Annotated in this window: 123 protein-coding genes and 1 other RNA gene (1 of these 124 running past the window's edge); 29 read left to right on the forward strand and 95 right to left on the reverse strand. The window is 27.4% G+C overall.

What is annotated here, in order from left to right; genetic code table 11:
• Nucleotides 1–166: 166 nt before the first annotated feature.
• From ACQY5W_RS05635 to ACQY5W_RS05725, 19 genes are all read right to left on the reverse strand, one after another.
• Nucleotides 167–862, reverse strand: a complete 696-nt coding sequence (locus ACQY5W_RS05635; RefSeq protein ID WP_428023978.1) for a 5'-methylthioadenosine/adenosylhomocysteine nucleosidase — start codon at nt 860–862, stop codon at nt 167–169.
• A complete protein-coding gene (gene fabD / locus ACQY5W_RS05640; RefSeq protein WP_428023979.1) occupies nt 855–1,784 on the reverse strand; it encodes an ACP S-malonyltransferase in 930 nt (309 codons plus the stop codon). Before fabD ends, ACQY5W_RS05635 begins: the two co-directional genes overlap by 8 nt.
• A 135-nt stretch (nt 1,785–1,919) precedes the next feature.
• On the reverse strand, nt 1,920–2,501 hold the full coding sequence (locus ACQY5W_RS05645) for an FKBP-type peptidyl-prolyl cis-trans isomerase (protein WP_428023980.1): 582 nt from the start codon (nt 2,499–2,501) through the stop codon (nt 1,920–1,922).
• 12 nt (nt 2,502–2,513) lie between these two features.
• A complete protein-coding gene (locus ACQY5W_RS05650; RefSeq protein WP_428023981.1) occupies nt 2,514–3,509 on the reverse strand; it encodes a tetratricopeptide repeat protein in 996 nt (331 codons plus the stop codon).
• 3 nt (nt 3,510–3,512) lie between these two features.
• Complete coding sequence (locus ACQY5W_RS05655) at nt 3,513–4,049, reverse strand: OmpA family protein (protein ID WP_428023982.1); 537 nt, start codon at nt 4,047–4,049, stop codon at nt 3,513–3,515.
• Nucleotides 4,050–4,120: 71 nt separating this feature from the next.
• Entirely contained in the window at nt 4,121–5,389 is a 1,269-nt protein-coding gene (gene tolB, locus ACQY5W_RS05660; protein ID WP_428023983.1) for a Tol-Pal system protein TolB, read from the reverse strand.
• Nucleotides 5,390–5,391: 2 nt separating this feature from the next.
• Nucleotides 5,392–6,132, reverse strand: coding sequence for an energy transducer TonB (locus ACQY5W_RS05665; RefSeq protein WP_428023984.1), 741 nt, complete (start codon nt 6,130–6,132; stop codon nt 5,392–5,394).
• Nucleotides 6,133–6,134: 2 nt separating this feature from the next.
• Nucleotides 6,135–6,524 carry a biopolymer transporter ExbD gene (locus tag ACQY5W_RS05670; protein ID WP_428023985.1) on the reverse strand — a complete coding sequence of 130 codons (390 nt, stop codon included), beginning with the start codon at nt 6,522–6,524 and terminating at the stop codon, nt 6,135–6,137.
• A gap of 5 nt (nt 6,525–6,529) precedes the next feature.
• Nucleotides 6,530–7,090 carry a MotA/TolQ/ExbB proton channel family protein gene (locus ACQY5W_RS05675; protein ID WP_428023986.1) on the reverse strand — a complete coding sequence of 187 codons (561 nt, stop codon included), beginning with the start codon at nt 7,088–7,090 and terminating at the stop codon, nt 6,530–6,532.
• A gap of 7 nt (nt 7,091–7,097) precedes the next feature.
• Nucleotides 7,098–7,475 (reverse strand): ATP synthase F1 subunit epsilon, encoded by a 378-nt coding sequence (gene atpC, locus ACQY5W_RS05680; protein WP_428023987.1) that lies wholly within the window; start codon nt 7,473–7,475, stop codon nt 7,098–7,100.
• Between the two features lie 18 nt (nt 7,476–7,493).
• Entirely contained in the window at nt 7,494–8,888 is a 1,395-nt protein-coding gene (gene atpD / locus ACQY5W_RS05685) for a F0F1 ATP synthase subunit beta (protein WP_428023988.1), read from the reverse strand.
• Nucleotides 8,889–8,906: 18 nt separating this feature from the next.
• Nucleotides 8,907–9,791 carry an ATP synthase F1 subunit gamma gene (gene atpG, locus ACQY5W_RS05690; protein ID WP_428023989.1) on the reverse strand — a complete coding sequence of 295 codons (885 nt, stop codon included), beginning with the start codon at nt 9,789–9,791 and terminating at the stop codon, nt 8,907–8,909.
• Between the two features lie 10 nt (nt 9,792–9,801).
• Complete coding sequence (atpA, locus tag ACQY5W_RS05695; protein ID WP_428023990.1) at nt 9,802–11,319, reverse strand: F0F1 ATP synthase subunit alpha; 1,518 nt, start codon at nt 11,317–11,319, stop codon at nt 9,802–9,804.
• Nucleotides 11,320–11,340: 21 nt separating this feature from the next.
• Nucleotides 11,341–11,871: a F0F1 ATP synthase subunit delta gene (locus ACQY5W_RS05700; protein ID WP_428023991.1), complete on the reverse strand. Its 531-nt coding sequence runs from the start codon at nt 11,869–11,871 to the stop codon at nt 11,341–11,343.
• Complete coding sequence (locus ACQY5W_RS05705; RefSeq protein WP_428023992.1) at nt 11,871–12,386, reverse strand: F0F1 ATP synthase subunit B; 516 nt, start codon at nt 12,384–12,386, stop codon at nt 11,871–11,873. The genes ACQY5W_RS05700 and ACQY5W_RS05705 overlap by 1 nt, the downstream gene beginning before the upstream one ends.
• A 10-nt stretch (nt 12,387–12,396) precedes the next feature.
• Nucleotides 12,397–12,819, reverse strand: a complete 423-nt coding sequence (locus ACQY5W_RS05710; protein WP_428023993.1) for a FoF1 ATP synthase subunit B' — start codon at nt 12,817–12,819, stop codon at nt 12,397–12,399.
• A gap of 103 nt (nt 12,820–12,922) precedes the next feature.
• Nucleotides 12,923–13,798 (reverse strand): ParB/RepB/Spo0J family partition protein, encoded by an 876-nt coding sequence (locus tag ACQY5W_RS05715; RefSeq protein ID WP_428023994.1) that lies wholly within the window; start codon nt 13,796–13,798, stop codon nt 12,923–12,925.
• Nucleotides 13,799–13,801: 3 nt separating this feature from the next.
• A complete protein-coding gene (locus ACQY5W_RS05720; protein WP_428024144.1) occupies nt 13,802–14,578 on the reverse strand; it encodes a ParA family protein in 777 nt (258 codons plus the stop codon).
• Nucleotides 14,578–15,213 (reverse strand): biotin--[acetyl-CoA-carboxylase] ligase, encoded by a 636-nt coding sequence (locus tag ACQY5W_RS05725; protein ID WP_428023995.1) that lies wholly within the window; start codon nt 15,211–15,213, stop codon nt 14,578–14,580. Before ACQY5W_RS05725 ends, ACQY5W_RS05720 begins: the two co-directional genes overlap by 1 nt.
• Before the next feature lie 81 nt (nt 15,214–15,294).
• Between ACQY5W_RS05725 and ACQY5W_RS05730 the strand changes: the two genes are divergently transcribed.
• Nucleotides 15,295–16,188 carry an AEC family transporter gene (locus tag ACQY5W_RS05730; RefSeq protein ID WP_428023996.1) on the forward strand — a complete coding sequence of 298 codons (894 nt, stop codon included), beginning with the start codon at nt 15,295–15,297 and terminating at the stop codon, nt 16,186–16,188.
• Here the strand turns inward: ACQY5W_RS05730 and ACQY5W_RS05735 are convergent.
• The 8 genes from ACQY5W_RS05735 to dnaG all read right to left on the reverse strand — a co-directional run bounded on the left by ACQY5W_RS05735 (nt 16,176) and on the right by dnaG (nt 23,295).
• Nucleotides 16,176–17,552 (reverse strand): GAF domain-containing sensor histidine kinase, encoded by a 1,377-nt coding sequence (locus ACQY5W_RS05735; protein WP_428023997.1) that lies wholly within the window; start codon nt 17,550–17,552, stop codon nt 16,176–16,178. The two genes, ACQY5W_RS05730 and ACQY5W_RS05735, sit on opposite strands and share 13 nt — an antisense overlap.
• A 57-nt stretch (nt 17,553–17,609) precedes the next feature.
• The gene (gene fmt, locus ACQY5W_RS05740) at nt 17,610–18,530 is read right to left on the reverse strand and encodes a methionyl-tRNA formyltransferase (RefSeq protein ID WP_428023998.1); all 921 of its coding nucleotides are present in this window, start codon (nt 18,528–18,530) and stop codon (nt 17,610–17,612) included.
• 9 nt (nt 18,531–18,539) lie between these two features.
• The gene (proB, locus tag ACQY5W_RS05745) at nt 18,540–19,304 is read right to left on the reverse strand and encodes a glutamate 5-kinase (RefSeq protein ID WP_428023999.1); all 765 of its coding nucleotides are present in this window, start codon (nt 19,302–19,304) and stop codon (nt 18,540–18,542) included.
• Nucleotides 19,305–20,396, reverse strand: coding sequence for a GTPase ObgE (gene obgE / locus ACQY5W_RS05750; protein ID WP_428024000.1), 1,092 nt, complete (start codon nt 20,394–20,396; stop codon nt 19,305–19,307).
• A 134-nt stretch (nt 20,397–20,530) separates the two neighbouring features.
• Nucleotides 20,531–20,785: a 50S ribosomal protein L27 gene (gene rpmA, locus ACQY5W_RS05755; RefSeq protein WP_428024001.1), complete on the reverse strand. Its 255-nt coding sequence runs from the start codon at nt 20,783–20,785 to the stop codon at nt 20,531–20,533.
• A gap of 11 nt (nt 20,786–20,796) precedes the next feature.
• A complete protein-coding gene (gene rplU / locus ACQY5W_RS05760; RefSeq protein ID WP_428024002.1) occupies nt 20,797–21,114 on the reverse strand; it encodes a 50S ribosomal protein L21 in 318 nt (105 codons plus the stop codon).
• A 99-nt stretch (nt 21,115–21,213) separates the two neighbouring features.
• Nucleotides 21,214–21,603 carry a RidA family protein gene (locus ACQY5W_RS05765; RefSeq protein WP_428024003.1) on the reverse strand — a complete coding sequence of 130 codons (390 nt, stop codon included), beginning with the start codon at nt 21,601–21,603 and terminating at the stop codon, nt 21,214–21,216.
• Nucleotides 21,604–21,660: 57 nt separating this feature from the next.
• Nucleotides 21,661–23,295, reverse strand: a complete 1,635-nt coding sequence (dnaG, locus tag ACQY5W_RS05770) for a DNA primase (RefSeq protein ID WP_428024004.1) — start codon at nt 23,293–23,295, stop codon at nt 21,661–21,663.
• 101 nt (nt 23,296–23,396) lie between these two features.
• Between dnaG and ACQY5W_RS05775 the strand changes: the two genes are divergently transcribed.
• The 5 genes from ACQY5W_RS05775 to ACQY5W_RS05795 all read left to right on the forward strand — a co-directional run bounded on the left by ACQY5W_RS05775 (nt 23,397) and on the right by ACQY5W_RS05795 (nt 27,612).
• Complete coding sequence (locus tag ACQY5W_RS05775) at nt 23,397–24,443, forward strand: tetratricopeptide repeat protein (protein ID WP_428024005.1); 1,047 nt, start codon at nt 23,397–23,399, stop codon at nt 24,441–24,443.
• Complete coding sequence (rnhA, locus tag ACQY5W_RS05780; protein ID WP_428024006.1) at nt 24,418–24,864, forward strand: ribonuclease HI; 447 nt, start codon at nt 24,418–24,420, stop codon at nt 24,862–24,864. Before ACQY5W_RS05775 ends, rnhA begins: the two co-directional genes overlap by 26 nt.
• A complete protein-coding gene (gene rnc, locus ACQY5W_RS05785) occupies nt 24,857–25,528 on the forward strand; it encodes a ribonuclease III (RefSeq protein ID WP_428024007.1) in 672 nt (223 codons plus the stop codon). Before rnhA ends, rnc begins: the two co-directional genes overlap by 8 nt.
• Before the next feature lie 7 nt (nt 25,529–25,535).
• Nucleotides 25,536–26,609 (forward strand): chorismate synthase, encoded by a 1,074-nt coding sequence (gene aroC, locus ACQY5W_RS05790; protein ID WP_428024008.1) that lies wholly within the window; start codon nt 25,536–25,538, stop codon nt 26,607–26,609.
• Between the two features lie 412 nt (nt 26,610–27,021).
• Nucleotides 27,022–27,612 (forward strand): DUF134 domain-containing protein, encoded by a 591-nt coding sequence (locus ACQY5W_RS05795; RefSeq protein ID WP_428024009.1) that lies wholly within the window; start codon nt 27,022–27,024, stop codon nt 27,610–27,612.
• A 1-nt stretch (nt 27,613) separates the two neighbouring features.
• On the opposite strand, the gene htpX is transcribed toward ACQY5W_RS05795, so the two are convergent.
• A complete protein-coding gene (htpX, locus tag ACQY5W_RS05800) occupies nt 27,614–28,468 on the reverse strand; it encodes a zinc metalloprotease HtpX (protein WP_428024010.1) in 855 nt (284 codons plus the stop codon).
• Nucleotides 28,469–28,531: 63 nt separating this feature from the next.
• On the opposite strand from htpX, the gene ACQY5W_RS05805 reads away from it, so the two are divergent.
• The gene (locus ACQY5W_RS05805; protein ID WP_428024011.1) at nt 28,532–29,008 is read left to right on the forward strand and encodes a SixA phosphatase family protein; all 477 of its coding nucleotides are present in this window, start codon (nt 28,532–28,534) and stop codon (nt 29,006–29,008) included.
• Between the two features lie 78 nt (nt 29,009–29,086).
• Complete coding sequence (locus ACQY5W_RS05810) at nt 29,087–29,587, forward strand: SixA phosphatase family protein (RefSeq protein ID WP_428024012.1); 501 nt, start codon at nt 29,087–29,089, stop codon at nt 29,585–29,587.
• Here ACQY5W_RS05810 and ACQY5W_RS05815 read toward each other — a convergent pair.
• The 8 genes from ACQY5W_RS05815 to ACQY5W_RS05850 form a co-directional block, all read right to left on the reverse strand.
• On the reverse strand, nt 29,576–30,814 hold the full coding sequence (locus ACQY5W_RS05815; protein WP_428024013.1) for an NAD(P)/FAD-dependent oxidoreductase: 1,239 nt from the start codon (nt 30,812–30,814) through the stop codon (nt 29,576–29,578). The two genes, ACQY5W_RS05810 and ACQY5W_RS05815, sit on opposite strands and share 12 nt — an antisense overlap.
• 213 nt (nt 30,815–31,027) lie before the next feature.
• Nucleotides 31,028–32,371, reverse strand: coding sequence for a tRNA uridine-5-carboxymethylaminomethyl(34) synthesis GTPase MnmE (gene mnmE / locus ACQY5W_RS05820; protein ID WP_428024014.1), 1,344 nt, complete (start codon nt 32,369–32,371; stop codon nt 31,028–31,030).
• Nucleotides 32,372–32,376: 5 nt separating this feature from the next.
• On the reverse strand, nt 32,377–33,237 hold the full coding sequence (locus ACQY5W_RS05825) for a Jag N-terminal domain-containing protein (RefSeq protein WP_428024015.1): 861 nt from the start codon (nt 33,235–33,237) through the stop codon (nt 32,377–32,379).
• Between the two features lie 9 nt (nt 33,238–33,246).
• On the reverse strand, nt 33,247–34,890 hold the full coding sequence (gene yidC / locus ACQY5W_RS05830) for a membrane protein insertase YidC (RefSeq protein WP_428024016.1): 1,644 nt from the start codon (nt 34,888–34,890) through the stop codon (nt 33,247–33,249).
• Nucleotides 34,883–35,215, reverse strand: coding sequence for a membrane protein insertion efficiency factor YidD (gene yidD, locus ACQY5W_RS05835; protein WP_428024017.1), 333 nt, complete (start codon nt 35,213–35,215; stop codon nt 34,883–34,885). Before yidD ends, yidC begins: the two co-directional genes overlap by 8 nt.
• A complete protein-coding gene (gene rnpA, locus ACQY5W_RS05840; RefSeq protein ID WP_428024145.1) occupies nt 35,212–35,547 on the reverse strand; it encodes a ribonuclease P protein component in 336 nt (111 codons plus the stop codon). Before rnpA ends, yidD begins: the two co-directional genes overlap by 4 nt.
• Complete coding sequence (gene rpmH / locus ACQY5W_RS05845) at nt 35,535–35,669, reverse strand: 50S ribosomal protein L34 (protein WP_013136169.1); 135 nt, start codon at nt 35,667–35,669, stop codon at nt 35,535–35,537. Before rpmH ends, rnpA begins: the two co-directional genes overlap by 13 nt.
• Before the next feature lie 94 nt (nt 35,670–35,763).
• Nucleotides 35,764–38,337, reverse strand: a complete 2,574-nt coding sequence (locus ACQY5W_RS05850) for an ATP-dependent Clp protease ATP-binding subunit (protein ID WP_428024018.1) — start codon at nt 38,335–38,337, stop codon at nt 35,764–35,766.
• Nucleotides 38,338–38,460: 123 nt separating this feature from the next.
• Between ACQY5W_RS05850 and ACQY5W_RS05855 the strand changes: the two genes are divergently transcribed.
• A complete protein-coding gene (locus ACQY5W_RS05855; protein ID WP_428024019.1) occupies nt 38,461–38,997 on the forward strand; it encodes a ribonuclease HII in 537 nt (178 codons plus the stop codon).
• A gap of 39 nt (nt 38,998–39,036) precedes the next feature.
• Nucleotides 39,037–39,789, forward strand: a complete 753-nt coding sequence (locus ACQY5W_RS05860; RefSeq protein WP_428024020.1) for a 2OG-Fe(II) oxygenase — start codon at nt 39,037–39,039, stop codon at nt 39,787–39,789.
• On the opposite strand, the gene ACQY5W_RS05865 is transcribed toward ACQY5W_RS05860, so the two are convergent.
• The 4 genes from ACQY5W_RS05865 to ACQY5W_RS05880 are packed head-to-tail and all read right to left on the reverse strand — an operon-like array spanning nt 39,786 to nt 44,036.
• The gene (locus ACQY5W_RS05865; protein WP_428024021.1) at nt 39,786–40,025 is read right to left on the reverse strand and encodes a hypothetical protein; all 240 of its coding nucleotides are present in this window, start codon (nt 40,023–40,025) and stop codon (nt 39,786–39,788) included. The two genes, ACQY5W_RS05860 and ACQY5W_RS05865, sit on opposite strands and share 4 nt — an antisense overlap.
• The gene (locus ACQY5W_RS05870; RefSeq protein ID WP_428024022.1) at nt 40,022–40,336 is read right to left on the reverse strand and encodes an MTH1187 family thiamine-binding protein; all 315 of its coding nucleotides are present in this window, start codon (nt 40,334–40,336) and stop codon (nt 40,022–40,024) included. The genes ACQY5W_RS05865 and ACQY5W_RS05870 overlap by 4 nt, the downstream gene beginning before the upstream one ends.
• 9 nt (nt 40,337–40,345) lie before the next feature.
• Nucleotides 40,346–41,782 carry a sensor domain-containing diguanylate cyclase gene (locus tag ACQY5W_RS05875; protein WP_428024023.1) on the reverse strand — a complete coding sequence of 479 codons (1,437 nt, stop codon included), beginning with the start codon at nt 41,780–41,782 and terminating at the stop codon, nt 40,346–40,348.
• Nucleotides 41,783–41,795: 13 nt separating this feature from the next.
• Nucleotides 41,796–44,036: a cache domain-containing protein gene (locus tag ACQY5W_RS05880; RefSeq protein ID WP_428024024.1), complete on the reverse strand. Its 2,241-nt coding sequence runs from the start codon at nt 44,034–44,036 to the stop codon at nt 41,796–41,798.
• A 150-nt stretch (nt 44,037–44,186) separates the two neighbouring features.
• Here ACQY5W_RS05880 and ACQY5W_RS05885 point away from each other — a divergent pair, with 150 nt between their 5' ends.
• Nucleotides 44,187–44,528: a hypothetical protein gene (locus ACQY5W_RS05885; RefSeq protein WP_428024025.1), complete on the forward strand. Its 342-nt coding sequence runs from the start codon at nt 44,187–44,189 to the stop codon at nt 44,526–44,528.
• Here ACQY5W_RS05885 and ACQY5W_RS05890 read toward each other — a convergent pair.
• The 3 genes from ACQY5W_RS05890 to ACQY5W_RS05900 form a co-directional block, all read right to left on the reverse strand.
• Nucleotides 44,525–45,376, reverse strand: coding sequence for a bifunctional methionine sulfoxide reductase B/A protein (locus ACQY5W_RS05890; protein WP_428024026.1), 852 nt, complete (start codon nt 45,374–45,376; stop codon nt 44,525–44,527). The two genes, ACQY5W_RS05885 and ACQY5W_RS05890, sit on opposite strands and share 4 nt — an antisense overlap.
• A gap of 96 nt (nt 45,377–45,472) precedes the next feature.
• Complete coding sequence (locus ACQY5W_RS05895) at nt 45,473–46,096, reverse strand: fumarylacetoacetate hydrolase family protein (protein ID WP_428024027.1); 624 nt, start codon at nt 46,094–46,096, stop codon at nt 45,473–45,475.
• A 99-nt stretch (nt 46,097–46,195) separates the two neighbouring features.
• Entirely contained in the window at nt 46,196–46,627 is a 432-nt protein-coding gene (locus ACQY5W_RS05900; protein ID WP_428024028.1) for a DoxX family protein, read from the reverse strand.
• A 99-nt stretch (nt 46,628–46,726) separates the two neighbouring features.
• On the opposite strand from ACQY5W_RS05900, the gene ACQY5W_RS05905 reads away from it, so the two are divergent.
• Complete coding sequence (locus tag ACQY5W_RS05905) at nt 46,727–47,071, forward strand: DsrE family protein (RefSeq protein WP_428024029.1); 345 nt, start codon at nt 46,727–46,729, stop codon at nt 47,069–47,071.
• 4 nt (nt 47,072–47,075) lie between these two features.
• Here ACQY5W_RS05905 and ACQY5W_RS05910 read toward each other — a convergent pair whose 3' ends face one another.
• The 4 genes from ACQY5W_RS05910 to ACQY5W_RS05925 form a co-directional block, all read right to left on the reverse strand.
• Nucleotides 47,076–47,732 carry an NUDIX hydrolase gene (locus ACQY5W_RS05910; RefSeq protein ID WP_428024030.1) on the reverse strand — a complete coding sequence of 219 codons (657 nt, stop codon included), beginning with the start codon at nt 47,730–47,732 and terminating at the stop codon, nt 47,076–47,078.
• Entirely contained in the window at nt 47,729–49,000 is a 1,272-nt protein-coding gene (bioA, locus tag ACQY5W_RS05915) for an adenosylmethionine--8-amino-7-oxononanoate transaminase (protein ID WP_428024031.1), read from the reverse strand. Before bioA ends, ACQY5W_RS05910 begins: the two co-directional genes overlap by 4 nt.
• Before the next feature lie 45 nt (nt 49,001–49,045).
• Nucleotides 49,046–51,643: an ABC transporter substrate-binding protein gene (locus tag ACQY5W_RS05920; protein WP_428024032.1), complete on the reverse strand. Its 2,598-nt coding sequence runs from the start codon at nt 51,641–51,643 to the stop codon at nt 49,046–49,048.
• Between the two features lie 61 nt (nt 51,644–51,704).
• Nucleotides 51,705–52,964: an MFS transporter gene (locus ACQY5W_RS05925; protein ID WP_428024033.1), complete on the reverse strand. Its 1,260-nt coding sequence runs from the start codon at nt 52,962–52,964 to the stop codon at nt 51,705–51,707.
• Nucleotides 52,965–53,064: 100 nt separating this feature from the next.
• On the opposite strand from ACQY5W_RS05925, the gene ACQY5W_RS05930 reads away from it, so the two are divergent.
• Nucleotides 53,065–53,583, forward strand: coding sequence for a hypothetical protein (locus ACQY5W_RS05930; protein ID WP_428024034.1), 519 nt, complete (start codon nt 53,065–53,067; stop codon nt 53,581–53,583).
• A gap of 13 nt (nt 53,584–53,596) precedes the next feature.
• Here ACQY5W_RS05930 and ACQY5W_RS05935 read toward each other — a convergent pair whose 3' ends face one another.
• The 3 genes from ACQY5W_RS05935 to ACQY5W_RS05945 all read right to left on the reverse strand — a co-directional run bounded on the left by ACQY5W_RS05935 (nt 53,597) and on the right by ACQY5W_RS05945 (nt 54,677).
• Complete coding sequence (locus tag ACQY5W_RS05935) at nt 53,597–53,893, reverse strand: type II toxin-antitoxin system RelE/ParE family toxin (RefSeq protein WP_428024035.1); 297 nt, start codon at nt 53,891–53,893, stop codon at nt 53,597–53,599.
• On the reverse strand, nt 53,894–54,127 hold the full coding sequence (locus ACQY5W_RS05940; RefSeq protein ID WP_428024036.1) for an addiction module protein: 234 nt from the start codon (nt 54,125–54,127) through the stop codon (nt 53,894–53,896).
• 172 nt (nt 54,128–54,299) lie between these two features.
• The gene (locus ACQY5W_RS05945) at nt 54,300–54,677 is read right to left on the reverse strand and encodes a TipAS antibiotic-recognition domain-containing protein (RefSeq protein ID WP_428024037.1); all 378 of its coding nucleotides are present in this window, start codon (nt 54,675–54,677) and stop codon (nt 54,300–54,302) included.
• A gap of 303 nt (nt 54,678–54,980) precedes the next feature.
• Here ACQY5W_RS05945 and ACQY5W_RS05950 point away from each other — a divergent pair, with 303 nt between their 5' ends.
• Complete coding sequence (locus ACQY5W_RS05950; RefSeq protein WP_428024038.1) at nt 54,981–55,562, forward strand: hypothetical protein; 582 nt, start codon at nt 54,981–54,983, stop codon at nt 55,560–55,562.
• A 175-nt stretch (nt 55,563–55,737) separates the two neighbouring features.
• On the opposite strand, the gene purH is transcribed toward ACQY5W_RS05950, so the two are convergent.
• The 6 genes from purH to ACQY5W_RS05980 all read right to left on the reverse strand — a co-directional run bounded on the left by purH (nt 55,738) and on the right by ACQY5W_RS05980 (nt 62,140).
• Nucleotides 55,738–57,270 carry a bifunctional phosphoribosylaminoimidazolecarboxamide formyltransferase/IMP cyclohydrolase gene (purH, locus tag ACQY5W_RS05955; RefSeq protein WP_428024039.1) on the reverse strand — a complete coding sequence of 511 codons (1,533 nt, stop codon included), beginning with the start codon at nt 57,268–57,270 and terminating at the stop codon, nt 55,738–55,740.
• Nucleotides 57,271–57,392: 122 nt separating this feature from the next.
• Nucleotides 57,393–58,103: a sulfite exporter TauE/SafE family protein gene (locus ACQY5W_RS05960; protein ID WP_428024040.1), complete on the reverse strand. Its 711-nt coding sequence runs from the start codon at nt 58,101–58,103 to the stop codon at nt 57,393–57,395.
• A 15-nt stretch (nt 58,104–58,118) separates the two neighbouring features.
• On the reverse strand, nt 58,119–58,358 hold the full coding sequence (locus tag ACQY5W_RS05965) for a hypothetical protein (protein ID WP_428024041.1): 240 nt from the start codon (nt 58,356–58,358) through the stop codon (nt 58,119–58,121).
• Nucleotides 58,339–58,905, reverse strand: a complete 567-nt coding sequence (locus ACQY5W_RS05970; protein WP_428024042.1) for a zeta toxin family protein — start codon at nt 58,903–58,905, stop codon at nt 58,339–58,341. The genes ACQY5W_RS05965 and ACQY5W_RS05970 overlap by 20 nt, the downstream gene beginning before the upstream one ends.
• Nucleotides 58,906–61,116, reverse strand: a complete 2,211-nt coding sequence (gene purL, locus ACQY5W_RS05975) for a phosphoribosylformylglycinamidine synthase subunit PurL (protein WP_428024043.1) — start codon at nt 61,114–61,116, stop codon at nt 58,906–58,908.
• Between the two features lie 61 nt (nt 61,117–61,177).
• Complete coding sequence (locus tag ACQY5W_RS05980; protein WP_428024044.1) at nt 61,178–62,140, reverse strand: L,D-transpeptidase family protein; 963 nt, start codon at nt 62,138–62,140, stop codon at nt 61,178–61,180.
• Between the two features lie 75 nt (nt 62,141–62,215).
• On the opposite strand from ACQY5W_RS05980, the gene ACQY5W_RS05985 reads away from it, so the two are divergent.
• A complete protein-coding gene (locus ACQY5W_RS05985) occupies nt 62,216–63,385 on the forward strand; it encodes a peptidoglycan DD-metalloendopeptidase family protein (RefSeq protein ID WP_428024045.1) in 1,170 nt (389 codons plus the stop codon).
• 8 nt (nt 63,386–63,393) lie between these two features.
• Nucleotides 63,394–64,743 carry a magnesium transporter gene (gene mgtE, locus ACQY5W_RS05990; RefSeq protein ID WP_428024046.1) on the forward strand — a complete coding sequence of 450 codons (1,350 nt, stop codon included), beginning with the start codon at nt 63,394–63,396 and terminating at the stop codon, nt 64,741–64,743.
• On the opposite strand, the gene ACQY5W_RS05995 is transcribed toward mgtE, so the two are convergent.
• The 11 genes from ACQY5W_RS05995 to tig all read right to left on the reverse strand — a co-directional run bounded on the left by ACQY5W_RS05995 (nt 64,740) and on the right by tig (nt 74,750).
• Complete coding sequence (locus ACQY5W_RS05995) at nt 64,740–65,066, reverse strand: hypothetical protein (protein WP_428024047.1); 327 nt, start codon at nt 65,064–65,066, stop codon at nt 64,740–64,742. The two genes, mgtE and ACQY5W_RS05995, sit on opposite strands and share 4 nt — an antisense overlap.
• A 5-nt stretch (nt 65,067–65,071) precedes the next feature.
• Nucleotides 65,072–65,644 (reverse strand): GTP cyclohydrolase I FolE, encoded by a 573-nt coding sequence (folE, locus tag ACQY5W_RS06000; protein WP_428024048.1) that lies wholly within the window; start codon nt 65,642–65,644, stop codon nt 65,072–65,074.
• Nucleotides 65,645–65,656: 12 nt separating this feature from the next.
• Nucleotides 65,657–66,853, reverse strand: a complete 1,197-nt coding sequence (locus ACQY5W_RS06005; RefSeq protein ID WP_428024049.1) for a type II secretion system F family protein — start codon at nt 66,851–66,853, stop codon at nt 65,657–65,659.
• Nucleotides 66,850–68,199 (reverse strand): GspE/PulE family protein, encoded by a 1,350-nt coding sequence (locus ACQY5W_RS06010; RefSeq protein WP_428024050.1) that lies wholly within the window; start codon nt 68,197–68,199, stop codon nt 66,850–66,852. Before ACQY5W_RS06010 ends, ACQY5W_RS06005 begins: the two co-directional genes overlap by 4 nt.
• Nucleotides 68,183–68,866, reverse strand: coding sequence for a hypothetical protein (locus ACQY5W_RS06015; protein WP_428024051.1), 684 nt, complete (start codon nt 68,864–68,866; stop codon nt 68,183–68,185). The genes ACQY5W_RS06010 and ACQY5W_RS06015 overlap by 17 nt, the downstream gene beginning before the upstream one ends.
• Nucleotides 68,838–69,689: a hypothetical protein gene (locus ACQY5W_RS06020; RefSeq protein WP_428024052.1), complete on the reverse strand. Its 852-nt coding sequence runs from the start codon at nt 69,687–69,689 to the stop codon at nt 68,838–68,840. Before ACQY5W_RS06020 ends, ACQY5W_RS06015 begins: the two co-directional genes overlap by 29 nt.
• 113 nt (nt 69,690–69,802) lie before the next feature.
• Nucleotides 69,803–70,684 carry a GTPase Era gene (gene era, locus ACQY5W_RS06025; protein WP_428024053.1) on the reverse strand — a complete coding sequence of 294 codons (882 nt, stop codon included), beginning with the start codon at nt 70,682–70,684 and terminating at the stop codon, nt 69,803–69,805.
• A 69-nt stretch (nt 70,685–70,753) separates the two neighbouring features.
• Nucleotides 70,754–72,262 carry a YifB family Mg chelatase-like AAA ATPase gene (locus ACQY5W_RS06030; protein ID WP_428024054.1) on the reverse strand — a complete coding sequence of 503 codons (1,509 nt, stop codon included), beginning with the start codon at nt 72,260–72,262 and terminating at the stop codon, nt 70,754–70,756.
• 63 nt (nt 72,263–72,325) lie between these two features.
• The gene (def, locus tag ACQY5W_RS06035) at nt 72,326–72,838 is read right to left on the reverse strand and encodes a peptide deformylase (protein ID WP_428024055.1); all 513 of its coding nucleotides are present in this window, start codon (nt 72,836–72,838) and stop codon (nt 72,326–72,328) included.
• 8 nt (nt 72,839–72,846) lie between these two features.
• A complete protein-coding gene (gene clpP / locus ACQY5W_RS06040) occupies nt 72,847–73,431 on the reverse strand; it encodes an ATP-dependent Clp endopeptidase proteolytic subunit ClpP (RefSeq protein WP_428024056.1) in 585 nt (194 codons plus the stop codon).
• Nucleotides 73,432–73,448: 17 nt separating this feature from the next.
• Nucleotides 73,449–74,750 (reverse strand): trigger factor, encoded by a 1,302-nt coding sequence (gene tig, locus ACQY5W_RS06045; RefSeq protein WP_428024057.1) that lies wholly within the window; start codon nt 74,748–74,750, stop codon nt 73,449–73,451.
• A gap of 100 nt (nt 74,751–74,850) precedes the next feature.
• Here tig and ACQY5W_RS06050 point away from each other — a divergent pair, with 100 nt between their 5' ends.
• On the forward strand, nt 74,851–76,563 hold the full coding sequence (locus ACQY5W_RS06050; protein ID WP_428024058.1) for a vWA domain-containing protein: 1,713 nt from the start codon (nt 74,851–74,853) through the stop codon (nt 76,561–76,563).
• A 2-nt stretch (nt 76,564–76,565) separates the two neighbouring features.
• On the opposite strand, the gene ppk2 (ACQY5W_RS06055) is transcribed toward ACQY5W_RS06050, so the two are convergent.
• The 5 genes from ppk2 (ACQY5W_RS06055) to ACQY5W_RS06075 are packed head-to-tail and all read right to left on the reverse strand — an operon-like array spanning nt 76,566 to nt 81,133.
• Entirely contained in the window at nt 76,566–77,684 is a 1,119-nt protein-coding gene (gene ppk2, locus ACQY5W_RS06055; protein ID WP_428024059.1) for a polyphosphate kinase 2, read from the reverse strand.
• Nucleotides 77,685–77,687: 3 nt separating this feature from the next.
• Nucleotides 77,688–78,611, reverse strand: coding sequence for a polyphosphate kinase 2 (ppk2, locus tag ACQY5W_RS06060; protein WP_428024060.1), 924 nt, complete (start codon nt 78,609–78,611; stop codon nt 77,688–77,690).
• Nucleotides 78,612–78,630: 19 nt separating this feature from the next.
• Nucleotides 78,631–79,767, reverse strand: coding sequence for a carboxynorspermidine decarboxylase (nspC, locus tag ACQY5W_RS06065; protein WP_428024146.1), 1,137 nt, complete (start codon nt 79,765–79,767; stop codon nt 78,631–78,633).
• Nucleotides 79,760–79,924, reverse strand: coding sequence for a rubredoxin (gene rd / locus ACQY5W_RS06070; RefSeq protein WP_428024061.1), 165 nt, complete (start codon nt 79,922–79,924; stop codon nt 79,760–79,762). Before rd ends, nspC begins: the two co-directional genes overlap by 8 nt.
• An 18-nt stretch (nt 79,925–79,942) precedes the next feature.
• Nucleotides 79,943–81,133, reverse strand: coding sequence for a saccharopine dehydrogenase family protein (locus ACQY5W_RS06075; protein WP_428024062.1), 1,191 nt, complete (start codon nt 81,131–81,133; stop codon nt 79,943–79,945).
• A gap of 144 nt (nt 81,134–81,277) precedes the next feature.
• On the opposite strand from ACQY5W_RS06075, the gene ssrA reads away from it, so the two are divergent.
• Nucleotides 81,278–81,673: a transfer-messenger RNA gene (gene ssrA / locus ACQY5W_RS06080) on the forward strand.
• 281 nt (nt 81,674–81,954) lie between these two features.
• Here ssrA and ACQY5W_RS06085 read toward each other — a convergent pair.
• From ACQY5W_RS06085 to ACQY5W_RS06120, 8 genes are all read right to left on the reverse strand, one after another.
• Nucleotides 81,955–83,244 carry a HipA domain-containing protein gene (locus ACQY5W_RS06085; protein ID WP_428024063.1) on the reverse strand — a complete coding sequence of 430 codons (1,290 nt, stop codon included), beginning with the start codon at nt 83,242–83,244 and terminating at the stop codon, nt 81,955–81,957.
• A gap of 3 nt (nt 83,245–83,247) precedes the next feature.
• Nucleotides 83,248–83,490, reverse strand: coding sequence for a helix-turn-helix domain-containing protein (locus ACQY5W_RS06090; RefSeq protein WP_428024064.1), 243 nt, complete (start codon nt 83,488–83,490; stop codon nt 83,248–83,250).
• Nucleotides 83,491–83,752: 262 nt separating this feature from the next.
• Nucleotides 83,753–84,880: a Fic family protein gene (locus ACQY5W_RS06095; protein ID WP_428024065.1), complete on the reverse strand. Its 1,128-nt coding sequence runs from the start codon at nt 84,878–84,880 to the stop codon at nt 83,753–83,755.
• 102 nt (nt 84,881–84,982) lie between these two features.
• A complete protein-coding gene (locus tag ACQY5W_RS06100) occupies nt 84,983–86,896 on the reverse strand; it encodes an ABC transporter substrate-binding protein (RefSeq protein WP_428024066.1) in 1,914 nt (637 codons plus the stop codon).
• A 64-nt stretch (nt 86,897–86,960) separates the two neighbouring features.
• Nucleotides 86,961–88,310 carry a DEAD/DEAH box helicase gene (locus ACQY5W_RS06105; RefSeq protein ID WP_428024067.1) on the reverse strand — a complete coding sequence of 450 codons (1,350 nt, stop codon included), beginning with the start codon at nt 88,308–88,310 and terminating at the stop codon, nt 86,961–86,963.
• Nucleotides 88,311–88,432: 122 nt separating this feature from the next.
• On the reverse strand, nt 88,433–90,151 hold the full coding sequence (locus ACQY5W_RS06110) for a PAS domain S-box protein (protein WP_428024068.1): 1,719 nt from the start codon (nt 90,149–90,151) through the stop codon (nt 88,433–88,435).
• Complete coding sequence (locus ACQY5W_RS06115) at nt 90,151–90,525, reverse strand: response regulator (protein WP_428024069.1); 375 nt, start codon at nt 90,523–90,525, stop codon at nt 90,151–90,153. The genes ACQY5W_RS06110 and ACQY5W_RS06115 overlap by 1 nt, the downstream gene beginning before the upstream one ends.
• A 3-nt stretch (nt 90,526–90,528) precedes the next feature.
• Nucleotides 90,529–91,938, reverse strand: coding sequence for a methyl-accepting chemotaxis protein (locus tag ACQY5W_RS06120; RefSeq protein WP_428024070.1), 1,410 nt, complete (start codon nt 91,936–91,938; stop codon nt 90,529–90,531).
• A gap of 170 nt (nt 91,939–92,108) precedes the next feature.
• Here ACQY5W_RS06120 and ACQY5W_RS06125 point away from each other — a divergent pair, with 170 nt between their 5' ends.
• The 4 genes from ACQY5W_RS06125 to ACQY5W_RS06140 all read left to right on the forward strand — a co-directional run bounded on the left by ACQY5W_RS06125 (nt 92,109) and on the right by ACQY5W_RS06140 (nt 93,948).
• Nucleotides 92,109–92,993, forward strand: coding sequence for a response regulator (locus tag ACQY5W_RS06125; protein ID WP_428024071.1), 885 nt, complete (start codon nt 92,109–92,111; stop codon nt 92,991–92,993).
• Between the two features lie 19 nt (nt 92,994–93,012).
• On the forward strand, nt 93,013–93,309 hold the full coding sequence (locus ACQY5W_RS06130) for a hypothetical protein (protein ID WP_428024072.1): 297 nt from the start codon (nt 93,013–93,015) through the stop codon (nt 93,307–93,309).
• Nucleotides 93,310–93,507 carry a hypothetical protein gene (locus ACQY5W_RS06135; protein ID WP_428024073.1) on the forward strand — a complete coding sequence of 66 codons (198 nt, stop codon included), beginning with the start codon at nt 93,310–93,312 and terminating at the stop codon, nt 93,505–93,507.
• A 111-nt stretch (nt 93,508–93,618) separates the two neighbouring features.
• Nucleotides 93,619–93,948 (forward strand): DUF2325 domain-containing protein, encoded by a 330-nt coding sequence (locus ACQY5W_RS06140; protein WP_428024074.1) that lies wholly within the window; start codon nt 93,619–93,621, stop codon nt 93,946–93,948.
• A 94-nt stretch (nt 93,949–94,042) separates the two neighbouring features.
• On the opposite strand, the gene ACQY5W_RS06145 is transcribed toward ACQY5W_RS06140, so the two are convergent.
• Complete coding sequence (locus ACQY5W_RS06145; protein ID WP_428024147.1) at nt 94,043–94,492, reverse strand: Fur family transcriptional regulator; 450 nt, start codon at nt 94,490–94,492, stop codon at nt 94,043–94,045.
• Nucleotides 94,493–94,626: 134 nt separating this feature from the next.
• Here ACQY5W_RS06145 and ACQY5W_RS06150 point away from each other — a divergent pair, with 134 nt between their 5' ends.
• Both ACQY5W_RS06150 and feoB read left to right on the forward strand, forming a co-directional pair.
• Complete coding sequence (locus ACQY5W_RS06150; protein WP_428024075.1) at nt 94,627–94,863, forward strand: FeoA family protein; 237 nt, start codon at nt 94,627–94,629, stop codon at nt 94,861–94,863.
• Nucleotides 94,851–96,968: a ferrous iron transport protein B gene (gene feoB, locus ACQY5W_RS06155; protein ID WP_428024076.1), complete on the forward strand. Its 2,118-nt coding sequence runs from the start codon at nt 94,851–94,853 to the stop codon at nt 96,966–96,968. Before ACQY5W_RS06150 ends, feoB begins: the two co-directional genes overlap by 13 nt.
• Nucleotides 96,969–96,979: 11 nt before the next feature.
• Here the strand turns inward: feoB and ACQY5W_RS06160 are convergent, their stop codons facing one another.
• From ACQY5W_RS06160 to trpA, 3 genes are read right to left on the reverse strand one after another with little or no spacing between them, the layout of a single operon-like run.
• Nucleotides 96,980–97,318, reverse strand: a complete 339-nt coding sequence (locus ACQY5W_RS06160; RefSeq protein WP_428024077.1) for a hypothetical protein — start codon at nt 97,316–97,318, stop codon at nt 96,980–96,982.
• Between the two features lie 34 nt (nt 97,319–97,352).
• A complete protein-coding gene (locus tag ACQY5W_RS06165) occupies nt 97,353–98,090 on the reverse strand; it encodes an arginyltransferase (RefSeq protein WP_428024078.1) in 738 nt (245 codons plus the stop codon).
• A 2-nt stretch (nt 98,091–98,092) separates the two neighbouring features.
• The gene (trpA, locus tag ACQY5W_RS06170; RefSeq protein WP_428024079.1) at nt 98,093–98,833 is read right to left on the reverse strand and encodes a tryptophan synthase subunit alpha; all 741 of its coding nucleotides are present in this window, start codon (nt 98,831–98,833) and stop codon (nt 98,093–98,095) included.
• 255 nt (nt 98,834–99,088) lie between these two features.
• On the opposite strand from trpA, the gene panB reads away from it, so the two are divergent.
• Genes panB through ACQY5W_RS06185 form a run of 3 tightly spaced genes read left to right on the forward strand, consistent with a single transcriptional unit; the run spans nt 99,089 to nt 101,942 of the window.
• Nucleotides 99,089–99,868: a 3-methyl-2-oxobutanoate hydroxymethyltransferase gene (gene panB, locus ACQY5W_RS06175; RefSeq protein WP_428024148.1), complete on the forward strand. Its 780-nt coding sequence runs from the start codon at nt 99,089–99,091 to the stop codon at nt 99,866–99,868.
• 2 nt (nt 99,869–99,870) lie between these two features.
• Nucleotides 99,871–100,887, forward strand: a complete 1,017-nt coding sequence (gene ruvB / locus ACQY5W_RS06180; RefSeq protein ID WP_428024080.1) for a Holliday junction branch migration DNA helicase RuvB — start codon at nt 99,871–99,873, stop codon at nt 100,885–100,887.
• Nucleotides 100,884–101,942 (forward strand): AI-2E family transporter, encoded by a 1,059-nt coding sequence (locus tag ACQY5W_RS06185; RefSeq protein WP_428024081.1) that lies wholly within the window; start codon nt 100,884–100,886, stop codon nt 101,940–101,942. Before ruvB ends, ACQY5W_RS06185 begins: the two co-directional genes overlap by 4 nt.
• Here the strand turns inward: ACQY5W_RS06185 and ACQY5W_RS06190 are convergent.
• From ACQY5W_RS06190 to clpS, 6 genes are all read right to left on the reverse strand, one after another.
• Entirely contained in the window at nt 101,939–103,036 is a 1,098-nt protein-coding gene (locus ACQY5W_RS06190; RefSeq protein ID WP_428024082.1) for a leucine-rich repeat domain-containing protein, read from the reverse strand. The two genes, ACQY5W_RS06185 and ACQY5W_RS06190, sit on opposite strands and share 4 nt — an antisense overlap.
• 10 nt (nt 103,037–103,046) lie before the next feature.
• The gene (locus tag ACQY5W_RS06195) at nt 103,047–103,985 is read right to left on the reverse strand and encodes a hypothetical protein (RefSeq protein WP_428024083.1); all 939 of its coding nucleotides are present in this window, start codon (nt 103,983–103,985) and stop codon (nt 103,047–103,049) included.
• A gap of 238 nt (nt 103,986–104,223) precedes the next feature.
• Nucleotides 104,224–104,964, reverse strand: a complete 741-nt coding sequence (locus tag ACQY5W_RS06200) for a ferredoxin-thioredoxin reductase catalytic domain-containing protein (protein WP_428024084.1) — start codon at nt 104,962–104,964, stop codon at nt 104,224–104,226.
• A complete protein-coding gene (locus ACQY5W_RS06205) occupies nt 104,964–105,581 on the reverse strand; it encodes a c-type cytochrome (RefSeq protein ID WP_428024085.1) in 618 nt (205 codons plus the stop codon). Before ACQY5W_RS06205 ends, ACQY5W_RS06200 begins: the two co-directional genes overlap by 1 nt.
• A gap of 13 nt (nt 105,582–105,594) precedes the next feature.
• Nucleotides 105,595–107,829, reverse strand: a complete 2,235-nt coding sequence (gene clpA, locus ACQY5W_RS06210; RefSeq protein ID WP_428024086.1) for an ATP-dependent Clp protease ATP-binding subunit ClpA — start codon at nt 107,827–107,829, stop codon at nt 105,595–105,597.
• A 3-nt stretch (nt 107,830–107,832) separates the two neighbouring features.
• Nucleotides 107,833–108,132, reverse strand: coding sequence for an ATP-dependent Clp protease adapter ClpS (gene clpS / locus ACQY5W_RS06215; RefSeq protein ID WP_428024087.1), 300 nt, complete (start codon nt 108,130–108,132; stop codon nt 107,833–107,835).
• Between the two features lie 55 nt (nt 108,133–108,187).
• On the opposite strand from clpS, the gene bioD reads away from it, so the two are divergent.
• Together bioD and ACQY5W_RS06225 are read left to right on the forward strand one after the other, a co-directional pair.
• Nucleotides 108,188–108,823 carry a dethiobiotin synthase gene (gene bioD / locus ACQY5W_RS06220; RefSeq protein ID WP_428024088.1) on the forward strand — a complete coding sequence of 212 codons (636 nt, stop codon included), beginning with the start codon at nt 108,188–108,190 and terminating at the stop codon, nt 108,821–108,823.
• Between the two features lie 39 nt (nt 108,824–108,862).
• The gene (locus ACQY5W_RS06225) at nt 108,863–109,663 is read left to right on the forward strand and encodes an RMD1 family protein (RefSeq protein ID WP_428024089.1); all 801 of its coding nucleotides are present in this window, start codon (nt 108,863–108,865) and stop codon (nt 109,661–109,663) included.
• Here ACQY5W_RS06225 and ACQY5W_RS06230 read toward each other — a convergent pair.
• The 5 genes in view from ACQY5W_RS06230 to flhA are tightly spaced (at most 10 nt apart) and all read right to left on the reverse strand, a layout consistent with a single transcriptional unit that may run on beyond the window.
• On the reverse strand, nt 109,658–110,842 hold the full coding sequence (locus tag ACQY5W_RS06230) for an MFS transporter (RefSeq protein WP_428024090.1): 1,185 nt from the start codon (nt 110,840–110,842) through the stop codon (nt 109,658–109,660). The genes ACQY5W_RS06225 and ACQY5W_RS06230 overlap by 6 nt on opposite strands.
• Nucleotides 110,829–112,535: a molybdopterin-dependent oxidoreductase gene (locus ACQY5W_RS06235; protein WP_428024091.1), complete on the reverse strand. Its 1,707-nt coding sequence runs from the start codon at nt 112,533–112,535 to the stop codon at nt 110,829–110,831. Before ACQY5W_RS06235 ends, ACQY5W_RS06230 begins: the two co-directional genes overlap by 14 nt.
• Complete coding sequence (locus ACQY5W_RS06240) at nt 112,522–113,232, reverse strand: hypothetical protein (RefSeq protein WP_428024092.1); 711 nt, start codon at nt 113,230–113,232, stop codon at nt 112,522–112,524. Before ACQY5W_RS06240 ends, ACQY5W_RS06235 begins: the two co-directional genes overlap by 14 nt.
• A gap of 10 nt (nt 113,233–113,242) precedes the next feature.
• The gene (locus tag ACQY5W_RS06245; RefSeq protein WP_428024093.1) at nt 113,243–114,709 is read right to left on the reverse strand and encodes a BatD family protein; all 1,467 of its coding nucleotides are present in this window, start codon (nt 114,707–114,709) and stop codon (nt 113,243–113,245) included.
• Nucleotide 114,710: 1 nt separating this feature from the next.
• Nucleotides 114,711–115,343 carry the 3' portion of a flagellar biosynthesis protein FlhA gene (flhA, locus tag ACQY5W_RS06250; protein WP_428024094.1) on the reverse strand. It continues 1,479 nt past the right edge of the window, so only the last 633 of its 2,112 coding nucleotides appear in the window; the start codon falls outside the window, past its right edge; it ends in the stop codon at nt 114,711–114,713.

Here is a 115,343-nt window from a genome sequence, read left to right on the forward strand (position 1 = left end):
AAATTGGACGGGAATTATAGACAAATTTTTTTATCTTGTCAAGTACTTTTCTTTAATCCTGGCTTAAATTTTGGAAATTTTTTGAGTTAGTAAATTTTAGTAATATTTTATAGAGATTTTTAGTAGAGAATATAGAGTTAATTATTAAAAATAAGAGTATAAACTCTTATTTTAATAATTCGTCAACTATTTTAATTAAATAGTCAGCTGAATTTTTTGCGCTTGATTTTAAAAATTCATCAAAATCAAAACCTGCATCCATATCAGCTGTATCTGATATCGCTCTTAATATAAAGAAAGGAATATTTAAAGCATCACATACAACTGCAACACTTGCCCCTTCCATTTCTAAAGCATCTGCATTAAATGTAGATTCAATAAAATTCTTTCTTTCTGTTGAATGAACAAATTGATCACCTGTAGCAATAGTACCTTCTATAACTTTTAGTCCATTATCCAAAGCTACCTTTTTGGCAACTTCATTTAACTCTTTACTTGTTTCAACAAATACTCCACCACCTGGTACATATCCATGAGGATGTCCAAAGGCAGTAATATCTAAATCATGTTGGCAAAGTTTATTAGCAATAATTAAATCACCAATTTTTAATTCAGGATTGATTCCACCTGCAACGCCAGAAAAAAGTAGAGTATCACATCCAAATTTTTCTATCATAGTCGTTGCTGTTAAACTAGCAAATACTTTTCCAATTTTTGAATATGCTATTACAATATCTAATCCATTATAAGATACTTCATAGTATTTATTATTTGCAAACTCTACAATATTTACATTATCAAAATGAGCTAATAGAGGTTCAATCTCCTCTTCCATAGCTCCCATAATTGCTAATTTATTCATTTATCTCTCCAATAACTTTTTCTAGTGAATCCATATCTGATACATTTGATGTTGGAACTTTTACTATTTTTCTATTTAAACCTTTTAATACCACACCATTACCAAATTCTATAAATAAATCTACTTTTGAAGCATATTTTTCAATTGATTGTTTATATTTAACAGGACTTGTAAGTTGTGAAGCTAATAATTCTATTGCTTCTTCTTTTGTTGTATATATATCAGTTGATACATTTGAAACAACTGGTAAGAATTCATCTTTTATAAATTCTTCTAAATATGGTCTTAAATTTTCAACTGCACTTGTTAAAAGTTCACAATGACTTGCTACACTCATATCAAGTACGATTGCTCTTTTTGCACCAGCTTCTGTAAAAGTATCAACTAATGATTCCAAATCAGACTTTATACCTGCAAGAACTAATTGTCCATCCATATTATAATTTGCTGGCCAAACTTTTTTGCCATTTTCTCTTTGTTCTTTACAAATAAGTTCAACTTTTGAATCTTCTAATCCAACTAAAGCCATCATTCCAGCATTTCCACCAGAACAAGCTTCATTCATAAAAAGTCCTCTTTTATGAACTAATTCAATAGCATCTAAATAATCAATCGCACCAGCTGCTACTAATGCTGAAAATTCACCAAGAGAGTGTCCTAATAAAAACTCTGGCTTAACAGCACATTTTTCTTTCAATAATTCACAAGCAATTGCTGAAACTAAAAGAATTGCTGGCTGTGTATATTCAGTTTTACTTAAATTTTCATTTTCTTCAAATAAAAGCTCTTCAAAATTTATCCCTAATCTATCACTTGCTTTTTTAATCATATCTTTTGCGATATCACTATTTTCAAAAAAATCTTTTCCCATACCAATTTTTTGACTTCCTTGACCTGGGAATATAAAAGCGACTCTCTTCATATATATTTTTCCTTATATCTTTTACTTAGTTTTAAAAGCATGTATTATACTATTTTATATTTGTTATAAAAATAAAATGCCCAGAAGCAGTCGTGCTTCTGGGCATTTATAAAGTTTTTTAAAGTGTCGTTAAGACTAATGGCTACAACCACAACCACCGTGTGAATGAGTTTGTTGTTTTGGCTCACTTGAACAACAACCACCCTCACTAGAACCGTGGTCATGACTATGACCACCTCCACAACAACCACCCATAGCAGCCATTCCACCAACAACACCTGTTTGAATCTCTTCTTCAGTTGCTGCTCTTGAACTTAAAATTGCAACAGAAAACATTAAAGTTTTTCCAGCCATTGGATGGTTATAATCTATTGTAACTTCACTATCAGTAAAACCTGTAACTGTAACTTGTACTGTTTCACCTTGCTCACCAGTACCATAAAGACTCATACCTTCTTTTAAGTCAATACCAGCAAATTGCTCTTTTGGTAATGTTTGAACAGCTTCAGGATTTAATTCACCATACGCATCTTTTGGTTCAACCATAACGTCAGCTTCTTCATTTATAGCCATTTCAACTAATTTTGACTCTAATCCTGGAATTATTTGACCTTTACCAGATACAAACTCTAATGGTGCTTGACCAACATTTGAATCTAAATGCTCACCAGTGTTAGCATCTTTTAGAGTATATTCTATTCCTATAACTTTTGACATATTTTTCCTTTTTTAATTTAATTTAGATAGATTTTTATCAGCACTTTTTGCTTCTTTTGAGTCTGGATAAACAGTCATCAAAGTTTCATAAAAAGAAGCTGCATTTTTAAAATCACCAGATTTTTCAAATGATATTGCACTATGAAGTAATAATTTAGGCATCCACGAAGCTTTATCATATAATAAAGCCGATTTTTTAAAATAGGCTATTGCCTTATCATACTCTTTTCTATAGTACCAAATCTCGCCCAGATAATAATTAGATTCAGCAGGTTTATAATTTTCTGAAATCAATTTTTCAAACAAAGGTATAGCCTTTGTAAAATAATCAATTTTGAAAAGTCTTTTTGCCTCTTCAAGAATTACAGACTTATCATCACTAGATACAACATTTTCCGAATTATCACTTTTTACACTTATTTCAGGTTGAGTTTTTACGTTACTTTTAATATTTAAGCTTTTTTTCAATGCTTCAAACTCTTTTACAGTAACAAACTGACTCATATTTTTTTTAAAATCTTTTTCTGATATATAATTTGAATCTATAGTATTTATTTTATCTGTTAATTTTTTTACAGCTAATTTTAAATTGTCTAAATTTTGTTGATTTTCATCAGCAATCTTTTTTTGCAATGCAATAATTTGATCTACTGATTTTTTTAACTCTTTTACATCTTCACTATTTTTATCAGTTAAATTTTGATTTGATTCAAAATCATTTAAAAGTTTTGTTAAGGTTAAAACTGCACCATTTAATTTTTGGGAATCACCCTCATAAATTGACTCTAATCCATCAATTCTTTCACTTAATGAATCAATTGTTGATTTTACTGTTTTAACTTTAGTATCTATAGAACCTAATTCATTTTTATTTTTTAATATACGTTCTTCTGTTTTTGTAAGTCCATATGGATTGGGAGAATCTAAATTACCAGCACCAAAAACAGATACCTCTTCGGCAAATGTTAATGTGCTAGTTAATAAAATACTTATAAAATATTTATTCATATATTATGGAAGTGGCTTATATTCTGCTCTTCTATTTTTTGTCCAACATTCACTTGTTTTGTCTGAACAAACAGGATTACTCTCTCCAAAACTTACAATAGAAATTGTATTTGAAGTAATACCATCAGAAATTAAAGCATCTTTTACAACTTTTGCTCTTTTTAAACCTAACGCATAATTATACTCGTCTGTTCCCCATTCGTCACAGTTACCTTCAACTTTTACACTTCCAGTTAAACCTTTTAGTTTTGCAGCATTTTCAGAAGCAACTTTTCTTTGATCTTCGCTCAAATTAAATTTATCAAATGCAAAATATATAGATTGAATGAATACTTTTTTTCCATTAACTATAAAATAGTTACCTTTTCCATCTGCTGCCATATTATCAGCTTCAATAGCACTATTATTTGAAGTTTCAACAGTATTTAATGCTGATTCAGAATTTGTTGGAGTTGATTGTTCCATCTCAACAGTTTTTTGACTACATCCCGTAAATAATAATGTAGCTGTAATAAAAGCTAGTAAACCATACTTTTTCATTAATTTTTCCTTATTGTGATTTGATAAATTTTACTCAAACAAAACTTAACTCATTATTATAAAATAATAATTTACCAATCAATTGATTGTAATTTACCACTAATTAAAGGGAATAAAAATGATTTATTATAATTTAACCTTATTATTCCAACACTACTTTTGCCTCTATAATTTTTAATAAATAGAACAGATTCTCCATCATTTGAAAATTTAGGAAATTGATTTACACCATTTGTTGTTAATCTCCTAATAAAATCGCTTTTTAATGATATTAAATATAAGTTAAAAGTATTTTCTGAAAATTCATTTCCACTTTCTCTACTACTATAAACCACATAATTATCAAATGTTGTTGCTGAAGAGTTATTGTTTCCATGATAAACTAATCTTTCAACTCCTCTTCCATTTATTTTTTTTGAAAAAATATTTGGATTTTTCAGTCTATCTGATACAAAAACAATTTTTGAATCATTTTCAACAAAATGTCCACCAACATCTATACCCTTATAATTTGTTAATTTCACTTTTCTTTTATTCAAAATATCATACATATAAATATCAGGCTGACCTTCAGGAGAAGCAGTAACTAAAAGTTTTGTACCATCTTTACTTACATCAGAACAAACAACCATTCCTTCTGATTTCATTACTTTTTCTACTTTTCTAGTATATAAATTATATTTAATTAATTCAGGTACAAAACCTTTATATGATGTATAATAAAAACTATCTTGTTTGCTATTAGCCCATTTAGGAAAAATATTTAGTCCACCACTAATAATAGTTTTTTGATATGTTAAAGTATAATCACCAATTACAATATTTGCTTTTTTAGCATCTTTATAAACTGAAAAAATTACAAATTTATCCATCCAATCGATTGCTGGTGCATTTAAATACTTATTAATAGTAATTGCAGTTCTATGTGCAACAAATGGATATCTATCTAATTGAGAAGATGAAATATTTTTCTCTAATATCAATTTCATTATATTGTTATCATAAAGTTTTATATTTAAATTTAATCCACCAAAACCACTATCTAAAATAGATAAATTTAAAAATAAATCTACACCTCTTTTTTTCAAAGCTAACATATTTGGATTGCTTGAAAAATTAAAATTCTCATTACTAGAAGAAGCTTGAAAATGACCACTAACTAATAAATCTTCAACTATCATTTTTTTTATTTTATTTGCATAAACTAAATTTTTAGTATCACTTGCAACAGCAATTTCAATTTTTGGCAAATTATCTGACTTTTTTATAATCTCCATTGTTGCATCAACTGCAAGTAAATTAGTACAAATGAATATAAATAATAAAAATATTTTTTTCATAATTATCCCTCCGATTTAAATATTACTTCTATTTTTGTTTCAGAACCTTTATCATGTTCTGGGTATATAATATTAACTTGTTCATTTAAAAAAGAGGTTAAAGATTTATCAAAAACTTCATTTCCAGAATATTTTAAAAACTTATAATCAAATTTGCCATCATTTGTAATTATCACTAACACTTTTGCAAATAAATCATCACCAACCGTCATGGGATTCCATCTTTGTGCCAAAAGCTCATATATTTTTGAATAATATGGATCAATAGAATTTTTTGACTCATTACTAGGTAGAACAGAAGATTTTGATTTAACATTATTTAATAAAGAATTAACAGAGAGTTTTTCAGTTTTCCTTTGTTTTTCAAATTTTGCTTTAAATCTACTTGCAACTTCAGATTTAACAACGTTATTGACACTATTTTCTATAATATTTTCACTTGTATCTTTAACATTTGCAAAAAGAGATTTAACACTATTTTGTTGTTTTGCACTAATTGATTTTGATTTATCAACTACGTCTTCAATAGTTTTTTTTTCTTCTACTTTAGTATTTTTATTGACTACTTTACTCTTTTCATCAACTATAATACTTAATTCAATTGTAGTTGTTTTATTAAAAGCATCAAATTTTTTGACATCAGAAGTTTTTAAATATAAAAAAAATAAAAAAATTATAAAAAAATATGTAGATAAAGCTATAAATAAACTAGTTTGTTTTGAAATTGAATTTGTGAAAAACATGTTTATCCATCAGTTATTAAAGATACTTTAAAAAAACCAGCTTCTTTAACAGTTTTTAAAACGAAAATAACATCATCATAAATTAGTCGTTTATCAGCTCGAATGTGAATTGGAGTATCTTTATTTTTATCATTAGAAAAAAGGATAAAACTATCTGCAAAATTTTTCAATTCATATTTATTTTTGCCAATCATAATTTTTCTATCATTTGATATTAGTATTGAAATTTTTTTTACATCTTGAATTTGTTGAGATTTACTTCCATTTGGTAAATTAACAGGTTCTTCAAACTCTATAACAGGAGCAGTAACCATTAAAATTGCCAATAATACTAACATAATATCAACCAATGGAGTAATATTTAAATCTGGCTTTTGATTAAAATCATACATAACTTTTACGCCTTAGCAATCAGAATTTCAGATTGGGCCTTTAAATATGTATTTAATTCATAAACTTTTCTTGTAAGTATTTGATGAAATGTATATGCAAAAATTGCTACAAAAATACCTGCTGCAGTTGCTACAAGTGCTTCTGAAATAGCAGGTGCAATTATTGAAAATCCAACCTTTGAATGAGTAGAAAATTTTGCAAATGATTCTAAAATTCCAACAACTGTTCCAAATAAACCTATAAATGGAGAAGTAGAAGATACTATAGATAACCATGACAAACCATCACTGGCATCTTTAATAATTGAAATTTCACAAGCATGTAATAATGATTTAGATCTAGATGTTTTAGCACATCTACTTAAACCTGATAATGGACTTAGCATTGATTCTCTTGATGTAAGAGTCTCTAAAGATTTTCTCTCATTAGTAATTAATGAAGAAACTTGACTATTTTTATATATGAAAAGCCAAAATATAAGAACAAAATAAACAGATAGCAGAGCTAATACAACAAGTGTAATAGCGCTACTATTTGTAAAATAATTTAAAATTAAATCAATCATATTTTTCTTAACTAAATGAGTTGATTTTTGCTTCTACTGCTGCAATTGATACATTTGCATCAGAAACTGAATTAACAAGTTCTTTAGCTGCATCAATAGCCTTAGCAATATCAGAGTCTCCACCCTGAGTAAGTGCAACAGCACCATCAGCTAAAACATCAACAGAAGTCTCGCTAACATTAACATGACCCCAGTTTATTGCTACTGCCTCAGTTGTATTCTCTTTTTCTATTACAATTACACCAACTGTTAATAAAGATACCAAAGATGAGTGACCTGGTAATACTCCAAACTCTCCCTCTTTTCCAGGAAGAGTTACAGTTTTAACGTCACCATCAAAAATTGGTCCATTTGGTGTAACTATTGATAATCTTAGTGTATCCATAAATTTACCTTAATGGTTTTATTTCATATTCTCAGCTTTAGCTAGAACTTCATCAATTCCACCAACCATATAGAATGCCATTTCTGGAATACTATCATATTTACCTTCTAAGATACCTTGGAAACCAGCAATTGTATCTTTTAACTCAACATATTTACCTGGGCTTCCAGTAAATACTTCAGCAACGAAGAATGGTTGAGATAGGAATCTTTCAATTTTTCTAGCTCTAGCAACTACAAGTTTGTCTTGCTCTGATAACTCATCCATACCAAGAATTGCAATAATATCTTGTAAATCTTTATATTTTTGTAATACAGATTGAACACCTCTTGCAACATCATAATGCTCTTGTCCTAAAATATCTGCACTTAAGATTCTTGAAGATGAATCTAGTGGATCAACTGCAGGGTAAATACCTTTTTCTGCAATTTTTCTGTTAAGTACTGTAGTAGCATCTAAGTGTGCAAAAACAGAAGCAGGAGCTGGATCTGTTAAGTCATCCGCAGGTACATATACCGCTTGAACAGAAGTAATAGAACCTTTAGACGTAGAAGTAATTCTCTCTTGTAATTTACCCATTTCTGAAGCAAGTGTAGGCTGATATCCAACCGCAGATGGAATTCTTCCTAAAAGTGCTGACATCTCAGAACCTGATTGTGCAAATCTAAAGATGTTATCAACGAACATAAGTACGTCAAGACCTTTTTCATCTCTAAAATATTCAGCCATAGTAAGACCTGTTAATGCAATTCTATTTCTTGCACCTGGAGGCTCAGACATTTGACCATAACATAAAGCAACTTTATCAAGTACGTTAGAATCTTTCATCTCATGATAAAGGTCATTTCCTTCTCTTGTTCTTTCACCAACACCAGCAAATACTGAATATCCTGAGTGTTTAAATGCAACGTTATGGATTAATTCCATAATAATAACTGTTTTACCAACACCAGCACCACCGAATAGTCCAACTTTACCACCTTTTGAATATGGTGCTAAAAGGTCAACAACTTTGATACCTGTTTCAAACATTTCAGTTTTTGTTGATTGCTCTTCAAAAGAAGGAGCAGCTCTGTGAATTGACCATCTTGGAGTTTCTGCAGGAATTGCTTCACCTTCATCAACTGGATCACCAATTACGTTAAAAATTCTTCCTAATACTGCTTCACCAACTGGAACTTGGATAGGTCCACCTTGTGCAACACACTCTTGTCCTCTTGTTAATCCTTCTGTCATGTCCATAGCAATAGTTCTAACTCTACTATCACCAATATGTGCAGCAACTTCTAGTATTAATCTGTCAGCTTTAGCGTCAGTTAATGTAACTTGAATTGCTTCATTAATTTCTGGTAAGTATCCGTCGAACTCTACGTCAACAACTGGACCCATTACCTGAACAATTTTACCTTTCATACGGGCAGCTCCTTTAAATTATTTTAATGCTTCAACACCACTGATAATTTCTATCAGCTCTGTTGTAATTGCAGCTTGTCTAGCTTTATTATACTCAACTGTTAAACTATCAACTTTCTCTTTTGCATTCTTAGTTGCAGCTTCCATAGCTTGCATTCTAGCACTATGTTCAGCAGCTAAAGAATCAATTAAAGAATAATACATATTAAATTGTATATATTTTTCAGTTAATCCATCTAACACTTCTTCATCATCATCAGGCTCAATATTAAGCATTGATGACTCATTTTTCAACTCAACGTTTTCTAAACTAATTGGTAAAATTTCTTTAACTCTTAACTCTTGAGTTAACATGTTAAGAAACCCGTTGTAAATTAAAATTACTTTATCAGTAACTCCATTTTGAAAATCATTTACAACTTCTTGAATAAAATCTGAAGCTCTATTATAATCAGGTGCAGAAGATAAATCGCTAACTTTTTGTGCTAATTTTTCACCTTGGAAAGTAAAATAATCAACACCTTTTCTTCCAGCAACTCTTAATCTTACAGTTACACCTTCAGCTTTGTATTTATTCATAGCATTCATTACAGCTTTTATAGTAGCCATATTGAATCCACCACAAAGACCTTTGTCAGCAGTAACAAAAACAATATCTACTGTTTTTGGATTTTCATTTTGAATAAATGCTCTATTGTGCATCCCATCATCTTGAACTTTGCTAACTCTGTGCGCAATCTCAGAAAGAACTTGATTAATCTTCTCTGCATAACTTTTAGCTTGTTCAGACAATTGTCTAGTACGAGTTAGTTTTGCAGAAGAAACAAGTTTCATAGCTTTTGTAGTCTTCTGAGTATTTTTAACACTTCCAATTTTTAATTTAATCTCTTTTAAGTTAGCCATTGACTAATCCTTATTTTGCACTAAAAACAGTTTTAAACTCTTCTAACGCAGATTTTAAATTATCTTCAGTATCTTCGTCTAATTTTTTCTTAGATTTAATATCGTCTAAGATATTTGAGTATTTTTGCTCAATAAATGCATGTAATTCATTTTCAAATCTAACAACATCAGAAACAGCAATATCATTTAAATATCCCTTAGTTCCAGCATAAATAATAACAACTTGTTTCTCAATTACTAAAGGTTTATTAACACCTTGTTTTAATACTTCAACCATTCTTTGACCAAGTTCAAGTTCTCTTCTTGTACTTTCGTCAAGATCAGATGCAAATTGAGCAAACGCTTCAAGCTCTCTATATTGAGCAAGAGATAATTTTAAAGTACCAGCAACTTGTTTAGTAGCTTTAATTTGTGCAGCTCCACCAACTCTTGATACTGAAAGTCCTACGTTAATCGCAGGTCTAATTCCTGAGTTGAAAAGGTTAGTTTCTAAGAAAATTTGACCATCTGTAATAGAAATAACATTTGTTGGAATATATGCAGCAACATCTCCCGCTTGTGTTTCAATGATTGGTAAAGCAGTCATAGACCCAGCACCTTTTTCATCACACATTTTTGCAGCTCTTTCTAGTAATCTTGAGTGTAGATAGAATACATCCCCTGGATATGCTTCTCTACCTGGAGGTCTTCTTAAGATTAATGACATTTCTCTATATGCAACTGCATGTTTAGATAAATCATCATACACGATTAGTGCATGTTTACCATTATCTCTAAAGTATTCACCAATTGTAACACCTGTATATGGTGCTAAGAATTGTAATGCAGATGAATCAGAAGCACCAGCATTAACAACAATTGTATAATCCATAGCACCAGACTCTTCTAATGTTCTAACAACTGAAGCAACTGAAGAAGCTTTTTGACCAATTGCAACATAAATACAAATTACATCTTCACCCTTTTGGTTAAGGATTGTATCAATAGCAACAGTAGTTTTACCAGTTTGTCTATCTCCAATAATAAGCTCTCTTTGCCCTCTTCCGATTGGAACAAGTGCATCAATAGCTTTAATACCTGTTTGTAATGGTTCATGAACTGATTTTCTAGCCATGATTCCAGGTGCTTTTTCTTCAACAAATCTATGTTCTGCTGCTTCAATTGCACCTTTTCCATCTAGTGGTTCACCAAGTGCATTAACAACTCTTCCAACCATAGCATCACCAACTGGTGTTTCTAATAGTTTTCCAACTCTTTTACAAGTAGAACCTTCTCTTAATCCATTTCCAGATCCAAGAACAACAACACCAACTGAAGACTCTTCAAGGTTAGAAGCTAATCCTCTTTCACCATTTTCAAATTCTACAATCTCACCAGCCATAACGTTTTTAAGACCGTAAACTTGAGCAATACCATCAGCATAAGAGATGATTTTACCAGTCTCATTTACATCTACATTTAATTCAAAGTTATCAATTCTTTCTTTGATGATCGAACTGATTTCATCAGCTTGAATTTTTGCACCCATTCAATTTCTCCTTTATAAGTTCTAAACTGCTTTTAAAATATGATTTATCATTTGTGATTTAAGTCTATCTTTTGAGAAACTAATCTCAACTCCAAGTCCATCAATATCAACTTTAATACCATCATAATCACATACATTTTGAGTTAAAGTTAATTTAACATCAAATTTCTTACTAAATTGCTCTGCAATAGAGTTAATATATTGATCAGATAAAGCATTGTTTGTATAAACAATACCTTCATAAGAATTTTCCATTGCACCAATATTAGCTTTTAATTCAGCAACAATAAATGGAATTATTTCTAATCTTTTTTTACTACCTAATAACTTAACTAAATTTTTAGAAGTATCAGACATATTATCAACTAATGAAATTATTAAGTCTACTTTTTGAGACGCTTTTACTTCAATAGAAGATATGATAGAGATAAACTTATCATCAGCAAATGCTTTTGAAATTTCACTTAATTCATTACAAATTGAAGTTGCAGCAGCTACATCTTTACCATCTAATAATGCTTTAACGTATCTTTTTGCAATTAAATCATTCATTACGCCACCTTCTTAAGTACAATATTTGCTAATTCATCTTGAGATAAAGAAATATTGTCTGATTTTAGTAGCTCTTCTAGAATTTCCTCAACAATTTGTCGTTGTACTTTTCTAGTTTCAACTTCAATTCTATCATCAAAGTTTCTGTTTAATTGAGCAATTTCATTGTCAACTGCATTTGCAACTTTTTGTTTTAATGCAGCTACTTCAGATTTTGCAAGTTCAACAGTCTCTGCAGCTAATTTTTTTGCATTTTCTAATTTAGCAGCAGCTTCATCTACTTTAGCTTGAGAAGCTTTTAAAGTATCTTGTACTTTATCTAATTCAGCTTGAATTTCTAAAGTTCTATTTGCAAAAAAAGCTTTAATTTTATCAGCTAATAAATACCATAAAATTCCAGCAAAAATTACAAAGTTAACGGTTCTTTGAATAATATCAGTTTCCGCACCTTCACTATTAGCAAACAACGCTACAGGAGCTAAAGCTAATAAAGTTAATAATAGTAATTTTTTCACTTTTTCTCCCTTATATTGAGCTTAATTTAGCTTTTAAGCTCTCATTAAATTGAGGCATTGAAGCAATTAACGTATCTTTTAAAGCTTTTGAATCATTTTCTAAAGAAACTTTAAAATCAGCATATTTTGTTTCAATTTCTGATTTTGCAGCTTCTAATTTAGAATCAGCAACTTTTTTAGCTTCGCTTAAAGCTTCCTCTCTAATTACAGCAGCTTCTTTTTTAGCCTTTGCAATAACATCATTTGCTTCAGCCAGCATTCCATCTACATCAGCTGTGTTTGATTTTGCATTCTCTAAATCATTTTTAATAGATTTTGCTCTTTCATCCATATGCTTTAGTAGAGGTGTAAATAGACAACTGTTTAGTCTGGCAAGTACTAACAAGAAAATAATACCAGAGCTAAGCAACAATACAGGACTTATGTCTAACATTCATTCCTCCATATTTTTTACAGTTTAGTTTGACTAAAACTGATAAATTCTAGCGAATTATTATATAAAAATATATTAAATGAGGAAAATTGTTAAACAAATTTTATAAAGTGTTACGAAAGTAATTAGATATCTTTTCAATATCCTCTTGAGATTTAATTTCTATCTTAAAGCAATTCTTTTCTAATTTAACTTTTAGATTATTTTTTGATAGTTCATCAACAACACTATTAAGTGGATTTAAATCATATGATTTATGTGTTGTTTTACTTTTTATTGGAGTTTTAACTTCAGGAGTTTTAATATCCTTAATTAATTGTTCAGTTTCTCTTACAGATAGTTTTTGACCAATGATACTATCCGTAACTCTTCTTTGAGTTTCTTCATCAAGTCCTACCATAATTTTTGCATGGCCAGCAGTAATTTTCTCATTTGCTAACATTTGTTGAACATATGAGCAAAGTTGTAACAGTCTTAATGTATTTGTAATTGAAGTTCTACTTTTAAATACTTTACTTGAAAGTTCTTCATGTGTCAATGAGTGTTCGTTTATTAATTGTGCATAAGAGTATGCTAATTCAATAATATTTAAATCATCCCTTTGAATATTTTCAATAAGAGCAATTTCTCTTAATTTTGAATCTTCAATATCTAAAATATTAGCTTTTATTTTATCTATGTTGGCTAATTTATGAGCTCTAAGTCTTCTTTCTCCAGCGATTAAAATGTACTCACCTTGTACATTTGATTCAATTACACTAATTGGCTGAATTAAACCATGTTCTTTTATTGAATCACTTAATTCTTTTAACTTTTCTTCATCAAATATTTTTCTAGGCTGTGCTGGATTTGGCTTAATACAATTTACATCTAAATATATATCTAAACCACTTCTAGAAGAAGTGTTATTACTCTCATATGCAGATTCTACTTCACCTAATAATTCACCTAAACCTCTACCTAATGCTGCCTTTGCCATTTATTATCCTGCTATTGCTTTTGCTAAATTTGTATATGCTTTTGTACCAATTGCTGTTGCATCATATAACATAATTGGTTTACCAAAACTTGGACTTTCTGCTAGTTTAATATTTCTTGGAATCACTACATATGAGCTACCATCGATTTTAAATAATTTACTTTCAAAATGTTGTGCCAAATCTGCAAATACTTGTTTTGCTAAGTTATTTTGTGCACTATACATAGTTGGAAGGAATCCTCTAATTTGTAATTGTCTATTAATAGTTTGTTTAACTAGCTTTATAGTATTTAACAACTGTGCTAATCCTTCAAGGGCAAAAAATTCACATTGAATAGGAATTAATACTGAGTTTGAAGCACTTAAAGTGTTAATAGTAATTGGTCCAAGTGCAGGTGGCGAATCAATTATTACATAATCAAAATCTTTTTTTATAGGATCAATTTTTCTTTTTAAAATTAGTTCTCTATCTTTTGTATTTTTATAAAACTCTTTTTCAATACCAACTAATCCAATATTTGATGGAGCTACTTTTAAATTTTCAATTTCAGAGTCTAATATAATCTCATTAAGTTCTTTTGTTCCAAGCATAACATGATATATATTGTATTCATAAGTATCCCTATGAAATCCTAAACTTGTAGTTGCATTTGCTTGTGGGTCTGCATCTATTAATAATACTTTCTTACCTTGTAAGGCCAAAGCTGCACTTAAATTTACAGCTGTAGTCGTTTTACCAACTCCACCTTTTTGATTTGCTATTGTTATTACTTCTGCCATCATCTTAGACTAAAAACCTTCTCATTATTAATATTTATAGAACCATCACTATTTAACTGTGCATTGATTAAGGGTGTTTTTTTATTGTTTATTGTTGCGTATAAATTTTTACTTCTATCGAATTCTACCACATATTCTTTTAAAATATCCTCCCATAAAATCTTTTTTTCAATATTTTGAAAATATAATTTAAATAATTTTTTTATATCGATTTGAATATCTAACTTCGAGAACTCATTACTAACACTAATTAAATTTAAACCAATACCACAATAAATCAAACCATTTGACACAGAAGTTATAGTTCCTCCTATTTTGTGATTACCAATGTAAAAATCATTTGGCCATTTTAACCAAACTTTGGAACCTAATTCTTTTAAAATATCTTTTAATATATAAGAAAAATAAATAGATGTACTTTGTATTTGTAAGTCATTTGGTAAGTCATTTTGTCTAATTACAAAAGAAAAAAATAAATTACCTTTTTTCCCAATCCAAGAATTTCCCCTACTTCCTATACCTGAAGTTTGTTCTTGTGTTACAATACATAAATTGTTGGTAAAACCATTTTCTTTAATATAATTTTTTAAGTAAGTATGTGTTGAATCAACATTTTCTAAATATCTAATTTCCATAAAAAGATTATACTAAATAATTTTTCAAGTTCATATTAATAAAGATATATATATAATATTTGCTTTTTATATGGAGAGATAATGTTAGATCCTGTTTTACCAATAGCCTTATATTTAATGATTGGATACTTTTTCAAAATTTTTATAAAAGACAATTCTCAAGCTTTGGTTGATTTTGTTATATATTTTTCATTACCTGCAATGGTTTTTATAAAAATTTATCCGCTTGTTTTAGATTTAAAAATTTTAAATTTAATAATTATGTTCAATGTAATAATTCTACTTAATCTATTTTTGACATACTATATAGGAAAGTTTTTTAAATTTGATAAAAAAACATTAGCTACATTTATTGTTGTGGGGACTTTTGGTAATACTTCATTTATTGGTTTTTCGTATATTGATGCCTTTTATGGTCAAGATTATGTAGTATATGCTCTAATTTATGATTTGTTTGGTTCATTTTTACTTGTTGTTTCAATTGGTACAATTATTATAAACTGGGGAAGTGGACAAGTTGTGAAATTTAAAGCAATGACTAAAAAAGTGATTTTTTTTCCACCGATTATTATGTTTTTTGTAACAATATTTTTAAAACTTTTTACAGTTCCAGTGTTTGTACTAAATACTGCTGAAGCATTAGGTGCCACTTTAGTTCCACTTGCTATGATTGCAATTGGAATGAAACTAGAATTAAAAAACATCTTTTATAAATTTAAAACTACAACTTTACTTTTATCAATAAAAATGTTTCTAATGCCTATACTTGTACTCATAGGTTTTTCATTATTTTACAATATTGATGAGACTTGGAGCAAAGTTACAATTTTAGAAGTTGCAATGCCACCAATGACTACAGCAGTTATATTAGCTATTCAAGGTGGTTTAGATGAAAGATTGGCGGTTAATTCTTTAGTTTTGGGTGTTTTAATTTCACTTTTAAGTGTTACAGGTTTTTATTACTATTTAGCTTGAAGCTCAATGGTAAATAAAGCCCCTTTGCACTGAATATTCTTATATTCAAACTCACTATTTTCTGCTTTAATTGTACCGTTAAAACTTTTTTCAATAATAACTTTTGTCATATAAAGCCCAATACCTGTGCCATTATGTTCTTCTTTTGTGGTAAAGTTTTTTAAAAATATCTTTTTTAAAATATCTTTTTTTATTCCACCTGCATTATCTTTAATTTTTATAAAAATTGAATTATTAACTTTTTCCAAATTTATAAATATAAACTTTTTCTTATCCTCTTTATTTAAAGAAAATGCGTCTTTTGCATTTTGAAGAAGATTTAAAATTGCTTGTTTCAACTCATTTTTATATCCATAATAAGTTAAACTTTCATCTAAATCATATACAATTTCTATATTAACATCAGATAAGGAAGCATTAGTTATTGAAACACTTTGATTTATATTTTTTGCTAAATTAAACTCTTGAGGGGATTTTTCTATCTTATAAAAATCTCTAAAATCATCAATTGTATCAGAGAGATATTTAGTAGTATTTACAATTTTATTTAAACTTTCTATTGCATTATCTTTATTATACTTACCTAGCTCTATACTAAAGCTAAGTGCACTTGCAAGTGTAGATATCCCGCTTAAGGGTTGTCTCCATTGGTGTGCAATATTTCCAATCATCTCACCTAAAGAAGCCAATTTTGATTGATGAAAAATTATTGCAGATTTTTTTTCATTTTTATTTACTTCATATTCAACTTTTTTAGTTAATTCTTCATTTACAGTTTTTAATTCATCATTTAATTCTTTCAATTTAAGTAAGTCATTTTGAGTCTGATAAATTGATAAAGCTATTAATGAACTAGCCATAGATAAAGTATCTTTATCTTTTTCATTAAAATTAAAATTATTAGAATCATCAACTTTATTTATTAATTGAATGACCCCTAAACTCTTATTTTCAAGGGGATGTATTATTGGAGCTGTAATAATAGAGTGTGTTTTGTAATTATTTTCTTTGTCATACTCTTTAACACCTAAAAATTCATGCTTTTTTGTCTTGTATATATCATTAACTATTATTATTTTTTTACTTACATATGATTCAACAGCAAGGTATTTAGTACTTTTATCAAGTGGTAATTTTAGATTTTTTAATTTGTCATATTGTTGATAAATTTGTTCATAAGAGATGGAATCATTTTGAAATACATTAAAACTTAAAGATTCATCATCCGAAATATAAATTGTACCTGCTTCGGCACTAAGTATTTCCCTTATTTGTTTCAATATTTTATGTAATAATACATCGAAATCATCAATTTTAAAAAGCTTTAAATCATAAATGTTATAACTATTGTTTTTCTTTTTCATTACTTTTCTTTTTTGTTATTATAACTATTTTAATATCGTAAAACATAATATAACAAATTAAATTAAAACATTCCCTAAAGTAATTCTCTGACCTCTAATATAATCTATTGCACTAACTTCTTTTTTAGAAGGAGCTTGAAGTCTTCCAATTTTAATACTACCTTTTTTACAAGCAACTATTATACTAGAATCTTCAATTGATAAAATTTCACCTTCATTATTTATAGAATTACTTTCAACAAAAGAAATATCTTTTAATTTAAGTCCAGATTTTAGATAAATACCTGGCCAATAAGAATAAGCTTTATATTTTTGATAAACTTTTTTTGCATCATCAAAAATAATTTCACCATACTCTTTTTTTATCTTTTTACAAAAACTAACTTCTGCTTCATTTTGTTTTTTAGGATTTATTTTTTCAAAATTATCTAAAGTCTCAATAGTAAGCTTTGCAGCAATAGATGAAAGTTCTGAAAATAATTCAGCTACTTCCATCTCAAATGGGATTTTAAAATATTTTAATCCTAAAATATCACCGCTATCAAGTCCCTCTTCCATAAGCATAGAAGTAACTCCTGCATAAGTATCTGCATTTAGTAGTGACTCTTGAATAGGACTTGCACCTCTATAATTTGGTAATAAAGAAGCATGTAAATTAATACATGGCGCAATATCCAAAATTTCTTTTGGTAAAATTTGCCCATAAGCAGCCACTATAATAAAATCAGGATTTAAATCTTCTATTTGTTTTTTAGCTTCATCATTATTTTTCAATTTTTCAGGTTGAAAAATAGGAATATTTAAATTATTATCCAAACAAAATTGTTTTATATGAGGAGGAGTAATAAGTTGTTTTCGTCCAATTGGTTTATCAGGTTGAGTAAAAAGCCCTACTATTTCATAAGAATTATTTAAAATCTCCTCAAAAATTTTTGTAGCATAATCAGGAGTTCCCATAAAAAGTATTTTTTTACTCATCATTTTCCTTTATTTTTTAAATAGAGTTCCACTTTTATGATTTTCATGTAGTAAAAAATCATAGGCATTTGTTAAATCAAAACCTGAAGATAAATACATCATTTTTCCATTTTTTAATAAAAGATTTGCAGCTTTCAGTTTTGTAACAATTCCACCTGTTGCAAATTCAGAATTAGGAGTATGTTTCATCTCTAACTCTTCCTCTTCTAAATGAGTAACAATTTTTCTCATCTTAGCATTTGGATTTTCATGTGGATTACAATCATATAAACCATCAATATCAGAAAGAATTGCTAACATATCTGCTTCAAAAAAAACTGCTGCATGTGCACCTAATTGGTCATTATCTCCAATTAATAGCTCTTCATTTGCAATTACATCATTTTCATTTAAAATTGGAATAATATTATTTTGTAATAAAATTTCCATTACACCTTTTGCATTGGCAGATCTTTTTCTAGAATCAAAATCATCTGCAACAAGAAGCATTTGTGCACACTTAAAGCCATAATCAGCAAATCTTTTTTTATAATGTTTCATTAAAAGTGGTTGTCCAATTGCAGCAAGTGCTTGTCTATTTAAAACCTTAGTTTTATCAAGATTCAAAGTTGTGTTTCCAGCAGCAACTGCACCTGAAGAGACTAAGATTATTTCATATTTTTTTTCAATTTTTAATTTTGCTATTAAGTCAACTAAATTATTTAGTCGATCCATTGCTAGAAGATTGCCTTCTCTTAAGACAGCACTCCCAACTTTAATAACTAACCTTTTCATTTATTTACCTTGTCCTATTAAATTATATAAAGCAAATTTCAACGCACCAATATTTGTATGCGTTACAGATGATATTGGTAAAACAAAAAATGGCTTACTACTATCATATTTTTCATAAACAGTATCTTGTACATAATAAGGTAATTCTTTATTAAATCCAAACTCATTTGAAGTTGTAACTTCTAAGCCTAATTCATTAATAAATTTAATAATATCACCACTTAAATCTTCACCATAATAAGCATCTGTTTTTGTTAATGCTATGGCATAATTTCTTTGACTTAACTCTTCTGAGAATTTTTTTAACTCTTCTTTTAAAACATTAAATTGATCAAGTGTATTTCTATAATTTGTGATATCAATTGTAAAAAGTAAAGTTTTAGTTCTTTCAATATGTCTTAAAAACTCTAATCCTAAACCTTTTCCTTCACTTGCACCATCAATAATTCCTGGAATATCAGCCATTACAAATGAATTAAAATCACCTACTTCAACAACACCTAATTTAGGAGTTAATGTAGTAAATTCATAATTAGCAACTTCAGGAGTTGCATTTGATGTTGATGAAATTAAAGTTGATTTCCCAACATTTGGATATCCTACAAGTCCAACATCAGCTATTAGTTTTAATTCTAATCTTAAATTCAAAGTTTGTCCAGGAAGTCCTGGTTGAAAATATGTAGGTCTTTGATTTCTTGAATTTTTAAAGTGAGTATTTCCTAATCCACCTTTTCCACCTTCAAGTAAAAGTTTTTTGTCACCCTCTTCCAACAAATCCATAATAACTTCATTTGTATCATCATTTATTACTTGAGTTCCAGGAGGTACTATTAAAACTAAAGCTTCACCACTTTTACCAGTGCATCTACTTCCTAATCCTTGTTTTCCATTTTCAGCTTTAAGTTTATGCTTACCTTTGTAAAAAGACAAAGTGTCAGTGTTACTATCTACTAAAAAGTAAACATCTCCACCTTTCCCTCCATCTCCACCATCTGGTCCACCTTTTACAACAAATTTTTCTCTTCTAAAAGAGGCACAACCTTGTCCACCTTTACCCGATGAAACAGCAAATTTAACACTATCTATGAACATTACAAACCTTTTAAATATACATGTAATTATAATTATTACTAAACACAATCCTTTGTATTTAGTAATAATTATAAACTAAAAAAGGGTGTAGGCAAAAGCACTACACCCTTTAAAATAAACAAAAGTTAAACTGCTTACGAAGCGTAAACTGAAACTTTTTTTCTATCTTTATCTTTAACTTCGAATTTAACAACTCCGTCAATTAAAGCATAAATTGTGTGGTCTTTACCAATACCTACATTGTTACCAACGTGTACTTTTGTACCTCTTTGTCTTACAATGATGTTTCCAGCTTTTACTGTTTCCCCACCATATTTTTTAACTCCAAGTCTTCTACCAGCTGAGTCTCTATTATTCTGTGTACTACCTTGTCCCTTTTTGTGAGCCATAGTCTATCTCCTTATGCAGCTATTTTAGTAATTCTAATTTTTGTAAAGCTTCTTCTGAAACCTTTTTTTAATTTAGAATCTTTTCTTCTTCTTTTTTTGTAAATAAGAACTTTTCTGTCTCTATTTGCACCAGTACCATCTAATACTACTTCTGCTACTACTTTAGCAGTTGAGATAGCATCACCACATTTTAACTCTCCATTATTTACTGCTAATACATCAGTAATTTCTAGAGTTTCTTTTGCAGCTTTTCCAGTATAGTCGATATCGATGATATCACCTTCTGAAACTTTATACTGCTTACCACCACACTTTATAATTGCATACATATCTTTTCCTCTAACTTATCAATTCTTTAGTAACTTTTTCATTTAACGGGACGGAATGTTATCAAATGTTAGTTTAAATTAACTTTAAGCGAAAATTTATTACATATTTATTAAATCATCACTTGCAGCAATAACATCAATTTCTACCAATACATTTTTTGGTAAAGTTTTTACAGCAACAGTACTTCGTGCAGGTTTATGTTCACCGAAATATTCAGCATAGATTACATTAACAACACCAAAATCTTCCATATTTTCTAAATAAATTGTTGCTTTAATAACTTTGTCTAAAGAGCTATTTGCTTCTAATAAAACATTTTGTAAATTTGTTAAAACTTGATGAGTTTGTTTTTTAATATCTCTTTCCACTAATTGTCCCTCAGGAGTTAGTGCAATTTGTCCAGATGTATAAACTAAACCGTTATATTTTAATGCTTGTGAATATGGTCCAATTGCAGCTGGTGCATTTTCTGTTTGAATAATTTCCATTATAATTCCTTGATTTTTTATAATTCTACTTTAAAAAAAGTTTTACGACAATTAATTTTACAAATTATATGAGATTAATTTTCCACTTTTTAACATTGCTATATTATCTTTTATTTTTCTAATTAAAGAACTTTTTTCATTGAAAGTATATGTTTTATCATATAAAACTTCATTTAATTTATTTGAATAAAATTTTCCTAATAAAATTAAAATCTCTGCATTTAATCTTTCATCACTATAATCTTCTAATTTTTCATTTAATAAAATTGCATTTAATCTTACATCATTTATATCTGTAATTAATATTTCAAACTCATTTTTATGATATTCAAACATAGATGAGTCAATTACATCTAAAACTCTTGAGAGTCTTTGTTTATCATTTAAAATTGCTTTTATGATACAAAGTTCACCAATATCAACTTTAGAAAGTTCTACATTGTTATTTCTATTAGTACTTTTTTGAACCTTTATTAGATTTTCTCTAATATTTAATTTTTGTGCAATATACCTTGAATACTCATCATGATATATGGGATTTAAAGTGTTTAAAAACTCATTTACATCATGTAAAGCTTTTTGTTTATTTTGAGGGTCATTTAAATCATATTGAGAAATAATATGATCAATTGAAAAGGGAATAAAAGGTTTAGGTTTAGAAAATATTCTATTAAGTTCTTCAATTTTTCCATCTTTTACCATATCAGCTGGGTCAAAGCCCTTTTCAAAAATAATTACTCCACCTTCAAAATCATTATGTGACATAAGTTGTGAAGCCTTAAAAGCAGCATTAAGTCCAGCATTATCACCATCATATGCAACTATAACTTTTGGTTCACCACGTTTTAATATAGGTAAATGATCTTTTGTAAGAGCTGTTCCTAAAGTTGCTACTGCATTATCAAATCCAGCTTGATGTAACATAATTACATCCAAATAACCTTCTGTAATAATTATCTCTTTTCTTTTGTAAATTTTATCCTTAGATAAGTTATAACCATAAAGTAATCTTGATTTATTGAAAATTTTTGTTTGTGGGGAATTAATATATTTTGCGCTGTGTCCAGTTATTGTTCTTCCACCAAAACCAACCAATGAACCATTTAATGAATAAATTGGAAAAGTAATTCTCTCTATAAATCTTGCATATAAACCATTTGCCCCCGAATCAATTATTCCTAACTCTTTTGCATCTGCAAGATTTAAAAAATTTGACTTTAAAAAATTTATTGTTTCTGCTGAAGTTGGAGCATAACCGATTTCAAATTTTTCAATTGAAGATTCAAAAATACCTCTACTTTTTATATACTCTTTAGCAACATTATTATCAACAAAATTCTTCTGATAATATTTATTAATCTCTTGAATTACTTTTGTATCTTGTTTTTTCTCTTTTGTATCATCATAAGTAAGAGAAAAATTATTCATACTAGCTAATTTTTCAACAGCCTCTGGATATGAAAGTTTTTCATACTCCATAACAAATTTAATTGAATCTCCGCCAACTCCACAACCAAAACAGTGATATATCTGTTTTGCTGGACTTACTACAAAAGAAGGTGTACTTTCACCGTGAAAAGGACAACAAGCTTTAAAGTTAGCTCCAGATTTTTTTAATTGTAAAAATTGGGAAATTGTATCAACTATGTCAATATGGTTTTTTAAATTTTCAATGGAATCTTTGTTTATCATAAAAAAGATTATACAATTTAATCTCTTTGATTTTACAATTTAGATTTTTATATGTTCTATTATGATAATATTTATTCCAAATAAAAAACAAGGTTTAATAATTGCAATTAGCATTTGAGTATAGAGATCCACTTTTTGGAATTATTGTTCTTCTATTACTTATTTTTGTAATCTCATTTTTAACTTATACCTTTGGTGCATACAAAGAAAAAGTTGCTAGAAGAGAATACAGAAAACTTCTAAAACGTTTTGAATTAGGAAAACTAAAAGAAGAAGATTATGTACATCTATACAAAACATATAACCTACCCTTTGATTCTATTTTACTTTTAGCTTCAACATTTTTGCATAAAGGTGATTATACAAGAGCGATAACAGTTTATTTAGCACTATTGGAGCATGTAAAAGATAGAGTTAAAAAAGAAGAGCTTTTGGAACTTTTAGGTTCAACCTATTTTAAAGGTGGATTCTTACAAAGATCTAGAGAAATATTTTTAAAAATTTTAAAATTTTCTCCTAGAAATAAAGAAGCATTGAAATATTTACTTCTAATAAATGAAAAACTAAAAGATTATGAAAAAGCTTTAGATGTTATAAATTCACTTGAAGAGTTAGGTGTTGATACAATTAGAGATAGAATTTATATAGAAACATTAGTTTTATTGAATGACCCAATTATCTCATTTGATAAAAAAACAGAAAAACTTTATACATTTTTTAAATTAAATAAAATCATTGAAAGAATGTTGTTAGAATATTTATTACAATATAATAAAAAATTCTTCTGGGAAAATATTGAAAAATTTGATTTGACAAAAATAACAGATTTATTATGGTATCTAGATTTCAATGATATAGATTTTGATAAAGTTGAAAATGATCAAATGTTAAAAGAGTTATACAATGCAAAAGGTTATTTAAATAATTTAGAAAAAAGTGATGATTTTAATTTAGAGATATTAATACTAATTAAACAAAATAAGACAGATTTGAATGCTGATTTAAATTTTGATTTTTTATGTACTTCTTGTAAAAAGACTCTTCCAATATATTCTACAAGATGTCCACACTGTCATAATACATTAACATTTAAAGTAAAACATAGTTTAATTAAGGGAACAAGTGAAAAAAATCAATCTCTACAGTGATGGTTCATCGTTAGGAAATCCAGGTCCAGGTGGATATGGAACTATCTTAGAATATAATGGAAAGAAAAAAGAACTTAGTGGAGGTGAAAATAATACTACAAATAATAGAATGGAATTAAAAGGTGTTATTGAAGGTTTAAAGGCACTAAAGGAGAGTTGTGATGTACATATAATTTCAGACTCAACTTATGTAGTAAAAGGTATAAATGAGTGGTTAAGTTCATGGATAAAAAATGGCTGGAAATCATCAACAAAAAAACCTGTAAAAAATGATGATTTATGGAAAGAGTATGTTGAAGTGGCACAAAGACATAAAATAGTTGCTTCATGGGTAAGAGGCCATGCTGGTCATGAAGAAAATGAAAGATGTGATATACTTGCAAAAGAATTCGCACAAAATATAAAGGAAAAAGATGAATGATTATTTTAATTTAGAAAAGTGCCTGGATTATCAGTTTAAGAATAAAGATCTGATAGTCGAAGCACTTACCCATAAAAGTTTTAAAAAACCATACAATAATGAAAGATTGGAATTTCTAGGAGATGCCGTTTTAAATTTAATTGTTGGTGAATATTTATACAAAAAGTTTCCTGCATCAAATGAAGGTGATTTATCAAAAATAAGAGCATCATTGGTAAATGAAACTGGTTTTACAAAATTGGCAAATGAGATTAAACTAGGTGATTACATATATTTATCTGTTGCTGAAGAGAGAAATAAAGGTAGAAGTAAAGCTTCTATTTTATCTGACGCGTTTGAAGCAATTATGGGAGCAATCTATTTAGAATCAGGCTTAGAAACATTAAAACCAATTATTTTAAATTTATTAGAAAAGTCATATGACAAAATTAATTTAGATGTATTATTTAGTGATTATAAAACTGCTCTTCAAGAGATAACTCAAGCAGAATTTGGTTCAATTCCAGAGTATAAAATTGAAGGTTCTTATGGACCTGACCATAAAAAAGAGTTTGAAGTATCTATTTGGATAAATAATGAGTGTTATGGTCAAGCAATAGGGAAAAGTAAAAAATTAGCACAACAAGCTGTTGCAAAAATAGCTTTAGATAAATTAAAAGGTTAATAATATAATGAATAGTTTTGGGCAAAAGTTTAGATTCTCAACTTTTGGTGAGAGTCATGGAAATGCACTTGGTTGTATAGTTGATGGCGTTCCAGCTGGAATAAAAATCGATGAAAAATTTATACAATCAGAAATGGATAGAAGAAAACCTGGTAAAAATGAGTTTGCAACAGCTAGAAAAGAAGCTGACAAAGTAGAGATTTTATCAGGTGTTTTTGAAGGTCAAACAACAGGAACACCAATCGCAATGGTAATATTTAATGAAAATCAGAAAAGCAAAGATTATTCAAATATAAAAGACCTATTTAGACCAGGTCATGCTGATTTTACCTATTATCATAAATACGGCTTAAGAGATTACAGAGGTGGAGGAAGAAGTAGTGCAAGGGAAACGGCGGCAAGAGTTGCTGCTGGTGCAATTGCAAAACTTATTTTAAATGAGTTAAATATTGAAGTAAGAAGTGGAATTTATGCAATTGATGGAATTGAATCATCAACTTTTGATTTTGATTATGCAAAAACTTCAGATATATATTCACTTGATAAAAACAAAGAAGATTTTCAAAAAGAGGCAATATTAAATGCCAAAAACTCTCATAATAGCGTAGGTGGAGTAGCACTTGTAAATGTAAAAAATGCCCCTATTGGCTTAGGTGAACCTTTATATTATAGACTTGATGCCCAAATTGCAGCTGCTATGATGGGAATAAATGCTGTAAAAGCTGTAGAAATTGGGGATGGAATTGATTCAAGTAAAGTAAAAGGTTATGATAATAATGACCAAATAGATAAAAATGGCTTCAAAACAAATCACTCTGGAGGTATCTTAGGTGGTATTTCAAATGGAGATGATATAAATGTAAAAGTTTATTTTAAAGCTACGCCATCTGTATTTTTAAAACAACAAAGTATAGATATCAATAACAATGAAGTTTCATGTGAACTTAAAGGAAGACATGACCCATGTGTTGCAATTAGAGGTTCAATTGTTGCTGAATCTATGATGGCAATTGTACTTGCTGATATGGTTATGTTAAATATGAGTAGCAACATAAATAACTTAAAAAAAATCTACAGTTAAAAGATATTAAAGCAAAGGTTTTGTAATATTTACTTAACCTTTACTTTGGTTAAGTTGAAAGGTAGAAGCTGGTTTATCCCAGCTTTTTTTTTGATTGATTTTTTGAAATTAGATTTAAAAGATTTGTAAAAACCAAAAAAAAAGATAAATTGTATTCAAGTGGTTTTTACAAAACGAAAGGGCGCTTACTAAACTTAAATCTTGAAGGGGAGGAGAGATAAGTTTAATAATGTATGTTACCTGCTAGATTTCAAATTAATAACAAAGGAGCTAAAGATTTATAAATACTGTAAAAATATTTAGATAAATTTTACTTTCTAACAATAATGAACATATGACAGGAATTATATCAATATATTGAACATATGTCAAGTATTTTTATGCTATAATTATAAATTATTTAAGGTAAACAATGGCAAGAGATAAATTAAAACGAAAATTAGAGCTTGTACCCGTGTGCAAATACTTCGGTCCTAAAGATATTGTAGCAAAAGAAGATATAGTATTACTCCATGAAGAATTAGAAGCAATACATTTAATGGATTCATTTTGTATGTATCAAGAAGATGCAGCAAAAAAAATGAATGTATCAAGAGCAACATTTGCAAGAATTGTAAAAAGTGCTAGAAAAAAGATTTCTTTAGCATTGGTTACAGGAAGTAATATAAAAGTTCATGAAATAAATAATGAATTTCATCTTGCCGTTTGTTCTAATTCAAATACAGAAATAGAGTATTCAAATGAAAATGCTCCATATATTTGGATATATTTTATAAAAGATTATAAACTAAAATCACAAAATTGTATAATGAATCCAGTATATAAAAATGAAGATGAAATAGCTTGTAACATACTACCTGAACTTTTACATGATTATCAAGTAAATTACTTCTTGATAAAAGATATAGACTATGATTTAAAGATTTCTCTTATTGCAAAAGGAATTTATCCTATTTTGCAAGATTGTGTTGATTTGGATACTATGGTAAGTATTTTTCAATAACTTACCTTTTTAATTCAAATTTTAACTCTTCCAATCTTGCAATTCTATCTTCTGTAGTTGGATGAGTTCTAAATAAATTCCCAAATTTTATATCTCGTCCTGAAAATGGATTTACAATAAACATATGTGCTGTTTCTTCCGTTGCTTCATTAATTTGTCCTGTTTTAGCATAACTTTCTAATTTTGATAAAGCACTTTGTAGTCCTGCTGGGTCATTAGTAAGTCTAGCAGCTCCCTCATCTGCTAAAAACTCACGACTTCTACTTACTGTCATTTGAATAATAGAAGCTGCAATTGGCAAAATTATTGCCATTAAAAGCATAATTGCCGGATGTACTCCTTGACGATTATTATTTCCTCCAAACATAGATGAAAATTGCATAAAATTTGCAATCATAGCAATTGCTCCAGCAAAAACAGCTGCAATTGTTCCTATTAAAATATCATAATGTCTAATATGTGATAACTCATGGGCAATAACACCTTCAATTTCACGCTCATTTAACAAATCAACTAAACCTTGTGTCACAGCAACTGCTGAGTTTTGATGATTTCTTCCAGTTGCAAAAGCATTTGGAACTCTATCTGGTATTATATAAACCTTTGGCATAGGAAGGTTTGCTTTGTATGTTAATTTTTCAACTATTTTATAAATATAATTTTTTCTATCTTCTATTAAAACTGCATTATAATGACTTAGAACATGTTTATCTGAGTAATAATAAGCATAAAAATTCATAGCTCCTGCAATTAAAAAAGCAATAAGTGCACCATTTGCACCACCAAAAGAAAATCCAATAAAGACGAACAATACTGTTAAAAGTGTTAAAAAAAAGATTGTCTTTATTTGTTCCATGTTTCTACTCCTTAGTAAAATTATATTAGTATTCTATAATCTTTTTTATAAAAGGAAAAATAGATGAAAAAACTATATTTGTTAAGACATGCAAAATCATCTTGGGAAAATTTAGATTTAGAGGATTTTGATAGACCTTTAAATAACAGAGGAAAAAATCAACTATTGTATATGAAAGAGTTTATTATAAAAAATAAAATTAAACCAGAACTTATCTTATGTAGTACATCAAATAGAACAAAACTAACAAACAAAGGTATTTTTAATAAAGAAAATACAATTTATATGGATAATTTATACCATGCGTCAAATAAAGAACTACAAAGGATAATAAAAAGTATAGATAACAAAATAAATAATATAATGATTATAGGGCATAATCCTGGACTTAATGAATTTGCATATGAACTAATTAATTTTCAAAAAAATATTCAAACAGCAAGCCTACTTGAAATAGATATTTTAGTAAATAATTGGGATGAAATAAATAGTAAAAATTCAAGATTTGTTTCATATACTAATCCACCTAAGAAAACTTAAAAAATTTTTTAAGTTTTTATATTATTTCTAGTAAAATTTATTTAAAATTTAAATAATAGAAATATAACTGGGAAAAATATGAAAACACTTTATATAATGCGACATCCACATAAAGAAGTAGCTAAACCAAATCAAGATGACTTTGATATAAAATTATCACCAGAAGGAATAGAAGAAGCAAAAAAAGTTGCTCAAAACTTACATTCACTAAATATAAAACCAGATTTAATAGTAGCAAGTCCAGCTAATCGAACAAGAGAAACAGCAGAAATAGTTTCAGAAATATTAAACTATGAAAAAAATGTCATGTATAATGAGGTTCTTTTTCAAGCTTATGTTAATGAACTCATGGAAACGATATCTTATACTTTTGATACTGTAAATGAAATGCTTTTAATAGGACACAATCCATCTTTAACAGCATTAACAATAACTTTAAACGTATATAGGGAAGAGATAAAGCCAGGAGAAGTTATAAAAATAGAGTTTGATACAACTTCATGGATAGATATTTCAAAAGAAAATGCAAGATTTATTTGGATTGAAAAACCTATTTATAATAACTTCTTAAAAATCTAAAAGTTTCCCAGCTAAATTACCGCTTGAAAAAGACCATTGGAGATTGTAACCTCCACAAGGTCCATCTAAATCAACTACTTCACCACAAAAATAAAGACCTTTTATGATTTTGCTTTGCATTGTTTTGGGATTAATCTCTTTTAAACTAACTCCACCTCGTGTTATCATAGCTTGTTTAAATCCCACATGGTCAACAATAGTTAAAGGAGTTGATACAAGATATTTTATAAGTTTATCTCTTATTTGCCCTTGTAAATCTTTAAACTTTTTATCAACCTCTACCCCACTTAAAATACAAAGTTCATTTGCAACAGATGGAGGGAGTAAAGAACTAATATTTTCTAAAATAGTTGAATCAGGATTGGCTTTAATCTCACTATTTATATGTACCCTCACCTCTTCTTCATTTTTCCCTTTAATCATATTGATTAAAAGTGGAACTTCGCCATACTTTTCTAAAAAAGGTGTAACTTCTCTTGAAAAATCCAAAACTACAGGACCTCTTATACCCTTTGATGTAAAAATCAAATCCCCAACAGCTTTAAGTTTTTTGGCTTTTGGTAAATCAATTCTAAGTTCTGCTTTTGCTATAGTATCTGCTTTACAGTTTTCTACCCATTTTTCTTTTGAAATAAGTGGTAACATTGCAGGATATAAATCAGTAACCTTATGTCCTAACTCTTTGGCAAATGTAAATCCATCACCATTGGCACCAAGCATTGGATAACCTAAACCTCCTGTTGCAACTACTACATTTGGACTTAAAAATTTTTCATCTGAAGTTTGTACACCTACTATTGACTCATCTTCAAATAATAATGTCTGTGCCTTTGTATTAGTTTTTATCTCTACACCAACACGCATAAGTTCATCTTCTAAAGCTTTTATAATAGTTGAAGAATTATGTGTAATAGGAAAAACCCTAAAGCCATCTGGAATATGTGTTTCAACACCTATTTCTTTAAAAAAATTCATCAAATCTTTATAATCAAAAGAATCAAGAGCGTCCATCATAAAGCGACCATTTCGACCAAATGAGTTCATAAAATCAGAATTATCAAGGGTATTTGTAAGATTACATCGCCCACCACCAGTAGCTTTTAGTTTAGGACCTAGTTTCTCTTGCTGTTCAAGTAATAAAACACTCTTGCCATCCCTAGCAGCTCTAATACCAGCAATCATCCCCGCAGCCCCAGAGCCAATTACTATCAAATCATAAGTTTTCATTTATTTCCTATTATTCTAAACTACTAAAAATTGCCGAGGTTATAGATTCTAATTCAATCTAGAACTATCAAAAATAGTTGTAGTGGTGCAGATTTTTAGTGCAATTCAAGACGATAATTTTATTTAATGAAGGAGCTTACTAAAGTAAGTGAGTTTATTAAATAAAATTATCAACGCAGAAGTGTGCAAAAAGATGTACCACTACGGCTATTTTTATTTTCCGAGACAGAAAGCACCAAACATCACATCTAGCATCTGGTCATTTTCATATGGTCTTGTAATTAAAGAGATATTTTCTATTGCTTCGTGTATATGGTGAGCAAAAAACTCTAATTCACCTGTTTTGATTGGTGTTTTAGCCTCAATGATATGATATAAAGTTTTCTCTACAGCATCTACTTGTCTTTTTGAGATTAATGTCATATTATCATCATGGGAATTATTATCTAAAATCTTTTCTATTTTTTCTATCAAACTATTTATGCTATTTTTTGTACTAAGTTCTATATGCTCATCATTTAAAACTGATTTATCAAATTTTGATTCTAAATCAATTTTATTTAATACTACTATTTTTTCTTTATTTTCAATATCATCTAAAATAGTTAAAATCTTTTTATCTTCCTCATCACAAACTTTTGAATTATCAAAAAGCGAAATAATTATATCTGCTTCTTCAACAGCACTCAAAGATTTTTCTATTCCAATTCTTTCAATTGTATCACTAGCTTCTCTTATACCTGCTGTATCAACTATTTTGATAATATGAGTACCAATTTTAACTGACTCTTCTATTGTATCTCTTGTAGTACCTGCAATATCACTAATGATTGCTCTATCAAAGTTTAGAAGTTTATTTAAAAGTGAAGATTTTCCAACATTTGGCTTACCAATAATTGCCACTTTAAAACCTTCTATTAAGCCTTCTCTTCTTTTACTTGACTCTAATGTATCAGATAGTTTTATTATTATTTTTTCTAATTTTTTTTCAATTTGATCAAAAATATCTTCTGGTAAATCTTCTTCTGCATAATCTATGCTAACTTCTGTGTAAGCTAACATAAAAAGTAAATCTTCCCTAATATCATTTACAAAAGATGTAAGTTCACCTTTTAATTGACGTGCCAATAATTTAACAGCATCTTCACTTCTAGCTTCAATAAGTTTTGCTATTGCTTCTGCTTTTGACAAATCTATTTTATTATTTAAAAAAGCTCTTTTAGAAAACTCTCCTGGATTTGCTAACCTACAACCTAATTTTATAAGTTCATTTAATATGATATTTGAAATAGCAATACCACCATGGCATTGAAACTCAACAATATCTTCACCCGTAAAAGAGTGTGGGTTTTTAAAGTAGATTAATAAAGCTTCATCTATGATTTCATCATTACTATTATATACATTTGATAGTGTTGCTAATCTTGGAGTTAGGGAATTTTTTTTTGAAAGAGTTAGAGCAAATGATAAAGCATCTTTACCACTTACTCTAATTATTGAAATTGAGCCAACACCGTTGGCTGTTGCAATTGCTGCAATTGTGTCTAGTGAATCCATAAGTATTAATTACTTCTATATTCATTTACCAATACGTATTTGTCACCTTTAACATTTGTCTTAACTGCTACGTATTTATTAGGGAACTCTTCTCTTAATCTTTTTAATGCAATATGAACTAAAATTCCATCTAGTGGTTTAGTTTTATATGTTCCATTTTCTTTTATTGTCTCAATAACTGGAATTAAATAGTTATATATAGCCTCTTCTTGATTTTTTAGAAATTCTGCTACTTCAAGTCTTAACATAAGACCATATTTTTCATTTATCCAATTAAATAAAATATAAGATAATGCTTTATATCGATATCCCTCTTTACCAATTAATAAAGCTGAATCTTTACCATTGAACTCAATATAAAGTGTCTCTTCATCATAAAAATCAACTTCAATTTCATCAATTTCATAACAGGTATTTTGAAATAACAAATTAACATCTTTTTTTACTTCAGATATTATCTCTTCTTTGTCTTTTTTTATAACTATTTTAGCAATTTCATCTTTTTGATTATTTTCTGTATAAAAGTTATTAAAGATTTGTTCTTTACCTTCTACGTGAGGAACTTTTGTATGATTTTGAACTTTTTCTTTTTTGATTTCTTTTGTTGTATTTGCAATTTTTTCAGATACATCTTGAATATTTATATTACTTTTTTTATATTTTGTATCTTTGTAGTTTTTTTTGAATTCTTTTTTAGGTCTTCTTTTTAACTGGGCAGTTACAATTGCACCTTTTTTTCCAAAGCCAAGAAAACCTTTACTTGGCTGTTGGATAATCTCTATTTCTAAATCAATAATGGAACAATTAAATTCATTTGATGCTAATTCATAAACTTCTTCTAATGTTTTTGCTTCAAATTTTTTCATATTTATTTCCTATTTTTTAGATGTTTTTTTCTCTTCTACTTGTACTAATCTTCTTTTTTCAAATAATTTATTAATATAAAATTGTTGAGAGATAGTAAACAAGTTATTAATAAACCAGTATAGTGTTAATCCTGCAGGGAACCACAAGAAGAAGAATGTAAAAATCACAGGTAAAAATTGGAAAATTTTCTTTTGTGTTTCATCTTGCATTGTATTTGGAGTGATTTTTTGTTGTAAGAACATTGAAGCACCCATTAAAATTGGTAATACAAAAAATGGATCCATCTCTGCTAAATCGTGAATCCAGAAAATCCACTCAGCACCTTTTAATTCGATTGCATTTAATAAAACTCTATAAATTGCAAAGAATACAGGAATTTGTAAAACTAATGGTAAACATCCACCCATTGGGTTAGCCCCATGTTTTTTATATAATTCCATCATGTGCATAGATTGCTTTTGTTTATCATCTTTATATTTAACTTGAAGTTCTTTGATTTTAGGAGCTAAATCTTTTAACTTTTGCATTGATACCATACCTTTGTATGATAAAGGATAAAGTGCAAATTTAATTAATATAGTTGCAATAACAATTGTCCATCCCCAGTTACCTACATAACTTTGAATAAACTGTAAGAATAAAAACATTGGATTTGCAATAAATGTAAACCATCCATATTCAATTACATCTGTTAATTCAGGATTTAAAGCACTTAATGTTTTGTGCTCTTTAGGTCCAATATACCCACTAAAAGAAACTGCTGCATTTACTGAATGAACAAAACCTTGAGGATTTGATTCTTTATCAGGCATAATAGAAACTTGGAAAGTTTTATCAAAATTATAAACAACAGTTGTATAATATCTATCAAATGCACTTAAAAATTTAGCACCTGTATAAGTTTGTGATTTTTCACTTTTTTCATCAAGTGTTACATCTAAAGTACCATCAAGTTGTTTTACAATCACACCATGGTCAGCATACATATCTGCTAATACATTTGGTCTAAAACCTGATGTTATAAAAAATTGTTTATTGTTTGTTGTTTTAACATCTAAATCATAATGTCCATCAACATAAAATGTAAATGTTTTAGTTAAAACTGTATCATTAAGAACTTGTGTTAAGACAAGAGTTTGAGAATCTTTTGTTGCATCTACTGTAGAATAATTTGCTGTAACAGGAACAGAAAAAGCTTGATTATTTGTAGTAGCATCTGCAAATCTTACTTCTAATGGTCTAAGTTGATTTGCTTCAAAAAGTTTAATATGAGCACCCTCTTCAGTTATATATTGTTTTTCTAAAAGAGTAACTTGTGCAATTCTACCTAATTTATCAATTTGGATAATATTTTTACCAGTAGTAATAGTTGAAATTATATCATTTGCAGCAATAACTTTTGTAGATAAAGCATCAACAATATTTGAAGGAGTTGACACGTTTGATGCTGGAGTTGCTGTAGAATTACTATCTTGTGTAACTTGTGGAGCACTTTTTGCTTGTTCTGCTTTTTCTTGTGCAATTTTAGCTGCTTGAGCTTCTTTTTGTGGTTTCAAAACCAAAAATTCATAAGCTACGAAAAATACAAAAACAATCAATGTCATGATTAACATTCGTTTTTGCATACCCTGGTTATTATTTAAATTATTCATTATTCTTATTTCTCTCCCAATTCTTTACTACAAAGTATTTATTATCATCAGTCGGTATGTACCAATATTTTACTTTGATTTTTTTATGTATGATACTTTTATTTGGAATTTTACTGACTATTGGATAGTCAATTCCTCCATCAAAAAGTTGGTTACATTTTAATATTCGTGTTATTGTAAAATAAATACCCTTAAAAAAAGAGTTATTTTCCATCTGCCATAGACCATATTCTGAACAAGTTGGGTAAAATCTACAACTTCCATATGTATAGCGTGAAATAAATTTTTGATAAAACTTAATAAGATATTTAAATACAAATTTCATTTGTATAAATTTAGACGTTTAAATGCGAAGTTAAAATCTTTTTGTAAATCAGCATAGGATTTGTTTATTAACTCATCTTTTGCAACAAAAATATATTTACCAGCAATTATTTTATTTTCGTTTTCTAAAACTATAGCTCTTAGTCTTCTTCTAGCTTTACTTCTTAAAACGGCATTTCCTACTTTTTTTGAAGTAACAAAACCTATTTGTAAATTTTCACTAGACCTAAAAAAAGCGACAAAAGATGACGTATGCCATTTTTTGCCGCTTTGATATAGTTGTTTAAAATCTCTTGAGCTATTTAGTCTGTGTTCTTTGCTTAAACAGCTAATCTTTTTCTACCTTTAGCTCTTCTTCTTGCAATAACTTTTCTACCATTTTTTGTAGACATTCTAACTCTAAAACCGTGAGTTCTCTTTTTTGGCGTGTTATGCGGTTGGTATGTTCTTTTCATAGTGTCATTCCCTTTTTAAAATTCAAGTTGCGGATTATAGTTAAAGTTAACTTAAAATTTCTTTATATTAAGTCAAGTTTAAATTTTTCTAAAACTATATTTTTGCGACTACTTCATCATTTTCTACATCAAATATTACTTTACTTCCTGAGCTTATTTTATCCTCTAAAATCAAATCAGCAAGTTTATCTTCTACTATTTCATAGATTGCTCTTTTAAGTGGTCTTGCACCATATACAGGGTCAAATCCAACTTTAGCAATAAACTCTTTTGCACTTTGTGTTAACTCAATTTGAATATCTTTATCTTGTACTTTTTTCTTAATATCTTCAAACATTATTGAAACAATATTTGTAATTGAGTCTAATCCTAATTGTTCAAAAATAATTATATCATCTAATCTATTTAAAAATTCAGGTCTGAAATAATTTTTAATCTCATTAAATACTTCTTCTTTTCTTTTCTCTTTATCAGATATTTCAATAATTTTACTACTTCCAATATTTGAAGTTAAGATTATGATTGTATTTTTAAAATCAATCGTCACCCCTTTGTTATCTGTTAATCTTCCATCATCAAGTACTTGAAGCAAGATATTAAATACATCTGGATGTGCTTTTTCAATCTCATCAAATAAAATTACACTATATGGTTTTCTTCTAACTGCTTCAGTTAACTGCCCTCCTTCATCATATCCTACATATCCAGGTGCAGCACCAATCAATCTTGAAACAGCATGTTTTTCCATATATTCACTCATATCAAATCTTATAAGTGATTTTTCATCATCAAATAAAAACTTCGCTAAACTTTTTGCACTTTCTGTTTTACCAACACCTGTTGGTCCTAAGAACATAAATGAACCTATTGGTTTACTATCTTCACTTAAGCCTGCTTTGTTTCTTTTAATAGCTCGACTTATTGCTTTTAGAGCTTCATCTTGACCTTTTACATCATTTTTTAAAACATTTTCAACTTCTAAAATTCTTTGTTTTTCGCTACTAAGCATTTTCTTAACTGGAATTCCAGTCCATCTTGAAACTATACTTGCAATTGCATCTTCATCAACACTATTTCTTAATAGCGTCCCCTCTTCTTGCATTTTATTCCATTTTTCTTCATTTTCTTTTACTTGTTTTTCTAATTCTGGTATTTCCCCATACTCAATAGAAGCAGCTTCTTCAAATCTTGACTCTCTTTTTGCTGCTTGTGCTTTTGTTTTTAGTTCATCAATTTTTACTCTTAATTCTGATGCTTTATTAAATGTCTCTTTTTCATTTAAAAATCTTGTTTCTAATGCTCTTTGTTCTTCACTTAAATTGGCTAGTTCTTTTTCTATTTCATCTAATCTTTCGCTGTTCTTTTTAGATTTTTCCATCTTTAATGCTTCTTTTTCTACCATTAAAGTTTGGATTGCTCTTTTAACAGTTGATAAAACAATTGGCTCACTCTCTATTTGCATTTTAAGTTCTGCGGCTGCTTCATCTATAAGGTCAATAGCTTTATCAGGTAAAAATCTATCAGAGATATATCTATCACTTAGTTTTGCTGCTGCAACCAATGCACTATCATTAATAGTAACACTATGAAAAGTTTCAAGTTTCTCTTTTATACCTCTTAGTATCTGTAAAGCTTCATTTACCGTTGGTTCATCCACAGAAATTGGTTGAAATCTTCTTTGCATAGCTGTATCTTTCTCAAAATACTTTCTATACTCTTTTAGTGTAGTAGCACCTATTGTATGCAATTCACCACGTGCTAGGGCTGGTTTTAAAATGTTTGCAGCATCCATACTTCCTTCACTTGCACCTGCACCTATTATTGTATGAATCTCATCAATAAAAAGTATTATATTTCCAGCTTTTTTAACCTCATCAATTACAGATTTTAATCTATCTTCAAATTCACCTCTATATTTTGCACCTGCAATTAAGGCACTCATATCTAAGGTTACAACCCTTTTATTTTGTAATGAAAGAGGAACATCTTTAGCAACAATTCTTTGAGCTAGTCCTTCTGCAATAGCTGTTTTCCCTGTTCCTGGTTCTCCTAAAAGTATTGGATTGTTTTTTGTTTTTCTTATCAAAATTTGCATCATTCTTTGGATTTGCTCATCCCTTCCTATTACGGGATCTAGTTTTCCATCGATTGCTTGTTTATTTAAATCTATTCCATATTTTTCTATAGCTTCTAAGTTTTCATCTCCTGAAGCAGAGTCAATTACACTTCCACCTCTTATAGCTTCAAGTTCTTTTTTTGCTTCTCTTAAATCTATGTATTTACCTAATACATCTTTAAATACCTTTGTATCAAAATTCGCAATTAGCCATGAATCAATTGCAATAAATTTATCTCCAAGTGTTGCCATTTGACCTTCAGCTTTTTGTAATGAATCTATAAAACTTCTACTTAGTTTTATATTCTCTTTTGTAACTGTTGATACACTTGGTAAAGATGAAGCGTATGATTTTGCTTCTAGTACTATTGCTGTTTTGTCTATATTCATTTTATTTAATAATTGGTTTAGTACTGAGTTTGTATTTGTTAATAATGCCCAAAGCATATGTATAACTTCAACTTCTTGATTTTTATTATGTAAGGCTAAAGCTACAGACGAATCTATACTTTCTGCCATTTGGTTTGTTAGTTTTTCAAAAATTTTATTCATATTAGCACTCCTTAAGTTAAACTGCTAATTAATTATAGCACCTTGAGTGTAGTTTTGTCAAGTAGTATTTTTTATTTTCTTTGATTTATATTATACTATAATTAGTAAAAGAAAAGGAAATAGATGTTTTGTGGTATTGATGAAGCTGGACGTGGACCTTTAGCTGGTCCTTTATGTGTTGCAGGAGTTGTTTTAAAAAATTCAATAATTGGATTAAATGATTCTAAAAAACTTAGTGAAAAAAAAAGAGAAAAACTATTTGATGAAATAATTTCTAACTCTTTTTATCATATTGTATTTACTGATGCAAAAACTTTAGATGAACAAGGACTTTCACTTTGTTTGAAAAATTCAATAGAAGAAATTATGCAAAACGTTAAAGCAAATGAATATCTAATGGATGGAAACACCTCTTTTGGAATAGAAGATTTAAAACATGAAATAAAAGCAGATGCAAATTATGAGCAAGTTAGTGCTGCATCAATTTTGGCAAAGGTTAGTCGAGATAGATATATGGTAGATATTTCACAAAAATATCCAAACTATTTATTTGAAAAACACAAAGGCTATGGTACAAAAGTACATATTGATTTGATAAAAGAGTTCGGTAGATGCGAAGAACATAGATATAGCTTTAAAACTAAAGGTATTGATTACTAAAAAAAGTGCTATAATTTCAAAAAAATTATAGTAGGTTATATGACTGCACCTTATGATTTAAAACAACTTGAATTAACACAAGTTGGTAATAATATATTTTCACCAAAACATTGGCTTGATACAATAGTTCCAGATAGTATGAAAATATTTCCAAATCCATATTATGAAGCACCTTTTATATATGAGAATATTAATTTTGATTTTTCATATATGAAAAGCTTCATAAAAAATCACGAAGAAGAATCAAAAAAAATTGGTATTATTAGTACAGATGATGGAGTAATACTTCCTAAAAAAAATACAGATATTAGAAATACTTACAATATTATTCCAAATGATACATTTCTAAAAGAGTATAATAGATTTTTTGAATCTCAAAAAAGTAAAATTGAAGAGTTTTTTAATGTATCTCTTATACAATCCATTGAACCTCAAATACTTATTTATAAAGATGGTTGTTTTTATAAAAGGCACTCTGATAATTGTAGTGAAATAGTTGACTTAAATAAAAATATCGTTGAGTTCAAACCAGTTGCTCCTGCTAGAATTATTACTACAGTTTTATTTATAACAACACAAGTAAAAGAACCAAAAGATGAGTTTGAATTTAGTGGAGGAGATTTAGTTTTTGATTTCTTATTTGATGATAAATTTAAAAAGATATCAATAAAACCAAAAGAGGGAGATTTTATTACTTTTTTAAGTAATCCATATTTTTCTCATAGCGTAAAAAAAGTAAAAACTGGAATGAGAATATCTATTGTACAGTGGCACAATGCCATTGTACATTAATCCTTTGGAAGGTTTTTTAGATTTTTTAAATATTTATATTTATCAGCTTTTGTATAAAGAATCTTTATATCTTTAACATCCCTTTTAGATGTTGATTCATACTCAATATAATATTCACCGTGCATACAAGTAAAAATAACTGAAGTTTTTGAAACTTCAGTTTGAACACAACTTTGCAAATCCTCTGAAGAGAATAACGAACTAATTAATAGTGTAATTAAAATAATATATCTCATTTTGAAACTTCTCCTATATGTTTTTCTATGGATTGTATTTTTGATTTTAGCCTATTATCATGACCTTTTCTAATATCGAAGGTCAATGTTGAATAAACCCTATTACATCCATTTGATTCTAAAACCTTATAACACTCTTCTACGAGCTTTAAAGCTTGACCTATCTCTTCTGTTTCAATAATTGTTCCCATTGAGGTCAGTTGATAGGTATGCCCACTTTGCCTTATGAGATCAATTACTTGTGCCACATATTCACCTTTACTCTCACCTTGATCCGTTGGAAACATCGCCATTTCTAATAAAACGCTCATCTATTTCTCCTATTTAACTTTTTCTACTTTATTTTTACCACTATTTTTTGCTGCGTATAAACCGTTATCAGCTCTTGATATTATTTTATCAATTGTATCATCTTCTTTAAACTCTGTTACACCAAAACTTGCAGTTACTGGTTCTTTTACTAAATTATTTAATCCTAAATCATTTTCAAAACTTTGTTTTAGTTTTTGGGCAACTTTAAAACTTTGTTCTAAATTTGAATCATTTAGTAAAATCAAAAACTCCTCACCACCCCATCTAGATATACTATCACAATCTCTAATTTGTAAATTCAAAATTGCTGCAATTCTTTTTAAAACATTGTCACCAACCAAATGTCCATAATTGTCATTTATCATTTTAAAATTATCTATATCAAAAAATATAATTGACCGTGGAGTTTTGTCTCTTTTAAAAAGTTTCAAGGATTTTTCAAAATATTCATTAAAATTTCTTCTATTTGAAAGCTGTGTTAAACTATCGTGGGAAGCAAGTTTTTCTAGTTTTTTATTATAGTTTTTGATTGTATATAAAATTATTAATATAATAATTGCTGTTACAAATAAAGATATTAAAAGATTGGTATAAAAAGTTTTTTCTAACTCTTTAGTAAATTTATCTACTTCAGCTTCAACAAACAAATAAAGCTTTAATTCTTTTATATATTTGGTATTTAAAATATAAGCTTTCCCATTTTTTTCATATTCAATTAGATTTGAATTATCAACAAGGGCACCTTTTTTTATAAGATTTAATTCCTTTATATTTTTAACCTTTCCTATATCATCATTCTCTTTTTCTGAAAGAATTATATTTCCTTCTTTGTCAGTGAAAAATACATTGAAATTATATTTAGCTCTAAAATGTTTCAACATCTCATTTATATATGATATTTTAATACCTATTCCAGTAGCTCCTAAATAGTGAAAGTCATCATCAAAAATTTTGTAATTTATAAACATAATTAAAGAGTTTCCTAAAAATTTATTAAAATCCAAATTTATCTCATAACTATCTTGAATATCTTTAAACTTAAAGTACCAAGCATTATTTGGATTATCCTCTTTAACTTTTTCCAATAAACCTTTAGAAGTATAATAGTTACCAGTTTTTTCAGAAACTAAAAAAGTGCTAAAAACACTATATCTATTTTTAATACTCTCTAAATATCTACTTATCTTTTTAATATCTGTTTCACTATTTATTATCCAATCTTTTAAAAAAGTATCATTTGACATCATTGATGAGACTAAGGTAGGTTCTATTAGATTTCGTTGTACTTCAGTATAAATATTATCAATAGATAGGGGTAAAGAACGTTCTTTTAACTCTTTTTGGGTTTCATCTAATGACTTCATATAATTTAAAATAGAAGAACCAACTGAAAATGTTAACAATAAAAATGTAACAATTATTACCACATAATTTTTAAAATTCATATTTTCTCCTATATTAACTTATTTCAAGTGGCAAAGATATCATAAAATTTGCACCTTTATATTTTATACCATCAAATTCAATATCTTCATTTTTAACTTTTATAAAACCTTCTAAATGCTTTGTAACAATTTCTTGGGTCATATAAAGTCCAATTCCTGTCCCTTGTGATCTATGTTTAGTAGTAAAATATGGCTCAAATACTTTTTGAATAATATTATCATTTATTCCACCTGCATTATCAGTTATACTAATTACTACATTATCATACTTAGTAAATATACTTACAAAAATTAGTTTTTTTGATACATTATTTTTAACTAATGTATCATATGCGTTATTAAAAATATTCATTAAACATTGTATAAGCTCATTTTCTAACGTCACACAATATAAATCTTCACAATTCTCAATTATCTCTATTTCTAGACTATCAAACTTTGACTTTAATAATTTTATAGTATTTTCATAAACAGTTTTAATATTACATCTTGTTTTAACTTTATCTTTAACAAAATACATTCTAAAATCTTCTATTGTATTAGATAGATACTTTGTATTATTTAAAATATTATCTAATCCCTCTTCTAGTTTTTTTGCATCTAACAATTGAAATTCATTTTCCAATTTAAGTCCACTTGCACTAGTTGAAATAGCAGATAGAGGTTGTCTCCACTGGTGAGCAATATTCTCTATCATTTCACCCATTGCTGCCATTTTTGATTGATTAAATAAAAGCTGTGCTTGTTCTTCAATTTTTTTATCTTTTTCGTATTTTTCAGTTATATCTTGCAATGTTCCTATTACAATAGTATTATTCTTTTCTATAAATACTTCACTTTGATTATTTACCCATTTGATTTTCTTTTTAACTACAAGTCTATGAACAATTTCATAGGAAAGTTTTTCTTTAATTAATTTTTCAAATACATCATTTACTCTATTTTTATCATCCCTATAAACAAATGATAAAAATAGTTTATATGAAGGTTTTTTAATATTTTTATCAATTTCTAAAATCTCATAAATTTCATCAGAAAAAATTATTTCATTGGTGCTAAAATCATAACTCCAAGAACCTATTTTTGAGATTTTTTGTGCTTTTTTTAAATTTTCTTGACTTTGAATCAATCTTTTTTTATCTTTCCCAATTCTTCTTTGAATTTTATAAAAAATAATTGTTGAAATAAAAATCATAACTATTGAAAATATTAATCCCCAAAATAATGAATTTTTAATTAAAGCTTCTAAATAGTCAATTGATTCTTTATTTAATTTTTCTATTTCAGGAGTTAAATCATCTGAATAAAAACCACAAGCAATAATCCAATTCCACTGTTTATTAAGAAAAAAATATGTATATTTTTCTTTATGTTCTTTTTCTCCAGCCTTCTTATACCAATATTTTACAAAGCCTTCTCCCTTTTCTCTTAAAAGTTTTAAAGCTTCTTTTCTATAATAATTTCCTTTTGAATCTGTAACATCATCACTTATTGCTTTTCCAATTAAATCTTTTCTATTATTGTTTACAATCATAGTAGAAAAGTTTTTACCGCCATTTATATTATGAACATCATAAATAAAAATATATTTATCTAAATCACTATTTTCTCCAATTTTCATAATAAACTCATTTTTTAATTCATTTATAGTATCTTCAACATATTCTCCTGTTCCTATAAATATATCCAATGGCTCAAAATATGTAACAGCAACAATTCTTAAAAACTTTTTGCTTTGATTATTTGCTTTATAAGAATTATATTTAATAAAACTAATTTTTTCTTTTTTGATATTTTTTTTATCTTCAATAGAAATATCAAAATTATTTAAATTGATATTTTTATTTGAACTATTATTTACTAAAAAATAGTAACCTCTGTTTTTATTATAAGTTAACAAAGATAGACTTTTTATTAAAATTTTTGTTATTTCTTTTTTTGATAAATTTTTATTTTCTTTGAAAATATTTTTTGAAATTTTTATTGATATATTTATTTTTTCTTTTAACTGTTCTTTTATTTTAGATTCTATTTTATTATTTTCTATTTTGATAGCACTATTTAGGTATTGTACTTTGTTATAAACTGACTTTTTTTCTCTTTCAAAAAATTCAATTTGTTTATTTTTTATTTGATTTTCTAACTGCTTCTTTGTAATATGAATATTGTATATAGTTATACTTATGATTAAAAAAATAATTATTAATATTGGTAAAAAAATTATTTCAAAAACATAATTATTCTGTTTTTTCATGTTATCCCCTAATTAGGTTTAATGTTACAAAAAATAACAGAAAAAATAACTTAATTTTAATTTTTAAAAACAATTATTTAAATAAAATATTAAACAATATTTCAATTCAATTTTGCTATATTTGGGTTATATTTTATTAAAAGGATTTACATGCAAATAGAAATGTCACCTGAAGTTGTTTTATCACAATTGGGTTATTCAAAAAGTGAAAGTGCACTAAAACAAGCTGAAGTTATGATAGAAAATACAAAGGATTTTGATAAATTTGCAAAACATATTATAAGCTTAAATGATCACCTAAAAAAAATGAATGCTTACGTTGGATTTTCAAACAAAACTGAATATTTAAAAATCAAATGTGATGAAAATGATTCAAGTGAAATTCTTGAAGAATTTCACCGAGAAGTTTCACATTGGGCAAATAAATATGGGGTAAAAATTGAACAAATAAGTGAAAGACCTATTTATTATATTTTAGGAACTGAAAACTAAAATATTTTTCTATAAGTATGACAATATGGCACCTTTTGGTGTCTGTCATAATAATCTTGATGATACTCTTCCGCTTCATAAAATGTTGAAACTTCCCTAAGAGTTGTTGCTACTTTATATCCTTTATTTTCCAATTCATCAATAAGCTCTAAAGATATGTTTTTTTGTTCTTCATCTTTATAAAATATTGCAGATAAATATTGGCTTCCAATATCTGGACCTTGTCCATTTGTTTGTGTAAAGTCATGTATTTCAAAAAAGAGTTTTGCTAGGTCTTTAAAAGAGATTTTTTTCTTATCATATTCAACTTTTACAACTTCTAAATGTCCTGTAGTTCCTGTACAAACACTTCTATAATCAGGGTGAAGGGTATCTCCTCCCATATATCCTGAAACTGCGCTATAAACACCTTCTAAATGGTCAAAATGATACTCTACTCCCCAAAAACAACCAGCTGCAAAATAACATAAGTCTTCGTCAGCATCCTTTTTATTTATATAATCAAAGTTTACAGATATGGAGTTAACACAATGTCTTGTATTTTTTTCTGTAAAGCCTTCTCCTTCAAAAACATGACCTAAGTGTCCACCACAATTTATACACACTATTTCTACTCTTCGTCCATCTGCATCAGGAACTCTTTTTACTGTTCCCAAGTCATCATCAAAACTTGGCCATCCACAACCCGAGTTAAATTTACTACTTGAAGAATACAACTTAGTATCACACTTCTTGCACTTATAAGTACCCTCTGCATAAAAATCATAATATTTGCCAGAAAAAGGTCTTTCAGTTCCTTTATTTTCTATTACTCTTATCTCTTCTTCATTTAGTTTATTGAATGGCATTTAAACTCCTATAGTTTATTTACAGAAGTTTATCGAAAGAAAAAAAGTTTATTTATAAAATAAAAATATAATTTATTGTTTTAATAAAAGTTAAATCTATTTTGATAATTGAACATCAAATTTAACTTCAACTAAAACTTCATCACCATATAATATTTTTCCAACAAAGTGATCACCCTCTTTAAACTGACCTACTCCACTTGGTGTTCCTGACATCAAGATATCTCCATCTTCAAAAGATGCAAAAGTAGAAAAATCTTCGATTATCTCATGGGGCTTATTTATCATCATTGAAACATCACCCTTTTGTTTTAATTCATTGTTTATATATAACTCAACACCAAGTTTATTTATATCACCATTAAAACTTACAAATTCAGAAAATACAGCTGCATTATCAAAAGATTTTGCTCTCTCCCATGGAAGACCTTTTTGTTTTAGTTTTGATTGAACATCTCTTAGTGTTAAATCTAAACCAAATCCAACAGCTGAAATTTTATTCTCTTCCATTAAAAAAGAAATTTCTGCTTCATAATGACAAGAATTAGCAAATTTTGGAAAAAATAGTTGATTTGAAATTGTAGAGTTTGGTTTAATAAAAAAAACCATCTCTTCAGGTGTTTCATTATTTAACTCTTTTATATGTTCAACATAGTTTCTTCCAATACATACTACTTTTGAGGGAAATATCTCTTTGTTATTTATTAATATTTTATTCATAAATCCTACTTATCTTATATTTTTGCAAAACAGATATTTATCTTGCAAGAGCTAAATTATAGCAAAGATATATTAATTAATATACCTTTATTTTCAGAACTATTTTTTAAATATTAAATTATCAAGAGATATTTTTCCAGCTCCATGTGAAAGAAAAATACCTAAAAATAGTAGATAATACAACGGTATTTCAAAACCATTATCACCTGCACTAAATCCATTCCCTAAATGTACTGTAAATATTGCAACTAACATTACTACCATTAATGGAATAGAGATAAACCTTGTCAACAAACCTAAAGTAAGAAAAAATACTCCTAAAAGTTCCGTTGTAGCTGCCAAATAGGCATTTAATAGAGGAAAAGGGATTCCTATTGAGCCAAACCATTGTGCTACATTTGATATATTTCCCCACTTCATCATTGCTGGTTCATAAAAACCATAAGCAACAACAACTCTTGCAAGAAGTAAAAATATTGATTGAAAATTATCAAATATATTTGAAATTAGATTGTGTAGTTTTATTAGCATAGTAAGTCCTTATTTTTTATTTCTCTTATTATATTTTTTTTATATTTACTCTTTGTGTATTAATACTATAATATCAAATATTAAAAAAAGGTAGAAAAAATGTCTAAATCAAATCTATTAATAGTATGGTCAAATGGCGATGAAGAAGTAGCTAATAAGTTTCCCCTACTTTACTCTTCTGTAATTTTAGAAAGAAAATACTGGGAAAAAGCTCACCTAATGCTATGGGGACCTTCAATAAAACTTGCGAAAAAAAATAAAGAGATTCAAAAACAACTATTAAAAATCCAAGAAACTGGTGTAAAAATGAGTGCTTGTATTGTGTGTGTTGAAGAGTATAATGCAATAAAAGAATTAGAAAAACTAAATATAAAAATAAAACATACAGGAGAACTTTTAACAAAAGCCTTAAAAAGTGAAAAATGGGCGGTAATGACTATTTAAAAGATTAATATCTTTTTAATAGGTCATTTAAAATGACAGCCGTCAAACCCCAGATAACTTTTTTCTTATATTTATATACATAAACTTTATGTTTTTTATTTCCCCAAGGTTTTTGATAAGCTTCAGGAAGACCTAATTCATCTACAGGAAAATAGACCTCTTTATTGCCATCTTCATCTATATGATATGGCTTTACTTCAGTTCTTAGGTTATAAATTTCTGGTTCATTTTGTTTAAAAAAATCTAGGGGTATTAAATATGTTTTTTCAACTTCATTTGTGTCAAGTTTCATATTTTTTATAGCTTTTTTCTTCACAAGCCCAATAAATGGCTCAACTATTGTACCAAAAGAAGCAACCATAGTATCAAGTTGACCGATTATTTTTATATCTTTTTTTGAAATACCCAACTCTTCATTTGTCTCTCTAATAGCTGTTTGTTTAAAGTTTTTATCTAACCCCTCTTCAAATCCACCACCAGGAAAACAAATATCTCCACCTTGTTTTATTCCCTTTGCTCTTTTTTGGAAAAGAACAAAATATTCACCCTTTATTTTTACAAAAGGAATTAAAACAGCACTATTAAAAAATCTATCTCTTCCCATCACCCCTGGATATTCTGGCAGATTTTGAATTAGCCTTTTAAAACCTTCTTTATTCATCTTTTACTCTTTATTGATTTTATTGCTTCTACCATTGTCTTAATAACTTTTCTTAAATCATTTTCTTCTATTGTATAAGCAACAATTGAATATATTAGTTTTCCAAAAGGTCTTATCCAAACACCATTTTTCATACAAAAGTCTTGAATCTCTTGAGCATAACTATCATTAGTAAGCTCTATTATTCCTATAGCACCTATATTTCTAATATCTTTTACAAAAGGTAAAGCTTTTGCCACTTCTAACTCTTCAGAAAATATTTTTTCAATATTTAAGACTCTTTTTTCCCAAGAACTTTCCAAAAGTAATTCAATGGAAGCTATTGCAACACTACAAGCTAATGGATTAGCCATAAAGGTTGGTCCATGCATAAGTACACCAATTTCACTATTTGATATGGTATCACTAATCTCTTTTGTTGTAAGCATAGCAGCCATAGTCATATAACCACCAGTTAATCCCTTACCAAGAGTCATAATATCTGGTTTGATATTTGCATGTTCACATGCAAACATTTTTCCCGTATGTCCAAAGCCTGTTGCTATTTCATCAGCTATTAATAAAATATCATATTTAGTACATAACTCCCTAACTTTTTGAATATATTTAGGATTATATATTCTCATACCACCTGCACCTTGAACTATTGGCTCTATGATAAATCCTGCAATTTGATTATGATATTTTTCAAACTTTTCTTCTAATTCTTTTAGGGAAGAGAAACAATCACTACTGAATCCTAATTCTGGTTCTTTTGTAAAAATATGTTCTGGTAAATATGAACCATAAACAGTGTGCATAGAGTTTTTTTGGTCACATACACTCATAGCCCCTAAAGTATCACCATGATAGGCATTATTTAAAGCCAAAAATTTATACTTCTCTTTACCTTTTGCTTTTTGATATAAAATTGCAGTTTTTAAAGCAACTTCGACAGAAACTGAGCCACTATCACATAAAAAAACTGAATTTAAACCTGTTAAATCAACAAGTAATTTAGAGAGTACAGCTGCCTTTTCATGGCATAAACCTCCAAACATAATATGTGGCATAATCTCCACTTGTTTTTTTAAAGCCTCATTTAATTTTGGGTGATTATATCCATGTATTGCACTCCACCATGAACTCATACCATCAATAAGCTTTGTACCATCATCCAAATATATAAAAGTTTTGTCAGTTCTATTTACAGGTAAAAGTTTTGTTTTAGAAGGAAGTGAATTATAAGGGTGCCAAACATGCTTTTTATCTATTTCTAACCAATTCAATAAAATTCCTATTAATTATATCAAGCAATTATATCGAAAATAAAATTATTCATCATACAAAGTAATAGTAAATAAAGCACCTTTGTATTTAGCTTGTTCATAGGTATATTTGATATTTGATACTTCTATTAGACCGTTCATGTGTTTGGATATAATTTGATCTACCATATACAACCCAATACCCGTACCTTGACTTTTGTGTTTTGTAGTAAAGTATGGCTCAAATATTTTATCTAAAGGTTTTAAATCGATTCCACCAGCATTATCTTTTATCTTAATTAAAATTTTATTTTCTAACTTTAAAATATCTACAAAAATAAGTTTTTTTTCATATTGAGATTGTTCCAAAGCATCTTTTGCATTATTTAAAATATTTATAAATACTTGAATAAGTTCTGATTGATGTCCTAGCACATCAAATTTATTTATGTTTTTTATTATTTTTATATTTTTATTATTGAATTTTGAACTCAAAATATTTAAACTTTTTTCAAAACAATCTTTAATACAAAATCTTCTTTTCTCCTTATCAGGCTTAAAGAAATATCTAAAGTCATCAATAGTTTGAGAAAGGTAAGTTGAAGAATTAATTATAGATTCCAAAGTATCAAATAAAAATTTATCATCTAAATCATTTATCTCTTTTTTTATTCTTATTCCACTAGCACCAGTACTAATTACTGATAAAGGTTGTCTCCATTGATGAGCAATATTTTCCAACATCTCTCCCATGGAAGCCATCTTTGCTTGTCTTTGTAAAAGCATATCTTTTCTAAGGTTTTCTTCTACTTCTTCCTTAATTCTTTGTTCAAGATTACTATTTATTTTCACTAGTTCTTCAGTTTTTTCTTTTACAATTTTATTTAAAGAGATATTCATTTTATTTAATATTTTTTGTCTATATAATAATGCCAAAAATATAATCCCAGCTAAAGCCAAAATAATCCATAACAAAGTGTAGTCAGTATTTTTTTTATACTCTACATTAACCCATGATTTTAAAAGTTCATCAATTTTTTTCTCATCTATATCATTTACAGCTTTATTTATTATCTCAAAAAGTTTTTCGTTATCATTTCTTACAGCTACAGCTAAATCTACATCAATATCAAGTTTATTGGAAACTTTTAATTTGGTATTATTATTTTCATAAAGTTTATATAATGAAGTATAAAGTAAATCAATATGACCATCAAGTTGTTTGTTTGTAACTTTTTTTATACCTTCATCTAAACTTTTTACATCTATAAACTCTATATTTGGATACTTTTCTTTTAATTTTTTACTAATATTGTAACTACTCATTATTCCTATTTTTTTATTTTTTAAAGTACTTAAACTTTCAATAAATGGGAAATCTTGTTTTGAAATCAAAATAAAAGGGATATTTACATGTGACTTAGTAAAATTTGCAAATTTTAATCTATCTTCTGTCTTTGTAAGAGCTGTATGGATATCACACTGTTTATTTTTAAAAGCAGATAAAGAGTCTTTAAAAGAATCTCTTTTTATAACTTCAAATTCAATTCCTGTTTTTTCTTCTATTATTTTAAAATAATCAGAAATAAAACCTTTAAAATCATTATTTTCAAAATAACTATATGGTTTTATATTTGGAATAACACAAATTTTAAAATGGTGATTATCTTTAAGATAAAGCTTTTCCTCTTTTGTTAAGAATACTTTATTATTATCGTTGTCATATTCTACGAACTTTTTAGTATCTATTTTATTTGGAATTAATCCCATTACATTATATAAATCATATATTCTTTGAAGTTTTTCTGATTTAATTTCTCCCAAAACTTTTGTATTATAGTATGATAGTTTTTTTAGTTCATTCCCCTCATAAGATAAAGCCTCTTTTGAAATATTTTGAGAATTGTATTTTTGAAAAATCAAATCAACTGTTTCATAAATATTTGAATATGCGTATGTCCAACCTTTTAATGAAGCTTTTTTAAATGCCATTACTACATCAAAATTATTTTCTAACATATCTTCACTTGTAAATAATAAATCACTATACATATCAAAACCATAATCTTTTGGATCAAATATTTTGTAAAAAATCCCTTTTTTATCTAAATCATAAGGAGATTTTGAAATATATGCAGAAATAATATCGGTCTTATTATTTATCAAATCATCTATGTTGTGAGTATGTTTTATAAAATTTAATTGCTCAATTTTTACTTTTTTTGAGCTTATCATTGCTTTTATAGAGACTTCACTTGAATCATCACTTGTTGTCATAATTTTTTTATTTACAAAGTCTTCTATTTTGTTAATTTTTGAATCTTCTTTGGCTATTAAGATTAGTGGTGTAGCTTGAAATAAAGCATAAAGAGCAACTATCTTTTTACCCTTTGCCCTATCTAAAATCAAAGTCTCTCTTCCAATACCAAAGTTAGCGTTCCCATTATCAACTTCATCTGGTGCACTTATTCCGAAATTGAAAGGTCTTATTTCAACATCAAGCCCAAGTTCCTCATAAAAGCCCTTCTCTTTAGCGATATAATATCCAGCAAATTGAAATTGGTCAAACCATGAAAGTTGGAGAGTTACTTTTTTTAAATCTTTTGCATTTAAGGTTCCCAAAAAAAATGATATTGATAAAATAAATATTAATATTATTTTCAATTTTTCTCCTTAAATTTCAAAAAATTATATCTAAGAATAAATAAAAATCACTCTTAAATTATTAGTTGTGATTTTTTTGTTGTTCATCAACCCACTTTAAATCTTGTCTAGGGTCTATTTCTGGCATAACAGCACTAGAAGAGATGGGTACATTAACAAAGATACTTTTTTTGTCATAATCTACACGTTTTTTAGATAATGAATATAAAGCCAAATAAATACCCAATATAAAATATATTATAAAAATTATTTGATGGTTAAAAAAGTTGAAAGCAAAACCAATTATTAATGGGGCTAAAAAAGAACCTGTCCCATATGCAAAAAGTAAAGCTCTACATATCTCAACAATATCTTTATTTTCATCTACAACATCATTTGCTCTTGACAAACTCAAAGGATATATACAAAAAATACTAACACCTAAAAATACAGCTAAAACATATAATAAGGTTTCATCTAAAGTTAGAAAAATAAATAGTGCAGAAACAAATGATGTAAAAATTCCTGTAAATGCTATAAGTTTTCTTCTTCCATAAATATCTGATAATCTTCCTATAGGCCATTGTGATAATAAACCTCCTAAAAGAGCAAAGGTCATAAATAAAGATATTACTTCTTTTGAATCAAAAAGTTTTATAAGATACAAGGGAATCATTGTAAAGAATCCACCAATAAAAAAACCACTAATAAAGCTTCCTGTTACAGCAAGAGGAACCACATTATAAAGTTTTGGGAAACTATATCTTTCAAATACTTGAAGAGTTGGCTCTTTTATTTTAGTCATAGCAATAAAAATTACAGAAAAAAGCACAAGCACAGCACCTATTGAAAAAATCATATGTTTAAAATCTTCATCAATATTTAATAACAACTGTCCAAGTGCAGTAGAGAGATAAAATACTGTAGTATAGATAGCTAATATCTGCCCTCTTTGTTCATTTGAGCTTTTTTCATTTAGCCAACTTTCTAAAATAATCAATAAACCATAATAAGCAAATCCAGATATAAGCCGTAAAATTGCCCAAAAAAACTCATTTAAAAATAAAGAATGAAGTAAAAATGTTATTACCATCAAAGATGCAAAAGTAACAAAACTTCTTATATGACCAACACTTGAGATAATTTTTTGACTAAAAATAGAAGATGCCATAGCACCTAGAAAAAATGCAGCATTAATAAATCCAATAACCATATCTGGTGTTCCATTTTCTTTAAGAAAAACACCAATAAATGTCATAATCATCCCATATCCTATGGCTAAAAAACCAATAGAAAAAAATAGTGATGATATGGCAAAAAAAACTGATTTTGTTGGCTGCATTATATTCCTTATTTATTTTTGTGATGATAGTAGATATGGTTAAAGTGCGGTAAAGTATATTTTATTAAAAAATATAATCAAATTAGCTATACTTTTTTTCATGAAATATATAATTACAATACTATTATCTATCTTATTTATCGGCTGTACAACATCTAATATTCAAGTTGAAAAAAATCTAGCTAATGATAAGTTAGCAATTTTATTATCCTCTTTAAATGAAAAAGTAGATAAAAAAGAAGCCCAAACTCTCTCCAATGAAATGTTTAAACAAGCAGAATTTTTAAAAGAATCCTACGGTTTAGTAAGTCCTCCATTATTTCATAATTTTTTAGTCAATATTGGAGTAAAAGAAAAAGGCTTATGCTGGCATTTTGCACTAGATATGCTAAAACACGCAAAAAGCTTAAAGCTAAAAAGCTTTGATTACTATTTTGGTGTAGCCAATTTAGGTGATTATTGGAAAGAACACAACACTTTAGTAGTTACTTGCAAAAGTTGCAACTTTGAAAATGGAATAGTTCTAGACCCATGGAGAAACTCGGGAGAACTCTTTTTTTCTAAAGTGAAAAATGATGATGAATATGAGTGGTTTCAAAGGGGTGGAAAAAGGAATTGATAGTTTGTTTTTCTTAGCTTTTACTTCTTTCTCTCCAATAATTTGGTTCTCGATTTAATTGCATTACTGCCAATATAATTATTTCTTCATTTCTTTGATAGTAAATTATACCAAATGGAAATCTATTAGTTAAACATCTTCTAATATCATTATCTAAAACTTGCCAAGATTTTGGATATTTTAAAATTCTTTGAATAGTTTTGTAAACTTCATTGGCAAATTCTAAACCAAGATTTCTTTTACATTCTTCATAATAATCAATTGAAATATTAAATTCTAATTCAGCATCGGGGTGAAAAGAGTACGTCATCTATGATTTTAGTCTTTGAGATATTTTTTTAAAAACTTCATCTCCATCAACTAAGCTTACCTTATCTGATTCAATATCATTTTTTCTTTTATTTACTTCATTTATCCATAACTCATCAATAGTTTTATCGGAAGGACTTATGCTATTTAGTATTTTATCAACTATTTTAGTTTTTATATCTATTGGTAAAATATCTATTTCATCAAAAAGTTGTTGCTGTTTTAGTGCTGTCATAATAAGCTCCTATAATCAAAACATATACATCATTCTAACAAAATGATATAAATTTTTTGTTTAAATAAAATTATATAGTATATTTAGTTTTTTCTTGAATAATAACTTAGATTTTTGGTTTTTATATATTTTCTTAATTAAATAAGTATCCTGTCACCAGATTTTTTTACCTCTATAAATTATTGCTTGCATAATGAACAATTGCATCACCCATATAATCAACCATTTTAGGATGGTATGAATTATGAAACTTTTTCATATCTTCATTTTCTTTATAAAATATACCCATTCCAATATATGCTTCTTTAGATGGGATATAAAATCGACAAGCTATTTCAAAATGCTCTTTCATTAATAATTGAACATTTTCATTATCGACATTACATTCATCTATATATTCTGCTAGTTTTTTGTATAAAGTATCCCAATCTTGGTGAACAAGTTCTCTATTCACATGTGCCCAATTACCTGTAGTTGATAAACTATAAGCCTGTTCCACCTCAAGAGCATTTTTACATTTATCTAAATATTCTTTACTCAATTTATTCATTTGTATATATCCTTTTTATTTACGAGCAATGAATTATATATAGAAAAGTCTTAAAGTAGTAATACAAATAACACAATAAAGTTATTTTATTAATTTATATCAAAGGGATATAAAATGAGATTGGTAGTTTTTCTTGAAGAAGTAAACCTCTTCGCTTTTACTTACTTTGTCCACACAAAGTTAAAGAAGCTAATACCTTTAGGTATTTACGAGAAAAAGATTTTTGAAATAAATAGATTTTTATAAAAATAAAGATTCAAGATTTAACCTTTATTTTTCAAAGATTTTATAGTAATATACAAAATGGATACATTATATTTTTTCAGTACAACAGTTATTTTATTATTAATTTTCTTTGAATATGTGAGAAGGGAACAATTAAAAAAAGAAAATTTTATAGACAATTATGAATTACCTAAACAAATATTTACAAATCTTAAAAAACATTATCCTAATTTGAAAGATAAAGATTTTGATTTGATAGATAAAGCATATAAAATGTACTTAAAATTATTTATTCAATTTGGAAGGTATTTAATTCCTATTCCATCTGTAATACTTGATAGAGTACAAATTGAATTTATGCACTGTAAAGAATATAATAATTTTAGTAAACAAGCTTTTGGTTTTTACTTGACAAAATCAAAATTTACTAAAATGAAAAGTAAAAATGAGCCTAACATTGATACATCAACAGTATGGACATTATCTTGTGATTATGAAAATATCGATGCAAAAAACCCTGAGAAATTACCAAAAATTTTTGAAATAGATAAACTAATAAATATAGATGATGGAATAAAATATACAATAAATTGTGATGATGAAAATTTATATTGTGTAAAAAAACTAGAAAAAATTTTATTTTTACATAGAGGTGGATAAAAAATTATAATATGTAATATTTGGTTTAATTAAAAAAGTGATTTAAATGATTAGATTTTAAAATAAATCAAGGCAGAAGATAAAATATCTGTAGGAGCTTACTGAAGTAAGTGAGTAAGATATTTTATCTTCTAACGCAGAGTTATGAAGAAAGATGATTATTTAAATCACCTTTTTAGTGTAAGAAATGTCGCTTATTACTAAAATAAAGAGCCATCCCAAACTCATCTGCCGCTGCTATAATCTCATCATCCCTAATACTTCCACCTGGCTCAATAACACATTTTACACCAGCTTCTTGTGCTGCATCAATTGAATCTCTAAATGGGAAAAATGCTTCACTTGCTAATACTGAACCACTTACATCAATACCTAAATCTTCTGCTTTTCGCAACGCTGCTTTTGCTGCATCAACTCTTGAAGTCATACCCATACCAACTGCTACCATTGCTGAATTTTTTACATAAACTACACAGTTTGATTTAGTTAAGCTTGCAACTTTGTAAGCTATCTCCATATCTTTTACTTCTTGCTCAGTTGCCGCTCTTTTTGATTTTAATTCAGAATTTTTAACTTCATCTTCTTCTACAAAATCTGCATCTTGGTAAACAAATCCACCATCTACTATTTTGAAGTTGAAAGCATCATTTGCCATTTCAAGTTTAGTTGTTCCTTGTTTGAACAGTTTGATTCTTTGTTTTTTATTTAATTCTTGCTCTGCTTCTGGTGTAAAATCAGCTGCAAAAACTACTTCAAGGAAGATTTCATTCATCTTAACTGCTAAGTCTAAATCAACTATACCATTTACTGCAACAACTCCACCAAATGCAGAAATTGGGTCACATCTAAGAGCTTCAGTGTAGCTTTCTAAAAGTGTATCTTTGATAGCAAATCCACATGGGTTACCGTGTTTTACGATACATACGGCGTTGTCATCTCCAAAGGCTGATGCTATTTTTGCAGCTCCTGAAATATCTCCCATGTTATTAAAAGATGCTTCACCTTTTAGTGTGATAAATTTATTTGATAGGTGTTTATCAAACTCATAAAGTGCACCTTTTTGGTGTGGATTTTCTCCATATCTTGTATCAAATACTTTTTCACCTACGATGAATTGTTTTGCACCCATTCCATTGTTGAATCTTTTATTCATATAATTTGCAATCATAGAGTCATAAGCTGCTGTATGCTCATATGCTTTTATCATCATATCTCTTCTAAATTCTACAGTGTTAGTATTGTTTTTAAGATTGTTTAATACTAAGTCATAATCAGCAACGTCAGTTACAATGATAACGCTATCAAAATTTTTAGCAGCACTTCGCACCATCGCTGGTCCACCAATATCAATGTTTTCTATAATCTCTTCGAAATCATCAGTTTTTTCAATAGTAGCTTTAAATGGATAAAGATTTACACAAACTAAATCTATACCTTCAACACCTAGCTCTTTTGCTTGGTCAAGGTGAGATTGTTTGTCTCTTCTATGTAAAATTCCACCATGAATAAATGGGTTTAAAGTTTTAACTCTACCTTCAAAACACTCTGGAAATTTTGTAACTTCATTTGCTTCTATTACAGCTATTCCTGCATTTTGTAACGCTTTATAAGTACCACCTGTACTAATTATTTCATAACCTAAACCTACTAACTCTCGTGCGAAATTTTCAACACCACTTTTGTCACTAACACTGATTAATGCTCTCAAATTAATTCCTCTGTCGTTTATAATTTTTCGCAGATTATACAAAAAAAGTAATTAGGAGTTGCTTTTTCATAAACTGAACGTTTTTAGAGTGTTTTTCAAAGCATAATAAAAATATCTAAATGCTAAATGTGAGAACCATGAATTGATTTATTTTCATTTACTAAATATTCATAACCGTTGTGCATAACGTATATACCAAATATAATTACTAAAATTGAAGCAATAGTAATAAAAAGATTTCTTAGAGCTATTTGTTTAAAAATTCCCACAAAAAAACCTAATGAAAACATAGCAGGAATTGTACTTAATCCAAAAATCAACATAACAAAAGCACCCCATAAAGGGTTTCCAGTACTAGCTGCTGTTATCGCAAATACATATACAAAACCACAAGGCAGTAATCCATTTAACATACCCAATAAATAAAAACTAGTAAATGTATTAGAACCTAATAATTTACGAAATGTTTGTTGATAAATTTTAGATTTTGAGACAGAGTGTTCTATACTAACTAGAAATTTTAATCTACCACTTAATGACAAGCCAACTAAAATCATCAAAAAACCAGTAATCAAAAGTAAAATACCACTTGTAGTATTATTAAAAGTTACCACACTTCCAAAGTATCCAAAAATAGCACCCAAAATAACATAAGTAGAAACTCTTCCAAGGGCATATAAGATATGAGATAAAGATTGTTTTGCTTTTGACCATGAGTTGTCGATTTTTGTACTAGAATAAGCTACAACTATTCCCCCACACATTCCAATACAATGCCCAAAAGAACCTAAAAATGCTATGGTGATAATAGTTATGATACTTATATTTTCCATTAATTACTTAATCTCTTAATTATCGTTTAGTGATAATTCTTCTACTTTTGTCAGAATTTCAAGTTGTTGTTTTAATTTTCCCTTTGAAAAGGGGTCTTCCATAGTAATAGTTCCATCTGGAAGTTGATAATATAAAACATTGTTTTTACTATAAACATTTGGAATCCCATTTTCAAGACTTCTTTTTTGTGCCTCTCTTACTGCATCATTCCCTATTTGTTGTATTAAGTTTTTATCAATTATTTGTGATTGCATCAATATCCTTCAAAAATTCATTATACTTTGCTGTATCTAATATAGTTTCATTATTTGCAACTTCTTCAAACGTCTCATCAGAATTATAAAATATACTCCAGTCATCTACTAAGTCTTTATACGCATTCCAAAACATATTTTTACTTCTATAAAATCTTCTTATTATATCATCTTTAGGAATATGATGTCCACCATTTAGGACTCTATTTTTTACTCTATTTATATTTGTTTGTGGGTTTTCTAAAAATAGATATATTAAAGATAATTGGTAGTTTAACTCTTTGGCTTTTTCTATATATCCAACTAAATACTTTCCTGAAAGTGTAGTTTCTATCACAAAAGATTTATCAAGTTTGAGTCTTTTTGAAAACTCATTAAAAAACATCTTTCCTGGTTTTATCTTATATTTTGTAATATTTTTACTATCAAGCTCTTTTGCTATCTCATCAGCATTTATAAAATATAATTCGTTTATCTTTGAAAACTCTCTAGCAAAAGTAGTTTTACCACTACCATTTGCTCCAGAGATGATATACAAAGTTTTCATTTATAAGTCTTGTTCAATCACTTGTTTAAATTTATTAAAATAAATATCTTTTGCTTTTTCTAAAGAGATTGTAACATCGTTGATAGAGATTGTATCTCCGCCTACTATTCCAATTTTAGTACAAGAGATACCTTTAGAAGCTGCAAGGCTACTAAATGCTTCAATATTTTCTTCTTTTACTTCTACAACTGCTCTACTTAAAGATTCACAAAAGATATCTTTTGAATCATTTAATTCAACTGATACTTTAACACCTTTGTTTCCTACAGTTGCCATTTTTGCAATTGATATAGCCAATCCACCAACATTTACATCCTTAGCACTTACTAAAAGTGATGATGTGTTTGCTTCAATAACTGTATCCCAAAGTGCTAACTCTTTATCAAAGTTAACTTCAGGGTGAACACCAGCAACTTTTCCATACATTTTTTTCATATATAAAGAAGCCCCGAACTCACCTTTTGTATCCCCTAAAAGGAAAAGTGTGTTTCCATCTTCTTTTAATCTAGAAGGTAAAACTTTATTTGCATCTTCATTTACACCAACCATTGCAATTGAAGGTGTTGGGAAAACCCCAACTCCATTTGTTTCATTGTATAAAGATACATTTCCACCAATAACTGGAGTTACAAGTGCTTTACAAGCTGATTTGATACCCTCACAAGCCATTTTAAACTGCCACATAACTTCTGGGTTTTGTGGGTTACCAAAGTTTAGACAATCTGTGATTGCTTTTGGTCTAGCACCTGTCATTGCTACATTTCTTCCTGATTCCATAACAGCAGCTGCTGCTCCAAGTTCTGGATTGATATAACAAAGTCTTGTATTACAATCAGCACTCATTGCAAGTGCTTTTCCTGTCTCTTTAATTCTTATACTTGAACCATCTAAACTACCTGGCCCTTTTACAGTGTTTGTTTGTACCATTGAATCATATTGAGAATAAACCCATGATTTATCAACAACTTCCATATCACTAAACATAGCATCAAAAGCTTCTTGATTAGAAATATTTTTATCTAAAGTTATGTTCGCAATATCTTTTAAATATTCAGGTTCTTTTACTGGTCTATCTAAAACTGGTGCTTCTTCAGATACTGGTTGAACAGGAACTTCTGCACATTTTTCTCCATGCCAAAACAATTCCATATTTCCAGTTGCTGTTACTTCTCCAATAACTGCAACATCAAGTTCCCATTTTTCAAAGATATCTATAATAGCTTGCTCACAACCTTTTTTAGCACAAATAAGCATTCTCTCTTGAGATTCACTTAACATGAAATCATAAGGAGTCATACCCTCTTCACGTGCTGGAACTTTATCTAAGTGCATAATCATTCCACTTCCACTTCTTCCTGCCATCTCAAAAGATGAAGATGTAAGTCCAGCTGCTCCCATATCTTGAATACCAATAATTAAATCTTCTTTAAATAACTCTAAACAAGCTTCTAAAAGTAATTTTTCAGTAAATGGATCTCCAACTTGTACTGTTGGTCTTTTTGATTCACTATCTTCATCAAATGAAGCAGAACTCATAACAGCTCCACCAAGACCATCACGTCCAGTTTTAGAACCCACATACATAACTGGATTTCCTAAACCTTCAGCTTTTCCATAAAAAATTTCATCAGCTTTTGCTAGTCCTAAAGTAAAAGCATTTACAAGGTTATTTCCAGCATAACACTCTTCAAAAGTAGTCTCTCCACCGATTGTTGGAACACCCATACAATTACCATATCCACCAATACCAGCAACTACACCTCTAAGTAAAAATCTATGTTTTTGTGCAGTTTCACTATTTCCTTCAATAGAAGCAAATCTGATTGAATTCATATTTGCAATTGGTCTTGCACCCATTGTAAATACATCTCTTAAGATACCACCAACACCAGTGGCAGCACCTTGATAAGGTTCAATAAAACTTGGATGATTGTGTGATTCCATTTTAAATACAGCTGCATATCCATCACCAATATCAATAACTCCAGCATTTTCTCCTGGACCTTGAATAACCCATGGAGCTTTTGTCGGGAAACCATTTAAATATTTTTTACTTGATTTATATGAACAGTGTTCGCTCCACATCGCAGAAAAAATACCAATTTCTACATGATTTGGTTCTCTTTTTAGGATAGATCTTATGTTTTGTAACTCTTCAAGTGTTAAAGAGTGGGCAAGAGCCATCTCTTCAGTTGTCATCTCTTTTTGCATTATTAACCTTAAGTTGTTTTATTAATGCGTGATTATAACTAAAGAAGATTTAATAAAAGTTTTAACCCTCTGAAAGGATTGAAATTTTATCTCCATCAAGTTGGATATAAAGCTCTTTTATTCCATCATATTTGTATGATTTTGTTTGATAGTGTTGATCCATTACTATTTTAAACATTTTTTTGTTTAAAGAGTTTGGATAAGGTATTACATTAATATTTGAAAATTTAATTGTCTTTTCTTCTTTTCTTGAGAAAATATACTCTTTGTGTTTTTTAAAAGCATCAAAGCCTTGACCATTTGCCCTTTTAAAATCTTTTGAATAATATTGCAAATATTTATTTATATCAGAAGTTCTCCAAGCATCTGTCCAAGAAAAAATAAAAGATAAAACTTCACTCATCTCATCTTTTGTTGTAGGTTCAACATTTTTTTCTGAAATTAATAAAACAGATTCATCGAAATTCATATTTTTTTCTAAAGAAACTAGATTTTCATTATCTAAAGCGATACAACCCTTTGTAAAGTCTTCCCTTGATTCTTCTAATGGCATTCCATGTATCCAAATACCATGCCCCTCTTTGTTTAATGACTTATCAAAAGTATTTGGATAATTTGTAACAAGTGCGAAAGGTCCATAAAATTGGTCAAGTTTAGTTAACTTTCTAGTTAATCTATAAGCACCAACAGGAGTTTTCAAATCACCTTCTGTAAACTTATCACCCTCTTTCTCTCCACTAATCATACTTTGAGTTAAAAGTTTTAAAAACTTTTTATCTTCTTTTTTAAAAAGCTCTAATTTTTTTGATAATTTATGGGCAACTAATACATATTTTTTTGATTCATAATAACCATATGATACATCAGTATTTTCTAAGTATTTATTCCAGTATTCCTTAGTTTTTAACTGTTTTTCCAACTCCTTTTGAACTTCTTCTATACCCATTGTTCTATAAATGGTAACAAAGTCAGCCAAAACATAAGTTTGAAATAAAACCAAAAGTAAAAACGCAATTTTCTTCAAAAATCTCTCCAAATTATATTTAAGGTTTCAATTGTATAATAATAGTCTTGATTTTATAATAAAAAGAGAAATTAGTTGAAATATTTAGTCGGTATATTATTAATAGTTACATCACTGTTTAGTTTAGAAGTAGAAAAATTGTCTTGGTCAAAGGGTGACACCTTTTTAACATTTTTACAAAAGTATAATATAAATAACAAAATTTATTTTGATTTAGAAAAAGAAGATAAAGAGTTATGTTCAGAAATAAGAGCAGGAGCAACATATTATTTAACAAAAGATGAAAATAATGAACTGATTCAAGCATTAATTGAAGTATCAGAAGAGATGCAACTACAAATTTATAAAGATAAAGATGGGTACAAATTCTCAACTTTGCCTATTATTTTTGACGAAGTTGTTGAAACTGTTAATATTAATATAGAATCATCACCCTATCAAGATATTTTAAATAAAACATCAAATAGTGAATTGGCAAATGAGTTCATAAGAGCATATAGTGGAAGTTTAAACTTCAAATATATGAGAAAAAATGACTCTATTACAATAAAATACAAACAAAAAATTAGACTTGGTCAATACCATGGAACTCCAGATATTATCTCTGCAGTTGTTAAAATAAGAGATAAAAAATATTTTATTTTCAAAAATGAAGATGATGGAAGATATTATAATGAAGCTGGTAAAAGTTTAACAAGTTATTTTTTCAAAGTTCCAATTTCTTATACAAGAATTTCAAGCCGTTTTACTAAAAAAAGATGGCATCCTGTTTTAAAAAGATATAGAGCACACTTGGGAATTGATTATGCTGCACCAAGAGGTAGAGCAATATATGCAGCAGCAGATGGGAAAATAAGTTTTAGGGGCAATAAAGGTGGTTATGGAAATGTTATTGAAATAATTCACAAAAATGGATACAAAACAGTTTATGGTCATCAAAGTAGATTTAAAGCCGGTCTTAGAAGAGGTAGTACAGTAAGAAAAGGTCAACTAATAGGATATGTGGGTTCTACAGGAGTAAGTACTGGCCCTCATTTACACTTTGGCTTATACAAAAATGGAAGAGCTATAGACCCAAGTAAAATAATTAGAGTTACAAAAACTAAGCTAAATGGAGATGCTAAGAAAAAATTCCTAATATATACAAAAACTTTATCAAAAGAACTTTTGGAAAATACAAATAAACCAACAGAAAAAGTGCTGAATTTAAAAACAATTTCTACAAAAAGTTTACTTAAAGTATAAGGTCAAAATTGATTGAAAAAAATATAGAGCAAAATCCAACAGAACTACTTAAAAAAATAGAAAATCTACATCCAAGTGATGTAGCCCTTTCTTTAAAAAAAATAAACAAAAAAAATTCTGATGATTTTATTTTTGTATTAAAAAATCTACCCGATGAAATACTGGGAGACGTAATCCTTGAACTTCCAGAAAAGCTAAGAGAATTTGCTTATAATGAATTATCAATTGAAAAACTTACAGATGCAGTTGATGAGCTAGAATCAGATGACCAAACAGATATCTTACAAGAAATTGAAGAGGTAAATGAAGATAAAGCCAAAGAGATTTTTGATGGTCTAGAAGAAGAAGATAAAGAAGAGATTAGTTGGCTAAAACGATATGAAGATGAAGAAGCTGGTGCTTATATGCAAACTGAGCTTTTTTCTGCAAATCTTGATGAAACTATTAGTGACTCAATTGAAAGACTTAGAATCGCAAAAGAAGAAGATGAAATAGAAAATATTCATCAAGTATTTATTGTGGATAAAAATAAAAATTTGGTTGCTTCTATTTTACTTGAAGATTTAATTATTTTTGATTATAAAATAACCTATAAACAACTACTCAAAGAAAATGACCCAAATAGATTTAAACCTTACAAAGTAAATGATGATGAAGATATAAAAGATGTTGCAAAACAGTTTGAAAAATATAACTTAAGTGTTGTTGCTGTTGTGGGATATCAGAATTTACTTATAGGAAGAATTACTTCCGATGATATCCTTGACGTAATTGAAGATAAAGCTACAGAGCAAATGTATCAGTTAGCTGGAGTTGATGATGATTTTGAACATGATAATTTACTAACAACAGCTAAAAAAAGAGCAATATGGCTTTTTTTAAATTTAGGAACAGCCATATTAGCTTCTATTGTTATTGGATTTTTTGACCAAACAATTGAAGCTTATGTAGCTTTAGCCATTCTTATGCCAATAGTTGCTTCAATGGGTGGTAATGCAGGAACTCAAACTTTAGCCGTAATGGTAAGACAGATGGCTTTAGGTGAAATTGACTTTGAAAACTCTAAAGATGCTATAAAAAAGGAAATTTTTATCTCCTTATTCAATGGAATTTTATTTGCATTGCTAATTGGAATCATTGCTTACTTTTGGTTTAATACTGCCTTATTAGGTTTGGTTATTGGAATGTCAATGATAATAAATCTTTTTAGTGCAGGTTTTTTCGGTGCTTTGATTCCACTACTTCTAAAAAGATATAACATAGACCCTGCTGTTGGAAGTACAGTTTTACTTACAACAGTAACTGATATTGTAGGTTTTTTTAGCTTTTTAATGCTGGCAAAACTAATTTTACTTTAATAATATTCGCAATTAAGTTTTAAATAATCTTTCCCAAAAATAGCCTTATAACTCAAACTTTTCTCACTGTTTTTACTCAATTTTGTATATTCAGTACTATTTGCAAAATAATTAGTTCTAAAATAAAGTTCATCATCTTGAACCTTTAGGTATAAAAAAACTTCCCCATTTGTACTTAAATTTGTAACCTTACAATACATATAACATTTGAGTTCATTGTTTTTAAGTTCTAAACTATTTTCAATCATTTCAAATGGATAAATATATCCATTTGAATCAAAATATGAAAAATCTATTTTTTTGATATCTTGTAAATTAACCATATAACTTATTTACTTAAAGAAGATGATACTATTGATAAAAATTCATCTTTTGTTTTTTTGTTTGATTTAAAAAGTCCTCTTAAAGCTGAAGTAACAGTTGTAGAACAAATCTTTTCAACTCCCCTCATCTCCATACACATATGTCTTGCATCTATCATTACAGCAACACCTTTTGGTTTAAGGTGTTCATTTAAAGCATCACAAATTTGCTCCGTCATCTGCTCTTGGATTTGTAATCTTCTTGCAAAAACATCAACAACTCTAGGAATTTTTGAAAGACCTACTACTTTTCCATTTGGAATATATGCAACATGTGCTTTACCAATTATTGGTAGCATATGATGTTCACAATGTGAATAAAACTCTATATCTTTTAAAACTACCATTTCATCATTAGTTGATGTAAATAGTGCTTTTTTTATTATCTCTTCTGGATTTTGATTATATCCACTACACATAAATTCATATGCTTTTCGTACCCTACTAGGAGTATCAAGTAAGCCCTCACGAGATGTATCTTCTCCCACATACTCTAATATAGTTTTTACTGCATCTTCAAATTTCTTTTCATCTCTCATAAATTAAAACCTTTAAATATTTAACATCTCACTCATATTCCAAATAGGAGTAAAAATAGCAAGCATAATCCACAGTATCAATAAAGAGATTAGTATAAAAAAAATGGGCTCAATAAAAGAAGTCAAAGTTTTTATTTTTTTGTCAAACTTCTTCTCATACATAACTTGTAATCTTTGAATACAAATATCAATTGTACTTCCAGCTTCACCACTTCTAATTAAACTAATAACTAACTCATCAAATAGTTGGGTTGCTTCAAAAGCATCTGCGATTGATTTACCATTTTTAAGATATTTATTAATAGACGATATTTTATCCAAAAGGTATTTGTTTTTAATTAAAATAGACGCATTTTCCAAACATAGATGAAATTCATATTTTGACTTTAACAAAATATTCAAGGCTACAAAAAAGTTATACAACTCATAAGTCTTTGATAGAGTTCCAATTATTGGTAAATATTTTATTATAATTTTATCTCTTAAATAAAACAAAGCTTTATAGTGATTGATTATGTATTTCAAAAATAAATACAAAATAACCACAAATAAAAGAAGATAAAAAAAGTAGTCCAAAAAGAAATTTTTTGTTTCCAATAAGATAATAGTTGCAAGTGGTAATTGCATCTGATATTGTAAAAATATATTTTCAAATTTTGGTACAACAAAGCTAAAAATTAAACTCAAAGCAAAAATAAATGTAACTAAGACAACTAAAGGATATCGTAAAGATGCCTTTAAATCCTTTTTATTTTTCATTTTGATTTTTAGAAGTGTTGATAATGCAGACATAACAGATTTGATGTTTCCATTTTTTTCAAAAATTCTAAAAAAAGGAATAATTATTGGATCTAAATCATTCTCATATTTTTTTAAAGCTTCAAAAATTGGTTTTCCATTTTGAAGTGCACTATTCATTGATTTAAGAAGTTCCAATAAATAACTATTTTTGATGCTTTTAATTAAGATTTTAACTGCATCTGCTAATAAAATATTTGATTCAAGCATTATACTTAACTGTATAAAAAGCTCAATTATTTGCTCTTCATTTGGCTTTAAAAACAACTGTAAATTTTTATAATCAAACTTTTTTATCTCTTTTATTTTAATTATATTTTTTGGTAGATTCTCATTTTCTAAATTATTTGTTATTATGTTTTGAGATTTTATTTTTTGGTTTTCTTGATAATAAATTTTATATTTTTTCAAAATAATACTTTGTTAACTTCTTCAATTGTTGTGAGTTTTTTTTCTACCTTTTCATTCGCATCATCTTGCAAAGTTTTAAAACCATTTTTTAGTGCATAAGATAAAAGTTCACTTTTGTCAAAGTTTTTAGCCACAAAAGATGAGATAACTTCATCAAATTCCAAAAACTCAAATAATGATAATCTACCGTCAAACCTTGTATAGTTACATTTACTACAACCATCTTCACAAAATGAACAAAGTTTTAAAACCAATCTTTGAGCAATTACAGCTTTTAATGTTGATGCAACTAAATAAGGCTTAGCATTTAAATCAAAAAGCCTTGAAAGAGTAGAGATAGAATCGTTTGTATGAAGTGTACTAAAAACTAAATGACCAGTTAATGAAGCTTGTATTGCAATACTTAAAGACTCTTCATCTCTTATCTCACCTATCATAATAATATCTGGATCTTGACGTAAGATATTTTTTAATACATCATTAAACTTTAATCCTATTTCATTATTAATGGATACTTGCTGTATGCCTTTTATTTGATACTCTACTGGATCTTCAATTGTTATAATTTTTTTAGAATTATCATTTAGTTCATTTAATATGGAGTATAAAGTAGTAGTTTTCCCACTTCCCGTAGGACCTGTAACAAGTATCAGCCCATTTGATTTTAGAATTGACTTTTTTACTTTCTTTAAAATTTTGCTATCAAAACCTATATCGTTTAAATTTTTTTTGTTAACTCCATTATCTAGTATCCTTAATACAATAGACTCACCAGTTATTGTAGGCATAGTTGAAACTCTAAAATCTATCTTTTTTGCACCTATTATTTTCTCAAACCTTCCATTTTGAGGCTCTCTTCTTTGTGTAATATCCATATTTGAAATAAGCTTAACATATGAACTAAGGATAGAATAAAGCTCTTTTTCAAAGCTAAAAAAAGTTTTTAAAACTCCATCAATTCTTAATCTTATAATCAAACAATCACTTAATGTTTCAAGATGAATATCACTACATTTTTTTTCTAATGAATAATCTAAAAGTAAATCAAAAAAACTATGTATGGACTTTTGTTCATTTAAATATATGGCATCTTTATAATACTTAAAAATATTATGCTTTATTTCAAAATCATCCAAACAAAATAAAATCTCATTTTTAGATGATTTAAACTCTTTTATTACTAAATTACTATCCAACTTTTCAATATCTTTACTATCATCACATGAAATTATAGTAAGAAAATATTGGTCTTTTTTTATTGGCAATATTAATTTAGCTTTTAAAAGTTCTAAATCAAATGTACTTATTAAAGAATAATCACAAATAAAACTATCTAGTAAACTCATTTTTATATATCCAAATATTTTCTTTTTTACCATTATTTTCTAACACTATATAATCACCCTTTACTGAAATAATTTTTTTATTGTTTATAAAACTACCTACTTCATGCCATTTTTTATTTATCATTACTTTTTCATTTACAATTGCATCAATTGTTATTTCAATACTTTGATTGATGATATTTGGGGTTATTTTATTAGTTCTATATAAAATATCATTGGTCACAATTTTTGCAGTTTGTTTTTTATAAAAATTTTTCTCTTTAAGTAGTTCAACTTCATAATTAAACTCCACAACTCCATCACTTAAAACATGAAAATTAAATTTTTTTATGACTAACTTATCACTATATTTTTCAATAAAATCAATAATTTTTAAACTCTCTTCAATATTACAATTAAGTTGAAATAGGATATTTTTGGGCATTATTTTTAAGTTTTTGATATGAAGGTTATTTTTCTTTATCTCTTCTTCTATAGCTTCTACTAAATCAAATAACTTTATATCTTTCTCTTTTACACTTATTTTGGGTAATGAATTTTTTTGATTTGTATCAAGTTCATTTTGAGCAGTTAAAATATAAATAAACATACCAAATAATACTAAAGGGAATAGATATAATAATAACTTGTAGTAGATATTAGAAAGTAAGTGTTGAACTAATTTCATAGCCATCCTTAATTTCTAAAAATGAATTAATTTTGATATTTTTATGTATTTTGAAAAAGTTATATGCAGATTCTCTAGTTTTTGCAATAAATATAACTGTTATACTATTTTTTGAGAAATCAAATTTTGATATTTTCAAATCAAACTCTTGAATTTTATTAAATAAAAATGAGATTTTATAATAAAAAGTTTCTTTAGGAATTATGTTTTTTTGGTGTTTTTTTAGTATCTCTTCATTTTCTATTTTTTCATTTTGCTTTAATAACTTATCATAATAATCAGCAATAAAAAGTGATGTACAAAGAAAAAACAAAACAACAAGATAAGAAAAATAGAGTTTCATATCTCTGTTATCTTTTATATATACTAAAGTTGGTTTAATTTGATTGTTTGTTAAATCTGAACTATTTATATAAATAGTCTCTTCTATTTCAAAGGCAAATCTTTTGTTAATATATTCAATAATATCTTGAGATAAAAGTTCCTTTTCTATTTTTTGAAAGTAATAAAACTTTGAATCAATAAATAAAAGAAAATACTCTTCAAAATAGACTAAAACTCTTTTACTATGAATGTCACTCTTTTTTATATGTTCAGTTATCATATCAATAATTGTAATTTTACATTTGCTTTTATAATAACAAACAAAATACTCTTTTGTAAGATTTAAATATGTGTAAAATATGTTGTGATTTTTGATTTGACAATTTGTCTCTTTAAGATTATGAATAATAAAGCTATCAATATTTTTATCTAGAATCTCTTCAGATACTTTTATTAAAGTAGTAAAAATAGAATCAAATAAAATTACTTTTTTTAACATTCTAAGTTTCCTAAAAATATAATAATGAATTATATTATTAAAATACTTAAAAGTTATCTATAAATTACATATATATAATTATTATGTAATTTATAGAAGTTTAGAAATTAAACTTAGTCAATATCATAACCTAAGTCTTTTAATCCCTCTTTATTTTTTGTCCAACCTTTTTTTATAGAAACAAAAAGTTCTAGGAAGCATTTTTTGCCAGTAAGTTTTTCTATTTTGAGTCTTGCATCTTTTCCTATTCTTTTTATAGCAGTAGCATTTTTTCCAATAATCATACCCTTTTGAGTAGATTTTTGTACGATAATTGTTGCTTTTATAACATCAACATTTGACTTTTCTTCAACTTTATTTATGATAACATCAGTTTCATATGGAATTTCATCTGATATATTTTCAAAAATAGATTCTCTAATAAACTCTTTAAAGATATCTCTTAAGTGTTCTGTTGTCAAAATTTCTGGGTCAAATAAATATGGATGTTCTGGTAAGTATTTAACCACATCATCTAAAATATCAGCATGAGTTGTCGCTTTTTTTATAGATACAGGAATAATAGATTCATATTTATCCGAGTACTTTTCATACTCTTTCATCTTTTCTAATACTTCACTATTAGAAACAAAATCAATCTTAGTAAGTAGTAAGATATGTTTTGTATTTTTTTTGTTCTTTTCTAAAAATGCCTCATAATGAGTAATTTTATCAGTAACTGGTGCTAAAAATAGAATTAAATCACAGTCTCCCATAGCTTTTAGTGCTTCATCAAGCATAAATTGATTTAGTAATTTCTCTGTTTCATGAAGTCCTGGAGTATCCACAAATATAACTTGGTCATCATTGTGCATTACGATTATATTTGATCTTTTTCTTGTAGCATTGGCTTTATGAGAAACCATTGCAATCTTTTCACCAACCAACCAATTTAATAGTGAACTCTTACCTGCATTTGGTCTTCCTATTACTGATACATATCCGCATTTTGTCATTTTATCCCTTTGTAATCAATACGAAGTTTTCCTTCGTAAAATCTAATTTTTTCGCATTATACAATAAAATCATCTTTTTCTGAAACTAAGTGCCTCTAAAATATGTTCTTTTTTTATATTTATCGAATTTTCTATATCTGCAATCGTTCTTGCTACTTTTAAAACCTTGTTTATACTTCTAAATGATAATGAATAATTTTGTGTTGCTTTGTTCAAGATATTTTCACCCTCTTCATCTAAAACACAATATTTTTTTATATCTTCATTTTTTAGTTTTCCATTTAAATCTTTTTGTCCCCTTTGTTTTTGTAATTTAAAAGTATTTAAGACAATTTCGTGCATTTTTTTAGAATTTAAATCTGCTTTATCATCATAATTAACTTCATTCATAGTAACAAACAAATCAATTCTGTCACAAAAGGGGTCTGATAATTTTGATTTATACCTTGTAATTTCCATCTCATTACATCTACACTGTTTAGTCGAACTTAGCAAATTACCACAAGGGCAAGGATTCATTGCACATGCAAATAAAAACTTTGTTTCATAGTTTACTTTTGAATTAACCCTTGATATTAATATTTTATAATCTTCCAATGGTTCTCTCATAGCTTCAAGTATAGTTTTTGGGAAATGTGGTAATTCATCGAAAAAAAGTATTCCATTGTTAGAAAGTGCAACTTCTCCTATTTTTGAACTCTTTGTTCCTCCACCAAAAATTGATGCCTTTGTTGAAGTGTGATGGGGAGATCTAAATACCCTACTTCCATCAAAATTTGGCTCTATAAGATTAAGTGAATCTAGTTTTGCTTTTTCAAGTATTTGTTCTACTGTTTGAGGAGGCATAATATATTGCAATCTTTTTATAATCATAGATTTTCCACAACCTGGACTTCCTTCAAATATAATATTATGGTTACCACTAACAGAAATTAAAGCTGCTCTTTTTGCTAGTCTTTGTCCTTTTACATCATTGAAGTCCAACTCATATTTTTTATTATAAAAAAATAGTTCATTATTTATTTGTAATGTATCGCATGGGATTTTAGGCTGTTTAACTTTATAATTTTCCTTATCTTTTGAATTAAAAAACATAATTGCTTCATTTAAATTTTTTACGCTATATACATTGATGTTAGGTATCATTGCGATTTTTTCTTCGATTGATTTTGGTACAAGAACATTCAAATCTTTTATTTTCTTTGCTAAAGATAATATTGATGGAAAAATTGAGCTATTATCTTTTAGTGTTCCATCCAGTGCAAGTTCAGCAAAAATAAAAAAGTCATCAAATTTTACTTTTGTATCATACATAGCAATTAATAGTGCAATTGATAAATCAAAGTGGGTACCATTTTTATTTATATCAGATGGGGAAAGGTTTATAGTGATTTTTTTAGGGGGAAATTTAAAGTCATTGGTCAATAAAGCTGACTTAACCCTATCTTTTGACTCTTGTATTGAAGAACTTGCTAAGCCAACTATGGAGAAACTTGGTAGCCCCTTCGTAAAGGTAGCCTCTACATCAACGCAAATAGCATCTAAAGATTCTAATGTAGCACTTTTTATAGTTTTCATATAAAATCCATATAATAATTATTTTATTTATTATATGTAATTTTATATTAATTTATTTGTAATTTATTTACTCTTTTGAGCTTTTTTATACTCTTTTTCAAATTTTTTTCTTTTTATCAAAGATAATTTTTCAATAAAAAGATGACCTTCAAGGTGATCCATTTCATGTTGCCATGCAACTGCTAAAAAATCTTCTGCTTCCATTTTTTGATTATTTCCAAATCTATCTTGATACTCTACAATAATATGCTGAGCTCGTTTAACATCTTCATTAAATCCAGGCACACTTAAACAACCTTCTGTAAAAACTTGAACACCATCTTTATATGCTATTTTAGGATTTATTGCTTCTATTAAAGAGTCTTTTTTTTGGATATCTTCTTCATCTGGAATTAAGATAATAAGTACGTTTAATGGAACTGCCACTTGAATAGCAGCAAGTCCAACTCCATTTTGTGCAATCATTGTATCATACATATCATCCAAAAGTGTGTGAAGTTGAGAATCAAACTCTTCCACATCTTTTGACTTTGTTCTAAGTAGTTTATTTGGATAAGTTATTACTTCTCTTACCATTTTAACTCTTATTTGTGATTTGTAATTACTTCGTCAATCAATCCATATTTACAAGCTTCTTCAGCACTCATAAAGTTATCTCTATCAGTATCTTTTTCAATAACTTCTAATGGTTGACCTGTTTGCTCTGCAATCATTGCATTTAGAGTATCTTTCATTCTTTGAATCTCTTTTGCTTGAATCTGAATATCAGTAGCTTGACCTTGAGCTCCACCTAATGGTTGGTGAATCATAACTCTAGAATTTGGTAAAGAGTATCTTTTACCTTTAACTCCAGAACTTAATAAAAATGCTCCCATAGATGCAGCTTGTCCTATACAAATAGTACAAACATCTGGTTTGATATAATTCATCGTATCATATATAGACATTCCACTTGTAATAACTCCACCTGGAGAGTTTATGTATAAATAGATATCTTTATCTGGATCTTCAGCTTCTAAGAAAAGTAATTGTGCTACAACTGTAGAAGCAACAGCATCATTTATCTCTCCACTTAACATAATAATTCTATCTTTTAGAAGTCTTGAATAAATATCATAACTTCTTTCACCTCTACCAGATTTTTCTACAACGTATGGAATATAACTCATATAATTTTCCTATTAATTTATTTACCTAATTTTTCGTCAAATAATTTATTTAAAACTTTATCTTCAATCATAGACATTTTAATAGCTGGCATATAACCTGCATTTTGATATTGTTTTAAAACATCTTGTGGATTTTGTCCATTTTGCATTGCTTCATAATAAATTACTTGTGTAACTTCTTGATCACTTACTTCAACACCTTCTGCAAGTGCTAGTGCATCTACAATAAATGTAGCTTTTACAGAAGTTTCTGCTTCAGCTCTTAATTCTTCTCTTATTTCATCTACTTTAGAAGCATTTTCTTGAAGTTCTTTGATTTCTTCTTCTTTCATAGTTCTTACTTTATTATTTAAAGCATAGTTAACTTCTTGCTCAACTACAGTTGTTGGTAAAGCGAATTTAACTTCAGAAACTAATTTCTCTAAATATTCAGGTTTTAATTCTTCTCTATAATATGTGTACATTAACTCTGTTTTCATTTGCTCTTCAATTTTAGCTTTTAAAGTATCTAATGTAGCATTTTCTTCATTTGGTAACATTTTTTTAGCAAATTCATCATCAAGTTCTGCAGGAACTTTTTCTTGAATTTCATGTAAAGTTACTTTAAATACTGCTTCTTTACCTGCTAAATCTTTTGATTGGTAAGATTCAGGAAAAGTTACAACTACATCTTTTTGCTCTTCATATTTCATACCTAAAATTTGTTCTTCAAATCCTGGAATAAATGCACCTGAACCAATTTCTAATGGATATTTTTCAGCTTTTCCACCTTCAAATGCAACACCATCAACAAATCCTTCAAAATCAATAACAGCGAAATCACCTTCTTTTACCATTCTTTTTCTTTTAATTTTTTCTAATGGAGCAGAACCTTTAGCAAGATTTTCTAATCTTTCATTGATATCTTTTTTCGCTACTTTTTTCTCTTTAATAGCAGGAATAAGTGATTTATAATCACCTAAATCAAATTTTGGTTTGCAAGATACTTTAAGTTCAACATCAATGTCACCATTGTCATTTTTTTCATATTTAGTAATAGCTGGCTCACCTATTAATTCTTCATTCGCAATTTCTAACTTAGCTAAAGATTCTTGTAATAAATCTCTTAATACTTCATTCGCAGCATCTTCAGACAATTTATCACCATATCTAGCTTTAACAACATTTACAGGAACTTTACCTTTTCTAAATCCTTGAATGTTCATCGTTTTAGCAGCTTCTTTAGCAATTTTGTCTATTTTTGCATCGATTGCAGCTTTATTCATTGTTGCAGATATTTCTGCATTAGCTTCGTCAACTCTTTTTGCGTTAAATTCCATTAACTTTTCTCCAATATAATAATTTTGAGCGATTTTATCTAAATTTTACTAAGGCTTTTATAAAATTAATTTTTAATCAAATCTACACAAAAGAGTGTTTATGCAATTTTTATACCCTAATGTACTTTTTTTTATGTTAATCCCTATATTGATATTATTTTTTTTAATTATTACCCAAAAAAGTAAATTTGAGAAAATATTTGACCAAAATATTATAAATAAACTCTTAATTTCCAATTCAAATCTTACAAAAAAAAGTAGAAATATTATACTTTTTCTTTCACTTGTTTTTATGGTAATTGCCCTTTCTAGACCAGTAACAAATGAAAAAGAACAAAATATTGAACAAGAACTTGTACCTGTGATTTTTGCAATAGATGCTTCTAAATCTATGCTAGCTCAAGATGTTTATCCAAATAGATTAACTATGGCAAAAAATAAGATTTTAAATCTAATAAAAACACCAAATGAACTCTCAATTGGTGTTTTAATATTTGGTGAATCATCTTTTATTTTATCTCCACTTACAAATGATTTTAGTTCTCTTAACTTTTTAATTGAAAATTTTGATTATAATTTAAATATCAATGATGGTTCAAATATATTTTCTGCCCTTGAAGCATCAAATAAACTATTAAAAAACTACAAAAGTAAAAATGTTATATTTTTAACTGATGGTGGAAATAATGATAGCTTTGACGAAGAAACTGATTATGCGAATAAAAATAATCTTAATGTTTATACAATCACAATAGCAAATAACACACCTACTCCTATACCCACAAAAAATGGATATCTTAATGATAAAAATGGAAATATTGTAATGGTAAAACTTAATGAAAATATTAAATCATTGAGTTTAAATACCAAAGGTGGATATACAAACTATACGGTTAATAATGATGATATAAACTCAATAATCAATGATATTTCAAATAAAACAAAAAAGACATTAGTGGAATTAAAAAAGCAAAAAACCTATACAGAACTTTTTTATTATCCTTTGGGATTTGCTATATTTTTGATGTTGATTAGTTTCTCTTCTTTACCTAGTTATAAGTCTGTTTTAAAGCTATCTTTGTTATTGATTTTTTTTCAAAATATAAATTTAGAAGCATCTATTCTTGATTTTAATGAAATAAAAGATGCAACAAATGCTTACAATAATAAGGATTTTAAAACAGCTTCCAATAAGTTTAAAGATTTTATTAATACACAAGAAGGGAAATATAATTTTGCTAATTCTTTATATGAAGAAAAAAAATATCAAAGTGCTTTAGATATGTATAAAGATATTACAACTTCAAATGAAAATCTTGAATTTAAAAAACTTCATAATATGGGTAATACCTATGTCAAATTAAATGATTTGGAAAATGCCAAAAAAATGTATGAAAAAGCTTTAAAAATAAAAGATGATAAACAAACAAAAGAGAATTTAGAAATAGTAAAAAATGCCCTAAAGAAAAACAATCAAAATCAAGATAATCAAAATCAAGATAATCAAAATCAAAATGATAACAAAAATAATGATAATAAAAAGAATGATACGCAAAAACAAAATAATGAAAATAAAGAAAACGATACTAAAGAACAAGTAGATAACGAAAAACAAAATAGACAAGATGATTTAAATAAAAAAGAAAAAAGTGAGGAAAAAGAAGCTAGCCAATCTAAAATAAGTGATGAGATATTGTCAAAAAAAGAAGAAAAAAAGTGGCTTGATTTACTTGAAAATAAAAAGATTCCAATACTTTTGAAAAAAGTTGAGACAAAGAACAACTCAAAAGATAATTCTTCGTCTCCTTGGTAAGATTAGTAGTTAGCTGATTTTCTCATTTGCATTAACTCTCTTTGAACAGAGATATTAATTTGCTCATTTGGTTCAAAATTAACTGCATAATTTTTACCATCATAGTCAACTGAATTTAAAATAATTTTCATAGCTTCAACTCTAGATAAAAACTTATCATCACTTCTTACAATATGCCATGGCGCACTTCTTGAATTAGTTCGTCTTAACATCTCATATTTTTTCTCTGAAAACTCTCCCCATAAATCTTGGGCTTGCATATCAACTTCTGAAAACTTCCATTGTCTAAGTGGGTCATTAATTCTTCTATCAAATCTTCTTTTTTGTTCATCTTTTGAAACTGAAAAATATAGTTTGATTAGAATCATTCCTTGTCTTACTAAATCTTGCTCAAAATTAACAACATCTTCCATAAAGATTTCATGTTCTTCATGTGTACAAAATCCAAAGATAGGCTCAACCATTGCTCTATTGTACCAAGAACGGTCAAATAAAACTATCTCTCCACCAGTTGGAAAATGTTGGATATATCTTTGAAAAAACCACTGATTTCTTTGTGTATCATCTGGTTTACCTAAAGCAACAACCCTATAGTGTTTGTTATTCATATATCTAGTAATTCTTCTGATAGCTCCACCCTTACCAGAAGCATCTCTACCTTCAAAAAGAATAATCATTCTTTTATTCTCTTTTTCTAGATAATTTTGTAGCTTAATTAACTCAATTTGATAGTTTTTAAGCTCCTCCAATTCATATATCTTCTGAATACCATGCTTCATAATTTCTTTATCTAAAGATTTATAATTACCTAGTAATTCTTTCATAATTTTATTTTCAGAAACTAATTTTTCATACTCTTTATTAGTTAAAGTTTGATTTTTATTTTCAATTTCAACTTGAGACTCTTCTTGAGTAGAAATTATACTGTCCCTATAATTATTCATCAATGTTATTGCTTCTCTTTTTGTAATATTATCTTTTTTTGAATAACCTAAAACTTTTACATATCTTTTTTTATCATATTGAAATCTTGCTACATATTTTTTTCCAAAAGTTACATGGGCAACTTTTGAAACATATAATCCATTATAATCAGTCTTTTCAAAATCATTTAAATTCATCTATTATACCTTTGCAAATTTGTTTTCTTTTTCCATAAATTCAATCTCTTCGGTTCCAGAATTTATAATGCTATTATCCACATTAAATAAATCAGACTCAACTTTATCTGGATACTCCACATTTGATAATATATATCTTATACAATTTAATCTAGCCAATTTTTTATTATCACTTCTAATAACTGTCCATGGTGCAGTATCAGTATTTGATGCCATTAACATCGAAAACTTAGCAGTTGTATAGTTATCCCAAAGTTTTTGAGATTCTTTATCTACAGGAGAGAGTTTAAACTGCTTAAGTGGGTCAATTTCTCTTTTTTTAAATCTTTTAGCTTGCTCTTTTTTTGAAACAGAAAAATAAAATTTAAACAAAATTATTCCTGATTTTACAATCATTTTCTCAAACTCTGGAACTTCCCTTAAAAACTCATGGTGTTCTTCTGTAGTACAAAATCCCATAACTGGTTCAACACCACCCCTGTTGTACCAAGATCTATCAAAAAGAACAATTTCACCTGCACTTGGTAGATGTTGAGTATATCTTTGAAAATACCATTGAGTTTTTTCTATATCACCAGGTTTTCCAAGAGCTACAATTCTTGCTCCCCTAGGATTAAGATGCTCGGTAATTCTTTTTATAGTACCACCTTTTCCTGCAGCATCTCTACCTTCAAAAATCATCAAGACTTTCAGTCCCTTATCTTTTACATAATTTTGAAATTTTAAAAGTTCAATTTGTAAAAGAGTAAGTTCTTTTTCATACTCTAAGGTCTCTTTTTTAACCCAAATTTGAACTTTTTTGCCCTTTTGCTTTAATTCTTTTCTTTTTCTTTTATAATTTTTAGACTTATGCTTTAAACTCTGATGGGTATCAATTTCCTCATTTTCTTTAAATTCATCATTAATAATATCTCGTTTTTGTCCCATCGTTATTGCCTTTTATATTTTAAAGTCTTGATTTATACTCATTATATCCAAAGTTTTTTACAATTTGGTAACAACCATCTGATTTTTTTATTGCAATAGATGGTAACTTAATTCCATTAAAAGTAGTTGTTTTAACCATTGTATAATGTATCATATCCTCTAGTATTATTTTATCACCAACTTTTAAAGGCTCATCAAAAGAGTAATCTCCAATAATATCACCTGCTAAACAAGTATTACCACCAAATCTATAATTATATTTTTTTACATTAATTTCAGCACTATTTCTTATATCTGCTCTATATGGCATAGCAAGGGTATCTGGCATATGAGCTTCAGCTGATGTATCTAATATTGCTATATCCATACCATTGTTTACGATATCTAAAACAGTTGCAGTTAAATATCCTGTTTTCCATCCTACTGCTTCACCTGGCTCCATATAAACAACCAAATGAGGATATCTATTTTTAAACTCTTTTAATAACTGAATTAAACTATTTACATCATAATCTGCTCTTGTAATATGGTGTCCACCACCAAAGTTAACCCACTTCATTTGAGGTAAAAATTCACCAAATTTTTCTTCAAAATTACTTAAAGCACCTTCTAAAGCATCTACATTTTGCTCACAAAGTGCATGAAAATGAAGTCCGTCAACATTTGAGATTGCATCTTTATCAAAATTTTTTCTTGTAATTCCAAGTCTTGAAAAGGCTCCACAAGGATTATATAAGTCAACTTCAACAGAAGAAAACTCTGGATTAACTCTTAATCCAATAGAAGTTTTACCAATAGCTTTATGTTCAAACTGTTTTAACTGTGAAATTGAGTTAAAAACAATATGGTTTGATATTGATACTATTTCATCTACTTCTTCTTCTTTAAAAGCAGGTGAATAAGTATGAACTTCTCTTCCAAACTCTTTAGAAGCTAAAAGTGCTTCATGAAGTCCAGATGCACAACAACCTTGCAGATACTCTTTACATAAATCAAAAGTTGAATAAAGAGCAAATCCTTTTAAAGCAAGCAATATTTTTATGCCTGCTTCATCTTGAACTTTTTTTAGAAGTTCAAGATTTTTCTTTAGAAGTTCTTCTTCACAAACGAAACAAGGACTTGGTAATTCCTCAAAACTATTTACAATACTATCCATTATATGGCTCAAAATCTTCTTTATGTACACCACAATCTGGACACTCCCAATCTTCTGGAAGTTCTTCAAAAGGTGTACCTGGTGCTATTCCACTATCTTCATCACCAATTTCTGGATCATAAATATAATCACAAATTGTACAAATATATTTTTGCATTGTAAATCCTTTATCAAATTATAATTCTAATATTTTCCAAGGAAGACCTTGTTCCATCAACTCATCCATAAATGGTTTAGCATCAAACTCTTCTATGTTAAATACCCCTGTATTTTTCCAAATACCTTTGTATAATAATTTAGAACCAATCATTGCAGGAACACCTGTAGTATAACTTACAGCTTGAGCACCCGTTTCTTTATAACACTCTTGGTGGTCACAAATATTATAAATATAAACTTTTTTAGCTTTACCATCTTTTATACCTTCAATGATACAACCAATGTTTGTTTTTCCAACAGTTCTAGGACCTAAGCTAGCAGGGTCTGGTAATAATGTAGTTAAAAACTCAATAGGAGTAATCATCATTCCTTTGTGTTCAACTGGCTCTATTCCTAACATACCAACATTTTGTAAACAATTCATATGTGCAATATAAGAATCTCCAAATGTCATAAAGAATCTAATTCTTTTAAGACCTTTAATATTTTTTGATAAAGACTCTAACTCTTCATGGTAAAGTAAATATGAAGGTTTAACTCCAACCTCTGGATAATCATGGTCAACTCTTATTTCTAAAGGTTTAGTTTCAATCCATTTTCCATCTTCCCAATATCTACCATTTGCAGATACTTCTCTTAGATTAATTTCTGGATTAAAATTTGTTGCAAAAGGGTATCCATGATCACCAGCATTACAATCCATAATATCTATATAATGGATTTCATCAAAAAGATTTTGCTGTGCATAAGCACAAAATACACCAGTAACACCTGGGTCAAATCCAGAACCTAATAATCCCATGATTCCAGCTTCTTTAAACTGATTATTTCGTGCCCATTGTTCTTTATACTCAAACTTAGCTTCATCTGGATGTTCATAATTTGCAGTATCCACATAATCAACACCACATTTTGTACAGGCATCCATGATTGTTAAATCTTGATATGGTAATGCCACATTTAAAACTAATTTTGGATTTACTTTTTCAATAAGTATCACTAAATCATCTACATTATCAGCATCTACAGAAGCAACTGAAATCTCTACATTTTGATTTTTTAAAATATCATCTCTGATTGCTTCACATTTAGAAATAGTTCTTGAAGCTAATGTAATTTTCTCAAATGTATCTATATTCATTGCACACTTAACAGTTGCAACACGACTAACTCCACCAGCACCAATAATTAATATACCTTTTTTCATAAAAACCTCTAATTTTAAAATTCTACTATTATATTAAAATAATAGTTAAAGAATGACAAGGTTACCAAAATTTGATTATAAAAATATTACATAAATATAAATTCTATTTAAAGAATTTTAGGATATAATGTCTCCCTTTGATATGGGGATGACTTGGTATCGATTAGAGCAGTGAGGATTGGTTGCATGTCGGCCTGAACATGCCGTTATACGGTTCATTTTTTTTAGACGCAAATAATACAAATTACGCTCCAGCTTACGCAAAAGCTGCGTAAGTTTAACAACTTATTGACTCGCCTAACGGCTTGAGTCTCGGAGGCTGGCACTACAGATTCTATCTATGTAGGTTATCGCTGGTTCACCCTAGATAGATTATCTTTAAAAGAATGATTGACTTTTATTGAGAAATTTTAAATCTTAGCTTTATAATCGCCTTGCGGGTTGAGTTGTTATAAAGTGAAATTTTTCAGCCCCTCTAAGCATGTAGACGCTGGTAGTAGCTGTTTTAAGACTGGAGTTCAATTCTCCACATCTCCACCAATCAAGAATACAATATAACTCAAAAATATATTATAAACTCCCAAGTAATAACATACCCCTTAAATTTTGTGTAGCAGAGGAGATTGACTATTGCAATTCATTTATGCAATGAGATAATGATTTAAATCTAATAACAACTAATTCAAAAAGGATATAACATGACTAATTTTATAAGAATACAAGATATGATGAAAAAAACTGGTATTACAAGAAGTAATATATAGTTATGGGTCAAAGAAAATAGATTTCCTAAACCTATAAAACTTAGTCCTAGAATTACATTATTTTGAGTTTGATATATATTTAACACAATAATCTATCATTGGAGTTAGTTTTTTAATTCTTTCTTGAACATCATTTTTATATTTTTTGAAAAATTCAATCTTATTCTCATTAGATAACTCAACTAAAGTAGGATTATCTAAACTTTTATTGATTTGATTCGAAACTCTTTTAAACTCTTTGACAAAACCTTTTACATTAATATTTAATTCTTCGCAAAATTCTACAAAATCATAAGTACCAAGTTCATCATAATTAAATGCTTCATTAATTCCCATTGCAAAATCAGTTTCATATTTATTATCATATACTGTAATATTTATAATATCATAAAAAGGAGTTAATATCATACTGTTTTTTTCAATCAAAAATGATAAATTCTTTCCATGTGCATCACTATTACCTAAGCACAAATTGACACATATCCAAGTAATTAAATTTTTCTTTGCAAGAATAGGTGAATCACAATTACCAACAAGTGAAAATATCTTTTTAAAAGATGCACCTTCTCTGTAATCTTTCATATCCCCTGAACCAAAAGCTCTTTCATATTTATGGGATACTGACAAATCTAAAGCTTGGCAGGCATCAATAATATGTTTTCTTTTAATAGTTGAATTATCAATTAGTTTTCTATCAAATCTTTTAATTAAAAGTACTTCTTGGTCTTCAATTTTAATTAATTTAGTATTTGTAACTAATAATCCTGCTTCTGAAGCTAACTTTAAAGACAAAAATTCATTAAAAACAATATTATCAGTATCTTTTTCAAATTTTAATATATGAGTAGAAGCAAGTTCACCTTCCCCGAATCCAAACTTACTATCTATAATAGTAATTGGCAACTTATCTTGGACACCAGCTACACTAAGTCTCGCTTTACCATCCCAAACTTCAATAGGTATACTCTTTCTGTTCCTTATTCTCTCCGCTAATTCAGATTCAGGAATTTCCCTAAAACTTGTTTCTAGAACAATATCTTTTAAACTAAAAGTTAATGCACCCGTTGTTTCTTTTCCAATAATTTGAATTAAGCCAAATATATTATTTTTAGAAATATGATGAAAATTAGTTAGAATTTCTCGACCTTGACCTTCTGGCAATAAGTTTTCAACAAAATTTCTTATAGTTTTTGATGATATTTTTACTTCAAATTTCATACATGGTGATAATTCAAAACCATTTTCTTTCCAATAATCAGTATATTCAAAACTAAATTCTTCTTTATTTGCATCAAACTTTAAGAATGCAACTTTTTTCTTATCACAAAATAATATTAATGTATTCATTTTTTATTCCAGTATTACTTTTAAACCAAACATCTTAGCAACGTGAATTGCAGTTGATAGCCTCACCCCTTCAAAACCTTTTTCTAGACGAATAAGCGTTCTCATATTTATATTACAAAGTTCTGATGCTTCTGCTAAAGTTAACCCCTCTTTTGTTCTTCTAAATTTTAAATGCTTTCCAAAATCTTTTACCTCTAGAATTACATTTGTGTTAGGTTCGATAGAGACTTTTACATTTTTTGCCATAATATCTCCTGATTAAGTTTTTATAAGTGTATCTAAGTACATTTTATTCTATTTAATCTTAAAAAAAACTTTATAATTGTTGTTTTGTGCATTTTATATTCTTAAATCTTAAAAATTACTTTATAATTGTTGTTTTGTATAGTTTATAATTCTTAATCTTTGACACTCCTGTAAAAAATACATTTATACAATCTTCAAAAATTATGATTTTAAAGAAATAACAAAAAAGCGAAATCTTAATCCATCTATTTTTTATAAGATTTTAAATTTCAATAAAATAACTCACATTTCGACCTTTTGTTCCTAAAGTTTGTTTAATACAGCCTTTTTTAATTAAATCTTTAATATCACGAGATGCAGTTGCAGATGTAGTTTTTGCGATTGCTTCATATTTTCTTTTATTTAAGCCACCTTCAAAGTTTTCTGCACCTTTATCTAATATTTTATTTAGTACCTTGATTTGTCTGGCATTTAAATCAGTATCTCTGTGCTTATCCCAAAAATTTGTTTTATCTATAATATGTAGTAAACTTTTTTTAGCATCACACAAAGACTCATATAATGCTTCCAAAAACCAAATTATCCATAAAGTAATATCTAATCCCTTATTATCTTTTATATAATACCCTGTTGTTAAATCCAATGTTTTATAATACTCTTTTCTATGATTAAATATTGTTGTAGAAATAGAATAAAGTTTTGAAAACTCTGATTGTTCAATTTTAGATAAAACTAAGTCTGTTATGGCTCTTGCAATTCTTCCATTACCATCATCCATAGGATGAATAATTAAAAACCATAAGTGTGCAATAGCTGCTTTGATTAATGAAGTTTTTTCAGAATTAAACCACTCTAGATATTGACTAATTTCTTTATCTAATTGTTCTCTTGGTGGTGCTATATAATGAGTTTGCTCTTGTCCTATAGCTCCTGAAACTACTTTCATCTCATCTATATCCCTAAATTTTGCCACATTTATTTTATTAATACCACTGTAGCCTGTAGGAAAAATAGAATTGTGCCATCCAAATATTTTTTCTAATTCAAGGGATTGATTATAATTTGTATTTGCATCAATTAAGATTTCAACTATACCATCAGTATAAATATCACTTTTATATGTTTCTAAATTTTCTATACCAAGCTTACGACCAATAGATGCTCTTACACTATCTCTTTTTAATTTTTCACCCTCTATTGCAGAAGTATTTATTACTTCATTTGATAAGGCTTCAAATTGTCGTTCTTTTAAGTTTTCATTATTAAGTAAACTTGTAAAAGCAATAAGTTCACCTTGTTTTGCTGATACCTTTTCAATAATTGGCAATAGCTTCTTTTCATCATATATAAAGTTTGGATAATTATCTTTTTGCCAAATCCATCTTTTCATGTTTTACCCTGATACAATTAATTTTCATAATCATATCATAAATGATACGATTAATTCAACTTATTCATATCAAATATAAGATTTCAGTGAAAAAAATCAAAATCAATCCCTTGATGTTTTATTTTTACCTTCATGTTTTGACACATACATTAGTTTATCAACTCTTTCATAAATTGAAATTTGAGTATCTTCTTCTTTTACTTCTGTTATACCAATACTTATTGTAATTTTCTTATTTTCAATTATATTCAAAGTAGTAACCTTTTCTCTAACTTTTTCTATAACATTAAAGCCTTCATCAATCGAAGTTTTTGGTAAAATGATGATAAATTCTTCACCACCAATTCTAAATATTAAATCAGTTTTTCTAATAGTTTGTTTTACCTCTTTTGTTATCTCAATTAAAACTTTATCACCAATATCATGACCATAACTATCATTGATATTTTTAAAATCATCAATATCATACATGGCTATACAAAATTTACTTTTATATCGTTTATATAAATCAAATTTTTCTTCAATCCTTTCATTAAATGCTTTTCTGTTATAAATATTTGTCAATTCATCTCTATAGGCTTGTTCTTTTAGTTTTTCATGTATCATATGAAGTTCAGTGATATCTCTACTTATTTCTAAAACACCCTCTTTTTTTCCTTTTTTATATTTAAAAGGCATTTTTTTAGTTTGAAAATATTTTTTTTCATTTCCTACAAATACCCATTCATGATTGATAATTATTTTATTTCTAGTAAGTACTTTTACATCGTTATAATAAAATGTATCAGCAAACTCTTTTTTAAAAAGTTCAAAGTCACTTTTCCCTATTATTTCCGATTCTTTTTTTAAACGAAACTTTTCAAAACTCCTATTACATCCCAAATATCTAAGTTTATTATCCTTATAAGATATCAAATCATCTGTAGAATTTATAACTGTGTGCAATAATTCTTTTAATTGTCTACTTTTACTATAAAAATAGATAATTACAATAAAAAAAACTATTAAAGCAACTAAAGAGATGACTATCATCTTTTGTTCATTATCAGATATTTCTACACTCATAGTTTTATGAGGATTTTCATCATAAATAAAATCATCCATATTTATATCATTTTTAACCAAACCAAAAAGTTTAAATACATTGACAATATTTTTTAATTTTTCTTTATCTAAATGTCCAATCTCTTCTCCATTGATTTGTGCCAATTTTTCTAAAATTTCCCCTTCTTTAATAAGATAAATATATGATTTATTTTGTATATTATATTTTTTGTATATTATCTCTGCAGTTTCAGCTTTATTTTCAAAAGCATATTTCCAGCCTTTTATGCTTGCCTCATAAAAATCTTTTGTAAGTTTAGGATTATTTTTTATAAATTTTGATGATGTAAAAAGAATATCACTATAAAAATCAAATCCATAATCTTTTGGATGAAAAATTTTATATTTGATATCTTTATCTTTTAATATAATTGGTTCATTTGACATATATGATGCCATAGCATCAGTATTTCCATTAATTAAATCGTTGATATTAAAAGAGTGTTTTTGTAAAATAAAATCACTTTTACCCAATCCATTTGCACTTAACATCGCTAAAAGAGAAGCAGAAAAAGCTGCATCAGGTGTAATCATAATTTTTTTATTTTTTAAATCTTTTACATTTCTGATATTTGATGATTTTTTTACCAATAGCATCAAAGGAGATTTTTGAAAAATAGCTCCTAATGCAATAATATCTTCACCATTTATTTTTTCAATTAATAAAGAAGACCTACCAATAGCAAAATCAGCCTTTTGTGTTTTGATTTCATCGATTAAATCAATATTTGGTTTAAACTCTTTTATATCTACGTCTAAACCTACTTCTTTGTAGAAGCCTTTTTCTTTAGCAATATAATATCCAGCAAATTGAAATTGATTTAGCCAGTTAAGTTGAAGAGTTACTTTTTTTTCATTATCTGCAAAAAGTAAAACTGAAAGAAAGAGTAAAAATAAAAGCATCTTTTTCATAATTAGCCCTTTATAATTACCTCATCATATCAATTTTTTAATTATTTTTCAAGCTTTAAACTATTTAATCTTTATACACGCCAATTTTTTCTCTTTTATTTACTCTAGTATTTTCCCTATTTGCTCCCACTTTTGATGGAGCAAATTTTGAATTATCTTTTGTTCTTCTATCATTATTATTTTTTTTAGATTCATTATCTTTTCTAAAAGTTTTTTTTTCTTTATTTCTATTTCCTTTTGAAGATTTAGAATTATTTTTGTTATCTGCTTTGATTCTTGGATCAACTTCAAAACCTTCTATTACAACTTTTTTTATAGATGTTTTAATTAGCCTTTCGATACCTTTTAAATAATCATGTTCATCAATACATACTAAAGATACAGCTTCACCTTCATTTCCAGCTCTTCCCGTTCTTCCTATTCTATGGACATAATCCTCAGGAACATTTGGTAATTCAAAATTAACCACATGTGGCAATTGGTTTATATCGATTCCCCTTGCTGCAATATCTGTTGCTACTAATACTCTAACTGCTCCAGCTTTAAAATCAGCCAATGCTTTTGTTCTAGCACCTTGTGATTTATTTCCATGTATAGCAGTTGCACTTATTCCATCGAGTTCTAATTGTTGACTTAATTTGTTTGCCCCGTGTTTAGTTCTTGTAAATACAAGTATTTGTTTCCAATTACCCTCTTTTATAAGTTTTGATAAAAGTGCTTTTTTTCTGTCTTTATCTACTAAATGCACAACTTGTGAAACCATTTCAGATGAAGTATTTCTTCTAGCTACTTCTATTAGCTTTGGTTTATTTAGTATCCCATCGGAGAGTTTTTTAATCTCATCAGAAAATGTTGCAGAAAATAAAAGATTTTGTCTGTGAGCTGGTAAAAGTGCAATTACTTTTCTAATATCTCTTATAAAACCCATATCAAGCATTCTATCTGCTTCATCAAGTATAAAGCACTCAACATGAGATATATCTATTGTATTTTGTTCTATATGGTCTAATAATCTTCCAGGAGTTGCAATTACTATATCAACACCTTTTCTTAAAAGTGCTTTTTGTGGGTTTATTCCAACTCCACCAAAAATAACCGCTGTCTTTAAAGAAAGATATTTTCCATAGTCATCAACACTTTGTGCAACTTGAGCTGCAAGTTCCCTAGTGGGTGTCAAAATCAATGCTCTAATTGTTGGTTTTGTAGTTTTTATTTCTTTTTTACTTAATAATTGTAATAAAGGAAGTGTAAATCCTGCAGTTTTACCAGTACCTGTTTGAGCACCTGCTAAAACATCGTATTTTTTCAAAATAACAGGAATAGCCTGTTCTTGAATAGGACTTGGTTTTGAATAACCTTTATCCTTAATTGCTTTTAATAATGGTTCACTTAAACCAAGTTCTTTAAATGTCATAAATGCCTTTTATAAATATATGTTGTTTTGTTGGTTGGTTTTTCGTAAGAGTTACTAGAAACTGTGTCAATCTGTGAGTAATATATTTTTTATTTTCGATATTATATCATATAAATCAAACTTTAACTATTTTCTCTTCTATCTTTATTTGGAAGTGTGATTTTAAAGTTAATACCATCATTATAATTTTTAACACTTATTTTACCATTTAGTTTATCTACTATAAGTTTTGTTGCATACATTCCTACGCCAGTGCCTTCGCCTATTGGTTTAGTTGTAAAATTTAAATCAAAAATCTTATGAATAATATTCTCTTTTATTCCACCTGCATTGTCATAATAATTGATTTCAATATAATCACCTTTTTGAAAAAACATAATCAAAATTTTTCTTGTCTTAATATTGTTTTCTACAAAAGCATCCCTTGAATTACTTATAAAATTAAGAAAAATATGCTGAAATTCATTTGAAATACCAAAAATCTTAATACCTTCATCACCTTCTATTTCCACATCAATTTGATTACTTTTTAATTCATCCTCAACAATTAATAAAACATTTTCTATATTTTCAAAAAGGGTAAACTTATCATATGAATCACATGGATTAAAAAATGTTCTAAATCCATTTAAAGTGGAAGCTAAATGTATAATTTGACGTTTAAATTTTTCTGACAATTCATCAGCATATGCTTGATTCATCTCCCCATGCCTTACACTCTCGCTTATATCAATCGCATATAAGGACATTACAGCTAGAGGCTGTTTCCATTGATGTGCAATAATATCAACTAAATTCCCAACCAATGCTTTTTTTGATTGTTGAATTATATTTGAATCCAAAATCTCCATCTCAGTAATTTTTTCTTCAATTTGTTTTTTAAGATTTTTATTTATCTCATCTAATCTTTTTTTATCAGTTATATCTTTTCTAAATGAAATATAACCTATGATATTTCTATTTTTATCAAACTTTGGAACAATAGTACCATCAATCCAATATATATTTCCATACTTATCTATATTTTTAAGTTCACCCTTCCAAATTTTTCCAGAATTTAACTCTTCCCACATCTTTTTAAAAACTTCTTTTGGAATATCAGGATGTCTTATCAAATTATGAGGACGCCCTATTAACTCTGATTTTCCATACCCTGTTACTTCACTAAATGCAGTTGAGACACTTGTTATTATTCCATCCTTATCTGTTTCTGTCATCAAAACATATTTATCAACAGCCTTTAACAAATCTTTATACTCTTCATTTTTTATTGCTAATTTAGTTTTTATATTATCTACATAATGTCCATGAATTAATAAAAGTAAAATTAAAACAGAAAAAACTAGAAATAAAATCTTTGTTCTATACTTCATATCATTGATTCCTGTTTCAGTATTAAACTTTATAAAGTAATTCAAGTTTTTAGAGGAATCATAATATGGAATCAAGGATATAGAAAAGGTATGTTTATTTATTTCAAATAAAAGAATATTTTTTTCTGCATTTTTAATTGTTTTAAAAACTTCTGTTTCTTTTAAATATGTTAATTGTTTTTCATCAATAAATATTTTTGAAAGCTTATTTAATTTTACTTGAAGCTCATCCTCTGTAACTATACCTTGAACAGATTTTAAAATAATTATATTTTTAAATTTGTTATAAATCTTTTCATCAATCTCTTCATAAAAGAAGTTTTTAATTATTTTAAACTCTTTGTCATCATTATTTAAAATATTTTCTAAAACCTTTTCAAAATGCAAATTTTGATTATAAATTAAACTTGCATAAACAATTAATTCTAAAAAAAGAAAAATAACAATTGTAAAAATATTTTTACTCACTAGATACCTAATACTAATTCAAGCTTCTTTTCAATATTTTGCATAGAATCAAATGGTTTCATAATATAATGTGTCGCTCCGTATTTATGTGCTTTTAAAACTCTATCTAAAGTAGAACTTGCAGTCATCATAATAACTTTTATTTCCGGATTCTTATTAATAATTTTTTCTAATGCTTCAAGCCCATCAAGTTGAGGCATAACAATATCCAAAAATACGACATCTATTTTTGAGTCAATGTTATCTATTGCAGTAAGAGGATTTGTATAAGTAGAGATATTATATTTTTTATTTCTTGATAATGTTTTTGATAGCATTTCAATTATCTCACTAGCATCATCAACAATAGCTAAATTATAAGTTCTATCGCTCATTTTTTACCCCTTTTTTTTCTCAAATAATTTATCTGCAGCATCATGCATTAAATAATTATTTTTTTCTTCTAAAATTTTATCTAAATACTCAAATACACCTTCACTTGCTTCTTCGATTTTTTGAACTCTTTTTTCAATAACTTCTGTAGTACAAATCTCATCTTTACTTGAACACTCATCTGCAAGAGCATTTGCATTATCATGTACTGCTTTATGATATGGTTCAAGTTGTTTATATGATTTTACGAAACTAAACTCTGTTTTTCCAAGTCCACTTTCATACCACTTACCAAGTCTACAATTATGATGGTCAACTCCATTAAATCCATTTGGTTCACCAAATAAAAGTTTATATAAATTGTTTTTATAAATAATATGGTCAAGTTTAGCAAGATTTATAAAGATTTTATTACTTATACTTTCTACTTCAAAAACTGTTCTACTAGAGTTCTTTTCAAATCCATTCATAAGTTTTATTAACTCATCAACTCTTACTTTAGTCTCATCAACTGCTTTTGCAATTTGATCTGAACTATTTTTAATATTTAAAGTTTCATTTTGTATTAAATCAACTACACTTTTTATCTCTTTTGCAGCTTCTGCACTTCTTGTAGCAAGATTTCTTACCTCTTGCGCAACTACTGCAAATCCTTTTCCAGCTTCACCTGCAGTTGCTGCTTCAACGGCTGCATTTAGTGATAAAATATTTGTTTGAAAAGCAATAGCTTCTATCATATTTATAACTGCTGTAATATTTTTACTATTTTCTACAAGGTTATGTACCATAGAATTTTCTGATTGAATATGAGATTGAATATCACTTGTATCTTTAACAATATTTTTAGTTAATTGTAAACCTTTTGCGGAACCTTCAGCTGTTTCTTTTGATTCAGTCATCATAGAATTTAAATCATCTAATAAACCAACATATGCACTTTGTGTTGAAGTTAAAGCATTAGCAATATTTTCACTGTTGTATTTTGTTATTGAACTATTTTCTGCATCTTTAATTGATACTTTTGTAAGAATAGCAATATTAACATTATCAAAACTTTGATAAGTAATTTTTGCTTCACAATCACCTAAAACAACTGTAGAATGATTTTCTTTAAGTGCATTTAAAATAAGTGAACTATCTTTTAAATGCGAAGCTGCTCTATCATTTTTAAATATTTCATTCATGTTTTTATCAAATGCTACTAAACCTTCTTCATAAGAAAATTTAGAAATATTTTTATAGATTTCTAACTCTTTTGTTAATTTAACAATCTCTTTTTTTGACTCTTCTTCTTTTTTGTTTTTAAACTCTTCAAATTCCAATTTTTGTGAATTTAAACTTTCGTGTAAGTCATTAATCTCTTTTTTTAGATTAACTATTTCAATATCTTTTCCCCTACAATTACCAAAAAACATATTAACTCCTATATTAAGAAAAATAATATCAAAAATTAACTTAGTTTAAATAATAATAAAATTTTTTATTTAAACATATATAGTTATTTTACTATCATATACAGTTATTTTAGTCTAAACAAAAAAATTTTGGTTATAATCAAATAATTATAAATAAATTAGGATTTTTGATGTTTAATATTTTAATTTCTGATGATAATGAAGCAAATATTTATGTGCTTGAAATGCTTATTGAAGAGTGGTTTGAAGAAAATAACATAACTAAATATAAAATTGACACAGCTTTAAATGGAAAAGAAGCTATCGATAAAGTAGAAAATTGTATATATGATATAATTTTTTTAGATATTATGATGCCTGTTATGGATGGCTTTGAAGCATTAGAATTTATACGAAATAAACAATTAGCATTGCAGCCTAAAATAGTTGTGGCATCTGCAATTATAAATGATAATGAAAATAAAAATAAAGCAAAAGAACTAAAAGCAAACGCTTTTATCGTAAAACCTTTATCTCAAGAAACTATAAACATCATGCTTAATAGATATATTAAAAATATTATTAATCCAAAACAAACTGATGGAATAAAAACAAATACAGAATATATCTATTTTGATAAGGAAGAACAAATAGATGACCATATGCTAAGTGCAAAAAAACTATTAGCTGAATACCCTGAAAATATATTTGATAAAGATGATATTAAAGAATTAATCGAAAAAATAAATGAACTAGAACAAGAGATTAAATTTTCAGCAAAACTTGAAGATACAATAAGAAACTTTTCTAATATAATTGAAAAATCTAGAATCTTACTTCTTAGTTTTTCAGAGTTTACAGAAATAAGTAACTTATTAAATGAAATTAAAAATTATATGAATAAAATAGACATTTATCTATTAGAAAATGAAAGTAAAATCTCATTTCAAATATTAGAGTTAGCAGAGATTCTATCTGATTGGCTTGAGAGTCTATTTATAGAAGAAAGTTTAGATGATATTTTCGTCATAAATTATTCTATGAAAAATAGTTTCAATACTCTAAAAAACTTATAATAAAAGGAAAAATTAATTAATGAAAAATAGTGAACAAATTATTATACTTATCATAACAATTGTGTCTGCAGGATTGACTTGGAAAATAGTTTTTGATTTTTACAAAACAAAAATTCATAAAGTATTTTCTCACCTAATTGCTGTTATTACCGCTTCTTTTATGCTTTTATCAGTCACATTTTTATTTATGAATAAAGAGTACCAAAGGGGAAGTGGTGAACCAGAAATGGTATTAAGCCTGTCATCTTTAGGAATTTTATTTGTTATGTTATTTGTTTTGTATATCTTTTTTAGATATATTCCTTCAAAAAAATAGATGTATTTTTTAATCCCAGAAGATAAAAGAGTTCTAATATTTTATATATTAGTTATTATTACTGGCATATTTTTAGACTACTTAAATATAATTGCAACTGAAAAATTTATAGGTATAATTTTTCTTGTAGCTATACTATTTTTTGTAATAAGAACTCTTTTATTTGGTTATTGTACAAAAGATTGTGATGAAAAATAACCAAACTTATTGATAATAAATATCAATATAATTTAAGTTTAAGTTTACTTTCAATATCATTTTAATAATTATTATCAATATAGATGATAAACTTTTATTAAAGGATATGTCATGAGTGTTTTAGTTATTGGTGGAGATAAGATATCAACTATTATATCAACATTACAAGAGCTAGGAGCAAGTTCTGTAAAACATTGGGACGCTAGAAAAAAATCTTCTGCACCTAAGAAAAAAATTCCACAAGATACTGATTGTATCATTATGTTAACTTCATTTTTAAATCACAATGTAATGCACAAATACAAAAATATTGCAAAAAAACAAAACATACCTTATATTTGTACAAAGCACTCTTCAACATGCGTTTATGATGAATATAAAAAAATGATTGATTCTAATTACTGCGAAAATTGTGACAGAATTTGTGGGGCTAGAAAATGAAAATTTTTAAAAAAATTGAGAAATTAAAAAAGAGTATAAAACATAATTTATATTTACAATCTATAGAATAATATTTAAGGGAAATCCTTAAATATTATTGGCAATCTTTACAATTACCAAGTAATTGCATTACATGACTTGTAACTTTAAAGCCATTGTCTTTTGCTATTTTATCTTGTCTTTTTTCTATCTCTTCATCTATAAATTCAACTATTTTACCACATGATATACATATTAAGTGGTCATGATGTTTTTTTGTATTTGATTCATACTTTTTGCCATCTGTACCAAAAGTAATAGAAGTGATAAGATGAACTTCTTCAAGAAATGATAAAGATCTATATACTGTTGCTATTCCAATATTTGAATCAGGATTTGCAAGTTTTACTTCATTGTAAATCTCTTCAGCTGTTAAGTGTTCAGTTGCATTTAATAAAACTTCTAAAACAATTTCTCTTTGTTCTGTATATTTTAAGCCCTTTTGCTTAACAATTTTTTTTAATTCTTCTTTAATATCTTCAAATTCTTCGTTATTACTCATGATAAATGTCCTTTTTATTTAAACATAAGAGTATAACAAATAAAATTTAAAAAATCAAACTGATAATTACTATCATTTAAGTACTTATTTAATTACTCTGGAATACAATATGCACTTAAGTAAGTTAAAGAGGACATATGGATTTAAGTGAATTACAAAAAGGTGAATGTGGAATCATCACAAAAGTAACTGCAGAACAAGTTTTAAAATATAGGCTAAACTCTTTTGGAATAACAAAAGGTGCTAGAATTTATGTTATTGAACAAACAATTTCAAAAAATACAATCGAAATAAGACTTCATAGTACAAAAATTGCATTAAGAATTAATGAAGCAAAAACAATAGAAGTAGAAAGAACTGAATGCGAAATTTAAATGAAAAAAAATTGATAAAAATTGCTCTAGTTGGGCAGCCAAATGTTGGTAAATCGATGCTTATTAATTCAATTTCAAACTCTAAATTAAAAGTTGGAAATTTCTCAGGGGTTACAGTTGAAAAAAAACAAATAGAATTCCAATACAATGATTATCTTTTTCAAATCACAGACTTACCAGGTTCATATTCCCTAAACGAATATACAATTGAAGAAAAAGTTACAAAAAATTATCTTGAAAAAGGTGATTATGACATTATCTTAAATGTACTTGATTCTACAAATCTAGAAAGAAACTTATACCTTACAACTGAACTATTAGCCTTAGATAAAAAAATGATTATTGCTTTAAATATGAGTGATGAAGCAGACAATGAGGGATTAATAATAGATGAAAACCAATTAAGTAAAATAATTGGTAAACCTTGTGTTAAAACATCTGCTAAAAATAGAACAGGTATAGATACTTTAATAAAAACTTTAATTGAAAAATACAACTCTCCTAAATTTGAATCAAAACTAATTTTTTCAAATGTAATTGAAGAAGAAATATCTAATATTAAAACCCTTTTAATAGAAAAAAAATATGAAAGTGATGTTCACTATAGAGAAGTAGCTATTAAACTTTTACAAGAAGATAAAAAAACTTTTTTAAAGTTCCATGATGAACCTATCTGGATAGAACTTCAACCTTTACTAAATGAAGCCTTTGAACATATTTATTTACACTACAATACAAAAGATTTAGATGAAATCTTTGCAGATGAAAAAAATGCCTTTGCAAGAGGTGCAACACAAGAGGTTATTACATCAAAAAAAGAGTATGAAAAAGATTTAAGCTCAAAGATTGATTCAGTATTAATAAATAAGATTTTAGGAATCCCAATATTTCTATTTTTTATGTGGGGACTTTTCCAACTTACCTTTGAACTTGGTAGTATTCCTATGGATATAATAGACTCATTTTTTGCTTCATTAGTAGATGGTACAAAAAATATACTTGGAGAGAATGAAATTTCATCTCTTGTTGGTGATGGTATTATAGCTGGAGTTGGTGCAGTAATTTTATTTTTGCCAAACATTGTAATACTATTTTTTGGAATTGCATTACTTGAAACTACTGGATATATGAGTAGAGTTGCTTTTTTACTTGATGGCTTTTTCCATAAATTTGGATTACACGGAAAATCATTTATTCCTTTAGTTACAGGCTTTGGGTGTTCAGTTCCAGCTTATATGGCTGCAAGAACACTTAAAAACGATAGGGATAGATTATTAACACTATTTATTATCGGATTTATGTCTTGTGGGGCAAGACTACCTATATATGTTTTATTTACTGGTGCTTTTTTTGCTGGAGAAAATGCAGGTAATATCCTATTTTTAATATATATTACAGGTGCCCTACTTGGATTGATTGCAGCTAAACTTTTAAAAATAACTGTTTTTAAAAGTGAAGATGAACCTTTTGTAATGGAAATGCCAAAATATAGATTGCCAACTTTTAAATTAGTTTGGCATACTGTTTCAAATCAAGCATTAATGTATTTAAGAAAAGCTGGTACATATATTCTTGCAGCATCAATATTAATTTGGTTTGCATCAAATTACCCAAAAGATATAGAATTTGAAACAAAAATAAATATGCAAATAGAACAAACAACAAGTGAAGAAAAAAAACAAGAGTTACAAAATACTCTAATACAATATAATCTTGAAAACTCATATCTAGGAATTATAGGAAAATTTTCTCAACCATTTTTTGAACCATTAGGTTTTGATTGGAGAATGACAGTTGCCTTAGAAACTGGACTTGCAGCAAAAGAGATTGTTGTTTCTACATTAGGTATTTTATATGGTTTAGGTGATGAATTAAATGAACAAAGTGAGACTTTACTTAATAAAATAAAAAATAACATCCCAATAACTTCAGCACTCTCATTTATAATGTTTGTAATGATTTATATACCTTGTTTAGCAGCATCAATGGTATTTACAAGGGAAGCAGGAGGATGGAAATACTTAGTTTATCTATTTGTTTTTACAACATCAACAGCATGGGTTTTATCTTTTATAACTTACAATATAGCAAAAGTAGTTACATAATTTTTATGTGATTACTCTTCTGCTTTTATCTCAAAAGTTGTATTATAAACTTGTTCTTTATCTGTTACTCTAAAAGTCCAAACTCCAAGTTCTCTACCACTTAAATATCTAAAATCGTACACTGAACCATGCCCTGATGGAAAAAGAACTTTTCTAGTTCTTGATATCTCCCCTTCTGGATTTATCCACTCCATTGTAACGAATTTATCTTCGATTGAACGTTCTGTCATATATTTACAAATTATTGAATTCTCTTCTTTTATAACTAAACAATCAACTTCACTACCAATATAATCACTTGCAACACAAGATGAGATTATTAGAAATGCAGTTAATAATAATTTTTTCATATCTATCCTTAAAATAGTTGTGCAATAAGGTTTATTATACCTTATATTTGTTCCAAATAGTATCTTCTTCCAAAGAAGCTCGGTTTTCAAGGACTTCAAAAGGAGTATAAGCCTCTTTATAACCCATAGAAAAATGATCTTTTATCCAATATCCTAAATAAATATAAGGTATTTTAAGTTGTTTAGCAATTTTTATTTGTGCTAAAATTGAAAATTTTCCAATTGAAAATTTTTCATAATTATGATCATAAAAACAATAAATTGAAGAGATAGATTTATCTAAAATGTCAGTCAAAGCAACACCGATTAACTTATCATCTCTCATATATAAAAACTCTTTTGTGTATGAAGTTTTACCTTCTACATATGACCTATTATACTCCATAGGCTCTATTGGAGAATAAGGCCAACCTTTTTTTTCATTCATAAAGCTATGGTATTTATCATATAAATTTAAATGATCGATTGAAATTGAAGGGGGTTGAATATAAACCTTTGTATTTTTATTTTTAGCTAATACTCTTTTTTCTGATTTAGAGAATTTATAATTTTCAACATCTATTCTAATACTTATACATTTTGTACAATTATTACACTCTGGAACAAAGTGCATTCTTCCAAATCTTCTCCAACCATGCTCAAGCATATTTTGATAATCATCAGGAGTACAATTTCTTAAGTATCTGTATCTTATATCAGATATTTCATTGTCAAAATAAGAACAATCTTTATTATTCTCAACAAACTCTACTTCATCATTTATTAACTGCATCTTTACTCGTTTATTTTTTCTTTTATCTCTTTAGCTATTGCTGAAATTCTTTTAATTTTTTCATTATTATTTAAACTATCATCAATTATATGTTTTACAAATGCAGAACCAACTATTACTCCATCTACACCTTTAGCTTTCTCTTTTGCAGTTTTTTCATCTACTCCAAAACCAATATAAAGTGGTGTTTGAGTATATTTTTTAACATTTTCTATTATAGATGTCAAGTCTTCGCTTTGACCACTACCTGTTATTCCTGCATATGCAACCAAATAGACAAATTCACTTGAATTTTCCACAACCCTTTTTATTCTCTCTTCACTATGTGTTGGAGCAACAAAAGAGATTATTGATTGGTTATATTCTTTTGCTAAATCTTGATATTTAAGAGCTTCTTCATATGGTAAGTCAGGGATAATAGCACCTTTTATACCACACTCTTTTGCTTTAGAAAAAAACTTTTCAACGCCCATATGATAAAATGGATTTGCATAACCCATCCATAAAGTTCTAAGTTCAGGTGCAATTTTTGCAGATACTTCAAATAAATCTTTTAATTTAAAACCATTTTCCAAAGCAATTAAATTTGCTTTTTCAATAACTGGACCATCAGCAACGGGGTCAGAAAATGGAATTCCTAATTCTAAAATATCAACACCTGCATCTCTCATTGATAATGCCAAATCTAAAGTAAAATTGTTTTCAGGTAGTGATGAAGTAATATATCCAACAAGTTTTTTCAAAATATAATCCTAATAAAATATTAATTTTTAATTATTCTATCTAATTTTATCTTGAAGAGATATGAGAATAAACATCAGAATAAATATTAAAATATTTATCAAAGAGCTATATATTTCGATTTTTCAAAAAAAAGGATATTTTAGATACAATTATTACTTATAAATTTCAAGGATTATTCAGTGAGTATTATTAAAAATGATTTTCAAGGAAACTTACCATCTAGTAATGGTACCGCATCTGCTAGTTTTGAAAAAATGAGTATTAGCAAAATAAAAAAAGCAAAAAATAATAAAAAATTGACAATGATAACAGCCTATGATGCACTATTTGCAAAACTTTTTGAAGAGATTGCAGATATTATTTTAGTAGGGGATAGTTTAAATATGAGTTTTGCTGGGAAACCTGATACTTTATCTGCAACACTTGAACAAATGATTTATCATACAAATGCTGTATGTAATGGGGCAAAAGAAGCATTTGTTGTACTAGATATGCCTTTTGGCACATATATTAACAAAGATGAAGCACTAACAAACGCTGTAAAAGTTTATCAAGAAACCAATGCAGCTGCCATTAAAATTGAAGGTGGAGAAGATAGAGCTGAAATTGTTTCACACCTTACAAAAAACTCTATTGCGGTTATGGGACACATTGGGCTTATGCCACAATATGTTAGAAGTGAAGGTGGCTATAAAGTAAGAGGTAAAACAAAAGAGGATATAGAAAAACTAATTCGAGATGCAATTGCTATAGAAAAAGCAGGAGCTTTTGCAATAGTTGTTGAAGGTGTTATGTCAGATGCTGCAAAAAAAATTACCCGAGCAGTTTCTATTCCAACAATTGGAATTGGTGCTGGTAAAGATACTGATGGTCAAGTTTTAGTTTGGTCTGATATGTTAGGCTTTTTTGAAGAATTTAAACCAAAATTTGTAAGACATTATTTAGATGGTGCAAAACTTGTAAAAGATGCTGTTAAACAATATAAATCTGATGTTCAAAATAAAACTTTTCCTAGTAAAGAAGAGGAATATTAAAAGTGGATGATAGACTAGTAAATGTAGAACAAATCTCTTTTGAAGATGAAAATACTGAAGTAAACTTACGACCTTCATCGTGGGATGATTATATAGGTCAAGAGAAAATCAAAAAAAATCTACGTGTTTTTATTGATGCTAGTAAAAAAAGAGGTGAAGCACTGGACCATATCTTATTTTATGGACCTCCAGGATTAGGTAAAACTACATTATCTTATCTTATTTCAAATGAAATGAACTCAAATATTAAAATTACAGCAGGTCCAATGATAGAAAAATCAGGAGATTTAGCTGCAATTTTGACAAATCTTGATGAAGGAGATATACTTTTTATAGATGAAATCCACAGACTAAGTCCAGCAGTTGAAGAGATACTTTATCCTGCCATGGAGGATTATAGACTTGATATTATAATTGGAAGTGGACCAGCAGCACAAACTGTAAAAATTGACCTTCCAAGATTTACTCTAATTGGAGCTACAACTAGAGCTGGAATGTTATCAAATCCACTTAGAGAAAGATTTGGAATGCACTTTAGAATGCAATTTTATTCCCATGATGAATTATCAAAAATTATTCAAAAAGCTGGTTCAAAACTAAATAAAGAGTGTGAAAAAGATGCAAGCTTAGAGATTGCAAGAAGAAGTCGAGGGACACCAAGAATTGCCCTTAGACTTTTAAGACGAGTAAGAGATTTTGCAGAGGTTGAAAATGAACAATCAATTCAATTAAAAAGATGTCAATATGCCTTAGATGAATTAGGTGTAAATGAAACAGGTTTTGACGAGATGGATATAAACTTACTTGAACTTTTAGTATCAAATAGAGGTAAACCTATGGGATTATCAACAATTGCAGCGGCATTGAGTGAAGATGAAGGAACAATTGAAGATGCCATTGAGCCATATTTATTGGCAAATGGATATATAGAACGAACAGCTAGAGGAAGAGTTGCAAGTGTTAAAACATATGAACTATTTAGATTAACAGCACCTATTACAGAAGGTAAACTATTTTGAAACCACAAAATTTTTTAATTATTATAGGAACAATTACCCTATACTTTTTATTTGAACTTTTTAACCCTTACTTAAAATCAATGACCGTTGCCCTTTTATTGGCTGTTGCTACAAACTCTTTGAATCTATACATAACTGCAAAAATACCTAGTAAGTTTTTTTCTTCATTAATTATGACCATAATACTAACTTTAGTATTTTTTATTCCACTAATTTATTGTGTATTCTCTTTTGCAACATTAATTAATAATATAGACCAACAAGCATTGGCAAAAATGCTGACAAAACTTGAATCATGGGTTACCCTTTTACCAAATGACTTTACATTAGTAAAAGAGCAATTAATGGAGGCTATTGATAAAATAAATATTAAAGCGTACATAGAAAATCTTCTATCTTTTGGAGCATATTTAGGTAAAAATTCAGCAAAATTTATACTTGATATGGTAATGATATTAATCTTTTATTTCTTTTTTAACTTTTATTCAATTCCATTATCAAACTATCTTAAAAGCTTACTTCCTTTAAAAAAAGAAGATGCTAGTGCACTATTTTTTGAATCATCAACTGTTATGAGTGTTGTTTTATACTCAATTCTTGCAACAGCAATTTTAGAAGGTTTTTTATTTGGAATATTTATTTCATTTTTTGGATATGATGGAATTTTACTTGGAGTATTATATGGATTTGCTTCATTGATTCCTGTTGTTGGTGGACTTATTATGTGGCTTCCGATGGCATTATATGAAGGTTTTACTGTTTCTTCCACAAATGCAATTATAATTGCAATATATTCAATCGTAATAATTTCAATTATTGCAGATACATTTATAAAACCAGTCATAATTAAATTTATTAATTTAAGAGTAGTAAAAACAAAAGCAAACATCAATGAACTTTTAATCTTTTTCTCTATAATAGCTGGTCTTTCAACATTTGGATTTTGGGGTATGATTATTGGACCTGCAATGGTTACCTTTTTTATATCAATTATTCAACTACTTAAAAAGTTTTCAAATGAATATTCTATAAAAAAAGTAGATGATGAAATTTAGTTGAAATTAATTATATTTTTTTCAATAAATTCATCAAAATCATTTGATAAATAAACGCTCTTATCTACCTCTAGCCAAGTTAAATCTTTAAGATAAGATAACTCATTTGGAAGATGCGTAATATTATTATTTGATAGATTAAACTCTTTTAATTTTGAAAGATTATCTAAGTTATGAGGTAAGTTAATTAAACAATTATTTGATAACCACAACTCTTTTAAATTTGACAATTTTGATACCTCATTTGGAATAGTTTTTAAATTATTACTATAAACCCAAAGATCAGTTAATTCTTGTAAATTTCCTATTGATGAAGGAAGTTTTTCCAACCTATTTTCATATAACCACAATATTCGTAAATTTCGTAGTTCACCGAGACTTTCTGGTAATTCAACAAGATAATTATGATTTACAAGTAATTCAGTAAGATTTTTTAAATTCCCAATATCATTTGGTAAAGATTCTAATTTATTGTTAAAAATACTTAAACTATCAAGATTTTCTAAATTACAAATACTACTTGGCAATATTCTTAACTGATTACCCAACAAATTTAGCTTGACTAAATTTTTAAGTTGTCCAAATTTTGTAGGTAAAGAAGTTAAAGAGTTTTCAAATAATGCTAAAACTTCTAAATTTTTAAGTTCACATATTTCATCTGGCAATCTTGATAAATTATTTTTTGATAAACTTAACTCCACTAAATTTTGTAAATTTTTAATCTCTTTGGGGATAAATCTCAATCTATTTTTATATAAATGTAGCTTTTTTAATTTGGTTAAATTACATATTTCTCTTGGCAAATATGTCAGATTGTATTTAGATAAATTTAACTCTTCCAAATCCAATAAAGCTTGTTTATCCCTTGGTAATCCCCTTGGATACTTACTATTAAAACCTTTATTAATATAATACAAATCATCAATTTTATTTTCATCTGCCCAATCAAAAATTCGTGTAACCCAAGAATCATCCAATAATATATCAATTGGATTTTCTAAAATTTTTTGAGTATATAAAATTAACGTTTTGCTTTTAAAAAGCTCCATATATGGAGTTGTACCTTTTATAATTAACCCTGCTCTACTAGTCATATTTACTCTTTTATATTGTTGTGGAATATTCACGCATTTTTGCGACCAAGTTTTCTTTTTCTTCTTTTAACTCTTGTTTCATTTCAAATATATATTCATCTAAATCATCAATTTTATTTATTAAAATAAAAGTTTCATCTTTTTTGATTATCTCAATTTCTGTTTTAGCTAATTTTATTTTTTCCCTTGCTAATTCAATTTTATTTTTTAAAATATTTCTATCAAATAACGCATCAGAATCACAAGAAAATGTTTCACCATTTAATAAGCTATTTAATATCAAAGATACTTTTTTTAAATTGTTTTGTTGATATGCTGCATTTAACTCTTTAAAAATCTCTTCTGCTTTATCTTTTTTACTATCCTCAATAATATCTGGATGACATAATCTACTAGCTTTTTTATAAAGTCTTTTTAACTCTATTTTTTCTTTTTTAGAAAGTTCAAAGGGATCATCAAGTTTAAACTTTTTTACCTCTTGATGAAAATTTTCAAAATCTTTTTTGGCTTCAAAATACTCATACTCATACTTCTTACCCTCTTTTTTATATAAAAATTCAAAGTATTCTTCTCTTAATATAAGTATCTCTTCTATCAATACTCCAACTTCTTTATGGTATCTTCCATTAAAATCATTTATCTTGTTGTGATATTCTTCAATCTTACAACTTAAAATTAAAAGCTCTTTTTCTAAAACCTTTAATTCTAACTTTAAGCCTTGAACTTCTTTGTCTTCATGGATAACCAATGATGAAAATTGAGATAGATATTTGTCTATTAAAGTTATAACTTCTTGAAAATTTGTATCTTCAATTAATTTGAGTATGTTTTTTACTTTGTCATCGATTTGTAAAGAGTAAAGTCTATGAACTTGAGGATAAAGGCTCTCTTCATCTTCAATTGCAATACAACTTTTAATGATTTCTAATCTCTTTAAAATCTCTTTCATAAGTACCTTAATTTTTTTATAAATACACTATATTATACAAGAAGTTTAATCTTCATTTTTTTAAAAAATTAGAGAAAGAAAAAAATTATTTTAAAAATTATTTTAGATATTCGAGTTATTTTTAGGCTTAAAAGCCTAAAAATAGGTATGTGTAGAGATTTTTATTTTTTTTACAATTTTAGAAAAAAAATATTTATGCTAATATTAAGAAATATAGAAAAATTATTTAATAATTTTTCTATTCTCCAGAGAGTAATTCACCTTGATAAGACATTATTCCATAATCTAAATTGCTAACACTTTTGAAACCATTAGAAAGCATAATAGTTTGACAATATGCACTTCTACTTCCACTGTGGCAATAAACAACAACTGGAATATCTTTTTTATCATCTAATACTTCAATTGATTGGTAAAATGATGTTGTTGGAACTAAGTAATCCGTCCCTTTTATTCTATGTCCTACCCACTCCATCCACTCTCTTGTATCTACTAAATTAAAATCAATAAATCCTAATTCTCTAGCTTCAAGTAAAGCTTCAACTTCAAGTGCACTTATTTGAGATTTTGTTAAAATTTTTTCACACTCTTCTTTTGTAAAACCTTTTGAATGGGCAATTTCTTCATCTTTTTTAGTGCTATTATTTAAACTATCGACATACTCTTTTGTACAAAAAATACCACAGTGACAGTGACCTTGACTTGGTATCTCTTTTTCTAGTGCAGGAGTACATGGACAAAGTCTATTATCTGCTTTATCTTTTTCCTCTTGTGTTTCACCTATTACCATAAAACATGGACAATATCTCTTATCATATATAAGTTTATTTCTTGTTAAACCCATTTGAATTGATTCATTTACATCATCTTCAGGATTATAAACAAAACCATGTTCCTCACAAACTTTATCTGTAAACTGTCTTGTTAGTTCAAAGGTTGTTTGGAACTCATCACTATTGATATCAATCTTTTTTATCATTATTTTCCCATTTTAGAAATATATTTAGCCAATGCTTTTATATCGGCCTCGTTTAAGTGCATTACTTGAGCTTTCATTACACCTTTCATATTTCCACCATAAGTATCATTTTTATAACCAATAAGCGCATTTTCTATTTTTGTTTCATCCCATTCATTTATCTTTTGAGATTTACCTAGAGCATGTATTTCTCCATTTTGTCCATGGCAACCAGCACATTTTATAAATAAAGCTTTTGCATTATCATTTGCAGAATCATTTTTAGTTTCTATTACTTTATCAATACTTTTAGTGATATTTTCAGCAACATTATTTGTAATAACTTTTGCTTCTTTTGCAACATCAACACTAACTTCCTTTGCTTTTGCCACAACATCATTTGTAATATCTTTAGAGTTTTCAACAACTTTTAAAGTTTCATCTTTTACAGCATTTACTATTTCTTTACTTGAGTTTAAAATATCATTACTTTTTTCTTTAATAATCTCAATATTTTTATTACTTTGTGTAGCTGACTGTTCTGTTTTAAGTTCAATATTTTGTTTCTCTTTTTTATCCTCTGTACAACCATTAAAAATCAAAACTGCAACCATAGAACTAAGTAATATTTTCTTCATATTTTTCTCCATTTTATAAACTTTTATAATCAAATTTAAATTCATCTTTTACAAAATCAACTTTAACTATTCCACCATTTTTAAGTTTGCCAAAAAGAATCTCATCAGTGATTTTATCTTTTATTTCAGTGGCAATTACTCTATTTAGTGGTCTAGCACCCATATCTTTATCATACCCAAGTCTAGCTAACTCATTTTTAGCTCTAGAAGTCAATACAATATCTATCTTTTTATCAGCAATTTGAGCTTTCATATCATCAACAAATTTACCAACAACTTTTGAAACAATATCTAATGTAAGTGGCTTAAAGGTTACAATAGTATCAAGTCTATTTCTAAACTCAGGAGCAAAGAATTTTTTGATTGCTTTATTCTCATTTAAAGTATCATCCTTTGCAAATCCCATTACATTTGCTTCTGATGAGCCTAAATTTGATGTCATAATTAATATAACATTTTGAAAATCTGCTTTATTTCCACTATTATCAGTTAACTCTGCATTATCCATAACTTGAAGTAAAATTGACATTAAATCAGGATGTGCTTTTTCTATCTCATCAAGTAATAAAACACAATGAGGATGTTTTCTAATAGCTTCAGTTAAAAGTCCACCTTGCTCAAATCCCACATATCCTGCTGGTGCTCCAATAAGTCTAGAAACTGTATGTGCTTCCATATATTCACTCATATCAAATCTTTCAAAATGAATACCCAATTGATTTGATAACTCTTTTGCAACTTCTGTTTTACCAACACCAGTAGGTCCAGTAAAAAGGAAACTTCCAACAGGTTTTGACTCTCCTCCAAGACCAGCTCTATTTATCTTAATTGCTTTAATTATAGAAGTAATCGCATCGTCTTGTCCAAAAACTCTTTTTTGCATATTTTTTTCTAAAGTTTTTAGTAATGTCAAGTCAGATTTTGTAGCTGATTTTGGTGGAATATTTGCCATAAGTGCAACTGTATTTTCTATATCAATAGCTGTTATATTTATAGGTTTTTTATTTTTCCCATCAGGGTTTAACTCTAATTTTTTAGTAGCAGCAACCTCATCAATAACATCAATAGCACTATCTGGTAAAAATCTATCATTAATATATTTTTTACTTAATTCAACTGCCATTTCTAAAGATTTTCTATTAAATTTCACATTATGAAACTCTTCATATTTAGATTTTAATCCTTCTAAAATAGCTACACAATCCTCACTTGTAGGTTCACTTACATCAACTTTAGCAAATCTTCTACTAAGTGCTTTGTCTTTTGAAAAATCATTTCTAAACTCTGCAAATGTAGTTGCACCTATACATCTTAGTTTTCCATTTGAAAGCATTGGTTTTAAAATATTTGAAGCATCCATAGCTCCTCCACCAACACTTCCTGCTCCCACAAGTGTATGTATTTCATCAATAAATAAAATAGAGTGTGGGATTTTACTAATCTCTTTTAAAAGTGATTTTAATTTTTTCTCAAAATCACCTCTATATTTTGTTCCAGCTAACATTGAACCCATATCAAGTGAAAATACTTTTGAATCTTTTAAAATAGAAGGTATATTACCATTTGCAATCTCTAAAGCTAAACCTTCTGCAATAGCAGTTTTACCAACACCTGGTTCACCTACAAGTATTGGATTATTTTTCTTTCTTCTACTTAAAATTTGAATAACCCTATTTATCTCTTTATTTCTTCCAATAACAGGGTCAATTTCACCTTTTTTTGCTAAGGCTACAAGCTCAACGGAATTATTATCTAAAACTTCATTTTTTTTATTTAATCTTCTATTATCTTCTTCATCACTCTCATCTTGAACATCAACTTCAATATCTCTATGAGCTATCTCTTCTAAAATATCAATTCTTTCAATTCCTTGGCTTTTTAAAGCAAAAGTTGCATATGATTTTTCATTTTTTAAAATTGCCACAAACATATCATCAACGCTTGCATAACCTTTACCAGAAGTTTGTGTATGGGCAACCATATGCTCAATAACAGAAGTTAATGTTGTAGTCTCTATTGGCTCATCATTTATATCATCAGGAAGCCTTGGAGTGCTTATTTCAATATGCGTTTTTGTATCATTAAATATTTTTTTAGTATCTAATCCCAAATCATTTAACATGCTAGAAATAAACTCATCATTTAATAACATTAGAAATATATGTTCTAATGTTAAATACTCATGCTTACTACTTTTTGCATAGGATACAGCTTGCGCAAATATCTCTCTTAATTCTTTACTTATCATGATTTACTCTTCTTCCATTATAGCTTTTAAAGGAAAGCCCTTTTGTCTAGCTAAGTTTTTCACTTGCATAACTTTTGTTGAAGCTATTTCATGGGTATAAACACCACACACTTCTTTTCCATTATTATGAATATTTAGCATAATAACAGTAGCTTCATCTGTACTTTTTTTAAAAATCTTAACAAGTATATCAATTACAAAATCCATAGTTGAATAATTATCATTCAACAATAAAACCTTATACTTTTTTGGCTCTTGCACTTCTAAATCATCATTTAATTCTATTTCAAACTCATTTGCCAACTTAAAACCTTTTTAGGATAAAATCAAATAATATTATACCAAAAAAGAATTTACAATGATAAAAAAGAAAAATTACGTTTTAAATCAAAGCTTATTTATAAGTGCAACAAATACGAATGTTGGTAAAACTTATGCTGCCTCTATATTTTTAAAAAAACTTACAAAAGATGGCTTTAAAGTTGGATACTTTAAACCTATTGAAACAGGTGTTATTGATGCTCCAGTTGATGGTTTAGCTATGCTAGAATTAACAAAAAAGTTAAATCCAGATTTTAATGTGGATATTGATTTTGTTGTTCCATATCAATTTAAACTTCCAGCTTCTCCTTATGTTGCTAAAAAAGATGTAAACATTGATTTAGAATTTTTAGTACAAAGGAAAAAAGAGCTAGAAAAACTTTGTGATATTTTGATTATTGAAGGTGCTGGTGGTTTGATGGTACCTATTTTAAAAGACTTTTTTATAGTTGATTTAATTAAAACATTTAACTCAAAAGCTATTTTAATATCTCCAAGTCGGCTAGGAAGTATAAATGATACTCTTCTTTCCCAAGAAGCTTTAAAAAATAGAGATGTTGATTTTGATTGGTACATAAACCTTTTTGAAGATAAAGATAGTTTTGATGAAGTTACCTTACCTTTTTACAAGGATTATTTTGGTGAAGTTTTTTATTTAGATGATATTTTGTAACCAAACAAAGATATAATAATAAAAATCAAAAGGTTATCTATGTCAAAAAATATTTTATTTGTTGCTGTTGAAATGCCAGTTTTAATCACAAAAAAAGATTTAGAAGAAGAGTTTCCTGGTCTTATTCTTACTACTATTGAAAAATCTTTGGTGGGTGAAATTACAAATGATAAATATATTTTTGCCTCTTCTTTTGGAATAATTACATTTTGTAATTTTTCCCATGAAGAGATAAAATCATTTTTAGCAAGACTTGATATAAAAGAGTCACATAGTTACAATACAGCTCTTATAAATCAAGATTATCCAATGATAATTGATGAAGAATATATAAAACCAAGTATCGATGAACACACAATAAAATACAATAAATTTAATAAATCAATTGCTTCTATTATATCTTTAGCTCTTTCACAAAGTGTTGGATTAGAAATTAGTGAAAAATCTTTAGAGAAAAAAATGGTTGAAAGTAAATCAATTTATGACAAATTGGAAAAACTTAGAATAAAAGATAGAGCAGGATTAATGAGTTTTGCAAGTAGCATTGCAAAAGAGAGATTTGATATACTTAATAAACTTTATTTGCTAGATAAACCAGATATTTTATGGGATGATATTGAGTTAGAATCTCTATATAATCAACTTGCCCTTCAACTAGAACTAAAATCAAGATTTGAAGTTGTTGAATATAAAATGTCATACCTAAAAGAATCAGTTGACTTTGCAACAGATAGAGTTAATCAAAAATCTAGTGAATTCTTAGAGTGGATTATTATTTGGTTAATTGTTATTGAAGTATTCTTTTCAATTTATGAATATATTGTAAAGCCTAATTTATAAACTACCTAGAATCATTTTTTTATAATAAAAAGCTACAACAAAAAAAGCAAAACCTAAAATTATAGTAATAAAACTAAGAGGAATAATATCTGCCATAATTCCTATAAAAAAAGTTGTAAGTACATTTGATAACATAAATATCATATCATTGTAAGATATTACACGTCCTAAATATTTATGTTCAACTCTTTCTTGTATAAAAGCATAAGTAATTGACCAAATAGTGGTTGTGGTTAAACCTGTGAAAAAAACCATCACTAAAGCTAAATAAAAATTAAATTGAAAAATTCCCCATAAAACAATAGCTAATCCCTGAAAAATAAAAAGCAAAGTCAATCTATCTTTATTTACCCAATTTGTGATTATAAAGGGTCCTACCATAAGAGCTAATGCTCTTATGGCATTTGTAATACCAATAGATAAAGGAACTGCAATAACATATTTGTACTCATTTTTTGCCAATAATGTCACAAGTGTATCAAAAGCTGTAATACCAACTGAAGCATGAAGTATCAAAAGGTGTAAAACTAATTTATTATTTTTAATATATAAAAATCCACCTTTTATCATAGATAAAATTTTCTCTTTTGTATGTATTATCTCTACTTTAAAATCAATATTTAAAAAAACTACTATTGCCAAAATAAAAAATGAAGCATCTAAAATAATAGCCGTTTTTACTCCGTAATAATTTACTACAAGCCCACTTATTGCCATACCAAAGGCATAAGTAAATGACCAAATAATTGAGTGTATTTCATTTGTTTTTTTTAAAACATCACCTGATACTATTTTGGGTAACAAAGTCATTTCAGCCGAAAAAAACATAGAAGCACTACTCATACGAATAAAAATAAGTATCATCAAAAGCCAAATATCATCTTTACTGTTAATAAATAAAAGCAAAAGTGTCATACATAATTCTGTACTTAAAAGGGTCAACATAAGAGGTTTTATTTTAAATCTATCAATAATAGTACCAGATAAAGGAGCAATAACAATAGCAGGAATAAAGTGCATAGCAGTTACAACAGAAATAGCTATAGCACTTGAGCCAAACTCTACAAGCATAGTATAAATAGCTACATTAGAAAACCAAGCTCCAAAATATGCAATTACTTGTAGAAGTGAAAGCTTTCTTACAAGGGGATAATTAACTAAAAGTTCACGATAGTTCAATGTTTACCAAGACCTCTTGAAAAATAGCAGAAGAAGAGAACTCATCGCTTTTGTAAGTATTTAGGTAATTTGCCTTTTTATTACCTGCATAAGCAAGACATGAGTTATCCTTTATATCTTCACTTAAAGCAACAATAAAATTTGCTTCTCCATATGGTGATGAGACTTTTACAAAAGAACCTTCTTTGAAGCCAGAGTTTGGATGTAAATATAGTTTATCATCACTTTTAAATTGAGAGTTTAGATTTTGTTTTCTTTTTGCCATTACCAAATAAAATTGACTGCTTTTTTTATCTTCATATAAATTTTTAATTTTTATATCTTCTATAAATTTAAAATTATCAATAAATGAACTATCTTTTACTTTGTGATTTATATAATAATCTAAAATACTCTCTTCTTTATCTAACTTTTCAAATGAAAAAGCATCGTTTAAATAAGAAGTTAATTCATACTCAGTAATTGTATTTTCATTTTTAGTTTTAACAGCATTTGAAAATGTTTTTAATTCATGCCCATATGATAGTCTCAAATCTTTTTTACTTAAAAAATCAGAAGAAGGAATAATCAAATCAGCATATATACTTGTATCATTTAATACTGTACCATAAAAGACTACAAAACTCTTTTTCAAACCATCAACTACTCTTTTAGTATTTGGAGCACTTACAACAGGATTTGCCCCTTGAATGAAGACAAGTTCATACTCCCCAAAATCAACTTCTGGCAAATCAACTTTTTTTAATGGTGAAGCTTTAAGTGGCTTATCATATCCATAAGCAGAATCTGCCAAATACCATAGTCCACCAGCATCTTTATTATGTACACCTAAATATGCTGCAAAAGAGTCTATTGTTCTTATAATTTGTGAACCTTCAAAATATTTTTGAATACCAATACCAACCATAATTGATACTTTTTTGTTTTTAATTATTTCAAAAAACTTTTCAAGTTCTAAATTTGTGATTCCTATTGTTTGTAGGTAAGATTTTATATCTTTTTTATTTACTATATTTAAAAACTCTTTTACACCACTTGAGTATTTTTCAATGAACTCTTTATCTTCAAGGTTATTTTCACTTAGATATTTACTAAAAAGTAAGGCAAGTTCATAATCAGTTTTAGGATTAAGTTGAATATGCAATTCTGATTTTTTAGCAATTGAAGTTCTTAATGGGTCAATAGTAATAAAGGTTTTATCTTTTACCAAATTGTACATATGGGGAGAAGTAACAGAAAAATTTCTTCCCCAACAAATAATAACATCAGAGTCAATAAGTTTTTGAATGGGAGGATTTACATTTCTTCCTCGACCTAGCGTAAGTCCAACATCTCCTGCTCCATCACATAAACTTCCTTGAGTCAAAACTGAACCATATTTAGCAAAAAAAGTTTTAGGAGCACTTTGCATAATGCCTAAGTTTCCAGCTCCTTTATAGTAAAGAGTTTTCTTAGGATTTGTACTTTTTAATTTTTCTACTAATATTTCTAATGATTTATTTAAAGATATTTTTTCATTTTTAAAATATGGATTTACTAAAAAATCTTCTTTTAGTAAGTTAGCAAAATTTACGCACATCTTTCCATTTGTTACTTTGTGCTCTTTACTCCCTCTAAAATTACTATTTTCATAAACTGCTTCACAGGCATCAAAACAATCAAGTGGACAAGCTACTTTGTTATTTAAACTCAATTTTTACTAACCTTGAAAATACTTTTGGTTTGTCAACTACTATTTCTACTTTATAAGAAGAGATATGTTTACTATCTGCAACTTTATAAATCTTATCTATTTTTAAATCACTTTTTTGACCATCTAAATAAATTGTCTTATTAGAAATAGAGTCATAGTCAGAGATAGGAATAAAAACTTCAAGTTTACCTTTACTTAAATCTTTTGATTCATATAGTAATGTCCCAGGAGTTACATAATCACCTTTTTTTACACTTATATTATAAATATACATATTCTCTTCAAAAAGTTGTTTATTTTTAATAGTATCTTCTAAATTTGCAATTTTTATTAGTAAATCACTTTTTGATGATTGTAAATTTAACACTTGAATTTTTTGATTATCTTTTTCAAAAGCAGATTTTGAAGAGATCTTATATAATCTATTATAATTTTTCTCTTGAATATCTAACATTGAATTTAAAACTTCTAGTTTATTTTTCGTTTGAGCTAAATCAATTTTATCAACAGCATGATCTATCTCAATAATTTTTGTCTTTTTATTTACAGACTTTCCTTCAACTTCATCATTTGAAAAAATAATTTTTCCACTCACTGCTGATTTTACAACATAATTATTATACGGTTCTAATTTTGAGTAATATTCCATCCCAAATACAAAACTACATAAAAAAAGAACAAAACTAATAATTTTCATAAATTTCCTTTTACAAAGCTAATGTTTCAACTATATTTACAATATCTTTTTTAATTAATTTTAAATCAATTTTTTCATCTTTTTCAAGTTTAAAAATCAACTCATCTAAAATTTTATTATATCCAATATATGGAAGAAGTAGTTTGATTAACTCATTATTATTTTTTGATTTTTTGATTGATTTGACTAAAGGCAAATCATCTTTTTGTTTTACTTTTCTATTTTTAACATAGAAGTATAAACCAAATATTAATATTGTAAAAAGCATACCTAAAATAAAAAATAGTAGTTGTTGTTTTAAAGAAGTTTTATATACTATTTTTTCTATCTCAATTTTTTCTTTTTTTACTTTTTCAAGACCTTTAAATGTAGCTTTTTTTTCTATACTTTTAACTTTTATTTTATAACTTGGACTCTTTTGAGTTACTACTTTTTTAATATTTTGATCATAATAACTCAAACTTATAGAAGGTATCTCAAAATCTTTATTTGAAATTATTGAAAATGATTTTTTATAAGTTCCAACATTTTTATTATCTTCTATTTTTGTTTTGATTTCTGGTTTATTCTCAAATATAGTTACATCTTTTATATCTAATTTTATATCTTCAATATCATCAATATTTCCATTTCCACTCACTTCAACTTGATAAGAAACAGATTCTCCCTCATTTATCTCTTCTTTTGAAACAGAAGTTTTTAATAAAAATTCGCCAATTAAATTTACATTATTAGGTAAAGGTTTTACATCCAAAGTTAATGAATTTGAATATATTTTTTCTGTTTTTGTTGCTGGAGAAAAAAGAGAATAACTATAAGTATTCATATCAATAACTTTTGCTTCTATTTTTATTGAAGGGATTTCAAGTAGTCCACTTTTTTGTGGAAATATTAGAAAGTTTAATTCTTGAACAACAAAACCATTCTCTTCATAACTACTATTTTGTTGTTCAATTTTTTTACTCCAAATATTATTAAAAATTGGCATATTAAAGGCTAAGTCAACTATTTGTAAATCTTTTTTATACTTAAATTTAAGATTTAATACAGACTCTTCTCCCACAAATAAAGAACTCTTATTTAATGAAATTTCAAAATCAAAATTTTTTAATTTTGATTTTTTAGGTATATATGAAGTGATTGATTTTTCTTTTGTATTAAAAGATTTTCCATCTATTTTAACCTCAAAAGAAGGAAGTATAAAATCCTTTTGAGGCTTAAAAGAATAAGTTTTTTTTATCTTATTAACTACATTACCATTAATACTTGTAATTGTTCTACTTGTTCCTAGGTTAACTACAATTTGATTATCAATTTTATCGATGTTTGGGAACTCTATATCAGAGCCATTTGCCTCTATTTCAAAAACAAAATTTTCACCTAAGATAAAATTATTATTTGATTTTAAAGCCACATCACACTTAGCAAATATACTAAAAAATATTAAAATAAAAAATAATTTAAAAAATAGTTTCATCTTAGAACTCTACAGTTCCTTCAATTGAGAAATTAGCTTTAGAATCAAGCTCAGCATGACTTAATACTGCAATTTCTAAACCAAATTTTTCATAAATTTCAGAGATTCTTTTTCTAAGTACTGGGTCAACCACCATAGCAACTTTATTGAAACCTCTTGCTTCAATATTTTTTATCATCTCTTTTGTACTTGTAACTAAGCTATTTATTTCACCAATTGATAACATTAATTGTGAAGCTCCACCTTTATCTTGGAGTTTTCCAATAAATTGCTGTTCTAATTCTGGTTTAATTGTAATAATATGTAAAATATTATCACTATCTAAATATCTATTTGTAATAAGTCTATATAATTTACTTCGTACATGCTCCAATAATACATCAGGAACTTTTGTATATTCTGCAATATCTGCAACTGCTTCAATGATTGTAAGCATATCAACAATTGGTATCCCCTCATGTAAAAGATCTTTTGCAACTTTTAATAATGTTCCATGTGAAGTTAATTTCATAGCTTCTTCAACTACAATAGGGAAATCTTTTTTTAATCCATCAACTATATCTACAATATCTTGTCTTGTTATAATATCTTCTGCATGTCTTTTTATTATCTCTGATATGTGAGTAGAGATAAT

Origin of the sequence: Arcobacter sp., assembly GCF_050300555.1 — a bacterium.
GTDB lineage: Bacteria > Campylobacterota > Campylobacteria > Campylobacterales > Arcobacteraceae > Arcobacter.

What these genes read in the sequence shown, in the direction of transcription:
- ACQY5W_RS05730 (WP_428023996.1), top strand. Translation starts at nt 15,295, where the DNA reads ATGTTAGATCCTGTTTTACCAATAGCCTTATATTTAATGATTGGATAC.
- ACQY5W_RS06020 (WP_428024052.1), bottom strand. Translation starts at nt 69,689, where the DNA reads ATGTTAAAAAAAGTAATTTTATTTGATTCTATTTTTACTACTTTAATA.
- proB (WP_428023999.1), bottom strand. Translation starts at nt 19,304, where the DNA reads ATGAAAAGGTTAGTTATTAAAGTTGGGAGTGCTGTCTTAAGAGAAGGC.
- ACQY5W_RS06075 (WP_428024062.1), bottom strand. Translation starts at nt 81,133, where the DNA reads ATGAAAAAAGGTATATTAATTATTGGTGCTGGTGGAGTTAGTCGTGTT.
- ACQY5W_RS06125 (WP_428024071.1), top strand. Translation starts at nt 92,109, where the DNA reads ATGTTTAATATTTTAATTTCTGATGATAATGAAGCAAATATTTATGTG.
- purL (WP_428024043.1), bottom strand. Translation starts at nt 61,116, where the DNA reads ATGCAAAAAGAGATGACAACTGAAGAGATGGCTCTTGCCCACTCTTTA.
- ACQY5W_RS05665 (WP_428023984.1), bottom strand. Translation starts at nt 6,132, where the DNA reads ATGTTTTTCACAAATTCAATTTCAAAACAAACTAGTTTATTTATAGCT.
- ACQY5W_RS06100 (WP_428024066.1), bottom strand. Translation starts at nt 86,896, where the DNA reads ATGAAAAAGATGCTTTTATTTTTACTCTTTCTTTCAGTTTTACTTTTT.
- ACQY5W_RS05700 (WP_428023991.1), bottom strand. Translation starts at nt 11,871, where the DNA reads ATGAATGATTTAATTGCAAAAAGATACGTTAAAGCATTATTAGATGGT.
- ACQY5W_RS06205 (WP_428024085.1), bottom strand. Translation starts at nt 105,581, where the DNA reads ATGAAGAAAATATTACTTAGTTCTATGGTTGCAGTTTTGATTTTTAAT.
- ACQY5W_RS06135 (WP_428024073.1), top strand. Translation starts at nt 93,310, where the DNA reads ATGTATTTTTTAATCCCAGAAGATAAAAGAGTTCTAATATTTTATATA.
- atpC (WP_428023987.1), bottom strand. Translation starts at nt 7,475, where the DNA reads ATGGATACACTAAGATTATCAATAGTTACACCAAATGGACCAATTTTT.
- ACQY5W_RS05935 (WP_428024035.1), bottom strand. Translation starts at nt 53,893, where the DNA reads ATGACGTACTCTTTTCACCCCGATGCTGAATTAGAATTTAATATTTCA.
- ACQY5W_RS06015 (WP_428024051.1), bottom strand. Translation starts at nt 68,866, where the DNA reads ATGAAATTAGTTCAACACTTACTTTCTAATATCTACTACAAGTTATTA.
- ACQY5W_RS05725 (WP_428023995.1), bottom strand. Translation starts at nt 15,213, where the DNA reads ATGGAAATTAGATATTTAGAAAATGTTGATTCAACACATACTTACTTA.
- obgE (WP_428024000.1), bottom strand. Translation starts at nt 20,396, where the DNA reads ATGTTCATAGATAGTGTTAAATTTGCTGTTTCATCGGGTAAAGGTGGA.
- ACQY5W_RS05930 (WP_428024034.1), top strand. Translation starts at nt 53,065, where the DNA reads ATGAAATATATAATTACAATACTATTATCTATCTTATTTATCGGCTGT.
- ACQY5W_RS05900 (WP_428024028.1), bottom strand. Translation starts at nt 46,627, where the DNA reads ATGCTAATAAAACTACACAATCTAATTTCAAATATATTTGATAATTTT.
- ACQY5W_RS05875 (WP_428024023.1), bottom strand. Translation starts at nt 41,782, where the DNA reads ATGAATTTTAAAAATTATGTGGTAATAATTGTTACATTTTTATTGTTA.
- ACQY5W_RS06240 (WP_428024092.1), bottom strand. Translation starts at nt 113,232, where the DNA reads ATGAAAATTATTAGTTTTGTTCTTTTTTTATGTAGTTTTGTATTTGGG.
- ACQY5W_RS05940 (WP_428024036.1), bottom strand. Translation starts at nt 54,127, where the DNA reads ATGACAGCACTAAAACAGCAACAACTTTTTGATGAAATAGATATTTTA.
- nspC (WP_428024146.1), bottom strand. Translation starts at nt 79,767, where the DNA reads ATGGATAGTATTGTAAATAGTTTTGAGGAATTACCAAGTCCTTGTTTC.
- rnc (WP_428024007.1), top strand. Translation starts at nt 24,857, where the DNA reads ATGAATGATTATTTTAATTTAGAAAAGTGCCTGGATTATCAGTTTAAG.
- feoB (WP_428024076.1), top strand. Translation starts at nt 94,851, where the DNA reads ATGCGAAATTTAAATGAAAAAAAATTGATAAAAATTGCTCTAGTTGGG.
- ACQY5W_RS05860 (WP_428024020.1), top strand. Translation starts at nt 39,037, where the DNA reads ATGACTGCACCTTATGATTTAAAACAACTTGAATTAACACAAGTTGGT.
- ACQY5W_RS05710 (WP_428023993.1), bottom strand. Translation starts at nt 12,819, where the DNA reads ATGTTAGACATAAGTCCTGTATTGTTGCTTAGCTCTGGTATTATTTTC.
- ACQY5W_RS06120 (WP_428024070.1), bottom strand. Translation starts at nt 91,938, where the DNA reads ATGTTTTTTGGTAATTGTAGGGGAAAAGATATTGAAATAGTTAATCTA.
- tig (WP_428024057.1), bottom strand. Translation starts at nt 74,750, where the DNA reads ATGGAATTTAACGCAAAAAGAGTTGACGAAGCTAATGCAGAAATATCT.
- ACQY5W_RS05855 (WP_428024019.1), top strand. Translation starts at nt 38,461, where the DNA reads ATGTTTTGTGGTATTGATGAAGCTGGACGTGGACCTTTAGCTGGTCCT.
- ACQY5W_RS05635 (WP_428023978.1), bottom strand. Translation starts at nt 862, where the DNA reads ATGAATAAATTAGCAATTATGGGAGCTATGGAAGAGGAGATTGAACCT.
- ACQY5W_RS05650 (WP_428023981.1), bottom strand. Translation starts at nt 3,509, where the DNA reads ATGAATAAATATTTTATAAGTATTTTATTAACTAGCACATTAACATTT.
- ACQY5W_RS06160 (WP_428024077.1), bottom strand. Translation starts at nt 97,318, where the DNA reads ATGAAAAAATTATTATTAACTGCATTTCTAATAATCTCATCTTGTGTT.
- fmt (WP_428023998.1), bottom strand. Translation starts at nt 18,530, where the DNA reads ATGAGTAAAAAAATACTTTTTATGGGAACTCCTGATTATGCTACAAAA.
- def (WP_428024055.1), bottom strand. Translation starts at nt 72,838, where the DNA reads ATGGTAAGAGAAGTAATAACTTATCCAAATAAACTACTTAGAACAAAG.
- rd (WP_428024061.1), bottom strand. Translation starts at nt 79,924, where the DNA reads ATGCAAAAATATATTTGTACAATTTGTGATTATATTTATGATCCAGAA.
- ACQY5W_RS05850 (WP_428024018.1), bottom strand. Translation starts at nt 38,337, where the DNA reads ATGAATAAAATTTTTGAAAAACTAACAAACCAAATGGCAGAAAGTATA.
- ACQY5W_RS05910 (WP_428024030.1), bottom strand. Translation starts at nt 47,732, where the DNA reads ATGAATAAAGAAGGTTTTAAAAGGCTAATTCAAAATCTGCCAGAATAT.
- htpX (WP_428024010.1), bottom strand. Translation starts at nt 28,468, where the DNA reads ATGGAACAAATAAAGACAATCTTTTTTTTAACACTTTTAACAGTATTG.
- ACQY5W_RS05895 (WP_428024027.1), bottom strand. Translation starts at nt 46,096, where the DNA reads ATGAATAAAATATTAATAAATAACAAAGAGATATTTCCCTCAAAAGTA.
- rplU (WP_428024002.1), bottom strand. Translation starts at nt 21,114, where the DNA reads ATGTATGCAATTATAAAGTGTGGTGGTAAGCAGTATAAAGTTTCAGAA.
- ACQY5W_RS05670 (WP_428023985.1), bottom strand. Translation starts at nt 6,524, where the DNA reads ATGTATGATTTTAATCAAAAGCCAGATTTAAATATTACTCCATTGGTT.
- ACQY5W_RS05890 (WP_428024026.1), bottom strand. Translation starts at nt 45,376, where the DNA reads ATGCCATTCAATAAACTAAATGAAGAAGAGATAAGAGTAATAGAAAAT.
- ACQY5W_RS06130 (WP_428024072.1), top strand. Translation starts at nt 93,013, where the DNA reads ATGAAAAATAGTGAACAAATTATTATACTTATCATAACAATTGTGTCT.
- rpmH (WP_013136169.1), bottom strand. Translation starts at nt 35,669, where the DNA reads ATGAAAAGAACATACCAACCGCATAACACGCCAAAAAAGAGAACTCAC.
- ACQY5W_RS05720 (WP_428024144.1), bottom strand. Translation starts at nt 14,578, where the DNA reads ATGGCAGAAGTAATAACAATAGCAAATCAAAAAGGTGGAGTTGGTAAA.
- ACQY5W_RS06195 (WP_428024083.1), bottom strand. Translation starts at nt 103,985, where the DNA reads ATGAAAGAGATTTTAAAGAGATTAGAAATCATTAAAAGTTGTATTGCA.
- ACQY5W_RS06190 (WP_428024082.1), bottom strand. Translation starts at nt 103,036, where the DNA reads ATGACTAGTAGAGCAGGGTTAATTATAAAAGGTACAACTCCATATATG.
- ACQY5W_RS05925 (WP_428024033.1), bottom strand. Translation starts at nt 52,964, where the DNA reads ATGCAGCCAACAAAATCAGTTTTTTTTGCCATATCATCACTATTTTTT.
- ppk2 (WP_428024059.1), bottom strand. Translation starts at nt 77,684, where the DNA reads ATGAATTTAAATGATTTTGAAAAGACTGATTATAATGGATTATATGTT.
- ACQY5W_RS05715 (WP_428023994.1), bottom strand. Translation starts at nt 13,798, where the DNA reads ATGGCAAAGGCAGCATTAGGTAGAGGTTTAGGTGAATTATTAGGTGAA.
- ACQY5W_RS06140 (WP_428024074.1), top strand. Translation starts at nt 93,619, where the DNA reads ATGAGTGTTTTAGTTATTGGTGGAGATAAGATATCAACTATTATATCA.
- ACQY5W_RS05675 (WP_428023986.1), bottom strand. Translation starts at nt 7,090, where the DNA reads ATGATTGATTTAATTTTAAATTATTTTACAAATAGTAGCGCTATTACA.
- ppk2 (WP_428024060.1), bottom strand. Translation starts at nt 78,611, where the DNA reads ATGGGACAAAAACGAGATATTATTAATGATGAATTTAAAGAAAATGAG.
- ACQY5W_RS05810 (WP_428024012.1), top strand. Translation starts at nt 29,087, where the DNA reads ATGAAAACACTTTATATAATGCGACATCCACATAAAGAAGTAGCTAAA.
- atpA (WP_428023990.1), bottom strand. Translation starts at nt 11,319, where the DNA reads ATGGGTGCAAAAATTCAAGCTGATGAAATCAGTTCGATCATCAAAGAA.
- ACQY5W_RS05945 (WP_428024037.1), bottom strand. Translation starts at nt 54,677, where the DNA reads ATGAATAAATTGAGTAAAGAATATTTAGATAAATGTAAAAATGCTCTT.
- ACQY5W_RS05865 (WP_428024021.1), bottom strand. Translation starts at nt 40,025, where the DNA reads ATGAGATATATTATTTTAATTACACTATTAATTAGTTCGTTATTCTCT.
- yidD (WP_428024017.1), bottom strand. Translation starts at nt 35,215, where the DNA reads ATGAAATTTGTATTTAAATATCTTATTAAGTTTTATCAAAAATTTATT.
- ACQY5W_RS06050 (WP_428024058.1), top strand. Translation starts at nt 74,851, where the DNA reads ATGCAATTTTTATACCCTAATGTACTTTTTTTTATGTTAATCCCTATA.
- ACQY5W_RS05950 (WP_428024038.1), top strand. Translation starts at nt 54,981, where the DNA reads ATGGATACATTATATTTTTTCAGTACAACAGTTATTTTATTATTAATT.
- ACQY5W_RS05825 (WP_428024015.1), bottom strand. Translation starts at nt 33,237, where the DNA reads ATGAAAAAATTTGAAGCAAAAACATTAGAAGAAGTTTATGAATTAGCA.
- ACQY5W_RS06115 (WP_428024069.1), bottom strand. Translation starts at nt 90,525, where the DNA reads ATGAGCGATAGAACTTATAATTTAGCTATTGTTGATGATGCTAGTGAG.
- ACQY5W_RS06245 (WP_428024093.1), bottom strand. Translation starts at nt 114,709, where the DNA reads ATGAAACTATTTTTTAAATTATTTTTTATTTTAATATTTTTTAGTATA.
- era (WP_428024053.1), bottom strand. Translation starts at nt 70,684, where the DNA reads ATGACAAAATGCGGATATGTATCAGTAATAGGAAGACCAAATGCAGGT.
- ACQY5W_RS05870 (WP_428024022.1), bottom strand. Translation starts at nt 40,336, where the DNA reads ATGAGCGTTTTATTAGAAATGGCGATGTTTCCAACGGATCAAGGTGAG.
- bioD (WP_428024088.1), top strand. Translation starts at nt 108,188, where the DNA reads ATGATAAAAAAGAAAAATTACGTTTTAAATCAAAGCTTATTTATAAGT.
- ACQY5W_RS05815 (WP_428024013.1), bottom strand. Translation starts at nt 30,814, where the DNA reads ATGAAAACTTATGATTTGATAGTAATTGGCTCTGGGGCTGCGGGGATG.
- ACQY5W_RS06165 (WP_428024078.1), bottom strand. Translation starts at nt 98,090, where the DNA reads ATGCAGTTAATAAATGATGAAGTAGAGTTTGTTGAGAATAATAAAGAT.
- ACQY5W_RS06030 (WP_428024054.1), bottom strand. Translation starts at nt 72,262, where the DNA reads ATGAAAACTATAAAAAGTGCTACATTAGAATCTTTAGATGCTATTTGC.
- panB (WP_428024148.1), top strand. Translation starts at nt 99,089, where the DNA reads ATGAGTATTAGCAAAATAAAAAAAGCAAAAAATAATAAAAAATTGACA.
- clpP (WP_428024056.1), bottom strand. Translation starts at nt 73,431, where the DNA reads ATGAGTTATATTCCATACGTTGTAGAAAAATCTGGTAGAGGTGAAAGA.
- atpD (WP_428023988.1), bottom strand. Translation starts at nt 8,888, where the DNA reads ATGAAAGGTAAAATTGTTCAGGTAATGGGTCCAGTTGTTGACGTAGAG.
- folE (WP_428024048.1), bottom strand. Translation starts at nt 65,644, where the DNA reads ATGAGAGATGAAAAGAAATTTGAAGATGCAGTAAAAACTATATTAGAG.
- mnmE (WP_428024014.1), bottom strand. Translation starts at nt 32,371, where the DNA reads ATGGATTCACTAGACACAATTGCAGCAATTGCAACAGCCAACGGTGTT.
- aroC (WP_428024008.1), top strand. Translation starts at nt 25,536, where the DNA reads ATGAATAGTTTTGGGCAAAAGTTTAGATTCTCAACTTTTGGTGAGAGT.
- ACQY5W_RS06010 (WP_428024050.1), bottom strand. Translation starts at nt 68,199, where the DNA reads ATGAGTTTACTAGATAGTTTTATTTGTGATTATTCTTTAATAAGTACA.
- ACQY5W_RS06105 (WP_428024067.1), bottom strand. Translation starts at nt 88,310, where the DNA reads ATGACATTTAAAGAACTTGGTTTAAGTGAACCATTATTAAAAGCAATT.
- ACQY5W_RS06085 (WP_428024063.1), bottom strand. Translation starts at nt 83,244, where the DNA reads ATGAATACATTAATATTATTTTGTGATAAGAAAAAAGTTGCATTCTTA.
- ACQY5W_RS05880 (WP_428024024.1), bottom strand. Translation starts at nt 44,036, where the DNA reads ATGAAAAAACAGAATAATTATGTTTTTGAAATAATTTTTTTACCAATA.
- ACQY5W_RS05735 (WP_428023997.1), bottom strand. Translation starts at nt 17,552, where the DNA reads ATGAAAAAGAAAAACAATAGTTATAACATTTATGATTTAAAGCTTTTT.
- fabD (WP_428023979.1), bottom strand. Translation starts at nt 1,784, where the DNA reads ATGAAGAGAGTCGCTTTTATATTCCCAGGTCAAGGAAGTCAAAAAATT.
- ACQY5W_RS05885 (WP_428024025.1), top strand. Translation starts at nt 44,187, where the DNA reads ATGCAAATAGAAATGTCACCTGAAGTTGTTTTATCACAATTGGGTTAT.
- ACQY5W_RS06090 (WP_428024064.1), bottom strand. Translation starts at nt 83,490, where the DNA reads ATGGCAAAAAATGTAAAAGTCTCTATCGAACCTAACACAAATGTAATT.
- rpmA (WP_428024001.1), bottom strand. Translation starts at nt 20,785, where the DNA reads ATGGCTCACAAAAAGGGACAAGGTAGTACACAGAATAATAGAGACTCA.
- ACQY5W_RS05905 (WP_428024029.1), top strand. Translation starts at nt 46,727, where the DNA reads ATGTCTAAATCAAATCTATTAATAGTATGGTCAAATGGCGATGAAGAA.
- ACQY5W_RS05960 (WP_428024040.1), bottom strand. Translation starts at nt 58,103, where the DNA reads ATGGAAAATATAAGTATCATAACTATTATCACCATAGCATTTTTAGGT.
- atpG (WP_428023989.1), bottom strand. Translation starts at nt 9,791, where the DNA reads ATGGCTAACTTAAAAGAGATTAAATTAAAAATTGGAAGTGTTAAAAAT.
- tolB (WP_428023983.1), bottom strand. Translation starts at nt 5,389, where the DNA reads ATGAAAAAAATATTTTTATTATTTATATTCATTTGTACTAATTTACTT.
- ACQY5W_RS06225 (WP_428024089.1), top strand. Translation starts at nt 108,863, where the DNA reads ATGTCAAAAAATATTTTATTTGTTGCTGTTGAAATGCCAGTTTTAATC.
- ACQY5W_RS05970 (WP_428024042.1), bottom strand. Translation starts at nt 58,905, where the DNA reads ATGAAAACTTTGTATATCATCTCTGGAGCAAATGGTAGTGGTAAAACT.
- ACQY5W_RS05965 (WP_428024041.1), bottom strand. Translation starts at nt 58,358, where the DNA reads ATGCAATCACAAATAATTGATAAAAACTTAATACAACAAATAGGGAAT.
- ACQY5W_RS06200 (WP_428024084.1), bottom strand. Translation starts at nt 104,964, where the DNA reads ATGATAAAAAAGATTGATATCAATAGTGATGAGTTCCAAACAACCTTT.
- ACQY5W_RS05765 (WP_428024003.1), bottom strand. Translation starts at nt 21,603, where the DNA reads ATGGAAATTATTCAAACAGAAAATGCACCAGCTGCAATTGGACCATAT.
- ACQY5W_RS05645 (WP_428023980.1), bottom strand. Translation starts at nt 2,501, where the DNA reads ATGTCAAAAGTTATAGGAATAGAATATACTCTAAAAGATGCTAACACT.
- ACQY5W_RS05805 (WP_428024011.1), top strand. Translation starts at nt 28,532, where the DNA reads ATGAAAAAACTATATTTGTTAAGACATGCAAAATCATCTTGGGAAAAT.
- ACQY5W_RS05795 (WP_428024009.1), top strand. Translation starts at nt 27,022, where the DNA reads ATGGCAAGAGATAAATTAAAACGAAAATTAGAGCTTGTACCCGTGTGC.
- ACQY5W_RS06095 (WP_428024065.1), bottom strand. Translation starts at nt 84,880, where the DNA reads ATGAAAAGATGGATTTGGCAAAAAGATAATTATCCAAACTTTATATAT.
- yidC (WP_428024016.1), bottom strand. Translation starts at nt 34,890, where the DNA reads ATGAATAATTTAAATAATAACCAGGGTATGCAAAAACGAATGTTAATC.
- dnaG (WP_428024004.1), bottom strand. Translation starts at nt 23,295, where the DNA reads ATGATAAACAAAGATTCCATTGAAAATTTAAAAAACCATATTGACATA.
- ACQY5W_RS05655 (WP_428023982.1), bottom strand. Translation starts at nt 4,049, where the DNA reads ATGAAAAAGTATGGTTTACTAGCTTTTATTACAGCTACATTATTATTT.
- clpA (WP_428024086.1), bottom strand. Translation starts at nt 107,829, where the DNA reads ATGATAAGTAAAGAATTAAGAGAGATATTTGCGCAAGCTGTATCCTAT.
- ACQY5W_RS06150 (WP_428024075.1), top strand. Translation starts at nt 94,627, where the DNA reads ATGGATTTAAGTGAATTACAAAAAGGTGAATGTGGAATCATCACAAAA.
- ACQY5W_RS05995 (WP_428024047.1), bottom strand. Translation starts at nt 65,066, where the DNA reads ATGGTTAATTTACAAGATATCAAAAAAATAGATTTTTCATATTTTGAT.